The sequence below is a fragment of the Candidatus Ruthia endofausta genome, from assembly GCF_013342985.1.
Classification (GTDB): domain Bacteria; phylum Pseudomonadota; class Gammaproteobacteria; order PS1; family Pseudothioglobaceae; genus Ruthia; species Ruthia endofausta.
In genome coordinates, this window is the sequence record NZ_CP054490.1 from 171,040 (window position 1) to 286,382 (window position 115,343).

At 36.5% G+C, this 115,343-nt stretch carries 115 protein-coding genes, 3 tRNA genes and 3 pseudogenes (1 of these 121 running past the window's edge); 64 read left to right on the forward strand and 57 right to left on the reverse strand.

Translation table 11 applies throughout. The features are described 5' to 3' along the window. Nucleotides 1–476 carry the end of a DNA primase gene (gene dnaG / locus HUE58_RS00930; RefSeq protein ID WP_174605225.1) on the forward strand. It extends 1,309 nt beyond the left edge of the window, so the window shows 476 of its 1,785 coding nt (coding positions 1,310–1,785); the start codon falls outside the window, past its left edge; it ends in the stop codon at nt 474–476. Here dnaG and HUE58_RS00935 read toward each other — a convergent pair. The 6 genes from HUE58_RS00935 to HUE58_RS00960 form a co-directional block, all read right to left on the reverse strand. Continuing rightward, complete coding sequence (locus HUE58_RS00935; protein ID WP_174605226.1) at nt 473–2,356, reverse strand: peptidoglycan D,D-transpeptidase FtsI family protein; 1,884 nt, start codon at nt 2,354–2,356, stop codon at nt 473–475. The genes dnaG and HUE58_RS00935 overlap by 4 nt on opposite strands. Next, nucleotides 2,353–2,616 (reverse strand): cell division protein FtsL, encoded by a 264-nt coding sequence (locus HUE58_RS00940; protein ID WP_174605227.1) that lies wholly within the window; start codon nt 2,614–2,616, stop codon nt 2,353–2,355. The genes HUE58_RS00935 and HUE58_RS00940 overlap by 4 nt, the downstream gene beginning before the upstream one ends. Nucleotide 2,617: 1 nt before the next feature. After that, a complete protein-coding gene (gene rsmH / locus HUE58_RS00945) occupies nt 2,618–3,541 on the reverse strand; it encodes a 16S rRNA (cytosine(1402)-N(4))-methyltransferase RsmH (RefSeq protein ID WP_174605228.1) in 924 nt (307 codons plus the stop codon). After that, nucleotides 3,538–3,990, reverse strand: coding sequence for a division/cell wall cluster transcriptional repressor MraZ (mraZ, locus tag HUE58_RS00950; protein ID WP_174605229.1), 453 nt, complete (start codon nt 3,988–3,990; stop codon nt 3,538–3,540). The genes rsmH and mraZ overlap by 4 nt, the downstream gene beginning before the upstream one ends. Before the next feature lie 557 nt (nt 3,991–4,547). Then, complete coding sequence (locus tag HUE58_RS00955) at nt 4,548–5,135, reverse strand: TRAP transporter large permease subunit (RefSeq protein ID WP_246260819.1); 588 nt, start codon at nt 5,133–5,135, stop codon at nt 4,548–4,550. A gap of 52 nt (nt 5,136–5,187) precedes the next feature. Then, entirely contained in the window at nt 5,188–5,484 is a 297-nt protein-coding gene (locus HUE58_RS00960; protein ID WP_246260853.1) for a TRAP transporter small permease, read from the reverse strand. A gap of 596 nt (nt 5,485–6,080) precedes the next feature. Between HUE58_RS00960 and parC the strand changes: the two genes are divergently transcribed. The 7 genes and pseudogenes from parC (at nt 6,081) to HUE58_RS00995 (ending at nt 14,326) form a co-directional block, all read left to right on the forward strand. After that, entirely contained in the window at nt 6,081–8,321 is a 2,241-nt protein-coding gene (gene parC / locus HUE58_RS00965; protein ID WP_174605230.1) for a DNA topoisomerase IV subunit A, read from the forward strand. Between the two features lie 203 nt (nt 8,322–8,524). Continuing rightward, nucleotides 8,525–8,796: pseudogene (locus HUE58_RS00970) on the forward strand (6-carboxytetrahydropterin synthase). Then, on the forward strand, nt 8,793–9,587 hold the full coding sequence (folE2, locus tag HUE58_RS00975; RefSeq protein ID WP_174605231.1) for a GTP cyclohydrolase FolE2: 795 nt from the start codon (nt 8,793–8,795) through the stop codon (nt 9,585–9,587). The pseudogene HUE58_RS00970 and the gene folE2 overlap by 4 nt, the downstream one beginning before the upstream one ends. Further along, the gene (locus tag HUE58_RS00980) at nt 9,581–10,639 is read left to right on the forward strand and encodes a 3-deoxy-7-phosphoheptulonate synthase (RefSeq protein ID WP_174605232.1); all 1,059 of its coding nucleotides are present in this window, start codon (nt 9,581–9,583) and stop codon (nt 10,637–10,639) included. The genes folE2 and HUE58_RS00980 overlap by 7 nt, the downstream gene beginning before the upstream one ends. A 144-nt stretch (nt 10,640–10,783) precedes the next feature. Further along, nucleotides 10,784–13,363 (forward strand): DNA gyrase subunit A, encoded by a 2,580-nt coding sequence (gyrA, locus tag HUE58_RS00985; protein WP_174605233.1) that lies wholly within the window; start codon nt 10,784–10,786, stop codon nt 13,361–13,363. A gap of 59 nt (nt 13,364–13,422) precedes the next feature. Then, nucleotides 13,423–13,656, forward strand: a complete 234-nt coding sequence (locus HUE58_RS00990) for a pentapeptide repeat-containing protein (protein ID WP_174605234.1) — start codon at nt 13,423–13,425, stop codon at nt 13,654–13,656. 109 nt (nt 13,657–13,765) lie between these two features. After that, nucleotides 13,766–14,326 (forward strand): cytochrome b, encoded by a 561-nt coding sequence (locus HUE58_RS00995; protein WP_174605235.1) that lies wholly within the window; start codon nt 13,766–13,768, stop codon nt 14,324–14,326. Between the two features lie 55 nt (nt 14,327–14,381). Here HUE58_RS00995 and HUE58_RS01000 read toward each other — a convergent pair whose 3' ends face one another. From HUE58_RS01000 to HUE58_RS01015, 5 genes are read right to left on the reverse strand one after another with little or no spacing between them, the layout of a single operon-like run. Beyond that, entirely contained in the window at nt 14,382–15,950 is a 1,569-nt protein-coding gene (locus tag HUE58_RS01000; RefSeq protein WP_174605236.1) for a peptide chain release factor 3, read from the reverse strand. Further along, nucleotides 15,950–16,396, reverse strand: coding sequence for a deoxycytidylate deaminase (locus HUE58_RS01005; RefSeq protein WP_174605237.1), 447 nt, complete (start codon nt 16,394–16,396; stop codon nt 15,950–15,952). The genes HUE58_RS01000 and HUE58_RS01005 overlap by 1 nt, the downstream gene beginning before the upstream one ends. Nucleotides 16,397–16,398: 2 nt before the next feature. Further along, entirely contained in the window at nt 16,399–17,484 is a 1,086-nt protein-coding gene (gene mraY / locus HUE58_RS01010; protein ID WP_174605238.1) for a phospho-N-acetylmuramoyl-pentapeptide-transferase, read from the reverse strand. A gap of 5 nt (nt 17,485–17,489) precedes the next feature. Then, entirely contained in the window at nt 17,490–17,624 is a 135-nt protein-coding gene (locus HUE58_RS07060) for an FKBP-type peptidyl-prolyl cis-trans isomerase (protein WP_277998008.1), read from the reverse strand. Beyond that, nucleotides 17,611–18,312 carry a peptidylprolyl isomerase gene (locus tag HUE58_RS01015; protein ID WP_246260820.1) on the reverse strand — a complete coding sequence of 234 codons (702 nt, stop codon included), beginning with the start codon at nt 18,310–18,312 and terminating at the stop codon, nt 17,611–17,613. The genes HUE58_RS07060 and HUE58_RS01015 overlap by 14 nt, the downstream gene beginning before the upstream one ends. Before the next feature lie 89 nt (nt 18,313–18,401). Here HUE58_RS01015 and HUE58_RS01020 point away from each other — a divergent pair, with 89 nt between their 5' ends. Then, complete coding sequence (locus HUE58_RS01020) at nt 18,402–18,635, forward strand: YfhL family 4Fe-4S dicluster ferredoxin (RefSeq protein ID WP_174605239.1); 234 nt, start codon at nt 18,402–18,404, stop codon at nt 18,633–18,635. A 1,002-nt stretch (nt 18,636–19,637) separates the two neighbouring features. Here the strand turns inward: HUE58_RS01020 and HUE58_RS01025 are convergent. Next, complete coding sequence (locus tag HUE58_RS01025) at nt 19,638–20,753, reverse strand: pyridoxal-phosphate-dependent aminotransferase family protein (RefSeq protein WP_174605240.1); 1,116 nt, start codon at nt 20,751–20,753, stop codon at nt 19,638–19,640. Between the two features lie 295 nt (nt 20,754–21,048). Between HUE58_RS01025 and HUE58_RS01030 the strand changes: the two genes are divergently transcribed. From HUE58_RS01030 to HUE58_RS01075, 11 genes are read left to right on the forward strand one after another with little or no spacing between them, the layout of a single operon-like run. Continuing rightward, the gene (locus HUE58_RS01030) at nt 21,049–21,231 is read left to right on the forward strand and encodes a hypothetical protein (RefSeq protein WP_174605241.1); all 183 of its coding nucleotides are present in this window, start codon (nt 21,049–21,051) and stop codon (nt 21,229–21,231) included. 39 nt (nt 21,232–21,270) lie between these two features. Further along, entirely contained in the window at nt 21,271–22,701 is a 1,431-nt protein-coding gene (locus HUE58_RS01035; RefSeq protein ID WP_174605242.1) for an FAD-linked oxidase C-terminal domain-containing protein, read from the forward strand. After that, nucleotides 22,701–23,234 (forward strand): FAD-binding protein, encoded by a 534-nt coding sequence (locus tag HUE58_RS01040; RefSeq protein ID WP_174605243.1) that lies wholly within the window; start codon nt 22,701–22,703, stop codon nt 23,232–23,234. Before HUE58_RS01035 ends, HUE58_RS01040 begins: the two co-directional genes overlap by 1 nt. Then, complete coding sequence (gene glcF, locus HUE58_RS01045; protein WP_174605244.1) at nt 23,234–24,364, forward strand: glycolate oxidase subunit GlcF; 1,131 nt, start codon at nt 23,234–23,236, stop codon at nt 24,362–24,364. Before HUE58_RS01040 ends, glcF begins: the two co-directional genes overlap by 1 nt. A 19-nt stretch (nt 24,365–24,383) precedes the next feature. After that, nucleotides 24,384–25,700, forward strand: a complete 1,317-nt coding sequence (gene rlmD, locus HUE58_RS01050; RefSeq protein WP_174605245.1) for a 23S rRNA (uracil(1939)-C(5))-methyltransferase RlmD — start codon at nt 24,384–24,386, stop codon at nt 25,698–25,700. A gap of 50 nt (nt 25,701–25,750) precedes the next feature. Continuing rightward, nucleotides 25,751–25,996: a L,D-transpeptidase gene (locus tag HUE58_RS06745; RefSeq protein WP_246260821.1), complete on the forward strand. Its 246-nt coding sequence runs from the start codon at nt 25,751–25,753 to the stop codon at nt 25,994–25,996. Beyond that, nucleotides 25,977–26,159, forward strand: a complete 183-nt coding sequence (locus HUE58_RS06750; RefSeq protein ID WP_246260822.1) for a L,D-transpeptidase family protein — start codon at nt 25,977–25,979, stop codon at nt 26,157–26,159. Before HUE58_RS06745 ends, HUE58_RS06750 begins: the two co-directional genes overlap by 20 nt. Next, on the forward strand, nt 26,156–26,569 hold the full coding sequence (locus HUE58_RS01060; RefSeq protein ID WP_174605246.1) for a rhodanese-like domain-containing protein: 414 nt from the start codon (nt 26,156–26,158) through the stop codon (nt 26,567–26,569). Before HUE58_RS06750 ends, HUE58_RS01060 begins: the two co-directional genes overlap by 4 nt. Continuing rightward, on the forward strand, nt 26,570–27,871 hold the full coding sequence (locus tag HUE58_RS01065) for an AmpG family muropeptide MFS transporter (RefSeq protein ID WP_174605247.1): 1,302 nt from the start codon (nt 26,570–26,572) through the stop codon (nt 27,869–27,871). It abuts the gene before it with no gap. Continuing rightward, entirely contained in the window at nt 27,871–28,854 is a 984-nt protein-coding gene (nagZ, locus tag HUE58_RS01070) for a beta-N-acetylhexosaminidase (protein ID WP_246260823.1), read from the forward strand. Before HUE58_RS01065 ends, nagZ begins: the two co-directional genes overlap by 1 nt. Further along, nucleotides 28,851–29,132 (forward strand): hypothetical protein, encoded by a 282-nt coding sequence (locus HUE58_RS01075; protein WP_174605248.1) that lies wholly within the window; start codon nt 28,851–28,853, stop codon nt 29,130–29,132. Before nagZ ends, HUE58_RS01075 begins: the two co-directional genes overlap by 4 nt. A 49-nt stretch (nt 29,133–29,181) precedes the next feature. On the opposite strand, the gene HUE58_RS07200 is transcribed toward HUE58_RS01075, so the two are convergent. From HUE58_RS07200 to uvrD, 3 genes are all read right to left on the reverse strand, one after another. Next, nucleotides 29,182–29,394 carry a type II toxin-antitoxin system RelE family toxin gene (locus HUE58_RS07200; protein ID WP_340689622.1) on the reverse strand — a complete coding sequence of 71 codons (213 nt, stop codon included), beginning with the start codon at nt 29,392–29,394 and terminating at the stop codon, nt 29,182–29,184. Next, entirely contained in the window at nt 29,384–29,593 is a 210-nt protein-coding gene (gene relB, locus HUE58_RS01080; protein ID WP_174605249.1) for a type II toxin-antitoxin system RelB family antitoxin, read from the reverse strand. The genes HUE58_RS07200 and relB overlap by 11 nt, the downstream gene beginning before the upstream one ends. 70 nt (nt 29,594–29,663) lie before the next feature. Next, the gene (gene uvrD / locus HUE58_RS01085) at nt 29,664–31,820 is read right to left on the reverse strand and encodes a DNA helicase II (RefSeq protein ID WP_174605250.1); all 2,157 of its coding nucleotides are present in this window, start codon (nt 31,818–31,820) and stop codon (nt 29,664–29,666) included. Between the two features lie 116 nt (nt 31,821–31,936). On the opposite strand from uvrD, the gene HUE58_RS01090 reads away from it, so the two are divergent. Further along, a complete protein-coding gene (locus HUE58_RS01090) occupies nt 31,937–32,122 on the forward strand; it encodes an Alvin_2107 family globule sulfur oxidation protein (RefSeq protein ID WP_174605251.1) in 186 nt (61 codons plus the stop codon). A gap of 59 nt (nt 32,123–32,181) precedes the next feature. Beyond that, a complete protein-coding gene (locus HUE58_RS01095) occupies nt 32,182–33,129 on the forward strand; it encodes a KamA family radical SAM protein (protein WP_174605252.1) in 948 nt (315 codons plus the stop codon). Here HUE58_RS01095 and HUE58_RS01100 read toward each other — a convergent pair. Further along, nucleotides 33,121–33,696, reverse strand: a complete 576-nt coding sequence (locus tag HUE58_RS01100; RefSeq protein ID WP_174605253.1) for a TlpA family protein disulfide reductase — start codon at nt 33,694–33,696, stop codon at nt 33,121–33,123. The two genes, HUE58_RS01095 and HUE58_RS01100, sit on opposite strands and share 9 nt — an antisense overlap. Before the next feature lie 12 nt (nt 33,697–33,708). Here HUE58_RS01100 and arsC point away from each other — a divergent pair, with 12 nt between their 5' ends. Beyond that, a complete protein-coding gene (gene arsC / locus HUE58_RS01105) occupies nt 33,709–34,056 on the forward strand; it encodes an arsenate reductase (glutaredoxin) (protein WP_174605254.1) in 348 nt (115 codons plus the stop codon). A gap of 20 nt (nt 34,057–34,076) precedes the next feature. Here arsC and HUE58_RS01110 read toward each other — a convergent pair whose 3' ends face one another. The 5 genes from HUE58_RS01110 to HUE58_RS01130 are packed head-to-tail and all read right to left on the reverse strand — an operon-like array spanning nt 34,077 to nt 36,606. Then, the gene (locus HUE58_RS01110; protein WP_174605255.1) at nt 34,077–34,733 is read right to left on the reverse strand and encodes a glutathione S-transferase family protein; all 657 of its coding nucleotides are present in this window, start codon (nt 34,731–34,733) and stop codon (nt 34,077–34,079) included. Between the two features lie 22 nt (nt 34,734–34,755). Beyond that, the gene (locus tag HUE58_RS01115) at nt 34,756–34,860 is read right to left on the reverse strand and encodes a 23S rRNA (pseudouridine(1915)-N(3))-methyltransferase RlmH (RefSeq protein WP_174605256.1); all 105 of its coding nucleotides are present in this window, start codon (nt 34,858–34,860) and stop codon (nt 34,756–34,758) included. 58 nt (nt 34,861–34,918) lie between these two features. Then, nucleotides 34,919–35,251, reverse strand: a complete 333-nt coding sequence (gene rsfS / locus HUE58_RS01120; protein ID WP_174605257.1) for a ribosome silencing factor — start codon at nt 35,249–35,251, stop codon at nt 34,919–34,921. Next, nucleotides 35,248–35,847: a nicotinate-nucleotide adenylyltransferase gene (gene nadD / locus HUE58_RS01125; RefSeq protein ID WP_246260824.1), complete on the reverse strand. Its 600-nt coding sequence runs from the start codon at nt 35,845–35,847 to the stop codon at nt 35,248–35,250. The genes rsfS and nadD overlap by 4 nt, the downstream gene beginning before the upstream one ends. A gap of 36 nt (nt 35,848–35,883) precedes the next feature. After that, the gene (locus HUE58_RS01130; RefSeq protein ID WP_174605259.1) at nt 35,884–36,606 is read right to left on the reverse strand and encodes an MBL fold metallo-hydrolase; all 723 of its coding nucleotides are present in this window, start codon (nt 36,604–36,606) and stop codon (nt 35,884–35,886) included. A 95-nt stretch (nt 36,607–36,701) separates the two neighbouring features. Here HUE58_RS01130 and HUE58_RS01135 point away from each other — a divergent pair. The 4 genes from HUE58_RS01135 (at nt 36,702) to rluD (ending at nt 37,990) form a co-directional block, all read left to right on the forward strand. After that, nucleotides 36,702–36,777, forward strand: a tRNA-Ala gene (locus HUE58_RS01135). Between the two features lie 20 nt (nt 36,778–36,797). Then, a tRNA-Glu gene (locus HUE58_RS01140) sits at nt 36,798–36,872 on the forward strand. Nucleotides 36,873–36,937: 65 nt separating this feature from the next. Beyond that, a tRNA-Glu gene (locus tag HUE58_RS01145) sits at nt 36,938–37,015 on the forward strand. Nucleotides 37,016–37,045: 30 nt separating this feature from the next. Continuing rightward, on the forward strand, nt 37,046–37,990 hold the full coding sequence (rluD, locus tag HUE58_RS01150) for a 23S rRNA pseudouridine(1911/1915/1917) synthase RluD (protein WP_174606205.1): 945 nt from the start codon (nt 37,046–37,048) through the stop codon (nt 37,988–37,990). 453 nt (nt 37,991–38,443) lie between these two features. On the opposite strand, the gene HUE58_RS01155 is transcribed toward rluD, so the two are convergent. After that, nucleotides 38,444–38,854: a S24 family peptidase gene (locus HUE58_RS01155; protein ID WP_174605260.1), complete on the reverse strand. Its 411-nt coding sequence runs from the start codon at nt 38,852–38,854 to the stop codon at nt 38,444–38,446. A 465-nt stretch (nt 38,855–39,319) separates the two neighbouring features. On the opposite strand from HUE58_RS01155, the gene HUE58_RS01160 reads away from it, so the two are divergent. The 15 genes from HUE58_RS01160 (at nt 39,320) to gatB (ending at nt 54,735) form a co-directional block, all read left to right on the forward strand. Next, nucleotides 39,320–39,907 (forward strand): urate hydroxylase PuuD, encoded by a 588-nt coding sequence (locus HUE58_RS01160; RefSeq protein ID WP_174605261.1) that lies wholly within the window; start codon nt 39,320–39,322, stop codon nt 39,905–39,907. 94 nt (nt 39,908–40,001) lie between these two features. Continuing rightward, on the forward strand, nt 40,002–40,124 hold the full coding sequence (locus tag HUE58_RS07065; protein ID WP_277998009.1) for a hypothetical protein: 123 nt from the start codon (nt 40,002–40,004) through the stop codon (nt 40,122–40,124). Between the two features lie 295 nt (nt 40,125–40,419). Further along, a complete protein-coding gene (locus HUE58_RS01165) occupies nt 40,420–41,460 on the forward strand; it encodes a hypothetical protein (RefSeq protein ID WP_174605262.1) in 1,041 nt (346 codons plus the stop codon). A gap of 165 nt (nt 41,461–41,625) precedes the next feature. Then, nucleotides 41,626–42,288, forward strand: a complete 663-nt coding sequence (gene ygfZ, locus HUE58_RS01170; RefSeq protein ID WP_174605263.1) for a CAF17-like 4Fe-4S cluster assembly/insertion protein YgfZ — start codon at nt 41,626–41,628, stop codon at nt 42,286–42,288. Continuing rightward, the gene (nhaD, locus tag HUE58_RS01175; protein WP_174605264.1) at nt 42,281–43,657 is read left to right on the forward strand and encodes a sodium:proton antiporter NhaD; all 1,377 of its coding nucleotides are present in this window, start codon (nt 42,281–42,283) and stop codon (nt 43,655–43,657) included. Before ygfZ ends, nhaD begins: the two co-directional genes overlap by 8 nt. After that, the gene (locus tag HUE58_RS01180) at nt 43,644–44,321 is read left to right on the forward strand and encodes a type III pantothenate kinase (protein ID WP_246260825.1); all 678 of its coding nucleotides are present in this window, start codon (nt 43,644–43,646) and stop codon (nt 44,319–44,321) included. Before nhaD ends, HUE58_RS01180 begins: the two co-directional genes overlap by 14 nt. A 59-nt stretch (nt 44,322–44,380) precedes the next feature. Next, nucleotides 44,381–45,580 carry a tryptophan--tRNA ligase gene (locus HUE58_RS01185; protein WP_174605265.1) on the forward strand — a complete coding sequence of 400 codons (1,200 nt, stop codon included), beginning with the start codon at nt 44,381–44,383 and terminating at the stop codon, nt 45,578–45,580. A gap of 213 nt (nt 45,581–45,793) precedes the next feature. Beyond that, the gene (locus HUE58_RS01190) at nt 45,794–45,997 is read left to right on the forward strand and encodes a hypothetical protein (RefSeq protein ID WP_174605266.1); all 204 of its coding nucleotides are present in this window, start codon (nt 45,794–45,796) and stop codon (nt 45,995–45,997) included. A 116-nt stretch (nt 45,998–46,113) separates the two neighbouring features. After that, nucleotides 46,114–46,842 (forward strand): pseudouridine synthase, encoded by a 729-nt coding sequence (locus HUE58_RS01195; RefSeq protein WP_174605267.1) that lies wholly within the window; start codon nt 46,114–46,116, stop codon nt 46,840–46,842. Nucleotides 46,843–47,117: 275 nt separating this feature from the next. Next, nucleotides 47,118–49,886 carry an isoleucine--tRNA ligase gene (gene ileS, locus HUE58_RS01200; RefSeq protein WP_174605268.1) on the forward strand — a complete coding sequence of 923 codons (2,769 nt, stop codon included), beginning with the start codon at nt 47,118–47,120 and terminating at the stop codon, nt 49,884–49,886. Beyond that, nucleotides 49,887–50,966 carry a 3-dehydroquinate synthase gene (aroB, locus tag HUE58_RS01205; RefSeq protein ID WP_174605269.1) on the forward strand — a complete coding sequence of 360 codons (1,080 nt, stop codon included), beginning with the start codon at nt 49,887–49,889 and terminating at the stop codon, nt 50,964–50,966. A gap of 6 nt (nt 50,967–50,972) precedes the next feature. Further along, complete coding sequence (locus HUE58_RS01210; protein WP_174605270.1) at nt 50,973–51,569, forward strand: hypothetical protein; 597 nt, start codon at nt 50,973–50,975, stop codon at nt 51,567–51,569. Nucleotides 51,570–51,571: 2 nt separating this feature from the next. Next, nucleotides 51,572–51,859, forward strand: a complete 288-nt coding sequence (gene gatC / locus HUE58_RS01215; protein ID WP_174605271.1) for an Asp-tRNA(Asn)/Glu-tRNA(Gln) amidotransferase subunit GatC — start codon at nt 51,572–51,574, stop codon at nt 51,857–51,859. 1 nt (nt 51,860) lies between these two features. Continuing rightward, a complete protein-coding gene (gene gatA, locus HUE58_RS01220) occupies nt 51,861–53,303 on the forward strand; it encodes an Asp-tRNA(Asn)/Glu-tRNA(Gln) amidotransferase subunit GatA (RefSeq protein WP_174605272.1) in 1,443 nt (480 codons plus the stop codon). Nucleotide 53,304: 1 nt separating this feature from the next. Beyond that, nucleotides 53,305–54,735: an Asp-tRNA(Asn)/Glu-tRNA(Gln) amidotransferase subunit GatB gene (gatB, locus tag HUE58_RS01225; RefSeq protein ID WP_174605273.1), complete on the forward strand. Its 1,431-nt coding sequence runs from the start codon at nt 53,305–53,307 to the stop codon at nt 54,733–54,735. A 391-nt stretch (nt 54,736–55,126) separates the two neighbouring features. Here the strand turns inward: gatB and HUE58_RS01230 are convergent, their stop codons facing one another. Then, nucleotides 55,127–55,756, reverse strand: a complete 630-nt coding sequence (locus tag HUE58_RS01230; RefSeq protein WP_174605274.1) for a site-2 protease family protein — start codon at nt 55,754–55,756, stop codon at nt 55,127–55,129. 34 nt (nt 55,757–55,790) lie between these two features. Here HUE58_RS01230 and HUE58_RS01235 point away from each other — a divergent pair, with 34 nt between their 5' ends. Both HUE58_RS01235 and asd read left to right on the forward strand, forming a co-directional pair. Next, complete coding sequence (locus HUE58_RS01235) at nt 55,791–57,473, forward strand: proline--tRNA ligase (protein ID WP_174605275.1); 1,683 nt, start codon at nt 55,791–55,793, stop codon at nt 57,471–57,473. A 53-nt stretch (nt 57,474–57,526) separates the two neighbouring features. Beyond that, nucleotides 57,527–58,291: an archaetidylserine decarboxylase gene (gene asd, locus HUE58_RS01240; RefSeq protein WP_246260826.1), complete on the forward strand. Its 765-nt coding sequence runs from the start codon at nt 57,527–57,529 to the stop codon at nt 58,289–58,291. Here asd and HUE58_RS01245 read toward each other — a convergent pair. From HUE58_RS01245 to HUE58_RS01280, 8 genes are all read right to left on the reverse strand, one after another. After that, nucleotides 58,283–59,530: an HlyC/CorC family transporter gene (locus tag HUE58_RS01245; RefSeq protein ID WP_174605277.1), complete on the reverse strand. Its 1,248-nt coding sequence runs from the start codon at nt 59,528–59,530 to the stop codon at nt 58,283–58,285. The genes asd and HUE58_RS01245 overlap by 9 nt on opposite strands. A gap of 35 nt (nt 59,531–59,565) precedes the next feature. Continuing rightward, nucleotides 59,566–60,846, reverse strand: a complete 1,281-nt coding sequence (gene eno, locus HUE58_RS01250; RefSeq protein ID WP_174605278.1) for a phosphopyruvate hydratase — start codon at nt 60,844–60,846, stop codon at nt 59,566–59,568. 17 nt (nt 60,847–60,863) lie between these two features. Continuing rightward, nucleotides 60,864–61,946: a molecular chaperone DnaJ gene (dnaJ, locus tag HUE58_RS01255; protein WP_174605279.1), complete on the reverse strand. Its 1,083-nt coding sequence runs from the start codon at nt 61,944–61,946 to the stop codon at nt 60,864–60,866. A gap of 77 nt (nt 61,947–62,023) precedes the next feature. Continuing rightward, the gene (dnaK, locus tag HUE58_RS01260; RefSeq protein WP_174605280.1) at nt 62,024–63,946 is read right to left on the reverse strand and encodes a molecular chaperone DnaK; all 1,923 of its coding nucleotides are present in this window, start codon (nt 63,944–63,946) and stop codon (nt 62,024–62,026) included. Nucleotides 63,947–64,023: 77 nt separating this feature from the next. Then, nucleotides 64,024–64,503, reverse strand: a complete 480-nt coding sequence (gene coaD, locus HUE58_RS01265; RefSeq protein WP_174605281.1) for a pantetheine-phosphate adenylyltransferase — start codon at nt 64,501–64,503, stop codon at nt 64,024–64,026. A gap of 22 nt (nt 64,504–64,525) precedes the next feature. Next, complete coding sequence (gene rsmD, locus HUE58_RS01270; RefSeq protein ID WP_174605282.1) at nt 64,526–65,152, reverse strand: 16S rRNA (guanine(966)-N(2))-methyltransferase RsmD; 627 nt, start codon at nt 65,150–65,152, stop codon at nt 64,526–64,528. Then, nucleotides 65,085–65,615, reverse strand: a complete 531-nt coding sequence (ppa, locus tag HUE58_RS01275) for an inorganic diphosphatase (RefSeq protein WP_174605283.1) — start codon at nt 65,613–65,615, stop codon at nt 65,085–65,087. Before ppa ends, rsmD begins: the two co-directional genes overlap by 68 nt. Continuing rightward, nucleotides 65,600–66,679, reverse strand: a complete 1,080-nt coding sequence (locus HUE58_RS01280; RefSeq protein WP_246260827.1) for a ribonuclease D — start codon at nt 66,677–66,679, stop codon at nt 65,600–65,602. Before HUE58_RS01280 ends, ppa begins: the two co-directional genes overlap by 16 nt. A gap of 1,123 nt (nt 66,680–67,802) precedes the next feature. Here HUE58_RS01280 and HUE58_RS01285 point away from each other — a divergent pair. From HUE58_RS01285 to HUE58_RS01300, 4 genes are read left to right on the forward strand one after another with little or no spacing between them, the layout of a single operon-like run. Beyond that, entirely contained in the window at nt 67,803–69,965 is a 2,163-nt protein-coding gene (locus HUE58_RS01285; protein ID WP_174605284.1) for a sensor histidine kinase, read from the forward strand. Nucleotides 69,966–69,977: 12 nt separating this feature from the next. Next, nucleotides 69,978–70,553 (forward strand): response regulator, encoded by a 576-nt coding sequence (locus HUE58_RS01290; RefSeq protein ID WP_174605285.1) that lies wholly within the window; start codon nt 69,978–69,980, stop codon nt 70,551–70,553. 6 nt (nt 70,554–70,559) lie between these two features. Beyond that, nucleotides 70,560–71,933, forward strand: coding sequence for a Trk system potassium transporter TrkA (gene trkA / locus HUE58_RS01295; RefSeq protein WP_174605286.1), 1,374 nt, complete (start codon nt 70,560–70,562; stop codon nt 71,931–71,933). Between the two features lie 12 nt (nt 71,934–71,945). Further along, the gene (locus HUE58_RS01300) at nt 71,946–73,394 is read left to right on the forward strand and encodes a TrkH family potassium uptake protein (RefSeq protein ID WP_174605287.1); all 1,449 of its coding nucleotides are present in this window, start codon (nt 71,946–71,948) and stop codon (nt 73,392–73,394) included. 14 nt (nt 73,395–73,408) lie between these two features. On the opposite strand, the gene dinG is transcribed toward HUE58_RS01300, so the two are convergent. Genes dinG through rlmE form a run of 3 tightly spaced genes read right to left on the reverse strand, consistent with a single transcriptional unit; the run spans nt 73,409 to nt 77,122 of the window. Next, the gene (gene dinG, locus HUE58_RS01305) at nt 73,409–75,421 is read right to left on the reverse strand and encodes an ATP-dependent DNA helicase DinG (protein WP_246260828.1); all 2,013 of its coding nucleotides are present in this window, start codon (nt 75,419–75,421) and stop codon (nt 73,409–73,411) included. Nucleotides 75,422–75,467: 46 nt separating this feature from the next. Continuing rightward, nucleotides 75,468–76,439, reverse strand: coding sequence for a polyprenyl synthetase family protein (locus tag HUE58_RS01310; protein WP_174605289.1), 972 nt, complete (start codon nt 76,437–76,439; stop codon nt 75,468–75,470). 59 nt (nt 76,440–76,498) lie between these two features. Continuing rightward, the gene (gene rlmE, locus HUE58_RS01315; RefSeq protein WP_174606207.1) at nt 76,499–77,122 is read right to left on the reverse strand and encodes a 23S rRNA (uridine(2552)-2'-O)-methyltransferase RlmE; all 624 of its coding nucleotides are present in this window, start codon (nt 77,120–77,122) and stop codon (nt 76,499–76,501) included. A 70-nt stretch (nt 77,123–77,192) separates the two neighbouring features. Here rlmE and typA point away from each other — a divergent pair, with 70 nt between their 5' ends. The 4 genes from typA (at nt 77,193) to HUE58_RS01335 (ending at nt 83,889) form a co-directional block, all read left to right on the forward strand. Further along, nucleotides 77,193–79,010 (forward strand): translational GTPase TypA, encoded by a 1,818-nt coding sequence (gene typA, locus HUE58_RS01320; protein ID WP_174605290.1) that lies wholly within the window; start codon nt 77,193–77,195, stop codon nt 79,008–79,010. Nucleotides 79,011–79,087: 77 nt separating this feature from the next. Continuing rightward, on the forward strand, nt 79,088–82,123 hold the full coding sequence (locus tag HUE58_RS01325) for an efflux RND transporter permease subunit (RefSeq protein WP_174605291.1): 3,036 nt from the start codon (nt 79,088–79,090) through the stop codon (nt 82,121–82,123). 905 nt (nt 82,124–83,028) lie between these two features. Continuing rightward, nucleotides 83,029–83,178: a hypothetical protein gene (locus tag HUE58_RS01330; RefSeq protein ID WP_174605292.1), complete on the forward strand. Its 150-nt coding sequence runs from the start codon at nt 83,029–83,031 to the stop codon at nt 83,176–83,178. A 438-nt stretch (nt 83,179–83,616) separates the two neighbouring features. Continuing rightward, nucleotides 83,617–83,889 (forward strand): hypothetical protein, encoded by a 273-nt coding sequence (locus HUE58_RS01335; protein WP_174605293.1) that lies wholly within the window; start codon nt 83,617–83,619, stop codon nt 83,887–83,889. A gap of 47 nt (nt 83,890–83,936) precedes the next feature. On the opposite strand, the gene ruvA is transcribed toward HUE58_RS01335, so the two are convergent. From ruvA to leuC, 3 genes are read right to left on the reverse strand one after another with little or no spacing between them, the layout of a single operon-like run. Continuing rightward, complete coding sequence (ruvA, locus tag HUE58_RS01340) at nt 83,937–84,515, reverse strand: Holliday junction branch migration protein RuvA (RefSeq protein ID WP_174605294.1); 579 nt, start codon at nt 84,513–84,515, stop codon at nt 83,937–83,939. Then, on the reverse strand, nt 84,512–85,126 hold the full coding sequence (leuD, locus tag HUE58_RS01345; RefSeq protein WP_174605295.1) for a 3-isopropylmalate dehydratase small subunit: 615 nt from the start codon (nt 85,124–85,126) through the stop codon (nt 84,512–84,514). The genes ruvA and leuD overlap by 4 nt, the downstream gene beginning before the upstream one ends. Beyond that, a complete protein-coding gene (leuC, locus tag HUE58_RS01350) occupies nt 85,126–86,526 on the reverse strand; it encodes a 3-isopropylmalate dehydratase large subunit (protein ID WP_174605296.1) in 1,401 nt (466 codons plus the stop codon). The genes leuD and leuC overlap by 1 nt, the downstream gene beginning before the upstream one ends. Before the next feature lie 54 nt (nt 86,527–86,580). Between leuC and HUE58_RS01355 the strand changes: the two genes are divergently transcribed. Both HUE58_RS01355 and rnhA read left to right on the forward strand, forming a co-directional pair. After that, nucleotides 86,581–88,353 (forward strand): N-acetylglutaminylglutamine amidotransferase, encoded by a 1,773-nt coding sequence (locus HUE58_RS01355; protein ID WP_174605297.1) that lies wholly within the window; start codon nt 86,581–86,583, stop codon nt 88,351–88,353. Further along, complete coding sequence (rnhA, locus tag HUE58_RS01360; RefSeq protein WP_174605298.1) at nt 88,346–88,786, forward strand: ribonuclease HI; 441 nt, start codon at nt 88,346–88,348, stop codon at nt 88,784–88,786. The genes HUE58_RS01355 and rnhA overlap by 8 nt, the downstream gene beginning before the upstream one ends. Before the next feature lie 532 nt (nt 88,787–89,318). Here the strand turns inward: rnhA and HUE58_RS07285 are convergent. Together HUE58_RS07285 and HUE58_RS01365 are read right to left on the reverse strand one after the other, a co-directional pair. Next, nucleotides 89,319–89,703, reverse strand: a pseudogene (locus HUE58_RS07285) (pseudouridine synthase family protein). 9 nt (nt 89,704–89,712) lie between these two features. Further along, nucleotides 89,713–90,144 carry a type II toxin-antitoxin system RatA family toxin gene (locus HUE58_RS01365; RefSeq protein WP_174605299.1) on the reverse strand — a complete coding sequence of 144 codons (432 nt, stop codon included), beginning with the start codon at nt 90,142–90,144 and terminating at the stop codon, nt 89,713–89,715. A gap of 13 nt (nt 90,145–90,157) precedes the next feature. Between HUE58_RS01365 and smpB the strand changes: the two genes are divergently transcribed. The 6 genes from smpB to ispG all read left to right on the forward strand — a co-directional run bounded on the left by smpB (nt 90,158) and on the right by ispG (nt 94,125). Then, entirely contained in the window at nt 90,158–90,643 is a 486-nt protein-coding gene (gene smpB, locus HUE58_RS01370; protein ID WP_174605300.1) for an SsrA-binding protein SmpB, read from the forward strand. A gap of 200 nt (nt 90,644–90,843) precedes the next feature. Continuing rightward, complete coding sequence (locus HUE58_RS01375; RefSeq protein WP_174605301.1) at nt 90,844–91,119, forward strand: HU family DNA-binding protein; 276 nt, start codon at nt 90,844–90,846, stop codon at nt 91,117–91,119. 95 nt (nt 91,120–91,214) lie between these two features. After that, entirely contained in the window at nt 91,215–91,640 is a 426-nt protein-coding gene (ndk, locus tag HUE58_RS01380) for a nucleoside-diphosphate kinase (RefSeq protein WP_174605302.1), read from the forward strand. Between the two features lie 49 nt (nt 91,641–91,689). Then, nucleotides 91,690–92,760, forward strand: a complete 1,071-nt coding sequence (gene rlmN / locus HUE58_RS01385) for a dual-specificity RNA methyltransferase RlmN (protein ID WP_174605303.1) — start codon at nt 91,690–91,692, stop codon at nt 92,758–92,760. Continuing rightward, nucleotides 92,744–93,052: a hypothetical protein gene (locus tag HUE58_RS01390; RefSeq protein WP_174605304.1), complete on the forward strand. Its 309-nt coding sequence runs from the start codon at nt 92,744–92,746 to the stop codon at nt 93,050–93,052. Before rlmN ends, HUE58_RS01390 begins: the two co-directional genes overlap by 17 nt. Further along, nucleotides 93,049–94,125, forward strand: coding sequence for a flavodoxin-dependent (E)-4-hydroxy-3-methylbut-2-enyl-diphosphate synthase (gene ispG / locus HUE58_RS01395; RefSeq protein WP_174605305.1), 1,077 nt, complete (start codon nt 93,049–93,051; stop codon nt 94,123–94,125). Before HUE58_RS01390 ends, ispG begins: the two co-directional genes overlap by 4 nt. Here ispG and HUE58_RS01400 read toward each other — a convergent pair. The 3 genes from HUE58_RS01400 to trhP all read right to left on the reverse strand — a co-directional run bounded on the left by HUE58_RS01400 (nt 94,112) and on the right by trhP (nt 97,822). Further along, a complete protein-coding gene (locus HUE58_RS01400; protein ID WP_174605306.1) occupies nt 94,112–94,606 on the reverse strand; it encodes a DUF2062 domain-containing protein in 495 nt (164 codons plus the stop codon). The genes ispG and HUE58_RS01400 overlap by 14 nt on opposite strands. Beyond that, nucleotides 94,603–96,405 (reverse strand): 1-deoxy-D-xylulose-5-phosphate synthase, encoded by a 1,803-nt coding sequence (gene dxs, locus HUE58_RS01405; protein WP_174605307.1) that lies wholly within the window; start codon nt 96,403–96,405, stop codon nt 94,603–94,605. The genes HUE58_RS01400 and dxs overlap by 4 nt, the downstream gene beginning before the upstream one ends. Nucleotides 96,406–96,466: 61 nt before the next feature. After that, on the reverse strand, nt 96,467–97,822 hold the full coding sequence (trhP, locus tag HUE58_RS01410) for a prephenate-dependent tRNA uridine(34) hydroxylase TrhP (RefSeq protein ID WP_174606208.1): 1,356 nt from the start codon (nt 97,820–97,822) through the stop codon (nt 96,467–96,469). 59 nt (nt 97,823–97,881) lie between these two features. On the opposite strand from trhP, the gene HUE58_RS01415 reads away from it, so the two are divergent. The 3 genes from HUE58_RS01415 (at nt 97,882) to HUE58_RS01425 (ending at nt 99,485) form a co-directional block, all read left to right on the forward strand. Beyond that, on the forward strand, nt 97,882–98,469 hold the full coding sequence (locus HUE58_RS01415; RefSeq protein WP_174605308.1) for a class I SAM-dependent methyltransferase: 588 nt from the start codon (nt 97,882–97,884) through the stop codon (nt 98,467–98,469). 69 nt (nt 98,470–98,538) lie between these two features. After that, nucleotides 98,539–98,868: a Grx4 family monothiol glutaredoxin gene (gene grxD, locus HUE58_RS01420; protein ID WP_174605309.1), complete on the forward strand. Its 330-nt coding sequence runs from the start codon at nt 98,539–98,541 to the stop codon at nt 98,866–98,868. Between the two features lie 371 nt (nt 98,869–99,239). Further along, entirely contained in the window at nt 99,240–99,485 is a 246-nt protein-coding gene (locus HUE58_RS01425; protein ID WP_174605310.1) for a hypothetical protein, read from the forward strand. Nucleotides 99,486–99,859: 374 nt separating this feature from the next. Here HUE58_RS01425 and HUE58_RS01435 read toward each other — a convergent pair whose 3' ends face one another. Next, on the reverse strand, nt 99,860–100,072 hold the full coding sequence (locus HUE58_RS01435) for a hypothetical protein (protein WP_174605312.1): 213 nt from the start codon (nt 100,070–100,072) through the stop codon (nt 99,860–99,862). Next, nucleotides 100,059–100,184: a hypothetical protein gene (locus HUE58_RS07070; protein WP_277998010.1), complete on the reverse strand. Its 126-nt coding sequence runs from the start codon at nt 100,182–100,184 to the stop codon at nt 100,059–100,061. Before HUE58_RS07070 ends, HUE58_RS01435 begins: the two co-directional genes overlap by 14 nt. A gap of 352 nt (nt 100,185–100,536) precedes the next feature. Here HUE58_RS07070 and HUE58_RS01440 point away from each other — a divergent pair, with 352 nt between their 5' ends. Next, the gene (locus HUE58_RS01440) at nt 100,537–100,692 is read left to right on the forward strand and encodes a hypothetical protein (RefSeq protein ID WP_174605313.1); all 156 of its coding nucleotides are present in this window, start codon (nt 100,537–100,539) and stop codon (nt 100,690–100,692) included. Nucleotides 100,693–100,726: 34 nt separating this feature from the next. Here HUE58_RS01440 and purL read toward each other — a convergent pair whose 3' ends face one another. From purL to HUE58_RS01500, 13 genes and pseudogenes are all read right to left on the reverse strand, one after another. Then, nucleotides 100,727–104,551: a phosphoribosylformylglycinamidine synthase gene (gene purL / locus HUE58_RS01445; RefSeq protein WP_174605314.1), complete on the reverse strand. Its 3,825-nt coding sequence runs from the start codon at nt 104,549–104,551 to the stop codon at nt 100,727–100,729. Between the two features lie 6 nt (nt 104,552–104,557). Continuing rightward, nucleotides 104,558–104,707: a hypothetical protein gene (locus tag HUE58_RS01450; RefSeq protein WP_174605315.1), complete on the reverse strand. Its 150-nt coding sequence runs from the start codon at nt 104,705–104,707 to the stop codon at nt 104,558–104,560. Between the two features lie 884 nt (nt 104,708–105,591). After that, nucleotides 105,592–106,332, reverse strand: coding sequence for a YebC/PmpR family DNA-binding transcriptional regulator (locus HUE58_RS01455; RefSeq protein ID WP_174605316.1), 741 nt, complete (start codon nt 106,330–106,332; stop codon nt 105,592–105,594). Nucleotides 106,333–106,369: 37 nt separating this feature from the next. After that, nucleotides 106,370–107,320: a quinolinate synthase NadA gene (nadA, locus tag HUE58_RS01460; protein WP_174605317.1), complete on the reverse strand. Its 951-nt coding sequence runs from the start codon at nt 107,318–107,320 to the stop codon at nt 106,370–106,372. 6 nt (nt 107,321–107,326) lie between these two features. Then, nucleotides 107,327–109,078, reverse strand: coding sequence for an aspartate--tRNA ligase (gene aspS / locus HUE58_RS01465; protein ID WP_174605318.1), 1,752 nt, complete (start codon nt 109,076–109,078; stop codon nt 107,327–107,329). Beyond that, a complete protein-coding gene (locus tag HUE58_RS01470) occupies nt 109,075–109,686 on the reverse strand; it encodes a DUF502 domain-containing protein (RefSeq protein WP_174605319.1) in 612 nt (203 codons plus the stop codon). Before HUE58_RS01470 ends, aspS begins: the two co-directional genes overlap by 4 nt. A 56-nt stretch (nt 109,687–109,742) precedes the next feature. Next, complete coding sequence (gene map, locus HUE58_RS01475) at nt 109,743–110,519, reverse strand: type I methionyl aminopeptidase (RefSeq protein WP_174605320.1); 777 nt, start codon at nt 110,517–110,519, stop codon at nt 109,743–109,745. Beyond that, the gene (locus tag HUE58_RS01480) at nt 110,519–111,535 is read right to left on the reverse strand and encodes a M48 family metalloprotease (protein ID WP_174605321.1); all 1,017 of its coding nucleotides are present in this window, start codon (nt 111,533–111,535) and stop codon (nt 110,519–110,521) included. Before HUE58_RS01480 ends, map begins: the two co-directional genes overlap by 1 nt. A 150-nt stretch (nt 111,536–111,685) precedes the next feature. Beyond that, nucleotides 111,686–112,294 carry a LemA family protein gene (locus HUE58_RS01485; RefSeq protein WP_174605322.1) on the reverse strand — a complete coding sequence of 203 codons (609 nt, stop codon included), beginning with the start codon at nt 112,292–112,294 and terminating at the stop codon, nt 111,686–111,688. A 124-nt stretch (nt 112,295–112,418) separates the two neighbouring features. Continuing rightward, on the reverse strand, nt 112,419–112,664 hold the full coding sequence (locus HUE58_RS01490) for a pseudouridine synthase (RefSeq protein WP_174605323.1): 246 nt from the start codon (nt 112,662–112,664) through the stop codon (nt 112,419–112,421). 1,364 nt (nt 112,665–114,028) lie between these two features. Continuing rightward, nucleotides 114,029–114,157, reverse strand: coding sequence for a hypothetical protein (locus HUE58_RS07205; RefSeq protein WP_340689624.1), 129 nt, complete (start codon nt 114,155–114,157; stop codon nt 114,029–114,031). A gap of 6 nt (nt 114,158–114,163) precedes the next feature. Next, nucleotides 114,164–114,517, reverse strand: a pseudogene (dcm, locus tag HUE58_RS07290) (DNA (cytosine-5-)-methyltransferase); the annotation flags it as partial. A 328-nt stretch (nt 114,518–114,845) separates the two neighbouring features. Next, on the reverse strand, nt 114,846–115,319 hold the full coding sequence (locus HUE58_RS01500; RefSeq protein WP_174605324.1) for a MutH/Sau3AI family endonuclease: 474 nt from the start codon (nt 115,317–115,319) through the stop codon (nt 114,846–114,848). Nucleotides 115,320–115,343: the final 24 nt, after the last annotated feature.

A 115,343-nucleotide genomic window follows, 5' to 3' on the forward strand; every position in this document is an offset into this window, starting at 1 on the left:
AAACCAATACATTTGATATACCACAAAATTATGAAGAGCTGCCTACGCCTGATTTTTATGATGCTAATGAAAATTATCAAGCATTAACGCCAATATCTACTAAGGGTAATAATTCATTAATTGATCAAATGATTGGTTTGCTGCTAAACCATCCTTCTATGGTTGATGAAAGGATAAAACTCAGGGTAAGAAAAATTAATGATGCAAATGTGTTGCAAGAGTTGGCTAATTCGGCTTTGTTGCAAGAAGATATTGCTTTAGAGGATATGATAAAGCCATTTCCTCAGAAAAAACAACAATTGCTTGATTTATACAATAAGAAAAAGGTATTAAAAAATTACGATTATAAGAATGAGTTTTTGGATGCTTTATTAAAGATTGAAAAAAAACAAGAAGAGAAAGATGCTTTATCAATCACAAATGAAGCAGAATATACAAAAAGTTTACAGGCAAGAAAAGGCAAACTTAAAAGCTAGTCTTTCATGCTTAATTTGATTGAAATGTCATTGGTTAAAATATGTCCCATTGCCTCTTTAAATACCATTGCTGCTGAGTTTGACCCTTCGCATTTACTGCGAAGATTAGGGTCCCAAGAGGTATAGCATTTTTTAGGATAATCAAGCCTCACTGCCATAATATATTTAGGTTTTTTAACAGGCGCAAAGCCGGTAAAGAAAGTACGCTTAGCGCCTTTTTTATTATATGAGCCATTAACCACCATCTCTGCTGTTCCTGTTTTGCCAGCCACGTTGTAGCCTTTGATTTGTGCTCGATATCCAGACCCTTGATTTGAGGTGACTGCGCTTAATAATTGAGCAATTTTTGCAATAGATTGTTTGTTAAATACTTGAGTCGTGTCCTCATAAATACTGGTATTTTTAACCAGTTTTAATGGCGGCATCGCACCTTCATTAGCAAATACCAAATAAGCTCTAGCTAATTGCGCCAGATTAGTCTCCATTGGACCATGACCAAATGATAAAGTGCGTTTATCACTTAATACCCATGAGCTAAAGTGTCTTAATGAACCAGAATTTTCAATGCTTGGTATAAGACCTAGTTGATGGCTAAATCCCAGCTTGTTCCAAGTATTGTACATGGCTTCTGGCTCAAGCCTTTCGGAGACATTAACAGTGCCAAGATTGTGAGATTTTTGCAATATTTTTTTAATCGTCATTTGCTTATATTTGCCATCTGGTTTGATATGGCCAATGCGTTTTGAAACATCAATAAATTCATCTTTAGTGGCTGTTATTTGATTTTTATCCAATGCCAAAAGCATAGTAAAGGGTTTCATAGTTGAACCAGGCTCTATTTTATCAGATAGTACTCTATTGCGATAATGTTCAGCATTGTAAGTGCTATTATCATTTGGATTATCAGCAGGGTAGTTCACCATGGCTAGCACTTCACCATTTGGTGCAAGAATAATGGCTGAGCCTGAATCTGCCTCATGCTTTTGAACCGATTTTTTAATGGCTTCATAAGCATGGTATTGAATGTCAGTATCAATGGTCAGTATTATATTTTGTCCTTGTTGTTTCTGAGTGATTATTTTAGAATTGAAATACGCTTCATTGGTGTTGGCTTTAAAATTAATCAGCGTTTGTCCATTACGCCCAGCAAGGCTATTTTCAAATTCTCCCTCAATGCCAGAAGTGCCTTTTTTGTTGGCATTAACTCGACCTAATAGTGGTGCTAGCGAGGCAGATTTTGGATAGTATCTTTTTGTGTCTTGTTGTAATGCTACGCCAGCAATTTTTGCTTTTTTGCATCGTTTAACAAGGGCGTAGGTTGTTTTTGTCTTTTGTAGGTTTAAGGTGTTAAAAATGTGCTCAATGAAACTTAATTTATTAGCCATTTTTTTATTTACACAGACTGAAATTCTCATTAATTTTAATTGCTTTAATTTATTAATAATAGGGTCGGTGAGTGTGATATTTTTCTTGATAATTAAATATCTTGAGCCAATTTTTCGTTTTGATGCGAGCAACTTGCTGAGCGTTTGAACTTTTATATCTAGGACGCGCGCTAATTTGGGAATAAATTCGACCTGAATCAGTGTTGGGTCTAAATTAAGGCGTTTTAACAGCAAATTACTGGCAAGGATATGTCCATTTCTATCTAGGATATCACCTCGTTGGGCAATTTTTGTCTCCAAATTAACGGCTTGATAATAAGCTCTATCTTGTATTGACAAACTTATGGTATTAGATTGTGATATAGAAGTGGTTTGATAAGCAAAAACACTAAAAAGAAATACAAAAAAGTACTTAACCGCACCTTGTCTGCGCCAGTAATTTTGCACCCGTCCTAGCATCAATGTTTTTGAAATGGTTGATATCTTTCCACTCATAGTAACAATTCTCTTTGTCTTTTAGGTGCTTGCATTTTTAAAGCTTTTGCTTTAATTGTGCTACCACTGATTGTTTGTGATTGTTCAATTAATAATTGCTTATGCAGAGCAGTTAATTGGTGGTTTTGTGTCTCTATACGTTTTGATTGAGTATATAAAAGATACATTTGATGATGCCAAGAGATGGTTAAAATACTCAACAAAACCAAACTTAGTATTAGTGCAACATTAAGTTTGGTTTTGTTGATATTTAAGAGCATTTTAATTCTTGCTTGCTACTCGTAAAATTGCACTTCGAGCACGGGCATTGCTACTAATTTCTGCCTTACTAGCAAAGTGCTTGCCCAAATCTTTTAGACAAGTTTTTTCAGTTTTATGTTCAATAATAGGCAAGCCTTTTGGTAGGGTTTTTTGTCGTGAATTTGTTTGAATAAAACGCTTAACAATACGATCTTCAATCGAGTGAAAACTAATAATAGACAGCCTGCCATGCTTGCTTAAAATATCTTTGGATTGTTTCAATACATCTTCAAGCTGTTTAAGTTCTTGGTTGATAAAGATGCGTATGGCTTGAAAAGTTCGCGTGGCAGGGTGTTTGTTTTTTTGCCCTTTTACCACTTCACTAACAATATTGGCAAGTGCTAAAGTGGTTTCTAATGTGTGGTTTTGTTGGTATTTTTTGATTTTAGTAGCGATATGTCGTGATTTTTTTTCATCACCAAATTGATAAATAACATTGGCAATCTCTTTCTCATTGGCCGACTTTAGCCATTGCGCGGCACTGATGCCTCTGGTTTGGTTCATACGCATATCTAGTGGACCATCAGCCTTAAAGCTAAAACCACGTTGTGCATTATCCAACTGAGGTGATGAGACACCAAGATCCATTAAAATACCATCAATCTTACCTATTAGTCCTTGCTGAGTTATGATGCTTAGCATATTGGAGAACGCACTGTGAATAAGGGTTAGGCGATTATCAGTAAAATTTTTATGGGCGCATTCAATCGCACTAATATCTTGGTCAAAGGAGATTAATTTTCCTTGCTCGCCTAATTTATTTAGTATGCCCTGAGCATGACCACCACGACCAAAAGTTGCATCAATATAAATACCATCAGTTTTTATATTAAGTGCATCAATTGATTCATTAAACATCACAGATTGATGGTGATTAGACATCATAGCAATAATTGGGCAAGTTCTATTGGGATTTGGATTTGTTTACTGAGTGTGTCAAGACTATCAAATTGTTTATGCCAAGTATTCTCATCCCACAATTCGAAATTATGCCCTTGACCACTCATGATAATTTTCTTATCTATGTGAGCATAATGTTTAAGTGTCGAAGGAATTAGAATGCGCGCCACCCTGTCCAACTCACAATCAGTAGCATGACCAATGAGTTTGCGTTTTAGCCGTTTTGTGTGAATATTTAACGAAGGCAAAGCACTGATTTTTTCTTCCAATATTTGCCAATCTTTCAAAGGATATAACAACAAAAATTCATCATCTGGATGAATACTCAGCACCATCTTGCCTGAATAAATTTCATTAATTTGCGCTTGGTGGTGCGTTGGTATTTTTACCCTTCCCTTGGTGTCAACGCTTAAATTGTGCACCCCTCTAAACATTAGCGATGTTGTTGATATTTTTGCATATAAGCCATGACACCTAATATTAAAGCCACAATAGTGATAATTAAGAATGATTTGGTATTGTTTATTTGGTTTTGTTGTACGCCTATCAGAGCTAAAACATTTAGAGAAAATGCAGATAGAAACACACTAAGCACAAATTTCAATTTAATTTTTTTCACGCAAATATCTCTTTTAAATTTAACTTTTAAGAAAAATTTTATACCACTTTTAGACACTTTAATCCACTTTTATTTAAAACAATTTAAAAGAATCTGGCTTTTATAGTAAAAAAGTTGTTAACGATAGTTTTGGTTTTTTTATCTAAGTGAAAAGTTTAGAAATTTATTCTTTTCTTAAATCAGTGTGATTGTGTTGTTTTGCTATTGATGTAATAGAAAATATTTCACACCTTCCAAAATTATACTAACTAACCACCTATGACTAATGACGTTTATTAAAGGTATGCCTGTAATGCTTGAGGTAACAAATAAGTTAAGCCCTACAGGGTGGGGTTTAGCATGCCAATTTCTATATTAACAACCGTAATAATACTAAGCTCTATTGCGATTGGAAACAAGATGGACACCATGATTGAGTACTGCTTCTGCAATTTCATGAGGAACGCGCTTGTTAGTTAATACAAAAACAAATAGTATGGTATTTGCAATAATGAACATCAACATAATTGAAGTTTTTGCTGAGTCTGTAATGACCCAAGAAATGTCTTTTATTTTTATATCTTTATAAACAAAAACGCCCAAGATAAAGGCATATACTACCGCCACTTCAGTGGGTGTAAATATACCACCATAATAATTGAGGGCGGAATTAAGATGCTCAATGGTGTCAGAAGAACTAATCACGTTTGCAGCATAAGATTGCGGGTAACCTTCTTTAATCCAGCCAATACTATCAATCGCAAAGTCAACCAAGCGTTGTGCCGCGCCACCTTTTGACAAAAAGGAGGACGCTAATATAAAAAACGGAATGGCCATTAAAGTATAGTGCCCCATTGAGCCAAATATATGCCCAGCAAGAGAGGCTAGAGATTCATCTCCAAATAATAAAATCGCACTAACGCTGGATAAATCTAGGGAAAAAGCCACAGACACGCCTAATGCCATTAGACCAAAAAGCATGAAAAATAAGACAAAAAATTACCATTATTTTTTTAACTACTCTTGGTAATCATTAGTATATGAGCAGGATTTTGTCTTTAATAACATCAATCATAACTTCCACAAGCCGATAAAACATCAGTGCAAAATTAAGAGGTAAGATGATTTTTGCTTGCCTTTCAAGTATTGGCAAATCTTCCATTTCAATTTCAATCTCTTTTAGCAATGAAATATATTCATAGCTATCTATGAACATAGTAATGACAAATACCATGCAAGCAGATACGGCAAAAGGTGTTATTTTTTTTCGATTTTTCTCAGAAAAAAGATTGACTACACTGTCAACAGCAATATGCGTGCCACACTTAATAACATAGGATGCGCCTAGTAAGACTAACCAAGCAAATAAATAAGTAGCGACTCCTAACGCTCAAACTGCACCTGAGTTAAATACATATCGGGCAACAACTTGTGAAAAGGTTAATAGCGTCATTGTGGCTAATAATAATGTAATCAGTCACTGCTCAAGGTGATTAAAAATTTTGGATAATTTCATCATGAATGACACAATTCATTTTGCACAAACTGTCGTATCATTTTTTTAGTTTTTAGCATTATATTGCTGAACTACAGCGATGTAATCTTTACCAACTTGCTTCTCAAATTTAGTCCAAACTGGTTTCATTGCCACAACCCACTGTTGTTTTTATTCAGGGGTTAGAATGTGAATATTGTTTTTGCCAGAATCTGCAATAGTTTTCATATCTTTTATTGCAGTGTCAAGTGGAAATTGTTTGTGGGTTTGTTAAATTTAGACAGTGAAGGTGCTGCCAACTGCACACCGTTTAGTAGTAGTGCTTAAAGCACTTATCTAGATGTTATAAAAATCACCTTTAATTTTATTTTTTTACTACCAAGAGTTGAATTAAAATACAGTCTAATTTTAGTCATCTTTAGCACTATTAAATGAATCAGATTAGTCTTGAACAACAAAGTGTCGCCGAGTTTAGTGAGCGTGCTTATCTTGATTATTCAATGTACGTTATTCTTGATCGCGCATTGCCTTTTGTTGGTGATGGTCTAAAGCCAGTACAAAGGCGCATTGTTTATGCGATGAGTGAACTTGGTTTGAAATCTACAGCAAAGTTTAAGAAATCAGCCCGTACGGTGGGCGATGTGCTTGGTAAATTCCATCCGCATGGTGATAGTGCTTGCTATGAGGCGATGGTGTTGATGGCACAGCCATTTTCTTATCGTTATCCATTTATTGACGGGCAAGGAAATTGGGGTGCACCAGATGATCCTAAATCATTTGCAGCGATGCGTTATACCGAAAGTAAACTTTCTTGTTATGCAGATTTATTGCTCAGTGAAATTAATCAAAGCACAGTTAATTGGGTAGATAATTTTGATGGCTCGCTTCAAGAGCCTAAAAATCTGCCTGCACAAGTACCCAATTTGTTGCTAAATGGTACCTCGGGTATTGCTGTGGGCATGGCGACTGATGTGCCACCGCATAATTTAACCGAAGTGGTGAGTGCTTGTATTGCACTATTGGACAAGCCATCTATGGATTTAGACAGTATCATGCAAATTATTCGAGCACCTGACTACCCCACTGATGCTGATATTGTATCTTCACCTGCAGATCTTAGGCAAATTTATGAAACAGGTCATGGGTCAGTTAAGATGCGTGCTATTTATCAAGAAGAAAAAGGCAATATTGTGATTGAAGCATTGCCTTTTCAAACTTCTGGTGCCAAGGTAATCACCCAAATTGCAGCGCAAATGCGCGCGAAAAAACTACCTTTGGTGGATGATATTCGAGATGAGTCGGATCATGAAAACCCAACACGTATTGTTATTGTTCTACACTCTAATCGGATTGATGCGGATGCATTAATGCTACATCTATTTGCCACAACTGAGCTTGAAAAAAGCTACCGCGTTAATATGAACGTGATTGGTTTGAACGGTAAACCAAACGTTCTGCCACTCATTCCGATGCTTAAAGAATGGTCAAGTTATAGAATGCAAGTTGTGACTAATCGTTTAACCTATCGCCTTGATAAAATTCTTGCGCGTTTGCATATTTTAGAAGGCTTACTCATTGCTTTTTTAAACATTGATGAAGTGATTGCCATTATTCGTGAGCGCGATAAGCCTAAGCCAGTATTAATCGATCATTTCAAATTGAGTGATATTCAAGCAGAAGCAATTTTAGAGCTAAAATTGCGTCATCTTGCAAGATTAGAAGAGGTTAAAATTCAAGCTGAGCAACAAGAATTAGCATTAGAGAAAGAAGAATTAGAGCTGTTACTTTCAAGTGACTTGCGTCTTAAAACCCTGATTAAAAAAGAGCTAAAAGCCATTATTAAAGATTTTGGTGATGAGCGTAGATCTAACATTAAAAGCAATGTAAATACTGCTCAAGCCTTTAGTGAAGATGATTTAGCACCTACTGAAAATGTCACCGTCGTACTTAGCGATAAAGGCTGGGTGCGCAGTGTTAAAGGCCATGATATTGACCCGACAACACTTAATTATAAAGCAGGCGATGGTTATTTAACCAGTGTGAAAGGTAAAAGCAATGAACCTGCAATTTTTATTGACTCAACAGGTAGATCATATTCACTACCGGCTAATTCATTGCCTAGTGCGCGAGGGCAGGGCGAGCCATTAACAGGTAAACTAAATCCGCCTTCTTCAGAGGCGCGATTTCTCGATGTAGTGATGGGTAAGACAAGTCAAAACATTCTATTGGCTTCTGATGCAGGGTATGGTTTTATTGCCACTATTGGTGATTTGCTATCTTCAAGACAAGCAGGAAAAGCATCTCTTTCGTTACCTAAAGGTGCACAAGTGATGAAAATTATTAATGTGAATGATTTGGACAATCAGTTTATTGCACTGGCAACAAATCGTGGGCGTTTATTGGTATTCCCAATATCTGAATTGCCAATATTATCCAAAGGTAAAGGCAACAAGCTTATTCAAATTCCCACCAAAGATATTAAGACTAGACAAAAGCTTGTAATGAGTGTTTGTATTTTGCTAGAAACTCAACATTTAAAAGTTATTGCAGGTAAACGTCATTTAACCATCAAGTTCCAAGATTTAAGCAATTACATAAGTGCCAGAGCGCGTCGTGGTAATCTTTTGCCTAAAGGCTATCAAAACGTTTCTTCTATTGAGGTAATTGATTAAATCAAAATATTTTAGATAAGCCAATAATCTACCCATCAATTCAGGGTGTAATTTTTAGCAGGTCATAGGTATAATCAATGCTTTTACCAATTCTTCCGAAAATGTTCGTCCTAAAAATTGTTACCGATTTCGCATCAGTCCATTCACAGGGAGTATCCAATGATTGTTCACGTCTGCATGGTCATAATTGACAAGTCGAAATGATGGTTGCTGCTAGCAAATTAAATAGTAATGGTATTGCTGTTGATTTTCGAGAAATTAAAAAACAAACTAACTTTGTTGTAAAGCTTCTAGATCATCAATATTTGAATGAGATAGTGCCTTTTGATAAACTAATCCTACTGCAGAAAATATTGCCAAGTATTTTTTTGATGAAATGGATCAACTAATTAATATTAATGATATCAAGGTTAAGGAAGTGACTATTTGGGAAACACCTAGAGCATCTGTAACTTATTTCCAAGGAGACTTATGAGCGCGACTCATTTACCTGACACACAGAATAGTGCCGATACTCGTCGAATTATCATTGATAAAGTAGGCATCAAAGACATTACTTATCCTATTACTTATATTGATTGTGATGGCAATAAAATACCTACAATAGGTATTTTTACCATGACAGTATCCTTACCCGAGCATGTTAAAGGTACGCACATGTCACGCTTTATTGAAATTTTACATGAAGGCCCTTGTGAGTTTAGTGCGCACAATTTCGATAAAATTATTGATAAAGTAAGAAAAAGACTTGAATCAGATATTGTACACATCACGCTTAATTTTCCTTTCTTTAGGAAGAAAAGAGCCCCATCTTCAGGCGTTGAGTCAATGATGGATTATCAAGTGACTCTATATGGTACGTTAAATAAAAGTGGGGCACAAGTGGTGATGAAAGTCGTGGTACCCGTGACTAGTCTATGTCCTTGTTCAAAAAGTATTTCTAAATATGGGGCGCATAATCAACGCTCACACATTACTATTAAGGCTAAAGCAGCCAAAGGCAAAACTTTGTATATTGAAGATTTGATTGATTTGGCTGAACGCAAAGCTTCGTGCGAACTTTACGCCATTCTTAAACGCGATGATGAAAAAATGGTGACTGAAAGAGCGTATAATAACCCTGCATTTGTTGAGGATTTAGTGCGTGATATTGCAGTCGATTTAAATGCAGATGATAGAATTAGTTATTACCGTCTTGAATCGGAAAATTTTGAATCGATTCATAACCATTCAGCTTATGCACTTATTGAAAATCAAAAATGCTAAAAAAAATCTTAAATAAAATTAGTAACATTCGCATCACCAAGGCAGAATCCATTACTCCACCAATAGGCTTTATTAAAAAATACCCAGTCAAAAAATCACAGTCTAATTTTATTATCCACTCAAGAAAAACTATTGCCGATATCATCTCGGGCAAGGATAAGCGTTTATTAGTTGTGGTTGGGCCTTGTTCCATTCATGATCCAAAAGCTGCTAGAGATTATGCGCAACGATTGTTAAAAATAAAACAAGAATTAGACCAAGATTTATTTATTGTTATGCGTGTTTATTTTGAAAAACCACGCACCACAATTGGCTGGAAAGGGCTTATTTATGACCCTGATTTAGATAACAGTTTTGATATGGAAAAAGGCTTTGATTTGGCTCGAAGTTTATTGTTAGATTTGTCAAAAATGGGCATGCCAAGTGCAACAGAATATCTTGATTTAATCACTCCACAATATATCTCTGATTTGATTTCATGGGGGGCAATTGGTGCGCGAACAACCGAAAGCCAAACGCACCGAGAATTGGCATCTGGCCTCTCTTGTCCAGTGGGTTTTAAAAATGGCACAAACGGTAACATTCAAATTGCCATTGATGCGATTGTATCGGCTTCCAATTCACACATGTTTTGGTCGATTAACAAAAGAGGTGTGGCAAATCGTTATACCACAACTGGCAATCCAAATTGTCATATTATTCTTCGTGGTGCTGCCGATGGACCTAACTATAGCAAAGAAAATGTGGACAATGCTGCTAAGAAATTAATAAAAGATGGTTTGTTAGGTAGAGTTATGGTTGATTTTTCCCATGCTAATAGTGAGAAAATTTTTAAAAACCAATTGTTAGTGGGTGATGAAGTTGCCAAGCAAGTGAGTTTAGGCTTAGATAAGATTTTTGGGGTGATGATTGAGTCTAATATCAATGAAGGCGCTCAAGCGGTAGATGAGTTAAAATCGTTAGAATACGGCATTAGTATTACTGATGCTTGTCTTGGCTGGCAAGATACTGAAAATCTGCTTAAAATACTAGCATCATCAGTCCAAAACTGAAAACTGAACACATAATTTTACACTAAAAAAGCTTTACTTCTTCATGGGAGATTTATCATAAGGCGGGATTTTAGCTTGAAATGAAATCAATACTTGCACTCAAATTAGGTAAAATAAAGGTTAGTTTAAACTAAGTCTTTTATCATGTCTGAGTATACTGAATACCCCACCCATTTCAAGCTAAATTTACCAGTAGTTTCCATTGAAGATGAGATGCGTAATTCCTATTTGGAATATGCAATGAGTGTTATTGTTGGGCGTGCATTGCCTGATGTTCGAGACGGACTTAAGCCTGTGCATCGTCGCGTGCTTTACGCTATGGAGATCTTGGGTAATGATTATAATAAGTCCTATAAAAAATCAGCGCGTATTGTTGGTGATGTGATTGGTAAGTATCATCCACATGGTGATACTGCTGTGTATGACACTATTGTACGTATGGCGCAACCATTTTCAATGCGCAATATTTTAATTGATGGTCAAGGTAACTTTGGCTCAGTTGACGGTGATTCAGCTGCTGCCATGCGCTATACAGAGATTCGCATGGCTAAACTTTCGCATGAGTTATTGCGAGATCTAGAAAAAGATACCGTTGACTTTATTGACAATTATGATGGCTCAGAATCAGAACCTGTAGTGTTACCAGCGCGTATACCTAACCTTTTAGTCAATGGCTCATCAGGTATCGCAGTCGGTATGGCGACTAACATTCCACCTCATAATTTGGGTGAAGTGATTGAAGCTTGTTTGAAAACCATTGATAATGAAGACATTACTATTGATGAGTTGTTGGAAATCATGCCAGGTCCAGATTTTCCAACAGCAGGCATTATTAATGGTGCAAGTGATATTCGTCAAGCCTACAAGACTGGCAAAGGTAAAATTTACTTGCGTTCAGTATCTCATATTGAAGACGAAGACAAGCAAAGTATTGTTGTGACCGAACTTCCCTATCAAGTTAATAAAGCCAAACTGATTGGTAAAATTGCAGAACTTGTTAAAGATAAGCGTATTAATGGTATCACTGGACTTCGTGATGAGTCTGATAAAGATGGTATGCGCATGGTAATTGAATTGCATCGTGGCGAAGTGCCAGAAGTGATGCTTAATAATTTGTATAAGCTGACTGAAATGCAAACTGTATTCGGTATTAATATGGTGGCGATTGACAAGGGTATGCCAAAGTTAATGACACTAAAAGGCATCCTAGAGGCGTTCATTGCTCATAGACGTGATGTGGTGACTCGTCGCTCTATTTTTAATTTAAATAAAGCTAGAAATCGTGCACACTTGTTAGAAGGTTTATCAGCTGCACTACATAACATTGATGACATTATTGAGTTGATTAAATCTGCTTCAAACCCAGCAGACGCAAAAACAGCATTAGTGGCCAAAACTTGGCGAGGTTCAGTGATTAAAGAGCTGATTGGCGATCATGATATGGCGACGTTCAAGCCAGAAGATTTGCCAAAAGAATTAGGTTTACAAATGAATGGCGATTATCAATTATCACAAAAACAAGCGCAAGCTATTTTAGATTTAAAACTTCATCGCTTAACAGGACTTGAAAAAGATAAGATTTTTGATGAATTTAATGAATTGTTAGAGCGCATTAAGTATCTGCTAGATATTTTACAAACCCCTGAAAGACTCATACAAGTTATTCGTGAAGAGTTAATAGAGATTCAAAGCAACTATGCTAATGCCCGTATGACGCAAATCTTAGAACACAAGATTGATTTAACACTTGAGGATTTAATTACTCAAGAAGAGCGTATGGTCACCTTGTCTCATGGTGGTTATGTAAAAGCACAGTCTTTAAGTGATTATCAAACACAGCGCCGTGGTGGTAAAGGTAAAGCAGCCACTAAAGTAAAAGATGAAGATTTTGTTGATCAGCTGTTTATCGCCAATTCTCACGATACAGTTTTGTGCTTCTCTTCCTTAGGAAGAGCGTACTGGCTTAAGGTTTTTGAGTTGCCAATGGCATCACGCATAGCGCGTGGCAAGCCGATTGTTAACTTATTACCACTAGAAAAAGAAGAAGTCATTAACGCTATTTTACCAGTGTCAGAATTTGATGAAAATCATTTTGTCTTTATGGTAACCAATAGTGGCACGTGTAAAAAAACAGCACTTACTAATTTCTCAAAACCACGCAAAGGTGGCATTATTGCCATCGAATTAAGAGATAACGACCAGCTTGTTGGCGTAGAAATCACCTCAGGAGAGCATGATATTATGCTATTTTCAGCCAATGGTAAATCCATTCGATTTAAAGAATCAGATGTGCGTGTCGTAGGACGTACAGCCATTGGCGTACGTGGCATTAAATTAGCAGATGCTGATAAAGTGGTATCTCTTATTGTTGCCAATCAAGACAGTCCAGTTCTGACAGCAACTGAAAAAGGTTTTGGCAAGCGTACGCAGCTTGATGAGTATCGTACTCAAGCACGAGGTGGCTCAGGTGTTATTTCCATTAAAACTTCAAATAGAAACGGCAAAGTTGTTGGCGCTATTCAGGTAACTGATGAAGATGAGATGATGTTAATTTCCAACAAAGGCACTTTAGTTCGTGCTAGAGCGGCTGATGTTTCTATCATTGGTCGTAACACTCAAGGCGTAACCTTGATTAATATTATTAAAAATGAAAAATTAGTCTCTGTTGTAAAAATTGCTGAAACAGAAGATGAAGAAGTGAAAAGTGAAAATGACACAGAATAATAAAAATACTTTTTTTGATAAAACCAAACACACCTGATTAAATTTAAGCATAGAGGTTTTTGGAAAGCATTATTACTAATAAAGAAGAATTCTACAATCAAGAGTTCTCCAATGTATCTTTGTTTGGAAAAAAGTTTGACTATTGCATTTTTAGTTCTTGTGATTTTCGAGAAGCGAATTTTAGTCGTGCAAACTTTTCTGGCACAGATTTAATGAATAGTTTATTCGGTAATACTAACCTTGCAGAGGCAAATTTTGTCGTTATGAAGCAGTTAGATTACTTGAATCGTTAGATATAGATTTAATTAGCTAAATAATCTGGTATGTGTCAGTTGGATAGCTTTTAATCACAGTTTTTTCTTTTAAAATTTTAATTTATTTAAGGATGGAAAGTTAAATATTATGATAAATAAAGATACGAAACAGAAATTATCTGGTTTGACAGTACTGTTGCATTGGCTGGTTGGCTTGGTAATCATTACTTTAACAGTCATAGGCGTTTATATGAGCGAGAATGAAGTGTTTGCACTTTATCCTATTCATAAGTCAATCGGTGTTTTGATTTTTACTGTGATTGTGATTAGAGTTTATTGGCGTTTTGTTAATGGCTGGTTACAGCCTGCAGCTAATTACACAAAGATCGAACATAATTTATCAAAAATTGTACATTGGGTATTAATCATTGCAATGATTGTTATGCCAATTTCAGGGTTTATTATGTCGGGTACAGGCGGTCATGGTGTTTCAGTATTTGGCTTGGAGATTGTTGCCGCTAATTTTGACCTAGTGGCTAAAAAAGCAATTGCATATAATGCTGCCCTTGCTGGTTTTATGCACAGCACTCATGTCAATTCTGGCTGGGTTATGATTATTGCTATTTTTCTACATTTGATGGGTGCTATTAAACATCATTTTATGGACAAAGACAGTACTTTAAAAAGGATGTTTGGCAAGAGGATTTAAGGGTTAAATAGCGTGATGAATGAACGCCTTATATTGTTCAAACAATTTTTTTTAATTAATGCTCACGGGTTGCTGAAAAAACCAAGTTAGGGTGGCGCTCTATGGTTAATTGTAAGTTGACACTAGATGGCGCAAGATAAGTAAGCATGCCTTTTGCATCAATAGCAACATTGTTACCTGCTTTGATTTTAAGCTGCTCGATGTCTTTGTCACTGCCTGTCATCCAGCGCGCCGTTACAATGTTAATGATTTCAAATTGACAATCAACACCGTATTCATATTTTAAGCGATGTGCAACTACATCAAATTGCAAAATACCAACAGCACCTAAAATTTGCGATGAGTTGATAATTGGACGAAATACTTGGGTTGCCCCTTCTTCTGAAAGTTGGTTTAAGCCTTTTTGTAAGGCTTTAGCTTTGAGTGGATCTTTAAGTTGAGCACGACGAAAAAGCTCTGGTGCAAAGTTTGGAATACCCTGAAAAGTGAGTTTTTCGCCTTGAGTAAAGGTATCGCCAATACTAATACCACCATGGTTATGAATACCAATCACATCGCCAGCGTAAGCCACCTCTGTTGAGGCGCGTTTGCGCGACATAAAAGTCACCGCATTACTAATTTTGATTTGTTTATTGGTTGATACTTGCAGGACTTTCATACCTTTTTTGTATTGTCCACTAACGATACGCATAAAAGCAAGACGATCATGGTGTTTTGGATCCATATTGGCTTGAATTTTAAAGATAAAACCGGTTAATTTGATTTCATCTGGAGCTACTTCGCGAATATCAGACTCTCTGTTTTGTGGTGTAGGTGCGTATTGGATAAAGCCATCAAGCAGATTTTGAATACCAAAGTTTGAAATGGCTGAGCCAAAAAATACTGGGGTTTGTTTACCAGTCAAAAACTCATCTAAACTAAAAGGTGTGGTTGTTTCACGAATAAGTTCAACCTCTTCACGCATTTCAAGGGCGACATCCACGCCTAAAATTCCATCAAGCTGGGGATTGTCAACCCCGTCAATAATAATATTTTCACCAATCTCAGAATTCTTTCCAGTCTCAAATAAATAAACCTGATTTTCAAGTAGATGAACAACACCTTTGAAACGTTTGCCTATACCAATTGGCCAAGTAATGGGCGCACATTCGATATTAAGCACGGTTTCTACTTCATTTAGTAAATCAATCGGTTCTTTGCCTTCACGATCTAACTTATTGATAAAAGTTAGAATTGGCGTGTCACGCAAACGACACACTTCCATAAGCTTAACAGTTCGCATTTCTACGCCTTTAGCAACGTCAATCACCATAAGTGCTGAATCTACTGCTGTGAGGGTGCGATAAGTATCTTCAGAAAAGTCCTCATGCCCTGGTGTGTCTAATAAGTTAATCACATGATCCTCATATTCAAATTGCATGATGGAGGAGGTGATGGAAATTCCTCTTTCTTTTTCCATCTCCATCCAGTCACTCGTTGCATGTGTGTTGGCTTTTCTTGCTTTTACACTGCCTGCTGTTTTAATCACACCTGCATATAGCAGTAGCTTTTCGGTAACAGTAGTTTTGCCAGCATCAGGGTGAGAAATAATGGCAAAAGTACGACGTTTGGATATCTCATTCATTAGTCTTTAATTACCAGTTCAACACCTGCTTCGGTAAACATTTCTTGTGAAAGTTCCACACTTTGATTCCAATTGTCTAATTCTTTTGATTTTTCTATCACTACTCTTTTAATGCCAACTTGAATGATGCCTTTGGCGCATTCTGCGCAAATAGGCAATCCGTAAACATATAAAGTTGCCCCGTTAAGTGAAGTGCCAGAATAAGTGACATTATAAATGGCATTCATTTCTGCATGAACCACAAATTTGTATTTGGTTTCTCTGTCATTATAGCGCTCATCGGTATCATGAATGCCTCGTGGAAAGCCATTAAACCCCTGAGAAAGTACCTCTTTTTTACGACCAACGGTAACTGCACCTACTTGTGTAGAAGAATCTTTTGACCAAGTAGATACTTCTTTTGCTAGTGATAGGTAACGCTCATCCCATTTATCCAATATACCCATAATTAGCGTATTTTAATTGATGCTAAACTAACCAGCACTAAAATTAAAGTAACCATCCAAAAGCGTACAATAATTTTTGGCTCAGACATGCCTTTTTTCTCGAAATGATGATGCAGGGGCGCCATTAAAAAAATACGCTGTTTGGTGCGTTTATACCAAGCAACTTGAATAATGACAGACAAAGTTTCAGCTACAAAAACACCACCCATAATAAACAGTAAAATTTCTTGGCGAATTAAGATGGCAATCACCGCTAAAATGGCACCTAAAGATAACGAGCCTACATCACCCATAAAAATTTCAGCAGGATAAGTGTTAAACCATAAAAACCCCAATCCAGCACCAATAAGTGCTACACAAACAACAAATAATTCGCCAGTGCCTGGTATGAATGGCATATTAAGGTAACTTGAAAAATTATAGTGACCACTGAGATAGGCAAGAACAGCCAATGCACCTGATATAAGCACAACTGGCATAATGGCAAGGCCATCTAAACCATCAGTCAAATTAACCGCATTAGAACTACCAACAATCACAAAATATGACAATATTAAAAAACCAACAATACCTAATGGCAATGTCACGTCTTTTAAAAATGGGGTAAGTAATTGTGTTTGAATGGAATCTTGAGAGATTAGCACAATCCAAGTGCTAATCACAACAGCACCTAATGATTGAGTTAGAAATTTTATTGAAGAACTTAAGCCATTTGATAGTTTATGCTTAATTTTGAGATAATCATCCGTAAAACCAATAGTGCCAAATATAATAGAAGTGACAATAACAATCCATAGATAGATATTAGACCAATCGCCCCAAATTAAAACACTAACCATAAATGCAAATAAAATCAGTATGCCGCCCATGGTTGGTGTACCTGCTTTGATTAGGTGTGATTCAGGACCATCAGTTCTAATCACTTGGCCAATTTGGTATTGTTGTAATCGATTGATAAAAACACGCCCTAAAGCAAGACTAATAAACAACGCACTTAGCATGGCAAGTACAGCACGAACAGTTAGGTAGTTTAAAACACTAAATCTAGCATCAAACTGAGCAAGAAAGTTGATTAATTCTAAAAACATAAAGCTTAATGAATGTCGTTAATTGATAATAATTTTAACTTAAAAATTAAAATAGCCTTTTGCGAAAGATTGCCACGCTTACTGTTGCCATAAATTTGGTTAAAAGGGGCGATGATGATGTGCTTTTCACCAGGTGTCATTTGGATAGTTTTGCTTGACAAATTTGACTAAGTTTTGTTTTTTCTGAGTCAGTTTTTTCTCTTCTTTGCTTGTGTATTTTGCATTAGTTGCTTGAAATGCTACCTCATCAGTTTGAAAGTTTTTCGCCTTGTCGCCAATACGAATAATGTTAACTTTGCGAATAAAATCGTCTTGTTTAATGCGATTAACCACACTCATACCTCTCACAACACGACCAAAGACAGTATACTTGCCATCTAGCCAAGGTGTGGCTTTATGGGTGATAAAAAATTGTGAGCCATTGGTATTAGGGCCAGAATTTGCCATAGATAAAATACCACCACCATCATGCTTAAGGTCGGTAATTTCATCCATAAATTGATAACCTGGACCGCCAGTGCCATTACCTTTTGGATCACCCCCTTGAACCATAAAATTATCAATCACTCGGTGAAACTTTAAGCCATTGTAAAAAGGTTTTCCGATTTGAATATTTGAATGCTTTCTGCCTTGCGCTAAACCCACAAAATTAATCACGGTTAGCGGTGTTTTTTCAAACTCAAGTTTGACAGTAATATCCCCTTGATTTGTGTGCAAATTGGCGTATAAACCCTCTTCTAATTTGGCTTGTGATGGCAATGAGATAATCAATGTTAATAGTAAGAGTAAGCGATATGTCATATCAATAATATGATTGATGAAAAACAATTATGATACCTAAAAACTAAACATAAAAGATACCAACAACCGGTAAAATATGGCTTAAATTTATTGTTACAATAGACTAGGAGAAGGCCATGTCTTTATTGATTACAGACGAATGTATTAATTGTGATGTTTGTGAGCCAGAATGTCCCAATGAGGCCATTTATATGGGTGATGAAATTTATGAAATTGATGGCGATAAGTGTACAGAATGCAAAGGTCATTTTGACGAGCCACAATGTGTTGAAGTCTGCCCAGTTGATTGTTGCTTGTCTGATCCTGATCGTGTTGAAACTGAAGAGGAATTATTGGCCAAGATAAAGTAGCAAAAACAATCTACGCTTGATTTATTTATCGTAAAAACTTGATACATAAGTTAATCAGACTTAAACTTATCTTTTAATCAAATGACTTAATCTTTTCCTCACAAAGCCGCTTGGTTAAAGTTTGCAAGTAAGTCACTTTTTCACTTAAATAGTTTAATTCTTTTTCTGTGATTTTATAATGCTCCGAGTAACGTGCTTTAACATAAGCTTGTTTAAGCAACTGAGAACAACAACGTTTAAGCTTGTTGTCTTGTGGAAAGACATTAATACTTCATTTTGATGGACTGTCATGAAGCAAATTGTTGTAAATTATGAGAATAAGGCTTATATTGAATAAGCACTAAAGAGAGGCAAGAGTAGTAATGTTCTGTAGCTTGGTGTAAATCAAAAGCTGCTATATTTTAAACTCTTATTCCTTTAATATCAGTAAAGAAGTATTGTCCTTCTTTTAAGGCACTGTTTACCTCGTCCAAGGTGTGTACAATTAAATTACACTCTGGTTTAAAAGGTGGTGACAAGAAGATTCTAACTTTATCCCCGATAGTACCCCAAAAATCATAATTTGTAACCAAGTCAAATTGATTAACAATCACTGATATAACCAATCTGTAGTTTATTTACCCATTTCCCTGTAGCATGTGGGCCATAAAGTAATGACCTTAATGAGTTTACCTGTTTTTTCTTGCCTGAGACGAAGCCTAACAACCTCATTAAACTCTTCACGAATGACTTGGACAAATTTGCCTTAGGTGCGTTTGCTTGTTGCTAGGCAAGTGATCTATAGGGAGACTCTTATTTATTTTTTAGTTTATAAAGAATGCTTGTTGTTGATATGGATTATACAGGGACAATTAAAGACACATGGTGTGGGCTGGTTTTAGTTTTAGGCGATGACGTACTTGAATTCAACCGGTGCGTTAGTGTTCAGTTGACATGATTTGTTAACTATTTTTATTTTCTCACACCGCACAAAGAGCCAATGTGAAGAAATACAACTATTATTTATTTACCTAAAATTTCCTTAAGCGCTGATAGGCATAAAACGATATTTTCTTTTCTTGAGGTGTAGCCCATTAAACCAATACGCCAAACTTTGCCAGCATAAACGCCAAGACCCGCACCAATTTCAAGGTTGTAATCATTAAGTAGGGTAGAGCGAACTTGTGCGTCATCAACACCTTCAGGGATAAACACAGAATTTAATTGTGGCAAGCGGTTTTTTTTATTCACTAAGAAGTTAATGCCCATTGCCTCCAAACCATCTCTTAATAGTTCATGGTTTCTTTGATGACGTGCCCAAGAGTTTTCAACACCCTCTTCCAATATCATTACTAATGACTCGTGTAAGCCATATAGCGTATTAACAGGTGCAGTGTGATGGTAGGTACGTTTAGCGCCTTTACTCCAATACCTCATCACTAAATTAAGATCTAAAAACCAACTACTAACCGATGTTTTTCGTGTGCTAAGTTTTTTAATAGCACGCTCACTAAAACTAATAGGCGAAATACCTGGCATGGCGGACAAACATTTTTGTGTGCCTGAATAAATCGCATCAATTCCCCATTCATCAACACGTAACTCAGTGCCAGCTAAAGAAGTAACAGTATCAACAATAGTAATACAATCATACTGGTGTGCAATTTTGCATAAAGCTTTAGCGTCAGATTGTGCGCCCGTTGAAGTCTCAGCATGTACAAAAGCAACAATAACAACATCTGGGTTGTTTTTCAGGGTTTCTTCTAACTTATCAGCACTAACTGCCTCGCCCCAACTATCTTCAACAATAATTGCCTCGCCTCCCAAACGAGTTACATTTTCTTTCATGCGCATACCAAACACACCATTAATACAAACAATCACCTTATCGCCAGGCTCAACCAAGTTGGCAAAACAAGCCTCCATCCCAGCTGAACCAGGTGCTGATACAGGCATGGTTAACTCATTTTCAGTTTTAAAGATGGTTTTTAAGCCCTCCTTGATTTCATCCATTAAGCCCACAAAAACAGGATCAAGATGTCCAATAGTAGGTCTTGCCATAGCGGATAAAATTCTTGGATGTACATCAGAAGGGCCCGGCCCCATAAGTGTTCTTACTGGCGGATTAAATGATTGCATAATACTATATAGGATTAAAATAAATAAAAAGCTATTATAATGGCTTAGATGTCAATTATTTATGAATTATCGCTTGCTTTATCTGAGGGTATTGCAGATGATTATTATGCGAACATTAAATCACCTTCAGAAAATAGAAATAATGAACCATATTTAGATCAAGATTTAAAAACATCTATTTGAAGAGATGGTTAATAATCAGAAATAATAGACAATGATATCTCAAAATATAAATGATTTTTACAGTTAATTGGGGAAAATAATATGATTACAATATTGCCTGAAAGATATGACAGTGACAGAGGAGTTATCTACTATGGAGATGCTTTGGAACGACTTGTGTCAACATAGTTCGTTTGAATTGTCCAACTGGCATGAGTCTGTTTTAAATTCATGCGAACAACAATATGTAGGTGGTAGTCAGCTTCCTATGAATTGGGAGAAGAATAAGCAACAAATACGCAATAAGATTGAATGAAGATAAAAATATTGCTGATAGCTAAAACAGATTTGATTAATGGAAGCCATACAGCAACTTCTAACACAACTACCTAAGGGTATTGTCCTTATGAGCAAGGAAAACACTCGTCCGTTTGAGTGTGACGGTTTAAGTGTGTACAAGCAAAAGCCTTTGGCAGTAGTATTGCCAGAAAATATTGCGCAAATTAAGCAAGTATTGAAAATTTGTAAGGACAATAACACGCCAGTGGTAACACGGGGTGCGGGGACGGGTTTGGCGGGTGGGGCGATGCCGCTTGAAAATTCAGTTGTGCTGGGTTTGTCTAAGTTAAATCAAGTGAAATCAATTGATGTGGAAAACCGGTTGGCTGTGGTTGAACCAGGTGTAAGGAATATTGCCATTAGTGAGGCAGTAAGGCAGCACGGCCTTTATTATGCGCCTGATCCATCAAGCCAAATTGCTTGTACGATTGGCGGAAATGTTGCTGAAAATTCTGGCGGTGTGCATTGCTTAAAATATGGATTAACAGTGCATAATGTTGAGGCAATTAAAATGTTAACCATTGATGGTGATGAGTTAATACTGTCTCGCCAAGATGATGGATTAGGACTATTGGCACTGATGAATGGCTCAGAGGGTTTGTTGGATATTATTACTGAAATTACAGTTAAACTTACATCAAAACCTGCTCTTGCTAGAGTGGTGATGGCAGGGTTTGATTCTGTTCGAGATTGTGCCAATGTAGTAGCTGATATTATTAAGGCTGGCATTATTCCTGCTGGGTTAGAAATGATGGATAGTTTTGCCATTGAAGCGGCTGAAGGGTTTGCTAAAGTTGGTTATCCGCTAGATGCCAAGGCGTTATTACTTTGCGAGCTTGATGGCACGCAGACGCAAGTACAAGCAGAACTTGATAGCGTATTAAAAGTCTTATCAGGCGCATCGACTTTAAAAGTATCTGAAAGTGAAGAAGAGCGACTCAATTTTTGGAAAGGACGTAAGTCTGCTTTTCCTGCAGTGGGTAGATTGTCTCCTGATTATTATTGTATGGATGGCACAATTCCAAGGCGACATTTGGCAGATATGTTGGAAAAAATTAACGAGCTGAGCAAGAAATATCAACTCAGAGTCGCCAATGTTTTCCATGCGGGTGATGGTAATTTGCACCCGCTTATTTTATACGATCTAAATATAGAGGGCGAATTAGAAAAAGTGGAAGAATTCGGTACTGAAATTTTAAAACTCAGCGTAGATATGGGCGGCACTATCACAGGGGAACATGGCGTGGGTGTTGAGAAGTTAAATGCCATGTGTCATCAATTCAATGCAAAAGAATTAGCAATTTTTCACAAAATTAAAGCTGTATTTGACCCTAAATCTTTGCTCAATCCTGGAAAGGCCGTGCCAGAATTACATCGCTGTGCAGAATTAGGTGCGATGCATGTGCATCATGGTAAATTGCCTCATACTGAATTGGAGCGCTTTTAATGTCAAATCGAATTAATCAATTACAACAACTGATTAAAGATACTAATAATTTACACATTAATAGTGAATGGTTAGCGCATACAGGTGTGATTGAATATTTTCCAGAAGAGCTGGTCATTACAATCAAAGCTGGCACTAAAATTAGTGATATTCAAACTCAATTAGCTAAGCATAACCAAACGCTACCATTTTTTATAAAAACGGTTGATATGAGTATTGGTGCTGCTTATGCGCACGGTGCTCAGGATTTATCAGATTGCGTGCTAGGTGTGAAGATTATTGATGGTACTGGGGAGTATTTAAACTTTGGTGGCCAGGTGATGAAAAATGTAGCAGGCTATGATGTGGCACGTTTATTGGTTGGCTCAAAAGGCAAGTTGGCTGTAATTACACAAATTAGTTTTAAGGTTATGCCAATCTCTTATATGACCCAATTATCAGCACCCATTAAACGAGCAATCACCTCACAATTGCACCAACAAATTGAGCAAAAATTAAAACAAGTGTTTGATCCTAGGGGTATTTTTAACTAATGCAAACCATCGGCATTCAAAATCTTAAAGCCAATGACATTATCAGAAAATGTGTTCATTGTGGATTTTGCCTAGCCACTTGTCCGACTTATCAATTATTAGGTGATGAATTGGATTCACCTCGTGGGCGTATTTATTTGATTAAATCAGCCTTGGAAAATCATCATTTTTCTAAACAAAGTATTATTCATTTGGATCGTTGTTTAACGTGTAGGTCATGTGAAACCACTTGTCCGTCAGGCGTGGAATATGCTCAATTGGCGGATATTGGGCGTGAATTTGTAGAGCAAAAACGTCCACTTTGGCAAAAGGTGTATCGATACTTTGTTCGTCAATTCTTAACCACCCCTATTTTATTTAATTCAATTGGGTTTATTTTTAGGCATTCTCAAGTCAAAGGAAAATCCATTAAATCTATTGTAAAAATAGGCAAAGTTTTGTTGTTAGGTGGCTGTGTGCAACCTGTGCTTGCACCTAATATTAATCACAGTATTAAAAATATTTTAGCAAAATTAGGCTATGAAACTATAGAAACCCCGCAAAAACAGTGTTGTGGGGCGATTGACCAACATTTAAGTGCTAGTCACGACGCCTTGGCTAAAATCAAGCAAAATATTGACACTTGGCTTAAAGTTGAGACTGAGGTAATTATTTCTAGTGCTAGTGGTTGTGGATTAATGGTTAAAGACTACGTATCTATGTTTGAAGCATCAGACCCTTATTATCAAAAAGCGCAACTCATTGTTAATAAAACCAAAGATATTGCTGAGTTTTTAGCTGACCAAAATTTAAGCCAGCTTAATTTAGAAAAAGTTGATATTTCTTATCATGAGCCTTGTACATTGCAACATGGTCAGCAATTAGGCGGATTGGTTGATTCTATTTTGAATTCACTGGGTTATCAGCAAATGCCTGTTGTTGATTCACATTTATGCTGTGGCTCTGCAGGCACGTATTCTATTTTTCAGCCAAAATTATCACAACAATTAAGAGCCAATAAGCTCAAACATTTACAAGCAACCAGCCCACAAATGATTGTAACCGCAAATATTGGCTGTTTAATACATCTGCAAAAACAGGCAAAAATTCCTGTTAAACATTGGGTTGAATTATTGGATAACCAAGTTTAATTAATTTATACAAATATCTATGGGTAGAAGAAGAAAACCAAAAGCCAAAACTTACGAGTTAAACATAGAGTCGCTTTCCCATGAAGGGCGAGGGATTGCACGTTTTGAAGATAAGGTTATTTTTGTGAGCGGGGCGTTACCAGGTGAGCTTGTGATTGCTAATCGCACATTTTCACGTGCTAAATTTGAAGAGGCTGATGTTAGGCAAGTATTAAAGCCTACGGATAATCGAATCACACCTAAATGTGACGTATTTGGTATTTGCGGTGGTTGTTCGTTTCAACATTTATCTAGTGAAGATCAAATACAGGTTAAGGGTGATTGGCTAAAAGATGCGCTTGCCAATCAGGCAAAAGTTGAGCCAAAGACTTGGCTAGAGCCGCTTCAAGTTCAAAGTTGGGGTTATCGGCGCAAAGCTAGATTGAGTATTCGATATGTGGCTAAAAAAGACAAAGTATTGGTTGGATTTAGAGAAAAAAAATCTTCATTTATCACCAATATGAGTCGCTGTGAGGTTTTGCATCCGTCCATAGGCGAACATCTTGAAGTGCTTGCTGATTGTATTGAAAGGCTTAGCATTAAGTCCAGTATTGTACAGTTTGAAGTGGCGATTGCTGAGAATAATACAGTGCTTACTTTAAGACATCTTGAGCCTTTGAGTGTAAAAGATGAGCAAATATTAGCAGATTGTGCCCAAGAACTGGACATTACTTTTTATACCCAGAGTGGTGGTTTAGATAGTGTTAAGCCGTTAGACCAGCCTGTTGTGCTAACGTATTCACATCCTAATCATGATATTGTCATGGAATTTTTATCCACTGATTTTGTTCAGGTGAACTTTAAACTTAACCAACAAATGGTTGATTTGGCACTAGAATTACTTGAACTTAATGAGTCTGATGAGGTGATTGATTTATTCTGCGGTCTGGGTAACTTTACCTTGCCAATTGCAAGACATGCTAAACATGTGCTGGGTATTGAAGGTGATTTAGGATTGATTGAAAGGGCAAAGTATAATGCACAAAAAAACAACATTACCAATGTTGATTTTTATAAAGCAGATTTATTTAAAGAAGTGGCAGGTTTTGAGTGGTTTAGAGGTAAGACTTACAACAAAGCGCTCATTGATCCAGCTAGATCTGGTGCGGTTGAAATTGTAGAGTTACTGCCTACACTAGGTGTTAAAAGGTTGGTATATGTGTCTTGTAATCCTGCAACATTAGCACGCGATACGCTCAAGTTAATTGAGTCTGGATTTACGCTTGAAACTGCAGGGGTGATGGATATGTTTCCTCAAACTGCTCATGTAGAATCCATTGCTTTATTCACTCGATGATAAGTATCAATATCAGCACCTAAACTTTGGATTATTATCAAGATAACGTCTTGCAGAAATCTTATCCAATTTCAAGTTTAATCAACGGTGTGGACGAAGCGAAAGGTTCATTTTGTACGCCAACTGGACGATTTAAAATCAGTGAAAAAATTGGCGATAATGTAGAATTAGATACTGTATTTATTGCCAGAATGCCAACAGGTGAGATTTATTCAGAACAATTATTTAATGAACAAGCCGATAAAGATTGGATATTAACTCGAATCTTATGGCTTGATGGGGTTGAAAGAACATAATAAAAACACGCATGAGCGCTATATTTATATTCACGGTTTGCTCGATGAATTTATGATGGGTATTCCTAAGTCAAAAGGCTATATTCGCATGCGGAATCAAAATATTATTGAATTATTTGAAAGGGTTCACATAGGGGAAGATGTTGCTATAATTGAACGATGAATCAGTTAATACAATACTTGCCAAAGAAGGCCTTCGAACATTTGCAAACCAATCAAGATGCAGTTTTGATTGACGTGCGTTGTGAGGCAGAAAATAAATTTGTTGGCAGACCTGTTGAATGTATTTTTGTACCTTGGCTTGATGACCCTGATTGGGAGCCTAATGAGGGTGAATTTATTGCCGCTATTAAACGTTTTATTGGCGAGAAAAATAATTTCTTAGAACGTGAGATTATTTTAATTTGTCGTAGTGGTTATCGTTCAAATGATGCAGGAAAATGCTTAATTGAGCATGGTTTTACCAATGTGGCGCATGTCGTTAGTGGCTTTGAAGGGGATCTTGATGAAAATGACCAGCGAGGCAATTTAAATGGTTGGCGTCATAATGGCATACCTTGGTTGCAATGTTAGGTGAGTAAAATACTAAATATCTATTTAGATAAACGTATGTTGTTTATCTTTTTAAATGGCGTTGCTAGTGGTTTCCCATGGGTGATTATCGGCTCAGCCATGACTTTATGGCTTAAAGATGCCGGATTAACACGCACGGCAATTGGTTTTTTTGGCTCAATTTTTTTCGTTTATTCTATCAATTGGCTATGGGCGCCATTACTTGATAGAGTTAAAATCCCATTTTTAAAAACACTTGGTTTTAGACGCAGTTGGTTGCTACTTTTACAAGTCTTATTGTTTTTTTTAATCATCGCTATATCATGGACAGACCCTAAAATAAGTATCGTTTGGGTGTCGTTACTCGCATTATTAATTGCCATCACCTCAGCTACTCAAGACATTGTTATTGATGCTTATCGCATTGAAATAATTAGCGAAAGCAAGGATGGTAAAATTGCTGCTGCCGCCGCCGCTTCAACAAGTGGCTGGTGGTTTGGCTTTGGCTTTTTGGGTGCATTCTCACTCTACTTAGCAGATTATTCTAACAATTGGTCAATGGTGTATTTTGTCATGAGTTTTTTTGTGCTAGGCTTTATGCTAACAACGCTACTCATGCCAAAGGAGGCGCATTCAAGTCAAACAACCACTGACACGCCAGAACAATGGTTAGGTGAAACTTTCTTTAGCCCGCTTAAAGATTTCTTTAACCGTTTTGGCACAACGGCTATTTTAATTTTACTGTTCATTATGTTTTTTAAAATTGGCGAAGCGTTTCTTGGAAAAATGTCGTTGGTTTTTTATGATGATATCGGTTTTTCTAAGACTGATATAGCTACCTATTCAAAACTTCTAGGCTCAACTTTGACCATTATTTTTTCAATCATTGCAAGTTTTGTTAGCATTCGTTTTGGACTTCTTAAGGGCCTGGTTATTGGTGGCGTATCAATGGCATTGACTAATTTGATGTATAGCTACTTAGCAACAATTGGAGCAGACAAGGAGTTTTTAGTATTAACCATATTTTTAGATAATTTCACTTCCGCCTTTTCAACCGTGGCATTTGTGGCATTCATCTCCTATTTGGTTAATAAAACTTACACTGCCACACAATACGCTTTAATGTCCTCTATGGGTAATTTGGGTAAAATTTTATTTGCTAGTAGCAGTGGCTTGTTGGTAGATAGGTTAGAAGGTAGAGGCTGGGTCGTTGCTTTTGGTGGCGAATGGGTGGTATTTTTTGCCATTACGGCACTCATGGTCATTCCTAGCCTTATTATGCTATTTTGGATTGGCAAAAAATTTAAACATTTATTTATATAATGGGTCCTATTATGATGGATGTGTCAGGATTGGCACTGACCATACAAGAAAAACAACAATTGATTAAACCCTCTATTGGTGGTGTTATTCTGTTTGGGCGTAATTTTGAATCTATTGAACAAGTAACTTTGTTAATTAAAGACATTCGCCAAGTTAATAAAAACTTGCTGATTGCTGTTGATCACGAAGGTGGGCGAGTGCAACGTTTTCAAACCGGATTTACTCACTTGCCAGCCATGGCAAAATTAGGTGTATTGTATGATAAAAATCCAAATATAGCGATAGATAAAACATTTTCTTGTGGGTTTGTCTTGGCGTATGAATTGTTAACCATTGGTGTGGATTTTTCTTTTGCACCTGTGTTGGATGTTAATTATGACACTTCCAAAGTGATTGGTGACAGAGCTTTTCATTCTAACTCTGATGTGATTGTAAAATTAGCAAACAGTTTAATTAATGGCATGCACAAAGCGGGTATGAAATGTGTTGGTAAGCATTTTCCAGGACATGGATTTGTCACCGCAGATTCACACCTTGACTTGCCAATAGATGACAGACCAATGAGTGATTTGTTACAAGATATGGAACCCTTTCAGGGGTTAATTAATCATGGACTTGATGCACTCATGCCTGCCCATGTTGTTTATACTCAAGTAGACGACAAACCAGCAGGGTTCTCCTCTAAGTGGATTAAAGATATTTTGCAAAATCAACTCAAATTTAAAGGTGTTATTTTTAGTGATGATTTATCTATGCAGGGCGCACATTTTATTAAAGATATAACCGATAGAGTAAAAACATCATTGAATAGTGGTTGCGACATGGTGCTTGTATGTAATCATCCTGAGCTAGTCACGCAAATAATTGACAAGGATTGGGGTGTGGTGAGTGAAAAATTACAATCAATGCAAGGCTTTTATGGATTTAAGTCCGATAAAATCAACCATCAGCAACATTTAACAACCATTAGAGATTTATTATGAACAATGACAATACACAAAATTTTGAAATTAGGCTTCTAGATGCAGTCAGAAAAACCCTTATTGCTGTTGCTAAAGACACTATGACCCAATCAGGATTAAAGCACCCGCTTAGTCAAGCAACACAAAAAATGATAACCGATTGTTTAGATATTGTAACCAGTAGACAAATTGCCATTGAAAAATCTTCAGGCTCTCATACTAGGATGAAACCTGTTTACACTGATAAACAAACTGTGCAAAGTTTTTCAATTGATGATTTAAAGAAAACTTTAAATTAAGATTTTCGATAAACCTCTTTTCGGTGTTTAATCTTGATGATAGTGATAATTACTTGTTTTTCGATAATTTCCTAAATAACCCAATAAAACTGCCTATACGCATTCTAAAGTAGGGTGATAACTCGCCTATCAGTCTCTTCCCCAAGTTCGGATTATTGGTAAGTTTAGTTCTGATGGCATGTAGTATTTTTTTCTGTTGGTGTTTATCAATCTTTTTAAGGTCTTTGACAACTTTATCATCAAATAGTAGTTTATAAATCAAGTGATTTTTCTAACTCATCTATACTGATTAGATTGCGATTTTTGTCTTGTGAACGTTGTTGTGCTTGATGGTAATCTAGCATATAATCTAGGCAATTATTCAGCGCTTCTTTGACAAAAAAACTTTTAGGGCGTTTGGTCACTTCTGCAAGTTTCGTTAGTTTGGCTTGGGTATTTTTATTTAGTCTGACTGATAGCATGATGTACTCCTAAGTATTACATGTCATATTTGTATGACATTACAGTATAATTTTATTATGCGAGACGGGTTTATACAAATTCTAAATTTGCATACGAACTAATCAGCCATTTTGTGCCCACTTGCTTAAATTTTATTTGTATCCTGACAGAATCGTCTTGACCTTCGAAGTTCAACACTGTTCCTAATCCAAATTTGGCATGTTTAACTGGAGCACCGATGAATAATTGGCCATCAGATTTGGGTGTGATATTTTGATTAAAAGTATTATCAGCATTGTAATTTTGTATTGTTGCACTAAATTTAGCCTTAATTTTATTTAAATATCTACTTGGAATTTCGTCTAAAAAACGTGAAGGATAAGCGTGTAAAAACTCTCCGTGTAAAAAGCGTTTAATGGCATAAGAAAGTGATAATTTTTTCATGACGCGAGTCATGCCCACGTAGCACAACCGTCTTTCTTCATCCATTAAATGTGGTTCATCCTTGCTTTGTCTGGAAGGAAACAAGTCCTCTTCCATGCCGACCAAAAATACATATGGAAATTCTAGCCCTTTGGCTGAATGTATAGTCATGAGTTGCACATTTTGGTTAATGGTATCGCCACTAAAATCTAGTGATGCTAAAGAGATAAATCCTACCACTTCGTTCATCTCGCTATCTTGTTCATGGTTATATTGTTGCGCTGCGGTGATTAGCTCTTCTAGATTTTCTTTCTTGCTACCAGCTTTATCAGTTTTGTCATTAGAATAATGCACCATTAATCCTGATGTGTTAAGCAAGTTGGCTACTTTTTCAGATAAACCTAGGTACTTTGTGTTATCTGTCATTTGCTCAATTAGCTTGATAAATCCATTTAATGCGTTAGCAGAACGAGTTGGTAAGGTGGATGATATTTGTATGGCTGCTTGAAAAAGACTGGTGTGGTTGTCTTGTGCAAATGTGCGTATTTTTTCAACTGTTGTATTTCCAATACCGCGAGTTGGAAAATTAACCACACGCTCAAAGGCAACATTGTCAGCTGAATTTTCTATCAAACGCAGATAGCCTAAAGCGTTTTTAATCTCAGCACGCTCTAAAAACCTTAAACCACCATAGATAATATAAGGAATGTTGTATTTTATTAGCGCTTCTTCAAAGATGCGAGATTGAGCATTAGACCGATACAAAATGGCACAATCACTAGGTGATGCATCATCAGTGATTAATTTTTGAATACTGCTGATGACATAATCTGCCTCATCTGTTTCAGTTCGTGCTTTATAAACATCAATCAATTCACCATTGCCAGCATCAGTCCAAAGAGATTTACCCATACGATTGGTGTTATGGGCAATTAAGGCGTTAGAAGCGTTTAGAATATTACCAGTTGAACGATAATTTTGTTCTAAGTGGATGGTTTCAATGGGAAAAAAATCTGTGTATAGTTTGGTGATATTTTCTATTTTGGCCCCGCGCCAGCCATAAATAGATTGGTCGTCATCACCCACACAAAATACTCTATTATTACCACTAAACAATAATTTAATCCATTTATATTGCACCGTATTGGTGTCTTGAAACTCGTCCACTAAAATGTGCTCAAAGCGCGCTTGATAATGATTAAGCAAGTCCGTGTTATTTTTTAATAACTCATAACTACGTATCAGTAGTTCTGCAAAATCAATTAAGTCATTTGTTTGACAGTGTGCCTCATAGAGTTCAAACACTTCAAGATTATTTTTAATAAAATAGTTATAACCAGGGTCAATGTCTTGTGCGCGAATACCTTCGTCTTTTTGATTGTTAATAAACCACTGCACTTTTCTAATGGGAAACTTAGATTCGTCAATGTTATTTTCTTTCATTAAACGTTTGATAATGCGAAATTGGTCTTGTGCATCTAAGATTTGAAAGCCAGAAGTCAACCTAGCTTTTTCATAATGAGCACGCAATAATCGGTGTGCCAAGCCATGAAATGTTCCCACCCACATACTTTGAATAGGACGCCTTAATAGAATGCTTAACTTTTCACGTATTGCAGCAGCAGCTTTATTGGTAAAAGTAACCGCCAGAATGGCATCAATGCGAATATCTTTTTGTGTGATTAAATAGACAATTCTATGGGTTAAAACTCTGGTCTTGCCACTGCCTGCACCTGCTAGTATCAAAACATTTTTTTCATTATTGAGTGTGACTGATTGGCATTGTTTGTCGTTTAGGCCATTCGTTATTTCAGATAAATTCATTTTTTTCTTGTCTTATGGGATTAAATGGTTATAATATTACCTTTCTCTTATATTAATTGGAAAGATGAGTTGATATAAGTAAACAAAATTATAAACACTATTAAGGAGTATCAGTAATGACTTATTATGAAGGCGTTAAAAAAATGGAAGAAATGAGCGTAAACGATAACTATATTCAAGGCTGGGTTGCAGGTTTCTTAAATAATCCTGAAATTGAAGAGCAAAGAATTACTGACGAGTGGGAATCAGGTTATGAAGATGGTAAAGAGCGCACAGACACCAACTTTACAAACTTCTGCTAGACCGTTTAAAAGAATCTTATAAGAAAAACCCCGTTATCGGGTTTTTTTATGCGTTAACCATGATGGAGAATAATTGGCAATATCATGCAAGATATGCGCTTAAAGGCGCCAACCAAAGTAACGATTTTTTCAAAACAAAGGCATTCAAAGACCAAACTTTTCCCATTAAAATTCCCTTAGAATTTGCACAACTGATTGATAAAAACAACAAAAATGACCCCTTGCTAAAGCAAGTTATCAGTGCTAAAGTTTTATCAAAAAGCGCAAATTTTAGTTTATCACCACTAGAAGATGAAAAGTATTCCCCTGTGGCTGGACTTATTCATAAATATCCAAATAGAGTATTATTAATTGCTTCACAAGTTTGTGCCATTCATTGCCAATATTGTTTTAGGCAAAACTTTAACTATACTGAGCACGATGCTATTAGCAATTGGAATGAAGTACAAAATTATATTATTAATAATATAAAAATTAATGAAGTGATATTAAGTGGCGGTGACCCGCTGAGTTTGAGTGGCGATAAACTTAGCGTATTGATTGATAATATTGCAAATATTGCACACATAAAAACACTACGCATTCACACGCGTAGTGCTGTTGTGACACCTAATAGAATAACTAACAAATTATCGGATATACTTAACCAGTCAAGATTAAATGTTGTCATGGTATTACACACAAACCACGCACAAGAGTTGTCCGCTCAATTTGCACAAAAGATTACCAAGCTGAGCGGTATTACTTTGCTCAATCAATCAGTATTATTAAAAGGTGTGAATGATTCAATAGAAGAACTGACAGAGCTTTGTTTGAAGTTATTTGATTTGGGCATATTCCCCTATTATTTACACATGTTGGATAAAGTGCAGGGCGCGCAAGATTTTTTAGTTAAAGATGATTATGCCATTCAACTACATCAGCAATTAAAAAACAACTTAAGCGGATATTTGGTGCCTAGGCTGGTGCGTGATAATGGCAACCATTCTAAAGATTGGCTACTTTGAGATAGCTTTTTCTAAAGCCATCATGTCCATTTCACCCATGTGGTAATCAACCAAATTGCCGTTTGCTCTATAAATATAAGTACTTGGCATGCCAAGTACTTCACCAAATTTTGTAAATTGATCGCCGTTTTTATCATCAAAAAGGATGATGGGGTAATTCACCATAAATGTATCAGTAAATTCAATAATGGCTGCTTTATCAGTTTGCTCATAATCAAGCCCTAGAATAAGAACCTTGTCTTTATTTTTTTCATAGAATTCAACAAAAGCTGGAATTTCTTTTAAGCAAGGTGGACACCAAGTTGCCCAAAAATTAACCACTAAGTATTTACCTTGAGTGGATTTATTGGTATGTATATTGCCATTAAGGTCGGTTAGAGAAAAATCAGGCACTTTGATTCTTCTCTCCTCTTGCCACACATCATTAGCAGATTTGACAATGTCATCAACGCTGATTGCCTGAACAATATTTAAAGCAAAAAATAGCGAGCATATAAAACCAAATTTGACAATTTTATTGCCTAATTGAGATGTGCGCCTTGTGGGTATAATGGAATTTTTTGCCATATTTATTTAGTCATGAGTACAATCATTTATCACAATCCAAGATGTTCGAAATCAAGAACAACGTTAGCTATTTTAGAACAAAAAAATGTTGATTTTGAAATAATTAAATATTTAGAAAATCCACTCACCAGTAGCGAACTCAAACAATTATTAACCGATTTGAACCTTGAGGCTAGATCACTCATGCGCAAAGGTGAACCTGAATACAAAGAACAAGGTTTAGATCATAAAGCTTTAACTGAAAATCAATTAGTTAGTGCCATGGTCAAAACCCCAAAATTAATTGAACGACCCATTGTAAGAACAAACAAAGGCGTTGTTATCGGTCGTCCACCTGAAAATGTTTTGTCCATTCTCTAAATTCATTTGGAAAGCTTTAGTCAATAAAGTAGGGTTGATAGATGACCTTCACGTGCTTCAATGTTAGAGTAATAAGCATCATCCAGTCCTTCAACCACTGAACTTTTAACCACATCTACTTGCAACAGCTCTTTACTCCATGCACTTAGATGTTTAAAATCATCAAGTGATAAAATATTTTTGGTAAATTCATTAATCCAACTTAGGCGTATAAATATTGGTGCAAAGGCGGCATCGATGATTGAAAAACTATCACCATTAAAAAACTTGGCATTATTTTTAACAACTTCAATTTTGGCCAGTTTGTCAAACAAAGATCTTTTTGATATACGGAATTTTTCCTCATCGCCCGTTACTACACCAAATAGATCGTCAAATAGGGTTGATGAAAATTGAATCCATGAACGATTCTCAGCTTTTTGAATAAGGTTGCTAGGGTGTAGATTGGTTTTGCTAATATCATTAATAAATTCAGTAATCACGGAAGATTCAAAGATAATTCTCTCATCTGCTTTTAATAAAGGCACTTGTCCAGTTGGGGAAATTTGCTTAAACCAATCAGGTGGATTCATTGGATTGATGTGGTTTAATTCAAAATCAAGTTTTTGTTTATTTAGCAAAATAATGGCGCGTTGTGCAAATGGACAAAGTTTAAAGCTGATCAGTTCTAGTTTCATAATTCCTCGATTGATTGTTGTATTATCCTCTGTGATAAGGGTGATTAGTAAGTAATGAATGGGCGCGATAAATTTGCTTCACCGCTAGTAACCTTGCAAATGCGTGTGGTAATGTTAAATTTGACAAACCCCATAATTGATGGGCAGTATTTTTGACTAATTACAATCAGGCTTATTTGTATATATTAAGTGTTTTCCAATCCTGACCAAAGTTTTTCTAATTTATAAAATTCTCTGGTTTTTTCCGTCATAATATGAACCACAACTTCTGCCAAGTCTATCAACACCCAATGCCCAGTCTCAGTGCCTTCAATGCCCAACATTTTCATATTAAGGCGCTTGGCCTCAATTTTAAGATTATTGGCGATACTACGCACATGTTGAACGGATCGGCCTGTGACAATAACAATGGCCTCAATATCAGCACTTTGTTCTAAAATTTTTAAGGTGACGATATCTTCACCTTTTAATTCTTCAATGGTATCAGTAACGGTCTTTAATTGTTGTTCTAAATTCATGAGGTATTAATATAATCAATAATAGATTCTGGCAATAGTCTAGATAAGTTTTTATAGTTGTGTATTTTACCGTGAATAGTGCTTGAAGAAATATCAAGCATTTGATTATTTGCAAAAAAGACAAACCCAGTCTTTTGTTTTGTTAAATCATTAACCACACTGGTTAATTTAAAACCATATTTTTCTTGATGTATTAAAGCACCAGATCTAGCAATGACCACTATGTGGCAATATTGATAAAAAGTTTGATATTCTTTCCAACTGTTCAGTGTGTTAAAACTATCCATCCCCATGATTAAACAAATAGAATCATTTTGATGTTCTGATTGAATGTGTTTGAGTGAGTCAATGGTGTAGGAGTCTCTATTTTTTTCAATTTCTCTAGCATCTATTGAAAGCATGTTAAATTCTTTAACGGCTAAGTGCAACATATCCATACGTTGATTGACACTAAAATTGAGTTGCTCTTTATGTACAGGTTCAGCGCAAGGCATTAAAAATAATTTTGATAATCCAAGCTCAATTTTAAGTTGAGCGGCGTTTTTCAAATGCCCATAATGAACAGGATCAAACGAGCCACCAAAAAAGCCAATCATTGTAAACAATTCAAAACTTAGGCTTTTTTGCAATACTCATAACATAGCCTTAATTTCTGCTTGGGTTAGCGCATCTTCGGGATAAGGGATTTTTCCTTGTTGCATACCATTAACATAATTAACAAAATCGGCCTCGTTATCAAGCAATAAAAAAGCATTCCCTTGTTTTTGTTCACCCATTGTTGTGTTAACTTTTGCGCCGTAGTCATGCCCACAATGTAGCATTACATCATCATCAATACGTTTGAGTTTTTGCATGGAATGAAACAATTCGTTAATATTACCACCAGACAATGAACAATGCCCCGCCCCATAAACAAACAAAGTATCACCAGTAATAATATGCCCATCTAACAAATAACAAATACCACCAGCGCTGTGTCCTGGTGTGTTGATAATTTTAGCTGGTGTATTGCCGATAAAAACAGTGTCGTTGTTTTCAACTGTTTCAGGTAGGCTGTCAATTTGCAAATAGGGTACTTCATTAACACCCACTGTTATTTTAGCGCCTGTCGCTTCTACAATTTCATCAACGGCATTGGTATGGTCAAAGTGCCAATGAGTTAACCAAATATCAGTGAGTGTGTAACCTTTATCATGTATCCGTTGAATAAACAAGGGTGCGTCCCATGCTGGATCAACAATGGCGCAGGTTTTTGTGCTATGGTCAAAGACAAAGTGAATGGAGTCTTCTAAAGCGCCGATGTGGTAGAGTATTTCCAGTGTGTAAGTTTTTTCTTTAAAAGTTCCTATGTCCATGTCATTCATTTTACCAATTATGTCTTGACTAATTCAACTTAGAGATTATAATCTAAATTTGTCTGCTGACAAGTCAGTAATATGGTGGTGTTTTGGGGGCTATAGCTCAGCTGGGAGAGCACGACACTGGCAGTGTCGGGGTCAGCGGTTCGATTCCGCTTAGCTCCACCACAAGCAAAAGAAAACGTTATGTCGCCTTCGTCTATCGGTTAGGACCCCAGGTTTTCATCCTGGTAAGAGGAGTTCGATTCTCCTAGGCGATGCCATTTATTTTGCCTGTTTGCAAAATATTTAATTTATTTACCTACAAGTTCTCAATTAAAATACCTTTGTCGCGTTCGTCTAGTCTGGCTGAGGACCCTAGGATTTCATCCTAGTAACAGGAGTTCAAATCTCTTACGCGACGCCATTTCATGTTCACATGAGTGCTAATATTGTTATGAGTTTGTTAAGTATTATTATCCCAAATCGACTCATTGGTCAGCGTATTGATGCTGCAATGGCGCAAATGTTGCCTAACTATTCACGTACTAAAATCACCCAGTGGATAAGATCTGGCAATGCCCTAATTCATCATAAAACTTTTAAACCTAAGGAGAAAGTCTTAGGTGGTGAGATGGTTGCCTTATCAATAAAAATTGAAAAAACCAACGCGTGGTTGGCAGAAGATATTGCCATTGACGTGGTGTATGAAGATGAAGCGATTATCATTGTTAATAAGCCAGTAGGCTTAGTAACACACCCTGGTGCAAGCAATTGGGCAGGAACACTAGCTAATGCATTATTACATTACGATTCATCTTTAGCCAATCTTGACCGAGCTGGCATTGTTCATCGCTTGGATAAAAATACCTCAGGATTGATGGTTGTTGCACGCAGTGAATATGCACAAAAGTATTTAACCGAGCAATTACAAACCCATAGCATCTCACGAGAATATTCAGCCATTGTCTATGGTCATATGATTTCTGGCGGCACGGTTGATGAGCCAATAGGTCGTGACCCTAAAGATAGAATTAGACAAGCAGTCGTTGAGGGTGGCAAAGATGCATTTACTCATTATCGCGTTATTGAACGTTTTGCATACCACACCCACGTTAAGGCAATTTTAGAAACAGGGCGCACTCATCAAATTCGAGTACACCTATCATTTATTGGACATCCGCTGATTGCTGATCCGATGTATGGTGGTAAAATTCGCTTTCCCAAAAAAGCAGACGAGCAATTAAAAAACGTACTTAAAAAATTCAATCGTCAGACCCTTCATGCCAAAAAACTCACCCTCTCACACCCAATATCTGGTGAATTAATGTCATGGAAAGCACCATTGCCGCAAGACATGCAAAATTTATTGCAAGTATTAGCCAAATTTGATGCAAACTAAGCCAAACTTTCCAAGCGGTGTTAAGTTGTTTTCTCAACCCCGCGATATCTAGAAGATGACGCGCGAGTGTTGGTCATTATGATAATCTGAATCTTTCAACGCACACAGGCGACATTCCTGATGCCGTCTAATATTTGCTTACCAGTCTACTGTTATTACTTGTGAAAAAGTAAAAAGGTGTGGTTTACGTGGTGATGACTCGGTATTGCTTATGATGCGGGGTTGGCAAGGGATTTTAAACGGCGTGATCGGGTCGTTTATCACCCCGGTTTAACGAGTACGATTTATTAATACTAATACATTTTGGTGCAGCAATGAGGTATTTGAACAATTTATTACCAAGGATAAAAAATTGAGTACAGCTTATTCTTAATGATTTAGAGGTTAAGATAATCAGTGGCGGAAATTAATGCACCGTTGGACAGGAAAAAGAGTGTATTTTCTTTTCCATGGTTATTGTTCTTTGTTATCTTTGAGTTTGCCACTTGCGTAAAAATCCATTTCCTTAGTAAATGGATTAAGGTGGTAATAATGCCGTGGTTTTTGTTTGCGCTGTTTTTGCTGCACCACACAACCCACGACTTCAAACTCTCCTTTGAGTTCAATATCATCATGTTGGGTATTTAAACAGACTAAAAATTTATTTGAACCACGCTCAATATACTGGCGAAAATATAGCTCATCATCAAAACGTACAATAGCGTAAGCACGATTATGGATTTGCATGCCAGGATCAATAATGACAATGCAATTTTCACTAAATTCTGGCGTCATGTAGTTACCTAAATTTTGCAGTGCAAATGGCTCAGAGTTGGTTGAGCAATTTGTTTGAAATAGTTCTTGTGGCGTATCTAAGTCTGACATTTTTTACAATAGAATGTGAATCGGTTGATCTTGTATAATTCTAATCATTTTACCCTTGCAAAGATGGCATGTTTTATTTTCACAAACATACACAGATAAATTCTGGGTGAAATGCTCAGGATTGCCATCAACTTGAGAAAATCTTGCAAGGTTGTGTCACCTGTTTTACGTTGCGGATTAATACTTACCATAAACAAATTCTCACAAGCATAGATCCCACGACGCTCAATTGTGTTAATTTTTTTTATTAGCCAATGTTGTTATTAAATATTTAGGTATAGCCCAACGAAAATTTTCTCGATGTAATATTATTCAATTCACTTTTTGACTGATAATTAAAGGTGTAAGCCCGTGCTTAGTGATTTCAATTTCTGGAAGTTCAGGCATATAAAAAGGTTAAAAATAACATACATCAAGAAAAATACCTTATTATAATAATCAACTTTAATAACTACGGAGAGAAATATGTTTAATCGTATCAATTTGGTTCAGTGTAAAATAGCGCTTGGTTTTATTACTACTGCGATTGTGGTTTATTTGGTAGGTATGGATGTCATTATCAATCAGCATTATGCTTTTAGTGTGTGGCTACATGTATTGGCAGGCATTGTTTGGATTGGTTTGCTTTATTACTTTAACTTTGTTCAAGTGCCAGGTGTGAGTCAAGCGCTGGCCGACACTGATGGCCCTGGTCCAGCAGCCATTAGCAAATATATTGCGCCTCGTGCTTTATTGTGGTTTCGCATGGCAGCAGTAACTACTTGGATTTTAGGTTTGATGTTATTAGCACTACAATCTCGCGGCATGAACGGTATTATTGGCGCATTTACCCTTGCACAAGATTATCAAGTTATCGGTATCGGCGCATGGATGGGTACCATAATGGCATTTAATGTTTGGTTTATCATTTGGCCAAATCAGAAAAAGATTTTAGGTATGAAAGAGGCAACTGCAGAAGAAATTACAATAGCAAAAAAAAATGCAGCATTGGCATCAAGTATTAATGTTATTTTATCCATTCCAATGTTATTAACCATGCTTGCATGGCACTAAAATAAATCTTAGAACTTACAAAACAAAAAACCGAGGCAAGCCTCGGTTTTTTGTTATAATCCTATAATGAAAAAGATTTAAAGGAGAATGATAGATGAGTACAATGATAACCGAAGCACTTATTTTAGCAAGGTGCAGAGAGCAAAAAGCAAAAAATGTAGCAGAAACAATTTCTAATCAAGACAGAAGATTGACCCTAAAACATGATTCTTGGTAAATTGCAACCTAGATTAAAACTAAGGAGGTAAGACTTCCTTAGTTTTAACTTAATGTTTGTATCTTTAACAAAGCGAATTTAAGTCTAGTTACAGAAAGATTTAAAGCACTTTAAGACAAATAGAATTCATATTTTTGTAGTATTTTTACAATTTTTGTATCTTTTTTACAAAAAAACTTGACTGTTAAAAACAAATGCGTATAATTTATCACATCTTTGTAGTAATACAGAGTAACCGAAGCTAAAAGATTGGAAATTTCTTTTGGCATAACTTTTAAATTTTTGGAGACAAAAAATGAAAAAACAATTATTAATTGCTGCTGTTGCAGCAACAATGTCAGTAGCTGCTATAGCAGACATTTCAATTACAGGTGATGCTTATATATCTTTTGCTTCACAAAGAGTTGGATTAGTTCCTGATGGAAATGAGAATAACGACAACCAGCGCGTTCGTTTAAAAGTAGTTGGCTCTGCTGGTGATACTGGTGATACTAAAGTTACTGCAGTTATTCGTAGTGGTAGCCAAACTCGTGTAGATGAATCACCTACAGAGATAGATAACAATAAAGGTCTTCACATGGATAGTCTGTATATTACAACTAAAGCAGGTCCTATTAGCATTAAAGCTGGTGACTACTGGGATACAATTGGTTTAGGTGCACGTTCTTTAGGTAGAAGCAAGGCAAATGCATTTTCTGCATCAACTGAAGTTGGCGGTTGGAAGTTTGGCATATTTACTGCTGACGGCTCTAATAGCAATACTCGTGACAATACAAATATGAGTGTTTCTGGTAAAATTGGTCCAATTACAGTCGGTTTAGTACACAACCCTAAAGACTTTACAGATTTAACTCTTAAAGGTACATTTAACGATATTTCAGTTGAAGTTGAACAATGGAACGACAAAACAGATATTAATAACGACATAACTTTAATTCATGTTGGTGGTAAAGTAAATAACTTTAAATGGGATGTAGCACAAATCAAAAACGACGCTATATATATTAGTTCTGCTAATAACAAGTTAGCACCATTAGGTTCTATGTTAATTGGTACAGCTGCTCGTGGTGGTACAGCAACAGCTGTTGCTAATGTTGGTGACTTTACTAAAATCTTAGGTGTCGCAGTTAGTACTAAGTTAGCAGGTAATACAGTTAAGGCTATATTTACTAAAGACACTTACGGTGCTAGTGATAAAGTAGCAAGTACAGAGTTAATTGTTAGTCGTCCTTTAAGTGGCGCTACTTTAACAGTTAACATTGCTAAGCTTTCTGGTTTTGATGTTGAGAGCTTTAATGCCACTAACACAGGTCTTAGACTTGATGTTAAGTTTTAAGCTTAAAGTTGCAAAAAATTTAACTTAAATTTATAGAAATTTAAGTTAAATTTAAAAACCCTTAGTCTTAAAATAAGACTAAGGGTTTTTTATTTTTTAAATTTAAAACTTAACTGCCTGATAAAATTCAGACAGTTAAGTTTTAAATTTAAAAAATAAAAAACCATGAAAGATAGAGTAACTTTAAAAATAAATGGGGCAGATGCACAGAGTTTTCTGCAAGGACAGTTGAGTAACAATATTGCTTCTATTGGAGAGAATGAGTGGCAGTTAAATGCTTATTGCCAGCATCAGGGTAAGGTAATTGCTTTATTTTGGGTTACCAAAGTTAAAGGTAATTTTTATTTGAATTTTCCTGACAATTTGCAAAACAAAGTACTAAAGCGTCTTAATATGTTTATATTAATGGCAAATGTTGAAATAAAACAAGCCACTTTAAATACTAATCCACCAATTGATGTGATGAAACATCCTGAAGTATATTTAATAACTAGTGAAAAATTTGTACCACAAGAGCTAAATTTAGATATTGATGAAGTTGGAGTTAGTTTTTCAAAGGGCTGTTATCCTGGGCAAGAAGTGGTTGCACGTTTGCATTACTTAGGTAAGCCTAAGCGTTTTATGCGGTTATTTGAATGTGGACAAGTGCTTAACGTGGGTGACAAATTGATTGCACTTGGCTCAAAATCAACAAAAGCATCGGGCATTGTGGTGCGTTGTGTAAAATCAGCTGATAAATTAAGGTATTTAGCAACGATTGAAGTCAAGTATCAAGATAGCGAAATTACATGCAACGATGCTAAATTAACAAGGATTAAAAATGATTAAATTATTAAAGTTATTAACACTTTTACCCGTGAGTGTTTTTGCAACTAGTGAGCCGCTTACAACCTTAGACCTAACCAGTCATTGGGTAGGTTATATAGCACTTGTGTTGTTTGTGTTGGCTTATATTCTGGTAATGGTGGAAGAATTTACTCATTTTAGAAAATCCAAGCCTGTTATCTTGGTGGCAGGGGTTATTTGGGGGTTAATTGGCTGGGTCTACGCCAGTCAAGGTTTACCACATTCTGCTGAAGTAGCGCTTAGACACAATATATTAGAATATTCAGAGTTGTTTTTATTCTTATTAGTGGCAATGACTTATATTGAGGCCATGCGTGAAAGACAAATATTTGGAGCGCTTAAAGTTTGGCTGGTTAATAAAGGCTTAACTTTTAGACAACTTTTTTGGCTGACAGGATTTTTAGCCTTCTTTATCTCGCCAATTGCTGATAATTTAACCACAGCACTTATTATGGGTGCAGTCGTGTTAGCAGTAGGTGCAAGTAATCCACGTTTTGTATCCATTGCTTTTATTAATATTGTTGTGGCTGCCAATGCAGGTGGTGCGTTTAGTCCATTTGGTGATATTACCACGCTTATGGTATGGCAAAAGGGCATTGTTGAGTTCTCGCAATTTTTTAGTTTGCTAGTACCATCATTAATTAATTTTATCGTGCCAGCCGCTATCATGCATTTTTCTATTAAAAACGAGGTAGCCACCACGGGCAGCCAAAGTAAAGTTGATATTAAATTGGGTGGTATTACTATTCTTGTTCTCTTTATTATTACCATTATTACTGCAGTTAGTTTTCATAATTTTCTACATTTACCACCAGCAATGGGCATGATGACGGGTTTGAGTTATCTTATGATTGTTGCTTACTTTATCAGAAAATCTGAGCGTAAATTGCAGCAAGATGGGTTTGATGTGTTTAAAAAAGTAGCAAATGCAGAGTGGGATACTTTGTTATTTTTCTTTGGGGTGATTTTAAGTGTTGGGGGATTAAGCTTTATGGGTTATTTGGCACTTACTTCTGAGATTATGTATTTATCTTTAGGGGCAACTTATGCTAATATTTTGGTGGGTGTGTTGTCTGCCATTGTCGATAATATTCCAGTGATGTTTGCAGTATTAAGCATGAACCCTGATATGTCATTAGGTCAATGGTTATTAGTAACACTCACAATAGGGGTGGGCGGTAGTTTATTTTCAGTGGGTTCTGCTGCAGGTGTAGCACTAATGGGCCAATCAAAAGGGCTTTATACATTTGGCTCACATCTTAGGTGGACGGGCGTGATTGCACTTGGTTATGCTGCAAGTATTGGTGCGCATCTATTAATGAACGACGCTTTATTTGATGTGCCAGTCTGAGCTATGCTTATTAGTTGATATTGGTAATACTGCTATCAAATGGCGCTTGAATGATGAAACTAATTCAGCACTTATTAAAGAATTCAATATAACTAAATTACCAAAAGCAGATAAAATTTTTGTTAGTTGTGTGGGTGATTGTCGTATATTAGATGGGCTTAATAATGTGCATTTTGTTAAGATTGAGCGTATGTTTAAATCTTTAGAATGTGGCTATCAAATTCTGTCTACATTGGGCCCTGACCGTTGGTTGGCAATGCTGGCTAGTATTGAACGTTATTCCAAACAAAATTTGCTAATTATTGATGCAGGTACTGCGCTGACTTTTGACTTAGTATTAGCTAATGGTAAACATCAAGGAGGGCTTATTATGCCTGGTTTGAGTGCATTAAGACATAGTTTTGCTCAATTTTCTAGCGGTGCTCAACAACTATCTTTAGGTTTGACTACAAATAACACCCAAGAAGGTTGGCTAGTTGGTACAAGTCAGATGATGATAGGTGCTATTAATACACAAATTGAGCAATATTTGAATAATTATAGTGATTTAATTGTTTTACTGACAGGTGGTGATGCTAAGATAATTGCATTAAAACTTCATCATCAGGTTAAACTTCATCAAAATTTAGTGCTAGAGGGCTTGTATAGCTACGCGCAAACATAATAAAGCGTTGCATTCAGCTTTGGTATAATTTACTCATTTAATTTTAAGTCAAGACGATAATGCAAGACAGACGAATTTTATCAGGCATGCGACCTACAGGCCAGCTTCATTTGGGCCATTATCATGGCGTTTTGAAAAATTGGCTAGCGTTACAAAATGAATATGATTCTTACTTTTTTGTGGCTGATTGGCACGCATTTACTACGCATTATTCAGATAAGATAGATTTAAATACTAACGTCATAGAAATGGTGGTTGATTGGTTGGCTGTAGGTATTAATCCAAATATTTCAACAATTTTTGTACAATCTAAAGTGCCTGAGCATGCAGAACTACACTTGTTGCTTTCCATGTCAACGCCTTTAAGTTGGCTGGAGCGTGTTCCTTCATATAAGGATCAACAGTTTAAATTAAACACTAAAGATTTAACAACTTATGGATTTTTGGGTTACCCTTTATTGCAAAGTGCAGACATATTAATTTATAAAGCAGGGCTTGTACCAGTAGGTGAAGATCAAGTGGCGCACATTGAGCTGACACGTGAAGTAGCTAGGCGTTTTAATTATCTTTATGGTCGTGAAATTGATTTTGAAGAAAAGGCTGAAATTGCCATTAGTAAAATGGGTAAAAAACAAGCTAAATCGTACCGCTCATTGCGTAAAGCCTACCAAGAAACAGGCGTTGATGAGACTTTAATAAAGGCGCAAGCTCTACTACAGCAACAACAAAATATTACTCTGGGTGACAAAAAACGGCTTTTAGGTTATATTGAAGGTGTGGGTAGGATCATTTTGCCTGAACCTGAACCATTATTAACAAAAGCTTCAAAAATGCCAGGGCTGGATGGTCATAAAATGAGTAAATCTTATGGTAATACGATTTCCTTGAGAGATAGTGCCGAACAAACACAAGCTAAAATTAAGCGCATGCCAACTGACCCTGCTAGAATCAAGCTGACCGATGTAGGCAATCCAAAAAAATGCCCAGTATGGCAACTACACGAAGTGTATTCAAATAAATCAACTTGTGATTGGGTGGTGGAAGGCTGTACTAAGGCGAAAATGGGTTGTGTAGAATGTAAACAGCCTATTATTAATGCCATTGAAGAGGAGTTAGCACCTATACAAGAGCGCATTGCTAAATACCAGATAGACTCAGGGCTTATTAAGCAAATTATTTTTGAGGGTTCTGAAAAAGCTAGAAGTGTCGCGAAAGAGACCATGATGGAGGTTCGAGAAGCAATGGGTATTAATTATTAATACCTAATCATTATGCTATAATTATCTGCCTATTGATAGTACACTTAGAAAGGAGGAAATAATGATTATTTTACAAGAAGGGTTCAAACGGACTTGAGTAATCAAATATTTTTTCAAATCATACAAATAGTCACTATAAATGGCTATTTTCGTTGCGTAGGTTTCAATTAACAAAGAGAAACCATCAAAAAAGACAAAACCATTTCTTTATTAATGGAAGACTTGGAAGATGATTCTTTAAAGCCTGGTATGAGAATTTTAAGACACATCTATAATAGTGAAGATGATGATGTTGTAATTTATGCAAATTCAACTCATTTGCAAGAAGAGGCTATCGCAATTAGGAATTTGCTTAATTTTTATGAAAATATCAGTGCTGGTGTTGCTGCTGATATTGAGATGATTAAAAAATCTTAAAAATCAATGATTATTGCTATTTATAAACAATCTGAACCTTTTATTACGTGTCTTAGAGAGTAAAATAAAAACCCGAATTTTGTATATAGAGTTTGAAAAATTTATCGATATCTTAAATGACTGAAAGATTACAAAAACTTATTGCTAGCGCAGGCTATGGTTCTCGCCGTTGGGCAGAGCGCTTAATTGAGCAGGGGCGTATTGAGGTTAATAACAGAACCGCCAGTATTGGTGATAAGGTTGGAATAACGGATTGTGTTAAGATTGATGGGCGAAAAATTGATTTAAGTCGCTATCTTGAGCAAGAAACGAAAGTTATTATTTTGAACAAGCAAGCAGGCGTTATTTGTTCTAATTCAGATGATAAAGGGCGAAAAAGTGTTTATAGTTTATTGCCTAAAGAGTCGCGCTGGGTTATGGTGGGGCGCCTTGATTTGAACACTTCTGGTCTATTGCTTTTTACGAATAATGGCGATTTAGCTAACAAGCTCATGCATCCTAGCTCGCAAATTGATAGAGAATATGCGGTTAGGGTATTGGGTCAGATTGAGAGTAAGGATTTAAAAAAAATGACTCAAGGTGTTGAGCTTGATGACGGTTTTGCTAAGTTTAACCAAATAACATTTGGTGGCGGTCAGGGCGCTAATCGTTGGTATAAAGTCGTACTTAAAGAGGGGAGGAAGCGTGAGGTGAGGCGTTTATGGGAAGTATTAGGGTTTAAGGTATCACGTCTTATCCGTATTCGTTTTGGTGAGATTCGTCTGCCTGATAATCTTAAAGCCAATCAATATGATTATTTAAAACCTGGGCAAGTGAAGTTATTGCTTGATGCTGTAGAACGATAACAACTTTATTTCTTGTAAAAAACTTGATGTGTAAGTTAATTACTGCTATCAATTTTATTGATAGAATATCTTAACTTAAACTTGGTTAAGGCAGAGATAAAATGTTTAATGAATGAATTAAATACAGACGGTGTTTTTTGGCGCTATGATTTTCACCGTGTTTAGTGTTGTTTTGTTCGTGTACTTGAATTTTTTTAGCGATGGATTATCGTTTTAAAAATCCAGTGCTATCACGTATAATTGCACTTTTAATCTTTATTTTTTTTTAAGTATTAATGTCTAATTATAAATCCAGTCTAAACCTTCCAGCCACCCAATTCGCCATGAAGGCAAATCTTGCCAATCGTGAAGGCGGATTTTTAAAAAAATGGCAAGATGATGGACTTTATAAACAAATTCGTAATCAAAACAAAGGCAAACCAAAATTTGTTTTACACGACGGTCCTCCTTATGCAAATGGCGATATTCATATTGGTCACGCGGTTAATAAGGTTTTAAAAGATATGATTGTTAAATCAAAATCTTTGTCAGGTTTTGATGCGCCGTATGTCCCAGGTTGGGATTGTCACGGCTTGCCAATTGAGCTTAATGTTGAAAAAAAACATGGCAAAGTAGGCATTAAAATTGATGCTAATACGTTTAGGGCAGAATGTAGAAAATATGCCGACCAACAAGTAACCAAGCAAAAACAAGATTTTCAACGTTTGGGTATTCTGGGCGATTGGGACAATCCATATTTAACCAAAGACTTTCAATATGAGGCTGATATTGTTCGCGCCCTAGGCCGGATTGTTGAAAATGGTCATGTGTCTAAAGGCTATAAGCCTGTGTATTGGTGTACTGAGTGTGGTTCTGCTTTAGCAGAGGCAGAAGTTGAGTATAAAGATAAACAATCAGAGGCGATTGATATTAAATTTAGAATTATTGATGATTCAATTTTTAATGTAAATATGCCAGTTTCAGTTGTTATTTGGACAACAACACCTTGGACATTGCCTGCTAATGAAGCTGTAGCACTCCATTCAGAAGTAGATTATGTGTTGGTTGATATTGGTAGTGAATATTTGTTATTTGCTCAAGCTTTGGCAGAGAATTTAATTAGCCGTTATGCTTTTGAGGCTACTATTAGCAAACAGACTTTTTCTGGTAGTGAACTAGAAGGATTAAAAGCAAAACATCCGTTTTACGATAAGCAAGTGCCAATTATTCTAGGCGAGCATGTAACAACTAATACTGGTACAGGTGCAGTACATATTGCACCTGCACATGGTCAAGAAGATTTTATTGTGGGGTTAAAATACAATCTACCTGTTGAGTGTCCAGTAGATAGTAAAGGTGTATTTTTTAAAGAGACTGAACTTCTAGGCGGTCAGTTTATTTTTAAAGCCAATGCCAGTGTGATTGAAATTCTTAAGCAGGCTAATACATTGGTTAAGCATGAGCCACTAATGCATTCTTACCCACACTGTTGGCGACATAAAACGCCTGTTATTTTTAGAGCGACCCTTCAGTGGTTTGTCTCTATGCAGCTAAATGGTCTTAGAGATACAGTTAATGGGGAAATTTCAAAAATACAGTGGACGCCAGATTGGGGTAAAAAACGTATTGAACTAATGGTGGGCAACCGTCCTGATTGGTGTATTTCTCGTCAGAGGTTTTGGGGTGTGCCAATTACTTTGTTTGTGCACAAGCAAACGGGTGAATTACACCCAAGAACTCAAGAACTGTTCAAAGAAATTTCAAATAAGATTGAGAAAAGTGGCATTGAAGCTTGGTTTGAATCTAATGCCCAAGATTTTATTGGCGATGATGCGAGTGATTATGACAAAACCATGGATACACTTGATGTCTGGTTTGACTCAGGTGTGAGTCATTTTGCCGTGCTAAAGGCAAGAAAAGAACTGTCTGATGTGGCTGATTTATACTTAGAAGGCTCAGACCAACACCGAGGCTGGTTTCAGTCATCACTTATTTCCTCGGTCGCTATTAATGATAAAGCGCCTTACAAAAACGTATTAACTCATGGTTTTGTTGTTAATAAAGATGGCAAGAAAATGTCTAAATCGCTTGGTAATGTGATGAGCCCCCAAAAAGTAGTCAATAACTTAGGTGCTGATGTTCTACGTTTGTGGATTGCCAGTACAGATTACACAGGCGAAATGACGGTTAGTGATGAGATTTTAAGACGCTCCGCTGATTCGTATCGCCGTATTCGTAATACTATGCGTTTTATGTTGGCGAATATGCAAGGTTTTGATTCTGTTGAGCATTTGCTTGACAATAAACAGATGCTAGATTTAGACAAATGGATTGTTGCTAAAACTGCTCATTTACAAGCTCAAATTATCAAAGCGTATGAACAATATAATTTTCATTATGTGGTTCAATTGGTTTTAAATTTTTGCAGCAATGACCTTGGTGGTTTTTATCTTGATGTTATTAAAGACAGGCAATATACCACGCAGACAAACTCTTTAGCCAGAAGAAGCGCGCAAAGTGCGTTGTATCATATTACTGAGGCAATGGTACGCTGGTTAGCCCCAGTTTTATCATTCACAGCTGAAGAAATTTGGCAAAATATGCCGAGTGAAAAAAATACTAGTATTTTTTTAGCATCTTGGTATGAAGATTTAATACTCAAGTATGAAAATAAAGCCATTGATATCACACGTGAAATTAGTCCATTTATCCACAAACAAATGGAAAGTATGCGTAGTGAAAAGATAATTGGCTCTTCGCTTGAGGCAGAGGTTGATATTTATTGTGAACTTGATATTTTTAGTGCACTTACTCAATTAGATGATGAACTAAGATTTGTTTTCATTACTTCTTATGTTAGGATTCATGCGCTTAATGAGAAAAATAATGATTGCATTAAGGCGATGGAGGGTGTATTTATTAAAGTGAGTAAATCAAAACATGAAAAGTGTGTACGTTGTTGGCATCATAGAGAAGATGTGGGTAATAATGCCAAACACCCAGAGCTTTGTGGTCGTTGTGTTGAGAATGTAGATGGTGATGGCGAAGTAAGAAAATTTTCTTAAATGAAGACACTTAACCTTGATTTGCAAGAAAAATCTTACCCCATATATATTGGGCAAGATTTATTGTCAGAAGGTGAATTATTAACAAAACATATTAGTGGTAAGCAAGTTATGATTGTTACTAATACCGCAGTGGCACCTTTGTATCTTAAGAAGGTGAAAAATTTGCTTTCATCATTTGAACTTGCACAAGTAATTCTGCCAGATGGTGAAAAATATAAGACACTTGGTACACTTAATTGTATTTTCAGCGCACTGCTTGAAAATAAATTTGATCGTAGTTGTACATTAATTGCCCTTGGTGGTGGTGTGGTGGGTGACATGACAGGGTTTGCAGCGGCTAGCTATCAGCGCGCGGTTAATTTTATTCAAATTCCCACCACGTTACTCTCCCAAGTTGATTCTAGTGTGGGCGGGAAAACGGGTGTTAATCACGCACTTGGTAAGAACATGATTGGGGCTTTTCATCAGCCAAAATGCGTACTGATTGATATAGATACGCTTGATACTTTGGATAATCAGCAATACTCAGCAGGTATGGCTGAGGTGATTAAATATGGTTTATTAGGTCATTTAAACTTCTTTAATTTTTTGCAAGAAAATATTCAAGATTTAACGGATAGAGATAAGTCTTTAATAGCTGAAATAATTTATCATTCTTGTCAATATAAGACCAATATCGTTGCTCAAGATGAGTTGGAAGTGGGCAAGCGCGCTTTATTGAACTTTGGGCACACTTTTGGCCATGCGATTGAAAATACGCTTGGTTATGGTACTTTCTTGCATGGTGAGGCAATTTCAGTAGGCATGTTAATGGCAATAAAGCTATCTCAACTTGAAGGATATTTGTCTAGCAATCAAGTTGTCCAAGTTCAAGATTTATTAGAAAAAGCCAATTTGCCCATCTCTATTATCGGTAAAATCAGTGTTACTGATTTTATGAAAGCAATGTTAGTTGATAAGAAAGTGATTAATGGCAATATACGTCTGGTTTTATTAAAAGAATTAGGTCATGCTTTTGTTTGCGATGATTATAAAAATCAACTTTTAAACCAAGTAATTAATGAATTTTGCCAGTAAGATAATATGACGGATAAAAATAAAAAAAGCCCTAAGGTTGAAGATGATGAAGTGATGATTACTTCTAGTATTTCTGATTTGGAAAAAATGCTTGAAAGTGTTGAAAAACACGCAGATCGACGTACTGATACTAAGTTTGAAAAGTTTTTTCTACCAGCACTTGCAGTATTTAGTGCTATTATTATGGGATTTTTTGTTGTTATTTATTCAATTACCTCAGATATGACACGTTTGGCCAATTCAATGGACCCAGATATGGGTGGCAACATGTCATCTATGGTTAAAAGCATTAATAGCCTATCAAATAATGTTGGGCAAATGACTATCTCTGTGGCTTATATGCAAAAAGACTTTCAGCGAGTCAATAAAAATATGAACATTATTGCCAGCAAGCTTGATAATTTAGATGCTATTTCAGCAGATTTAACGCAAGTGAGCCTGAAAATGGATTCTTTAGAGCCAATGCTCATTAATATGGAAGAGATGAATAAAAACATGGCAAGCATGCAAGAGTCTATGCAGTGGATGCAACGTGATTTAAACATTTTGCGCTCTTCATTTTCTAAGCCACTTAGGATTTTTAATAGCATTCCAATGTTGTAGTTATGTCATTATCTGAAAAGCAAGTAAGTCAAATTGCTTACCTCGCGCGTTTGTCACTAAATGAAGCGCAACTTAAAGACAACACACAAGATTTAAATGCTATTTTTAGTTTGCTCGAGCAATTGGCTAATATTGAGACTGACGGTATTGAACCAATGTCGCATCCACTGAACATGTCTCAACGTCTTAGAGAAGATGTTGTTACTGAAAAAGACCGATCAGCATTGTTTCAATCAATTGCGCCAAAAACTAGTAATGGCTATTATCTAGTGCCTACCGTTATTGAATAATATGCACACAAAAACCATTGTTGAACTGTCACAAGGCCTTAAAGATAAAATTTTTTCTTGTGTTGAATTAATGCAACATTATTTAAATCGCATTAATCAATCAGACCTAAATGCTTTTATTACAGTAACTGATAAATTAGCATTAGCGCAAGCTCAACTGGCAGATGATAAAATTGCTTTAGGCAATGCAAGCATATTGACGGGCATTCCATACGCTCATAAAGACGTTTTTTGTACCAAGGGTGTTAAAACCTCAGCAGGCTCTAAAATGTTAGATACTTTTGTATCGCCTTATGATGCAACGGTAAGTCAGAAGCTTAATCAAGCAGATTTAGTGATGTTGGGTAAAACTAATATGGATGAGTTTGCCATGGGTTCTAGCAATGAAAATTCGTTTTATGGCGCGGTCAAAAATCCGTGGAACCGCTTAAAAATACCAGGTGGTTCATCAGGCGGTTCGGCGGCGAGTGTTGCAGGGGGATTAAGCTGTTTTGCCACAGGTACGGATACAGGTGGCTCTATTCGTCAACCTGCAAGTTTATGTGGCATTACAGGCCTTAAACCTACTTATGGTCGAATCTCAAGATATGGTATGATTGCTTATGCATCAAGTCTTGATCAAGCAGGACCGATGACCAGAACAGCGCAAGATGCAGCCATTGTATTAAATGTTATGGCTGGATTTGACGAAAAAGATTCAACCAGTGCTGAACAAAAAGTGCCAGATTATACGAACAATCTTAATGATTCAATTAAAGGCTTAACCATTGGACTGCCAAAGGAATTTTTTTCATCTGGCTTGGATGATGAAGTGGCTAGTAATATTATGGTTGCTGTTAAAGAGTTTGAAGCCATGGGCGCGATTATTAAAGAAGTGTCGTTGCCTAATTCAGCCTATGCTATTCCTGCTTATTATATTGTTGCACCTTGTGAATGTTCATCAAATTTATCACGCCTAGATGGTGTTAGATATGGATATCGTACTAAAGATGCAAAAAACTTAGAGGATTTATATTTTCGTTCGCGTTCAGAAGGCTTTGGTGAAGAAGTTAAGCGTCGTATTATGATTGGTGTTTACGCTTTATCAGTAGGTTATTATGACGCTTATTATCTTAAGGCGCAAAAAGTACGTCATTTGATTAGTGATGATTTTAAAAAAGTATTTGAGCAAGTTGATGTGATTATGGGGCCAGTTTCCCCCACAACTGCATTTGATTTAGGCTCAGTCAAAGACCCTGTTTCTATGTATTTAGCAGATATTTATACACTCAGTGCTAACTTAGCAGGCTTACCAGGTATGAGTATTCCAGCAGGTTTTGCACAAAATTTACCAGTAGGGTTGCAACTCATTGGAAACTACTGGTCAGAATCTAAGCTTCTTAATATCGCGCACCAATTCCAATTGAAAACTGACTGGCATTTAAAAACGCCACAGGAATGCTAGTATGGAATGGGAAACACTCATTGGCTTGGAAATTCATGCGCAATTAAACACCAAATCTAAAATTTTTTCAGCCGCCTCAACTCAGTATGGTCAAAAGCCTAATTCACAGGCTTGCGCTGTTGATTTAGGGCTGCCAGGTGTTTTGCCTGTGCTTAATGTTGAGGCTGTTAATAAGGCAATTAAATTTGGTGTGGCGATTAATGCACATATTAACCAGCGTAATATATTTGACAGAAAGAATTATTTTTATCCAGATTTGCCAAAAGGCTATCAAATTTCACAAATGGATTGGCCTATCGTGGGCGAAGGCAAAATTGAAATCACCCTTGGTGATCAAACCAAAGTAGTCGGCATTACACGTGCGCATTTGGAGGAAGATGCAGGAAAGTCTATACACGATATGTTTGATGATGATACTACGATTGACTTAAACCGTGCAGGCACGCCACTACTTGAAATTGTCTCCGAGCCTGACATGCGCAGCGCTAAAGAAGCAGTAGCGTATGCTAAAAAAATTCATATCTTGGTGCAATATATTGATATTTGTGATGGCAATATGCAAGAAGGTTCATTTCGTTGTGATGCGAATGTTTCTATTCGTCCCAAAGGACAAAAGGAGCTTGGCACGCGTGCAGAGTTAAAAAACATCAACTCATTTAAATTTTTAGAACGTGCGATTAATCTTGAAGTTGAGCGTCAACAGGATATTCTTGAAGAGGGTGGTAAAGTTGTGCAAGAAACTCGTTTGTATGATTCAGCAAAGCATGAAACTCGCTCTATGCGCTCAAAAGAAGAAGCCAATGATTATCGCTATTTTCCAGACCCAGATTTACTGCCTGTTGAAATTTCTGATGAGTTATTAGAAAAAATCAGACAAACGTTACCAGAATTGCCTGCTCAAAAAAAAGCAAGGTTTGTTGCAGAATTGGGCTTGAGTAACTATGATGCAGATGTGCTTACCTTGCAAAGACCTTTGGCTGACTATTTTGAGATCATGCTTGAGCATCATGCTAGCAATGCTAAGCTTTGTGCCAACTGGGTTATGGGTGAATTATCAGCTTCTTTAAACAAACATCGAATTGATATCCAAAACTCACCCATTACTGCACAAGCCTTGTCATTATTAATCAGTCGTATTAGTGATGATACCATTTCTGAAAAAACTGCCAAAGACGTGTTTAAAACCATGTGGAATAGCAAAGATAATGCAGATGAAATTATTCAAGCCAAAGGCTTAAAGCAAATGACTGACACAGGTGAAATTGAGGCAATTGTAGAACAGGTGATTGCTAATAATGTGTCACAAGTGGCTCAGTTTAAATCGGGCAATGATAAGATTTTTGGCTTTTTTGTCGGTCAAATCATGAAGCTTACTGCTGGCAAGGCCAATCCTAAACAAGTTAACGAACTGCTTAGGAATAAGTTGTCTTGAAAGCGTGCTAGATTTTGCTACACTGAGTCGTGATCTTTTCTCAGACATTGGTGTACCCAGCCATTAAAACAACCACACCAATTCATTAAGACAGTTGTCTGATGTGGATAAATTAGCTATTGACACTAATTTTAATGATTGAATTGAGTTGTATAATAAGCGTATATCTCAAGAAAATAATCGCAATATAATTAGCGTGATGAATAATAGCGTAAATTCTAATTATATTTTATATAATTACTTAGCAGAGGGTGGCCAATTCGAAAGGCAGAAGACTAAAAGTTTTGTTTGATTTATTAATCAGGCCCTTTGAAGCTTCATCAAGACATGGAATCTTACACTTATGAAGCGTCTTATTGGGCGCACAAGGGCTTGCAGTAAGCTGTTGTTCTTAAATGAGACCAATAACACTAAACATAAATTGCTGGATGATTTTAACAGCGGGAAAAACAACCCATTGAAACACGCCTAAAAACAACAAACCCAACAAAATATACAAACCATAAGGCTCCAATTGGTCATATTGATAAGATAGTTTACTTGGTAGTAATGAGCTTACAACGCGACCACCATCAAGTGGTGGCAAAGGTAATAGATTAAGCACTGCTAATATCAGGTTAATTTGAACGCCAACTTGTCCCATATTAATTAGAAATTGGGAACCGATATTAACTGCCAGTAAAATGATTATTAGCCATGCAATTGCCATAATGAAATTTGACACAGGTCCAGCAATTGCTACCCAAAGCATGTCTTTTTTAGGCGATTTAAGTGCATTAAAATTAACAGGTACGGGCTTGGCCCAGCCAAAAATAAATCCTGAGGTGAAATATAAAAATGCAGGCACTAAAATAGTGCCAATTGGATCAATATGCTTGATAGGGTTAAGGGTAAGTCTGCCCATCATTCTAGCACTATGATCCCCTAGTTTTGAGGCAACCCAGCCATGCGCTGTTTCATGCACAGTGATTGCAAATAGTACGGGGATTGTCCAAATTAAAAGTGTTTGAATATCGGGCATAGGTAAAATTGAGTATTTTTTCTTGTTATTATAAATGAAAACAATGAAGCTTTTAATCCCGACTCAAAAAGAAGTACCAAATGATGCGAAAATTATCTCGCATCAGCTTATGATTCGAGCAGGGCTTATTTCTAAATTGGCATCGGGTTTGTACTCATACTTGCCAATGGGTGTAAGAGTATTGCACAAAGTTGAAAACATTATTCGGCAAGAGATGAATAAATCAGGCGCTCAAGAAGTGCTTATGCCTGTTGCTCAGCCTGCAGAACTTTGGCAAACTTCTGGCAGATGGGATAAATATGGCGCTGAATTGTTATGTTTTGCCGATCGTCACCAACGTGAATTTTGTCTAGGGCCAACGCATGAAGAAGTCATTACGCATTTGGCTGCTCAATATTTGCGTAGTTATAAACAACTACCCATGAATTTTTATCAAATTCAAACCAAATTTAGGGATGAAATTCGTCCTCGTTTTGGGGTGATACGTTCGCGCGAATTTATCATGAAAGATGCTTATTCGTTTCATCTTGACCAAGCTTCTTTACAACAAACTTATGATGCAATGCATCAAACTTACTCAAATATTTTTGACCGATTGGGCCTTGATTATCGCGTAGTTTTGGCAGACTCTGGCTCAATTGGCGGAGATGCTTCGCATGAATTTCATGTATTGGCAGAAAGTGGAGAAGATGCCATTTGTTTCTCAGACGGGTCAGATTATGCAGCTAATATTGAAAAAGTCTCTTTTTCAAAACAGGAAAAAACTTGTCAATCTATAACCACCGAAGAAAGGATACTGACTAAAAAACAGACCAGTATTAAGAATGTTGCAAGGTTTTTGAATGTTAAAAAATCAAGTTGTGTTAAAACTTTAATTATTAAAACCAAAAATGGTTTTAAAGCTTTAGCGTTACGTGGCGACCATGAATTAAATGAAATCAAAATCCATAACTTGTTTGGTGATTTTGAGTTTGCAACAGATGATGAAATTAAGAATTTAGATTTAAAGAAAGGCTTTATAGGTATTAAAGATTTAGACATTGATTTGATTGTTGATTATTCAGCTAGTGTATTGTGTGATTTTGTTTGTGGTGCTAACGAGTGGGATTATCATCTAATGGGTGCTAATTGGCAGGATATTGAATTTGTTGATGCTGATTTACGCAATGCTGTAGAAGGAGATGATTCTCCAGATGGTAAGGGAAAATTAATGATTAAACGTGGTATTGAGGTAGGGCATATTTTTCAATTGGGTACCAAGTATTCTAGTATCATGAAAGCTAATGTTATTGGGGAGTCTGGTAAAGCAGTTACAACCACAATGGGTTGTTATGGCATTGGTGTGACGCGTATTATTGCAGCTTCTATTGAGCAAAATTATGATGACAAAGGGATTATATTTTCTTCAGCGATTGCGCCTTTTCAAATCGTTATTGTACCCATTAATTATAATAAATCCACTCGTGTGAAAGCATTGGCTGATAAGCTTTATCAGCAGTTTATTGGGGTAGGTATTGAAGTCCTGCTGGATGATAGAAAAGAACGTGCTGGCATTATGTTTGCTGATTCTGAACTACTTGGCATTCCACACAGAATGGTGATTAGTGATACTCATGCTGATAATGGCAATGTGGAATACAAGGCTAGAGATAAGTCAGATAAAATAGAAGTGATATTTGACGATGCTTTGTCATTTATTCAATCTAAACTGATATAAAAAATATGATTTGGTGGCAGTATGTTATTCCTCAGCATTGGCTCTCAAAGCTAATGTTTCGTTTTGCCCGCATTAAAAATGTTTGGCTGAAAGATAGGTTTATTGCTTGGTTTGTGAGATCTTATCAGGTTGATTTATCCGAAGCAGTACGCGAAAATATTGAAGATTATCAACATTTCAATGATTTTTTTACCAGAGCATTAAAACCAAATGCTAGAAAAATTTCTGACAGCTTGATTGTTTGCCCTGTTGATGGCAAAGTATCGAAAGTTGGCAATATTAATAACACTCAAATTATTCAAGCTAAAAACCATAGATATAGCGTTAGACAGTTGCTGGGTAATGATGCTAGAAGTGTTGAATTTAAGGCGGGTTTTTTTGCCACTATTTATTTATCACCTAAAGATTATCATCGCATTCATATGCCTTATGATGGCGAACTAATTTCAATGAGCTATATTCCAGGCGATTTATTTTCAGTGAATCAAATTACTGCTGAAAATTTGGATGGGTTGTTTGCTAGGAATGAGCGTATTGTGTGCTATTTTGAGACTGAATTTGGTTTGTGTGTGTTTGTTTTAGTAGGTGCTATTTTTGTAGGTTCAATGCAAACTGTATGGCATGGTCAAATTAATCCACCTTATCAAAAACAAATCCAACATTTTGATTATTCAAATGAAAACATAAGCCTTAAAAAAGGTCAAGAACTGGGTCGGTTTAATATGGGTTCAACTGTGATTATGCTGATGCCAAATCAAGCCAATAAATTTTCCTTAAAGAAAGCTGAGGTGGTTAGAATGGGGCAAGCTCTAGTCTAATTTGGTTAGTTTAACCAACTTAATAGTTTGTTCAGAAATTTGCATAATTTCAATCAACATATTATCAATTTTTAAGCTAACACCACGTTTAGGAATGCTTTGCAATGTTTCTAAAATTAAGCCATTTAGCGTTTTTGCCTTAGTAATAGATAAGTTTAATTGCAATAAATTGTTTAATTCTCGTATGCTGATTCTAGAATCAATCAAGTAACTACCATCTTTTTGTTTGGTAATCTCATCAATGCTTTCATTTTGGTTTGAGGTAAATTGCCCTACAATTTCCTCTAAAATGTCTTCTAACACAATCATGCCACGCACTTCTCCATATTCATCTACAATCAAACCCAGTCGTCTTTTTTGTTGTTGAAAATGTGCTAATTGGTGAGCAAGGCTAGTACCTTCTGGCACAAAATAAGGTGTGCGAACCAGTGCTAATGCATTGTCAATACTAAAATTACCCTTGGCGTATAAATTTACGATATCACGCATGTGTAATACGCCAGTAATATTATCACTTGATGTATCATAAGTAAGTAATCTGGTGTGCTGTATACGTTCAAATTGTTTTAAAATTTCATCAGGCTTGTTAATATCAATACTGATTAACTCGTGTCTAGGAATCATAATATCTTCAACCTTAACTTTTTCTAAGTCAATAATATTAAGCAACATTTTTTGATAATTAGAAGCAATAACGGGCTTTGCATCACTAACCACCATTCTTAACTCTTCTGAGCTAATAAGATTGTTATATGGTTCGTTTTTCATACCAAATAATGCCAATATCATCTTTGATAATTGGGCAATTAGCCAAACAAAAGGCTTAAACAACTTGATTAGCGCTGCAATGATAATTGAGGCTGGTAGGGCAATTTTTTCAGGATTTTTAGCGGCAAATGTTTTAGGGGTTGTTTCTGCAAAAACCAAGATAATAAAAGTTAACGTCAAAGAAGCTAACACAATTGAGTCCCCTCCCCACAGTTTAATGGCTAGTATGGTTGCAATACTAGAAGCAAAAATATTAACAAAATTGTTGCTCAATAGAATTGTACCAATCAGATGATCCAAATCATTAAGTAAATGCTCAGTGCGTTTTGCATTTTTATTATTTTTGCTTAAGACTTTCAGACGATAACGATTAATTGCCATCATTGAAGTTTCAGCACTAGAGAAAAATGCAGAACTTAGTATTAGTCCAAAAAGGATGATACTAAGCCAAAAAGTTGAGAGTGATTCCAATCAATTGTGTTAACTTGTTATATAAAGTGATGAGTTCAATTTAAATGATTGAAAGCATTAAGTCCTGGATAAATTGCCTTTGTTCCTAATTCCTCTTCAATACGAAGTAGACGGTTATATTTTGCCAAACGATCTGATTTTGATAATGAACCAGTTTTGATTTGACCGCAGCCAGTAGCCACTGCTAAATCAGCAATGGTCGTATCTTCAGTTTCACCCGATCTGTGTGACATAACTGAGGCATAGCCAGCATCTGTTGCCATCTTCATGGCTTGAAAGGTCTCAGTTAGTGTACCAATTTGATTCACTTTAATTAAAATAGAGTTGGCAATATTTCTCTCAATGCCTTGTTTTAAAATCCTACTGTTGGTTACATATAGGTCATCACCAACCAATTGTACTTTATCGCCGATTTTCTTGGTTAATAAGTCCCAGCCATCCCAATCATTTTCATCCATGCCATCTTCAATTGAAATAATTGGATAGTTTTCTACCCAGTTGGCTAAATAATCAACAAATTCTTCGGAATTGAGGGACTTGTTTTCAGAGGTTAAATTATAAGTACCATTTTTATAAAATTCTGAACTTGCTGCATCAATGCCAATAAAAATATCTTTGCCTGCTTTATAGCCTGCATTGTCAATCGCTTCTAAAATAATTTTAATAGCCTCTTCATTTGAAGCTAAATCAGGGGCAAAACCACCCTCATCACCCACAGCGGTGTTCATTCCTCTAGCCTCTAACACCGCTTTTAAATAGTGAAACACCTCAGTACCATAACGTAGCGCTTCTTTAAAACTTGGTGCACCAGCAGGAATGATCATAAATTCTTGAATATCAACACTATTATTAGCATGCTTACCGCCATTAATAATATTCATCATGGGTACAGGCAATTTGTAATCCCCACCTTGGTTTAATGATACATATAATGGCTTGTGTTGTCTATTGGCGTTAGCATGAGCAGCAGCTAACGAGACTGCTAAAATTGCATTTGCACCTAATCTTGATTTGGTTTCAGTGCCATCTAAATCAATCATCGCTTGATCAATCTTGCTTAAATCAGCAATGCTAAAGCCAATCAAAGTATCACAAATTTCTGTATTGACAAATTCAACAGCCTTTAAAACCCCCTTGCCTAGGTAACGCGTTTTATCTCCATCTCGCAATTCCAAAGCCTCGCGTTGACCCGTTGATGCGCCAGATGGCACCATTGCACTACCGATTGTGCCATCATCAAGGATGACATCTGCTTCAACGGTTGGGTTGCCTCTAGAATCAAGAACCTCTCTTGCTTTAATTTGTTTAATGTTCACTAAATACGTCCTGTTTTTTATTCAAAGAATGATTTCATTTTACCAAAAAATGAATCTGATTCAGGGTGATGTTTTTTACCGCATGAGCTGGAAAATTCTTGCAGTAAGTCTTGTTGTTTTTTGTTAAGATTAACAGGTGTTTCGATCTTAACTTGACAGATTAAATCACCAGAGCCACCACGCTGAAGATGGATAATGCCTTTGCTACGTAAACGAAACAGTTTTCCAGTTTGTGTGCCTGCCGGGACTTTGATTTTTAATTTATTATCGAGTGTTGGCACCTCAATTGAGCCGCCTAGTGTTGCAGTTGCAAAATCAATAGGTACTTCGCAATATAAATCGTTGTCTTTGCGTTCAAAAATGGCGTGCTTTCTAACGTGAACTTGTACGTATAAATCGCCACTAGGACCGCCTCTAGCACCTGCCTCTCCTTCACCACTTAAGCGAATACGATTGCCTGTATCTACGCCTGCAGGGATTTTGACTGATAGGGTTTTTTGCTTGCGTACTACGCCTTGTCCACGGCAAGTGCCACAAGGAGATTCAATTCTTTGACCTGTGCCAGAGCAAGTACTACAAGGGCGTTGTACAGCGAAAAATCCTTGTTGTACTTGTACTTGTCCTGCACCACCACAAATTGAGCAGGTCTTAACACTGGTGCCAGGTTTTGCACCTATGCCTGAGCAGGTATCGCAAGTTTCATTTTTTGGAATACGAACTTTAACGGTAGTGCCTTGTGCCGCTTTTTTTAAATCAATTTCTAAATCATAACGCAAATCTGAGCCACGATTATTTGGCTGTTGTTGTCCACCACCAAAAATATCACCAAAAATATCACCAAAACCACTGCCACCAGTGGCGCCTGTATTGCCGTTAACACCCGCATGACCAAATTGGTCATAGGTTTGACGTTTTTGGATGTCGGATAAAATGGCATAAGCTTTTTGAATTTCTTTAAATTTTTTTTCAGCCGATGCCTTGTCGTCTTTAACGCGATCAGGGTGGTGTTTCATTGCTAAATGCTTGTAAGCTTTTTTAATTTGCTTAGCGTCTGCATTTTTTGCAACACCTAGTACTTCGTAATAATCTCTTTGTGACATGTTTGCCTTATTATTAAAAAAACCCTCCTCAAGTGCTGTCTCTTAGGGAAGGTTTTAGTGGTTTAATTTTTAACTTTCTATTTATCGTCTTTAACCTCTTCAAAATCAGCATCAACCACATCGTCATCAACCACATCGTCATCAACGTTTGACTCTTCTTGTGAAGTGTTTTCAGCACCTGCTTTGGCTTGTGCTTTTTCAGCTAATGGTTGTGCCTTTTTACTTAAGGTTTGAATTTTGGCATCAATGACTTCTTTGTCATCGTCTTTTATGGCTTTTTCAAGCTCGGTAATGGCCATTTCAATCGCTGATTTTTCATCATCAGAAACTTCATCTTTTAGCTCTTCTAACGTTTGCTTGGTTGAGTGTATTAAGGAATCCGCCATGTTTTTACTGGTGACTAATTCTTGGAATTTCTTATCCTTGTCAGCATGTGCTTCAGCGTCTTTAATCATTTTTTCAACCTCTTCATCACTTAAACCAGATGAGGCTTTAATGGTGATTGATTGCTCTTTACCAGTATTTTTGTCTTTAGCAGATACATCCAAGATACCATCAGAATCAATGTCGAATGTTACTTCGACTTGAGGTTGACCTTTGGGCGCATTTGGAATACCCTTAAGATTGAATTGACCTAATGATTTATTAGCACTAGCCATATCACGCTCACCTTGCAATACATGTACAGTTACTGCAGATTGATTGTCAGCCGCGGTTGAAAAAATTTGGCTTGCATTGGTAGGGATGGTTGTATTCTTCTCAATTAGTTTGGTCATAATACCGCCCATGGTTTCAATACCTAGAGATAATGGCGTTACGTCTAGTAACAATACATCTTTAACATCACCACCTAATACACCCGCTTGAATCGCAGCACCCATTGCTACTGCTTCGTCAGGGTTGACATCTTTTTTAGGCTCCTTACCAAAGAAGTCTTGTACCATTTTTGTGACTTTAGGCATACGTGTTTGACCCCCCACTAAGATAACTTCATCAATATCACTTGCAGATAAATCTGCATCTTTAAGTGCAGTTTTGCATGGCTCAATAGTACGTTTGAGTAGGTCTTCAACCAATGATTCTAACTTAGCACGAGTGATTTTAATATTAAGATGTTTAGGGCCTGTAGCATCTGCAGTAACGTAAGGCAAGTTAACTTCGGTTTGCTCAGAAGAAGATAACTCAATTTTGGCTTTTTCAGCTGCTTCTTTTAAGCGCTGTAGTGCCATAGGATCATTGGTTAAATCAACACCTTGGTCTTTTTTGAATTCATCCACCAAATAGCTAATAATACGTTGGTCGAAATCTTCACCACCTAAGAAAGTATCACCATTGGTAGAGAGCACTTCAAAGTGCTTTTCACCATCAATATCTTCCATTTCAATGATAGATACGTCAAATGTACCACCGCCTAAGTCATAGACAGCGACAACTTTATCACCTTTAACTTTATCAACACCATAAGCCAATGCTGCTGCAGTTGGCTCATTGATAATGCGTTTAACATTAAGGCCTGCAATTTTGCCAGCATCTTTAGTTGCTTGACGTTGTGAGTCATTGAAATAAGCAGGTACTGTGATAACTGCTTCAGTAACTTCTTCACCTAAATAATCTTCAGCAGTTTTTTTCATTTTATCAATGACTTTTGCTGAAATTTCAGGCGCGGCCATTTTTTTGCCTTTAACCTCAACCCAAGCATCACCATTGTCAGCTTTGACAATTTTGTAAGGCACAAGATTGATGTCTTTTTGTACAGCATCTTCATCAAAACGACGACCAATTAAACGCTTAATTGCGTATAGTGTATTTTCAGGATTGGTGACCGCTTGGCGTTTTGCTGGCTGACCAACCAGAACCTCTTCAGAATCTTTTGGATAAGCGATAATAGATGGCGTGGTGCGATCACCCTCAGAATTTTCAATGATTTTAACGCTACCGCTATCCATAATGGCCACGCATGAATTGGTTGTGCCTAAGTCAATACCAATAATCTTTGACATGTTTTACTCCTTAGTATTTAATATACGTCCTATATAGGGATGGGCATTTTTTTTTTCAAGGATTAAGGGTAAAAATTTTATAAGTGCTGTTTGAGTAATGCCTCTTCTACTGATGTAGGTACAAAAACACTAATATCACCCTTCAATACTAGAATTTCTCTTACTAAAGAAGAAGATATATTGGCGTACTGTTCGGCAGGTGTCATAAATAGAGTTTCAATATTAGGATTAAGATGTTTGTTCATGCCTGAGAGTTGAAATTCGTATTTAAAGTCACTAACAGCACGTAGTCCACGTAAAATCACTTGTGCGTTTTGCTTGGCTGCAAAGTCAACCAATAGTGTGTTAAAGCTTAACACTTTAATGTTGTTAATATCTTTAAGTGCAGTATTGATTATGTTAACCCTGTCATCAATACTTAAAAAAGCCTTTTTTTTACTATTTTGAGTAATGCCAATAATAATTTCATCGAATAATTTACTGGCGCGTTTAATTAAGTCAATATGACCATTGGTAATTGGATCAAACGAGCCTGGATAAATTGCGATTTTTTTCATAATAAGGTGCCCAGTTAAGGTTTTATAATAGAGTTATTAGGCAATAATGCACTTGCCCTGTGTGTTTTTGTTTATTAATTCGAATGTTTGTTGATAACCACTCAATCGCTTCATTTTTAAAAATTTTAAATTCAGATTCTATATAGATTTTTGTATTTGAAATAACAAAATTACCTTTTGAAAGTGCTTTTAAAGTTTTTGGCAGATAATTTTTATTAAAGGGTGGATCTAAAAAAACAAAATCAAAGGTTTGTGTGCTCTTTTCAGATAAGAAATTTAGTGCATCTTGATTAAAAATACTTATTTTGTTTGTTTTTAACAAGGCCTGATTTTTTTTTAAATTTTGATAGACGTTGAAGTCTTTTTCAATGCTAATGACTTGTTTAGCGCCACGGGACAGTGCTTCAAAACTTAAGCTTCCACTGCCAGTAAACAAATCTAGATAAGTTTTGTTGTATGATTCAAATTGAATCCAATTAAATAAGGTTTCTCGAATTTTTCCTGATGTGGATCTTAAACTAGGCGTATCGGGAAAGTTAAATTTTCTGCCCCGATATTCACCTGATACAACTTGGAAAGAATTATTGATGATAGGCGTTAAAAGAGTCTTGAAGCTCTTTTTTGCCTTCAACAGAATCACCCCAGCCATCAATTTTCACCCACTTGTCTTCTTCAAGGTCCTTATAGTAAGTAAAAAAGTGCTCGATTTGATTTTTAAGTGTAACACCGACATCATCAATACATTTAATATCATGATAAGATTTACATAATTTATCAATAGGTACGGCTAAAATTTTTGAATCTTTTCCTGCTTCGTCAGTCATACGTAAAACAGCAATTGGGCGTACTGTAATAACGCTATCATGAATTAGTGGATAAGGGGTAATCACCAAGACATCGGCTGGATCGCCGTCATCTGCTAATGTTTCTGGTACAAAACCATAATTGCAAGGGTAGAACATAGGTGTTGAGATAAAACGATCTACAAACATGGCGCCTGTTTCCTTGTCAATCTCATACTTAATGGGTGATGAATTTGCTGGAATTTCAATAATAACATTGACTTCATCAGGTATATTGCCTGCTGAGACTGGTTTTAAACTATTTTGCATTTTTCTAACTCCTCTTTTAAAAGATTAAAACGCCAACCTGTTAAGAAAATAACTGAGCGGTCACCACGAATAAAACTCAATAATGATCTGCTGTTGGCGATGATTTTATCATTTAGACTATACTGATTTGCTATATTTTGTACCAGTTTTTGTAATTCATTTTTCTTTGTTTTTTCAGTTTTTGTTGATAGTATGTGCTTATTAACAATAATTTCAGCCTCATTCAGCTGTTCATTGCTGACTAAAAATTTATTAAATGTAGTTCTTATGCCAAAAGGCAATGGCTCTTTTTTGAGCGCATAGTTGATTAATTTATCATCACTCATTATCCATTTTCTAGGTTTGTTCTTATGAATAGCCTGATACTCTCTAAACATGGCTAATTGCGCGGCAAGATGATGTGTTTTTTTAGCTAAACGCGAAAATCCTTTGACGTTTTTCCATGCGTTTTTGATGTTAGGGTTATAAAGTTTGGTGTTTAATAATAATTTACCCTCTTGTTCAATCCAGTGTAATTTATGCTCAGTTTTTAATTGGCTTTCAAGTTGATAGAAATTTTTAAGCAAATATCGCACATCATCAAGCGCATACTCAAGCGCCTCATCTGGCAATGGACGTATGGTCCAATCTAGGCGAGTATAAGCTTTCTCCAAATAGATATTTTGCAAGACTTGAGTCAGTACTTGATAAGAAATTTGCATAGGATGACCAAGTAAACTAGCTGCAATTTGAGTGTCAAACAAGCGTTTAGGAAGTTGTTTGGATAAATAGTACATTGCTTCAATGTCTTGGCGTGCTGAGTGAACAATCCATAAGCAATCCTTTTGGTAAAGTTTTTCAAATAGTGGGCTTAAATCTTCAATTGCTAGAATATCGATACAATCAGTTGCGCTTTTACTGGCTATTTGCACCAAGCATAGTACTGGATAGTAAGTACTAACACGCTTAAATTCAGTATCAATAGCCAGTTCGGTTTCATGTTTTATTAAACTTAAAAACTGACTTAGTTGTGTTTGTGTTTGAATCATTTGTCGTATTTTATACCGATAAGGCCACTCATTCACCAAATTATAAATTGGTTTTTAATATGATTAGTCTTAAGAGTATAAATTTTTTAACTACATTCAAAATGTTATAAGGCATAAGGATTTTTCTAATATTACAAAGACTTTGGGATTCAGCATGGGGGTTATATCTTATGTCTCATTAAGATTGATGATAATGAAATATTCTTTTATTAAATAACCTCCTATTAATATTTATAAAAAAAATGACTCAGCTTTGCTGAGTCATACCTAGAAGCTAGATCTTAAACAAAGTTTGAATAGTGCGCCGCCTAGGCAAAAAAATAGTCGAATTAATCCTAGGCACTGAACACTAAAGCCGAAATCCTTACTACGCGAATTAGGAAGCACTTGAGCATTGCCACTAAATAGAAGACGGTAACTGAGCATTAACCTCAACCTCAATAGAGCTTCACAAGTACGCACCCGAGTCTCGATATAAAGAACCACCAGCGTCGCGGCGGCCCCGCTAAGTGTACCTCGAATCATTGCCAGTAGTAACCGCATGTTTCATATTTTCAGCAGTCTAGGTTTGGCTGTCAATGGTGACAATACTGCAAGTAATACCACCTGCGACCAGAACCAAACTGATTAAAAAACTCATTGGCTTTGTCATTCATCAAGTTTTCGGCTTTATTAATGGCTTAAATCACTAGCATTGTCTGAGTTTGTAGAGCCTAGGGCGTTGCGTAGTGTGCTACCCTCTTCTTTGAGTAAGGTGGTTGTTTTGGGGTTTTTTTTGTTAACAACGGTTTAACTGTACTTAGTGTTTAAATCTAGGTAAGTGGGTTTATCGAAAGTATCAGTGGTTTGTGCACCAATGAAAAATGAAAGACTAAAAAAGAACAAGCACAAAGGAATTGGGTTTTGAGGGGGTTAGAGGTTAGAGAAAACTCGGGGTACTTAAAAGCGATTTAGAAACTAAAGAATTTGGGAGTATTCTTGAACGTGCTTGTTGCTAGATTTTGTGACATTGGGTGCTCCTTTATATTGAAAGTTTTTTTCTCTACCTTAAATGATAGACCAGGTTATTCAAGCTGTATTTAATGAATAACTTGTACAGATATTTATTTTTTTATGCGATAATTGCTTAAAAAATTATGATCATTCTGTATTACTTTCTATGATTTTTAGTCAATATTTAAGTTTAAAAAAGACACCACCTGCATGGGTTTGGGTGTTTGTTTTTTTACTGTCTATTTCTGGCACGTTTTATTTAGGGCTTAACCCTGATTTTATTGCACACTGGTGGGGGTATTTGGTTGGATTTAATATCATCATGAGTTTGGTTGCTATTTATTATATTTATGCGGATGTATTACGCCTTAAGCGTGATGTTAAAGGCGATATTGTAGGCTCTAAATTTACTTGGTCTTTTGTTAAAATTGTGCCAGTTTTGGTGATTGTGCCTGTATTGTCCTTTTATATATTCTCATTCCAAACGATTCAAAACAACGTTAAAGATTCAGAAAAAGCGTTTAATGTTTTTAGTCAAAACTTTATTCAGCAAGTCAATGGTTTATATAGTGGTGTACAAAAAATCAGAGATGAACGTTATACTGAACAAACAAAAAGATTACTAACTTTAATTACTTCCTTTGGCAGCTTCCAAAAAGATGCTAAAAATTATGCACAAAGTATGCAGATATTTCTTGATGGCCTAATTGATAAAGGCTGGGCTTGTCAAATTACATTGTTAAATGCTCAAGAAGAGGTGGTTGCTAAAACAGCAGATGTGACTAATTGTATGGCGATTGAAGAGCAGCCATTGCCAGATACACAGCCGCGCATGATTAACGAAGATGAGACTGCAAATGTTATCCAAGTAAAAATGTCAACGCGTTATCTTTCAAGCATATCAAATCAAGATTTGTTTGTGGTTGATGTAGTGTATGCAACTGATCCAGGACTTTTAGGGTTTTTGTCACAAGTTAGAGGATTTGCTAGTGCAGCGCAAAATATTAAATTCGAGATTAATACTTCAATCACTCAAAAACGTTTTATGATTGATTTTTCATCCACTATATTACTGGCAATACTTAGTGTACTTATGGTGGTTTTTCGTATGATTGAACGGCTAATGAAGCCACTGAATAATTTATCCATCGCCACGCAAGAAATTGCCAAAGGTAATTATGATGTACGTATTGCTAAACAAAAAGAAAGTGAAGATGTGCGTAGTTTGATTGAGCAATTTAATACCATGTCTAGACAAATCAAGGCATCTCGTGAGGGTTTAGATACACACAATTTGTATTTGGAAACGATTCTTAAATATTCTTATGGCGTGATTGCGCTTGATCAAAATAGGAAGATACGTCTCATTAATCCAGTGATTGGTACAATGTTGGGCATTAAAGATGAAAAGCTATTCATTGGTAAAAAATGCAACACTATTGTTAATCGCTATTCAAATTTAGAACCTCTGTTTTTAATGACACAAGATAAATTTAAACGAGATGAAAGTGAATGGAGTGAAGAGATTGAAATTACTTTGGCTAGTCAACATTTGTTATTATCGTGCCAAGGTGCGGCACTTAAAAATGACAATGAAACCTTGGGCTTTGTCATTGTGATTAAGGACATCTCGAAATTAAACAGGGCTCAGAAAAAAGCTGCTTGGGGGAAAGTGGCAAAGCGCATGGCACACGAAATTAAAAACCCACTAACGCCCATTTTATTATCTGCTCAGCGTCTTAGAAATCGATTTATGGGCTCTTTAAAGGGCAAAGATTTAGATGTTATTGATAAAACTACAAATACCATCATTCACCAAGTTCAATCCATGGACACCATGGTGAGTGCATTTGCTGATTATGCTAATACACCTCAAATTGAAAGGAAGCCTTGTGATTTGAATGCGTTAATTAAGCAATCTATCGCGCTTTACGACGACATAAGCAATATGAGTATTGATTTTGATTTGTCTGCTGGTATTCCACTACTACTTTTAGATAGCCATAGTATTTCTAGAGTGTTGATTAATTTAGTGAAAAATGCCAGTGAAGCAATGATTGACGGGCGTGATTTAAACGTTAAAATCACAACAGAATATTTACCAAAACAAGCCATTGTGCGTTTAAGTATCACAGATGATGGAGATGGTTTTGATAAGTATGTACTTGATAGAGTGTTTGAGCCTTATGTAACGACTAAAATTAAGAGCAGTGGTTTAGGGATGGCGATTGTGCAAAATATTATTAAGCAGCATGAGGGTGAAATATTTGCTGGCAATGTTAAACCGCATGGTGCGATGATTACCATCGAGTTTTATTGTAATAAATAAAAGGAAAGGGTTATGGATGACACACTAGCCATTGGTAGAATTCTTATTATTGATGATGAAAATATTAATGCAGAAACGATGATGGATACACTGGAAGATGTTAATTACTATGTAGTTCTTGCAGTTAATGCCAACCAAGCCAAAACCATTATAAAAGATCAAATTTTTGACTTGGTTATGATGGATGTTTGGATGCCTGGACAGGATGGTATGTCGTTGTTAGAAGAATGGACTCAGGCTGGTTTTTCTACACCGATTGTGATGATGTCTGGTCATGCAGAACATCAAGATGTAGTCAGAGCAATTAAACTAGGTGCGGTTGATTTTTTGAAAAAACCACTGCATGATATTTTGCCATTGGTGCGTAAGACTCTATCGGAGCAAGTACTAGAGAAATCTGGATACACTATTAGTGGTATTGAATTTAATGCACCACTTAAAGAGGCGAGAAATATTTTTGAGGTACAATATTTCAATCACCACTTACAAGAGAACAACCATAATATTGCCAAAGTTGCAACACTTGCAGGATTAGAAAGAACCACTTTATATCGTAAGTTAAAAGATTTAGGTATTGATAAAAAATAAAATAGTATGAAAATCTTAATTTTAGGTGCAGGACAAGTTGGTGCAACATTAGCCAAATATTTAGGCTCAGATAATGATAATGACATTACCATTATTGATAAAGATGAGTCTAATTTATCAAACCTACAACGTCATTTAGACGTTAAAACCGTGTGTGGTCATGCTTCATATCCTAATGTTCTAGAGGAGGCAGATATTAAGAACATGGACATGGTCATTGCGGTAACGCGCTCAGATGAAGGCAATATGTTGGCTTGCCAGATGGCACACACTTTGTATCAAGTAGAGAAAAAAGTAGCGCGTATACGCACCGCTGAGTATTTGCATAGAAAGGAGTTATTTTCACCTAATGCCATTCCAATTGATTTTATTATTACACCTGAAGAATTGGTGACTAATTATATTAAACGTGTGGTTGAAGAGCCAGGTGCTGAGCAGGTGTTTGAATTTGAAAATGGGCTGGTTCAATTGGTAGAAACTAGAGCTTATGCAGGCACACCAATTGTAGGGCATCCTATTAAAGATTTACACGAACATTTGCCAAAAACACGGGTGCGCATTGTTAGTTTGTATCGCAATGGTAAGGCTATTCCTGCATCAGGAGAAACAGTTATTCGTGATGGCGATCGGGTTTATTTCATGACCAAAAAGGCTAGTATTTCTAAAGTGATAAAGCAATTTAGGCGTGAAGATAAAGCTTATAGAAATATTATTATTGCGGGCGGTGGACGTATTGGTCTTAATTTGGCAAAGTTCTTAGAAAGGGATCATCATGTTCGTATTGTTGAGGTGAATAAAGAGCGTGTTAGTAAGATTGCTGATGAGCTTAATAATACATTAGTACTTTTAGGCAATGCTTCTGACGAGGAATTATTATTAGAAGAGGGTATTGAAAGTACAGATTTATTTTTAGCCCTAACGGATTCTGATGAAATTAATGTTATCGTTTCAATTTTAGCCAAACGCTTAGGCGCACATAAGACGATTGCTTTGGTTAAGCGCAATGTCTATGAAGATTTAGCCAAGCAAAGTGAAGATGTGGACATGGTTATATCACCTGACCAAATTACAGTGAGTGGTATTTTAGCACATATTCGCAAGGGTGACACTATGATGGTGTACTCATTGCGCCAAGGTAAGTCAGAGGCAATTGAGGTTATTGTGCATGGTGATAAACATCATTCAGATGTTGTGGGTAAAACCATTGAGCAAATCAATTTACCAGATGGTGTGGTCGTAGGTTCAGTCGTTAGAAATCATGAGGTTATTATGGGGTCGCGCACTTTAGTTATCAAGGAAGGAGACCATGTGTTGTTGGTATTAACTGATGTGAGTAAAATTCACGAAGTGGAAGAGTTGTTTGAAAGATATTTTGATTAATGATTATTAAAAATGCAATTTAGTATTGTTTTTAAAACCATTGGCTTATTGTTAATGGTATTTAGTTTAACGCAATTACCACCCATTGTTGTTGATTTTATTTATGCTCAAAACGAAGCCCCATCTTTTTTCGCCGCTTTTTCTTTAACATTGTTAAGTGGTTTTGTTTTATGGCTGCCTTTTAGAAAATCAACCAAAGGTTTTAGGATTCGTGAAGGAGTGCTAGTAGTGGTGAGTTTTTGGCTTGTTTTATCCTTATTTGCGACCACGCCATTTTTATTATCAACCTCTTTGGATATGCCCTTTAGTGATGCATTTTTTGAATCCATGTCAGGGCTGACAACCACAGGTGCAACAGTACTTTCTGGGCTAGATGATTTACCTAAAGCACTGTTGTATTATCGTCAGCAACTTCAATGGCTGGGTGGCATGGGTATTATTGTTTTAGCAGTTGCTATCTTACCCATGTTAGGGGTTGGTGGTATGGAGCTTTACCATGCAGAATCAAGCGGTATTTCTAAAGAAAGACTCACGCCAAAGTTAGCTCAAACTGCCAAAGCACTATGGAAAATTTATATTAGCTTGACAGTTGTTTGTGCATTGGGTTACTACCTTGCGGGTATGGATGGATTTGATGCAATTGGACATAGTTATGCAACGGTTGCTATCGGTGGTTTTTCTACTCATGATGCATCAATTGGCTATTTTAATTCTTATGCAATCGAGTTAGTGGCAATGGTCTTTATGCTATTGGCAGGTATTAATTTTTCACTACATTTTCTTGTTTGGCGCAAGCGCAATATATTTATTTATTTGAAAGACTCTGAATTCAAAACTTATTTGTTAATTTTAAGTACATCAATTTTATTACTATCAAGTTATTTGTTTGATAAAGGCTACTATCAAACTATTAAAGAGGCGATTAGATATGGCGTATTTCAAAGTATTTCTATTATGACCACTACAGGCTTTGTCAGTACAGATTTCTCATTATGGCCATTCGTGCTACCTGTGTTTTTAATTTTTGGTAGTTTTGTTGGTGCTTGTGCTGGCTCTACGGGTGGCGGTATTAAAGTTGTTAGAATATTATTAATGTTTAAATTAGCCATGAAAGAGATTAAAAAATTTATTCATCCTAATGCACAAATCAACATTAAACTTAATCAAAAAAGTGTTCCTGAGAATACCTTGGTGTCAGTTTGGGGGTTTTTCTCTCTATACGTAATCACCTTTGTTATGATTATGATTATGTTGATGTTTACTGGTCTTGAGCAAGTGAGTGCGTTTTCAGCAACTGCAGCGTCTATTAATAACTTAGGTCCAGGTTTGGGTGATGTTGCTGCTAATTATGGCAATATTAGCGATACAGCAAAATGGATTCTAAGTTTTTCAATGTTATTAGGACGACTAGAAATATTAACCTTAATGGCTTTGTTGCATAAGGCTTTTTGGCGTTTTTAAACACACTGTAAAGGTTACTCTACTATAATATTGTAGTTTGGTAAGGCGTTTAGTAGTTGTTTGCCATAAAATTTAGAAACCAAGCGATTGTCAAAAATGGTGATTTTTCCTGTATCAGTTTCTGTGCGAATCAAGCGACCACAAGCTTGAATGAGTTTAAGTGATGCATCGGGTAGAGATATTTCCATAAAAGGATTTCTATTTTGTGATTTAAGATAAGTAGCTAATGTTTTATCAATGGGTGAAGTAGGTACACTAAAACGCAATTTGGCAATGACAACATGGGTAAGGTTATCACCTTTTAAATCCACTCCTTCAGCAAAACTATCCAGCCCAAAAATAACACTGCCCTTGCCTTGTTTGCGCAAACCAATGTGTTTTTCTAAAATATGCTTTTTGGAATATTCGCTTTGAACAAATAAAGTACAATCTAGCTTTTTTTCTACCAAATCTACCACTATTTGCATTTGTTTATTAGAGGCAAATAGTACCAATGAACCTTCATTGCTATCAAGCCGTTTAAGTAGTTGTGATGCTACTTCTTGTGTGTGCTCATACACTTGAGCTGGACTGGCTTTAAGTTTGGCAATGATGAAATCTACTTGGTTAAACACAAAGGGTGAGGGTAGGCATAAATATTGGTTTTCATCTTTTAGTAGTCCTAATTGTTTGTTTAAGCGCTCAAAACTACCGAGTGATGTTAGCGTGGCTGAAGTAAGAATGGCACCTGAAATTTTTGACCAAATAAGCTGGTCTAGATTTTTTGAAACATCGGTTTGCGCGCTATTAAGCAAGTAGCTGGTTTTTTTATTTGCGAGTGTACTTTTTTCGACCCAGCGTGAATATGGCGCTTTATTTGGCTCATCTTTTTGCAAGAAAGATGAAAACAAAGTAATAATACTAAGTAAATGCTGTTCACATTCAGCAGCTGCATTACTAATAGAATCACTGATGCTTTTGTCTATGATTGTTATTTTTAAATAGTTGCTCCAAGATTCTTTTAAAAGTGTGAACTTGGTTTGAACAGTGCCAATAAGTGTTAGAATATTTTCACTTATCTGTTTGATAGATTCATCAACAACACCCTGGCTAAACAAATAAATATTGTTATTAAATCCTAGTTGTTTTAACAGTCGAATTAAATCAGTCAGATAATCATCAATTTGTTTGATGTTAATATTAGGCACATCTTGTTTGCTAATTTTGCATAATTGCTCACTAACTGCTTTGGTTTGTCTAACGCTGGTTTTGATAAACTCAGTGCTAGTGGTTAATGAAAAGCACAACAATGCCTTTGAATTTAAGTGGTGCGCTTCATCAAAGATAAAGATTGATTCGCTAACATCAGGTAGCATAGTATTTCCTGTGCTAAGGTCAGCCAAAACCAAATCATGATTAGCGATAATGACATCTGCTTTGGTAATTTGCCGTCTGGCTTTAAAAAAAGCGCAGTCTTGATAAAACTCACAGCTTTTTGTTGTGCAAGTAAAACGATTGCAAGCTATTTTTTGCCAAATAGAATGATCTGGCGCGTGCATCAAATCATCGATTTCTCCATTCCATTTCTTAGTTGAGTAATCATTTAGCATCTCACTGAGTTGTTCTAATTGATATTTTTCTGGTGGATTGTCAAATAGTGACATTGATTTAAATAAAGAATTATCACTCGTGTTATCTTCACACACGTTAATTAAATTACGAACACAAACGTAACGCGAACGCCCCTTAACCAAGGCATACTCAAAATCAACGCAACAATATTTTTGTGCTTGTGGCATGTCTTTAAAAAGTAATTGTTCTTGCAAGGCAACATTAGCACTAGAGATAATCAGTTTTTTTTTGTTGGCTTTAACGATAGGAATACTGCCAAGTAAGTAAGCAAACGTTTTCCCTGTACCTGTGGGCGCTTCAACACATAGAATATTGTTGCCTTTGTATTCTCCTGATAAAGTTTTAGAGATTTCAGCAATCATTTTGTTTTGTGCTTGGCGTACTTTAAAGCCATCCATGTCTTTTTTTAAGCTCATAAATGATTGGCGGATTTGAGCTTTTAACTTATTTGAAAGCATGATTTTATGACTGGCGTTGTAAGGAAAGATTGCACAATAAAATCAATGCGTCTTTATAATCTGAGTCAGGTATCAGCTTGAGCGATTGCTTGGCAAGTTGGGTTGATTTGTGTGCTTGATTGCGAGTATAGTTAAAGGCTTTGACAGATTGTAGAATTTTAATCACTTGTGCTATTTTGGAATTATCTGCTTGGTTAATAGAGTCTTCTAAAAGTTTCCTATCATCACCGAAAGTATGGGAAAGTGCATAAATCATAGGTAATGTGGCTTTCCCCTCACTTAAATCATCACCCACTTCCTTACCTATGATTTTTGCATTTGACTCATAATCAAGCACATCGTCCATAATCTGGAAAGCGTTACCAAGATGTAAGCCATAGTCTTTTAATGCAGATTCTTGGGCTTTATCAACACCTGATAGTAGCCCCCCAATTTGAGTAGCTGCCTGGAATAAACATGCCGTTTTTCGCTCAATCACTGCGTAATATTCAGCTTCAGTCAACTCAGTATTTTGGCAATTTAATAATTGTAATACTTCACCTTCAGCAATACTATTAGTGGTTTTAGAAAGAATACGCATAATGGACATTGAATTAGACTCAACTATCATTTCAAATGCGCGAGAATACAAAAAATCACCCACTAAAACACTGGGTGCATTGCCCCAAACTTCATTAACGGTGTCTTTTCCTCGGCGCATTATAGACTCATCAACAATATCATCATGCAATAAAGTGGCAGTGTGAATTAACTCTATCACTACTGCCATAAGGTAGTGGTATGTACCTTGATATTCAGTTGCACGCGCACAAAGTAATAACAGCAGTGGACGTAAGCGTTTGCCACCAGCGTGAATAATATGATGACTCATTTGATTAATCAAAGCAACATTTGAACTTAAACGATTAATGAGTATTTCGTCTGTTCTTTGTAAATCTAATTTTAAGAGGGATTGAATATCGCTTAAACTTTTCATGGCAGTTATTTTACACGTGAGTGGTATGGGTTATTAAAAAAACCAATACTTGTATCACCTCAGATTGGATTTAATTTATTTGCAAGCAAATACACCTCTTTAGACCTTGCTCTTGAGGCTTTTGGTTTTCGGATGGTAACAGAAGAAAAAGAAGATCGACACGACTTAACGAACTCGTCAAACCCATCTCCTTGAAAGACTTTGACAAAGAAATAGCCTGAAGGTGTTAAGGTTTTAATTGCCATATCCAGTGCCAGTTCACATAAATACATAGATTTAGGGATGTCAACTGAGAGTTGGCCGCTCATATTAGGTGCCATATCGCTTAAAACAACATCAATTTTTTTACTCATAGTGATATCTAAAAGCGCTTTATAAACACTATCTTTAGTGAAGTCACCACGTAAAAAATCAACCCCATCAATGGGCTTTATATCCAATATATCACTAGCAATAACTTGACCAGATTTGCCCACAGTTTTTATTGCCACTTGGCTCCAGCCACCAGGGGCAGCACCGAGATCAAACACTTTATCCCCCGATTTGATAAATTTATCTTTGTCAATCATTTCTATAAGTTTGTAAACGGCGCGAGAACGATAGCCTGCCTTTTGTGCCTTTTTAACAAACCCATCGCTTAGATGTTCACTCATCCAACGCCCTGAACTGCCCTTTTTTGCCATATCAATAATTCCTAATATTGGAGGGTATTTTACGGGATAATGATGTTTTTTTTGCATTGACCTATCCTGCATGAACACTAAATTAAGAAACATTGCCATTATTGCCCACGTTGACCACGGTAAGACAACTTTGGTTGATAAATTGCTTGAACAATCGCAAACGTTTGATGAGCGCTTTGAATCAACTGATCGAATGATGGATTCAAATGATCTTGAGAAGGAGCGTGGCATTACTATTTCTAGTAAAAATACTGCGATTAAATGGCATGATTATCATATCAATATTGTAGACACGCCAGGCCATGCTGATTTTGGTGGTGAAGTAGAGCGTGTACTGTCTATGGTTGATAGTGTGCTTTTGCTTGTAGATGCACAAGAAGGCCCAATGCCACAAACACGCTTTGTAACGAAAAAAGCCTTTGACCAGGGCTTAAACCCAATTGTAGTGATTAATAAAATTGACAAAGATGCAGCACGCCCCGATTGGGTAATTGACCAAATGTTTGATTTATTTGACCAACTGGGTGCAACTGACGAGCAATTAGATTTCCCAATTATTTACGCTTCAAGTATTAATGGCTATGCCTCATTAGAAGATGATGTACGTTCAGGTGATATGACACCCATGTTTGAAACCATTATAAAACACGTTAAAGCGCCGGAAGTTGATATTGATGCGCCTTTACAAATGCAAGTCACTGCACTTGATTATTCCTCATTTATTGGGGCAATTGCTATTGGTCGCATTACACGTGGTACAATTAAGAAAAATATGCAAGTTGTGGTGATTGACACACAAGCCAATGAACGCAAAGCTAAAATTGCAAACCTTCAAAGTTTTCTTGGTTTAGAAAAGATTGATACAGACAGTGCACAAGCAGGTAATATTATTGCCATTACTGGCATCGAAGGTATTTCAATTTCAGATACAATTTGCGATCCTGGGGTCATTGAGGCGTTGCCGCTTTTGCGTGTAGACGAGCCAACCGTTTCTATGGCATTTCGCGTGAATGACTCCCCATTTGCTGGGCAAGATGGTAAGTTTATCACCTCACGAAATATTCGTGACCGCTTAGATAAAGAACTCATTTACAATGTTGCACTTCGGGTTGAAAACACAACCGATCCATCTGAATTTATTGTTTCAGGTCGTGGTGAATTACATCTGTCAATTTTAATTGAAACCATGCGCAGAGAGGGCTTTGAGTTGGCAGTAGGGCGTCCACAAGTCATCTTAAGAGAAATTGATGGTGTGATTTGCGAGCCATTTGAAGATTTAAGTGTTGATGTAGAGACTCAACATCAAGGCACTGTGATGGAAAAGTTAGGCGAACGTAAGGCTGAGCTAACTAAGATAATGCCAGATGGTAATGGCAGAGTAAAGCTGGGCTTTAATATTCCTGCACGTGGTTTGATTGGCTTTAGAACAGAATTTTTAACAGTAACGACAGGCACAGGCCTGATGAATTCAACCTTTGATGCTTATAAACCTCAAAAACAAGGGAAAATTGGTCAGCGTTCTAATGGCTCTTTGATTTCAATGAACCAAGGGCAAGCAGTTGCTTATGCCATTTTTAACTTACAAAAAAGTGGTAAATTTTTTGTAAAGCACAACACCGATATTTACGAAGGCATGGTAGTTGGCATTCATACACGTGATAAAGATTTAGTGATTAATGTTATAAAGGGTAAGCAATTGACCAATGTACGTGCATCAGGTACTGACGAAGCTGTATCACTAACACCTACCATTAAGCTTGATTTAGAACAAGCGTTAGAATTTATTGATGATAATGAATTGGTAGAAGTAACGCCCCATAATATCCGTATTCGCAAGCGTTTATTAACAGAGAATGAACGCAAAAGGGTGCGCGTAAAATCTAAATAAAAGGTAGCTTTTGCTTGCTTGTTATCAACACCAGTGCTAATGGTATACTGCTGCTATGTTTTTTTGATTAAAGGTTTATGGACAACATTCTTATTTTTTTTGTTAAGCAAAAAAAGCTAGCACTGGTCTTTACGGTTTCTATTATTGCCCTTGGTCTTTTGACATTAAGCGGTATTCAAAGAGATAAATTCCCAGCGGTAGATTTTGAAGAGATGAGTATTGTAACCACCTATCCTGGCGCCTCTCCTGAAGATGTCGAACAGAATGTTACCAACCCAATTGAAGACGAACTGAAAAGTATTTCAGGGATTGATAAATTTAGCTCAACCTCTAAAGAGGGAAAATCTAGCATTATTGTTACACTTTCTCAAGACATTAGTGATATTGAATCGTTAAAGCAAAAAATTAGGAATGCAGTTAATCGTATTAAATCATTACCTAAAGAAGTGGATGATTTACCTTGGGTAATTGATCAGAAAAATTCACTCAAAAGTATTTTAAAAATTAACATCAGTAGTGGTGACTTGTCTTATCAAGCATTGAGAGATGTTACTGATGATATGGCTGATTCTTTAGCACTGGTTGAAGGTGTGTCGAAAGTTGTTAAAGAAGGTTTTCTTGACCGTGAAATTCAAATTAGGGTTAATCCTGATAGCCTGTACCAACATAAGCTGTCCTTACCTCAAATAATTGAAGCGATTAAAAAGCGCAATAAACGCTACGCTGTTGGTAGTAATCATGATGATATTAATGAAAAAACCATTGTTGTTTTGGCTAAGTTTGATGAGATTCAAGCTGTAGGTGATGTGATTATTAAATCAACATTTGATGGGCCTATTATTCGCCTAAAAGATGTTGCAACCATTGTTGATGGAAACAAGGAGGAGACTTCTATTACTCGCGTGAATGGCACTAAAGGTTTTATTCTGAGAATTCGTAAACAAGAGCATGCCGATGTAATTACCACGGTTGATTTGGTTAAAGAAAAAATGTTGAATTTAAGGGCTAAATATCCAACCAGTCTGCAAGTTTTTTATTCATCAGATGAGTCTAAACATGTTCGTAATCGGCTTAATATCGTAACTAATAATGGCTTAATTGGCTTATTTTTGGTATTGGTTATATTGGGTTTATTTTTATCATTTAAAACAGCTTTTTGGGTATCAATTAGCTTGCCAATATCTCTTTTGGGCACAGTGGCTTTATTAGGCGCAACAGGTGAAACCATTAATCTTGTTTCACTAGCTGCGATGATTCTAGTGCTTGGCATTGTGGTGGATGATAGTATTGTGGTGGCAGAGAGTATAGATCATTACAAACAATTAGGAAAAGACAGACATCAATCTGCTGTGCGCGGATTTAAGCGTGTAATTTTACCTGTAATAACGACAATTTTGACCACAATCTTAGCTTTTTCTTCGATGTTTTTAATGGGTGGTACGATGGGTAAATTTATCTACGTCATTCCTTTAGTGGTTATTTTTGCTTTAACTCTTTCTTTTTTAGAAGTTAGTTTAGCATTGCCAGCACACCTTGCCAGTAGTGATGAAAAAACCAAAGGCAAGACATGGTTTACATGTATTGAAGATTGGTTTGAAGGTTTTTTAACAAAAGTATTGAAATGGCGTTACGGTGTTGTTGTTATTTTTAGTCTTGTTCTGATAGGCACTTTATATTTTGCTAAAACTCAAATGAAGTATGTGCAATTTCCTGCAGTGGGAGCAGACAGTATTAGCGGAAGATTGCAAATGCCTATTGGCACCTCCTTAGAGCGTACAGAGTTTATTTCCAAACAAGTAGAGGAAATGATTATAGAAGTTGTGGGTGAGGATTTAGACTCATTAACCAATAATGTTGGCCATTATTTTACTCATGTAGCTAAGTTTACTATTGAACTGGTACCATCTAGTACAAGAGTGCAAACACCTAAAGTCTTACTTGCCCAGTTAAAAGCACGCGTTAAGAACATAAAAACTGCACAAAAATTAAAGTTTTCAATAGGTAGGCCAGGTCCAACACAAGGCGAAGATGTAGAGATTAATTTGGTAGGTAGTGACAATATTCAGCGTCAGAATGCTGCTGATACTTTAGAAAAAATATTATTAAGTATTGATGGTATAGACAACATTGAGCGAGATGATGAAGCAGGTAAAACACGTATTGAGGTGGTGATTGATTTTGAAAAAATGGCCAGATTCGATGTTGATTTTTTAGTGGTTAATGATTATTTAAAGGCAGCTTTTACAGGCATTAATGTCACTAACGTGCGCTATGGTGATGATGACGTTGATTTTAGAATTTATCTGGGTAGTGATAAACAGTCAGAGGATTTTTTAGCATTACTAAAAGTTAATAATCGCCAAGGTCGTCCCATACCGCTTAAACAATTTGTTTCGTTGCAAAAAATTAAGGGGGAGCCAAATTTTAATCATTTTAATGGGCAGCGCTCAGCCGTACTTAGCGGTAGTGTTGATGATGAGATAACAACTTCTGGTGTAGTTATTAGTCAAGCACTCAAGCGTCTAGATTTAGCTAACAATTATCCTACAATTAGAGTGACTAGTGAGGGTGGCGATAAAGATACAAAAAAATCAATGGATAGCTTTAAAAAGGCATTTTTCATGGCAATTCTTGCCATATTTTTATTACTAACCTTGTTATTTAATTCTTATTCACAGCCAATACTGGTCCTAATTGCTGTGCCTTTTTCTATTATTGGTGTTATTTGGGCCTTTTTTCTTCATGGGGAGACGCTTAGCTTTTTTGCAATATTAGGTACACTGGCATTAGTGGGGGTTATTGTGAACGATTCTTTAGTGATGGTGGCCCATTTGAATTATTTAAAGGCAAAGTTTGCATCTACCATGAGTGTTTACGAGTGGATTGCTCAAGGTGCAAAAGACCGATTGCGCGCTGTTGTGTTAACAACATTAACAACTTTAGCAGGGGTAATGCCACTTGCTTATGGCATTGGTGGCACTGACTTTATTTTACAACCTATGGCGCTTTCACTTGGCTATGGCTTGTTGTTTGGCACATTAATGACACTTATTCTATTGCCTTGTTTGTATTTAATTAACCATAAGTTTATCAGCTGGGTAAAAAAACTTTAGGGCAAACTGTTAAAATTTAGTCAATAAGTTTTGTTCTCAAGTAGTATTTTATTTGCTTAATCAGCGCTTTGTGTATGCTACTGCCTTTTTAAATCGTTTATGAAAATAATGCCAGGGAGAGGAGGGCTCTTGGTAGAGATGGATGCAATTTCATCAAATACTGCACACCACTTTAAGCAAACTACGAACCATTAACGTATTCCATGACAGTAATATCTTGTTATCCATAAGAGGCGGCACTCTTTTGTTTCTAATATTGAATAACATATTTATGCTTAAGATATCAATGGGTTTTTAGTGTAGAAGTTATTTGCTAGTATAAAACAGAACTTGATATAAAAAGTAGGGTTGATTTAATTTTTATCAAATCTAACACAGACGATTTTGGCAATCAGAATTTTCGATTTAGCTTGGCTTATCAAGGACTGAAATTATTATTCAAACAATTAAATATTAAATGTATAAAATGGGGTTATTAGTTGTTATTTTTCTTATATTGTCCTCTGGTAATAGTAGTAGTGAAAGAAGTAATTGATGAGATTAGTACAGGAAAAACGCTCGTTGATATGAGTATAGCAACACAATATATGTAAGATACGATTGATAGTGATAAAAATAATATTATTGGATTTAATCAATTGTCTACAGACGAACCCTAGAATTCTACTTTATCTACTGTTGGTACAGAGTTTTTTGAAATTGAAATGCAGAGAAGTAGCTGTTTTGAAGTGTCTTGTTGTCAGCTGTCCCTGAGTGGAAAGGGTAGCATACAAAAAGTTGTTGAAGATGATGGAAACTTTGCAAGATTCATTACACAAAGTAATGATAGTGGTAATATTACATTGACAGTCAAACTGTTAGGAGAGCGGTATTATTATCTTGACCTTCACATTATTAGTTCATGAATGTTAGATGCTTCTAAAACAAACTCAAATATACAAACCTTAAAATCTATTGGACTAGGGAAGCATAAATTTACTAGACATAGTGCCGAGTTGGCCGAAGATTTAGACCAATCAGGGGTTGATGCACATACAAATTCTATTGTGGTTTAATACTTTAGGGTTGAACTAGTTATAACAATCAAGGTGCTTCTATGGTGGCTGTTACTGACTACCTGTTTCTTCATCTTGAGACTGACCCTAACCCAGGTTTCTCAGTTTAATACTTCTTACTCTGACAATAGTATTTATTACACACCTGCTATACCTACTAAAGGATATGATAAAAGCCTATCTTCAATTGTTAATGTTGCTGCTCATGAGTGGGGACATGTCATTACTAGCAGGAACTCTAATTTAATATATTCGCGTGAATCAGGTGCGTTAAATGCTGGGTGTTGCTATAGAAAATGCTCTACGAAAACAAATAATTGGCTCATTGGTTTCGCAGATAAGTCTTATCGATCAATGAAGAATCCGGAAAGTAAGTATCGTATATATCAAGATTATTATGATTATAAAATAATCAAAGATGGCGCTGTTTATTAGCCAATGGCAGAGGAAAGGGTTCATTATCCAAATACTTACAAAAGCGATAATTGGTTTTTAACAGATATGACTAATTGCGCCACACCAAAACTGATTATAATGATTTTTGTGGCGTTCATGAATGACGTTAATGTTACTGGTATCACCAATGTAATTAGAATTGTTCTAGATGCTAATAAAAACCACTGGCTACGAAATAGTACTTTCCAGACACTACACTGCCAAGCCGCTTCTGGTTATGGTGATACTGAAGATGAGATTGATATGCAAGAATAGAATTAGCTTAGGAGGCCGGTTGGTGTGACTGATAACAATCAATAAAATTATTTATTTTTAAGTGCTAGGCGGATAATGTCTTCAGTGGAGAGTGTTTTGTCATTGATAATAGCCAACATCCTTTTAGATTCTTTGGACTTAAACCCAAGTGCTTGTAAAGCGGCCGATGCTTGCTTAATATTGGGATTTGTATTAATGTTTCGATGATTTTGACTACTTAATTCTAATTTTTCTAAACGGTCTTTAAGTTCTACAATGAGTTTTTGTGCTGTTTTTTTACCAATGCCCGGGGCTTTGGCCAGTAAAACATCATCTTCATTAGCAACAGCATTCATTAGTGAGACAATATCAAGGTGAGACAAAATAGCCAGTGCTACTTTAGGACCAATACCATTTACTCTAGTCAGTTCTCTAAATAAGTTTTTTTCATCTTTAGAGATAAAGCCGTACAGGGTATGCGCATCTTCTTTAATTGATAAGTGGATGTATAACGAGAGTTGCTTCTCCTCACCCATTGCATAAAAACTTGACATTGGACATAGAATTTCATAGCCAATGTCGCCCACTTCAAGCAAGATTTCAGGTGGATTTTTTTCTAAAATGATGCCTGTGAGTTTACCAATCATAACCAATTGTATTTATTAAAATAGTCTTTCTCAAAAGCTTTAATATCATCCGTATACTGCAAGGTTAAGCTAATATCATCAAGACCATTGATTAAACGTCTTTTTCGTTCTACGTCTATTTCAAAGAGATAAGTTTTACTATTCGCATAGATACTTTGAGCATCAAGATTAATTGTAATTTCATCGCTTGAAGTAAATAATTCATCCATAACGCTACTATCTTGTATAATAGGTAAAATACCATTTTTAAAACAATTGTTATAAAAAATATCTGCAAAACTAGGGGTAATAATTGCTTTAAAACCATAATCTTCTAATGCCCAAGGTGCATGTTCACGGCTTGAACCACAGCCAAAATTCTCCTGTGCCAGTAGTATTTTTGCGCCTTGGTATTTTGCCTGATTCAATATAAAATCCATATTAAGCGGACGTTTAGAATTGTCCATGCCAACTTCACCATGGTCTAGGTAACGCCACTCATCAAATAAATTAATACCAAAGCCAGAGCGTTTAATAGATTTTAAAAACTGTTTGGGGATAATTGCATCAGTATCAACATTAGCACGTTTAAGTGGTACGGCTATTGAAGTAAATGTGCTAAATTTTTGCATTATTCGATCTCTGAGAAATGGCCAGCAATGGCACTTGCAGCTGCAATAGCAGGGCTGACTAAGTGAGTAAACGAACCCTGACCTTGACGACCTTCAAAGTTACGATTTGAGGTGCTTGCGCATCTCTCTCCTACTTCTAGTTTGTCAGCATTCATAGCCAGACACATTGAGCAGCCCGCTTCACGCCACTCAAAACCTGCATTGATAAAAATTTTATCCAGCCCTTCTTCTTCGGCTTGTTTTCTAATCAATCCTGAGCCAGGTACGACTAAGGCAAGTTTGATATTGCTGGCCATTTTTTTATCTTCTAAAACACTGGCTGCAATACGCAAGTCTTCAATTCGTGAGTTGGTACATGAGCCAATAAAGATTTTGTCGATTTTAATGTCTGATATTTTTGTATCAGAAGTGAGTTGAATGTAATTAAGTGCATTTTCCCAACTAACTTTCTCAGTTTGATTTTTGGCATTAGCAGGGTTGGGCACATATCCATCAATTGCCACCACCATTTCTGGAGACGTACCCCAAGTAACTTGAGACTTAATGTCTTGTGCATCAAAATGTACGATTTTATCAAAGTGTGCGCCTTTATCAGAATGTAGTGTGCGCCAATATTCTATTGCTTTGTTCCATTTAACACCTGAAGGTGCCAGTGGGCGGCCTTTGACATAGTCAATGGTTTTATCATCAACAGCAACCATGCCTACACGTGCACCTGCTTCAATTGCCATATTGCATAAGGTCATACGACCTTCAATGGATAAATTTTGAATGGTGTAGCCACTAAATTCAATCGCATAGCCTGTGCCACCTGCAGTGCCGATTTGACCAATAACGTAAAGCGCAATGTCTTTTGCACTGACGTGTTTGTTAAGTTTGCCATTAACTTCAATGTTAAAATTTTTAGATTTAGATTGCCACAAACAACCTGTGGCTAAAACGTGTTCAACCTCGCTGGTACCAATACCAAATGCTAGCATACCTAGTGCGCCGTGGGTTGAGGTGTGTGAATCGCCGCAGACAATGCTCATGCCTGGCAGAGTAGCTCCTTGTTCAGGAGCAATGACATGCACAATGCCTTGGCGAATGTCATTCATAGATATTTCATCAATACCAAAAGTTTCGCAGTTTTTGTCTAAGGTTTCAATTTGTAACTTTGAAATAGCATCGCTAATACCGCTAACACCTGATGAACGATTGGTTGTAGGTACGTTATGATCAGGTACTGCTAAGTTGGCACTTGTGCGCCAAGGTTTTCTACCTGCTATTGCCAAGCCTTCAAATGCTTGAGGCGAGGTTACTTCGTGAATAAGCTGCCTGTCAATATAAATAAGCATCATTGAGCCGTTTTCACGTATAACATGTGCATCCATTAGTTTGTCATAGAGTGTTTGAGCCATTATTGATACGTAATACTTGATAAAATAACTCATTTTACATTTTTATTAAACTTTATGTGTGGACTCTGTGGGCAGTTAAGATTTGATACTCAAGTGGTGAGTGATGATGGACTCAAGAGAATGATGCAAAAAATTGCGCGTCGTGGTCCTGATTCTAGTGGCCTCTGGGTTGATAATAGTATTGGTTTTGGGCATCAAAGACTTGCTATTATTGATTTGTCTAATCATGCTCACCAACCAATGATTGATAAAAATCTTGGTCTGGTTTTGGTTTTCAATGGCACGATTTATAATTATCAAGCTTTGCGCCAAGATTTAATCCAGCAAGGTTATCAATTTTTCTCGCATTCTGACACTGAGGTTATTATCAAAGCTTATCATCATTGGGGTGAGGATTGTGTCATGCATTTAGATGGTATGTTTGCTTTTTGTATCTGGAATAAAGCTCAAAATCAATTGTTTGTTGCTCGCGACCGAATGGGGATTAAGCCACTTTATTTTAATCTAACAGACAAAGCATTTAGTTTTGCTTCTAATATGCAGGCGCTGGTAACGCAAGGCATAGATAAAAGCATTAATCCTATCGCTCTGCAGCAACAACTTTCATTGCATGGTGTTGTACCAGCACCTAATACGATTATTAATGGTGTGAATAAAATCAAACCAGCAACCACATTAACCATTAGTGCTAAGGGCAAAGTTGTTGAAAAAACTTATTGGCAGCCAAAGGCCGTGCGCCCAAAAAAGGCATTGACGGATGAGCAATTTATTCAGTGCACGTATGAACTCTTAACAAAGAGTATTTTAAAACGAATGAATGCTGCAGATGTGCCAATTGGTGTGTTGCTTTCTGGTGGGCTAGATTCATCACTTTTAGTCGCATTACTTAGAGAAGCGGAGCATAAAGATATACGTACATTTTCAATTGGTTTTGAAGATATTGATGATGAAGTTGGGTCTGAATTTGAATATTCTGATCAAATTGTTGCCCAGTTTAAAACCCAGCATGAAAAATATGTCATTAGTAATTCACAAGTACTACCACGCCTTGGCGAAGCAGTTGCAAACATGAGTGAGCCAATGGTGGCTCAAGATGCAGTAGCATTTTATTTATTATCTGAACAAGTATCTAAACATATTAAAGTGGTGCTTTCTGGTCAAGGTGCAGATGAGGCTTTTGCAGGTTATTTTTGGTATGAGCGTATGCAAGCGCAGACAGGTTCCGAGATTGAACGTTTTACTAAACATTATGTAGACAGATCGTATAAAGAGTATTTGCAAACGGTTAATCAGCAATATCACAGCGGTAATCATACCGAAACTTGGCTTCATCACGAATTTACTAAGGCAAGTGCAGATACGTTTATGGATAAAGTATTTCGCACTGATATTACTCGTTTAGTGGTAGACGACCCTGTGAAAAGAGTGGACAACATGACCATGGCTTGGGGCTTAGAAGCGCGTGTACCATTTATGGATTATAAGTTGGTAGAGCATGCTTTGAGCATGCCGCCAAGCTTAAAAATGCTCAATAAAGGAAAACACCCCCTTAAACAAATTGCCAGAGGTTTGTTGCCCGATAGTGTGATTGACCGTCAAAAAAGCTATTTTCCAATGCCAGCACTTAAATACATACGTGGTGAATTTTTAGACTTTATGTCAGACGTACTAACTTCAAGTAAATGTGTCAATCGTGGTGTGTTTAATCAGGTATTTATTGATAAAGTAATTAACAAGCCGCGAAACTATATGACTGCACTCAATGGTTCGCGTTTATGGCATTTGGTATTATTGGAATATTGGCTACAAATAAATATTGATGAATAAAATAATCATTTATACAGATGGTGGCTGTCGTGGTAACCCTGGTATTGGCGGTTGGGGTGTATGGCTTAGATATGGCGAGCATGATAAAAAACTTCAAGGCGCAGAACGTGATACCACCAATAATCGAATGGAACTTATTGCTGCTATTAAAGCATTAGAAGCAATTAAATCTAGCAACATTGCGATTGATTTATTTACCGATTCTAAATATGTGATGACAGGTATTAGTGAGTGGATTAAAAACTGGAAGGCTAGAAGTTGGAAAACTGCCAATAAAAAACCAGTTAAAAATATAGACTTATGGCAGCGCTTAGATGTGCTTAACAATCAGCACAATGTTGTTTGGCATTGGGTCAAGGGTCATAGTGGCGACAAAGGCAATGACATGGCGGATGCACTGGCAAATTTAGCCATGGATAAAATTAGTAATTGAGTTGAAATATTTAATTAATAATTATAATATTTAAATAGTCTCAAAGAAACTTGCAATCAAAAATAGTGATGCTATAAACGGTAATTCTTGATTATTCAAACAGGAGATTGAGTGTGAGGAAATTAGTTATATTGTTCGGATTTTTCTTAAGTTTTAATGCTTTTACTGATGTAAAAGATTCTTGCGATGATAAAGAAGACAATCATCAAGTTAGTACTTGGCTTGTTTAAGATTGTAAATAATCCAATTCTTGCTGAGAAAAATTAGCAAGCTTTCTGGCTTCAATATTAAAAGGCCCTCTAAGTTGATTGCCAATGTGTTTTTAACCAATTGGCGGGTCTAAAAAACGTTGTTGTCAGAGGGCGTGAAACCAATAATTGCCAATTTTTACATGATTAATCTCATCAGCAAAAATAATGTCTAAAATTTCTACCATGGCTTTAAAGTTTGATTGTTTTTAGAATCATTTAGCCTATTTACCAAATTGATTTTTTCATCAATTTTTGTACTCATTAACGCTTAGCAGGCCAGCTCAAAGACGTTTATAAGCCTCCAATTTTATATCACCCAATTGCCAATCTCCAATTTTAGATTTAATTAACCGTAAAGTTGGAAAACCTGTCATACGCCTAATTTGACGATTTTTACCTTCGGTGATGGTTAACTCAAACTAAGAGTTGGGGATATTTTTGCGTATGCGTATAGGTGGTGTAGGATTCCATAGCCAATCTGGCTGGTTGATAATTTTGACTTGGAAATTTTATCTTGTAATTTTCCGTCATCAGTCAATATAATTAAACTTTCTGAGTCCTTATCTAGCCGTCCAGCAGGGTAAAGTATCTTTAATGGCAATATAATCAAACAAGGTGTGACCTTTCACCACTAAATTGGCATAAAATTCCAAATGGCTTATAAATAGATAAGTTTTAAGCATAGACTTGTTTAGCTCTTGCTATGAATGCATCCAGTTGAGAATTAGCAATTGAGGTAAAAATGGGCGATATGGTAATGTCGACTAATTTTGATGAAAAGCTAAATTCCAAGTTGAGTTCAATTTTGCAGGCACTGCTACTTAGTTTTGTGAATATCCAAGCACCACTTAGATGTTTAAATGGCCCTTCCTTAAGTTGCATATCAATTTTTTGATGGGGAGTTAAGGTGTTGATTGTTGTAAAAATTTGATTAAAAATCCCTTTATTAATCTTAACTGAGGCTATGATTTTATCATCAGATTGCTTTAAAATAGAAGCATCTGAGCACCAATTAAGAAATTGAGGATATTGATTAACCTGATTAACCAATTGATACATTTGTTTACAAGAATAGGCAACAATGGCATTATTAGAAATATGATGCATGGCTAAAAAAATAATGGCTAAAAAAAATAAAAAAATAAAAACAAGTTCAAACACCATTGCGCTTAATAAAAAGGCAAGACGTGACTATTTTATCGAACAAACCCTGGAAGCTGGTTTAAGTTTAGAGGGCTGGGAAGTAAAAAGTTTGCGAGACTCTAAAGCCCAAATCAAAGAAAGTTACGTTATTTTAAAAAATAATGAATTGTTTTTGTTTGGTGCGCATGTTTCACCACTTAAAAGCGCATCAACACATGTCAATGCTGATTCTACTCGTACTCGCAAATTATTACTTAATCGTTTAGAAATTAATCGTATTAAGGATAAAATTAACCAAAAAGGTGCCACTGTTGTACCGCTTAAGCTTTATTGGGTTAGAGGCAAGGTGAAATTAGAAATTGGCGTGGCCAAGGGTAAAAAATCTCATGACAAACGCCAAGACATTAAGTCAAGAGATTGGCAAAGAGATAAACAAAGAGCGCTAAAAGAGACAAATAAATAAAGATTTTAGCTTTGATTGGTGATTATTTATTTTCTTAGTAAATTTGTAATTTACTAAGAAAAATATCTTTATAATTAAATAGGCTGAATGTTGGAGGTTGGTAATAGATAGTTTTTATTTGCTTTTCATTCTCTACCTCCTTTAATGATCAACCTTATAGTATTTGGTACTTTACAAATTAATTTCTCGAGGAGAAAAAAATGAATAAATCAGGGTTAATTGATGCAATTGCATCAGTGGCAAACCTATCTAAAGCAGATGCCTCTCGTGCATTAAATGCAACAACAGATGCTATTACTAGAGCTATGACTAGCAGTGATGGTGTACAGCTTACTGGCTTTGGTAGTTTTATTGTTAGAGGCCGTGCAGCACGCACAGGTCGTAATCCACAAACAGGTGCAACGATTCAAATCAAAGCATCAAAAGTGGCTGCTTTTAAAGCAGGCAAAGCATTAAAGGAGGCGATTAATAAATAAACTTATTAATCAGTTCTAAAAAGCACTTTTAGGTGCTTTTTTTATGTCTGAAATTTGGTAGAATACTCGCTTTATTTACGATTAGTGGAGATTTTATGGAACGTACTTTATCAATTATCAAGCCAGATGCGGTTGCAAAAAACGTAATCGGTCAAATTTATTCTCGTTTTGAAGAAGCTGGTTTTAAAATTGTTGCCAGCAAAATGATTCATCTTGATAATGATTTGGTAGGTGGTTTTTATGCAGTGCATAAGAATCGTCCATTTTATGGTGAGTTGGTTGAATTTATGACGTCTGGCCCAGTAATGGTTCAGGTTTTAGAGGGTGAGAATGCCGTTACTAGGTATCGTGAAATTATGGGCGCTACCAATCCTAAAGAGGCTGATGTCGGAACTATTCGTGCTGATTTCGCAAAGTCTTTAGACGAAAATACAGTACATGGCTCTGATTCTTTAGAAAATGCAGCTATTGAAATCGAGTATTTCTTTGGTAAAGATGGTGTATGCCCAAGAACTCGTTAGTACTAATACACTTTCCTTGCATTAAACAGGGATTAATGCAAGGAAATGTATGAATAAACAAAATCTTTTAAGTTTTAATCAGAATGCGCTGTATGATTTTTTTGTGGGTTTAGGTGAAAAGCCTTATCGTACTAAACAAATCATACAGTGGATTTACAAAGCCTATGAGTTTGATTTTGATAAAATGCTTAATTTTAGCAAACCCCTAAGAGAGGAGCTAAGCAGGGTGGCTTGTGTTGAGCTACCTAAAGTTATTAAACAAAGCTTTGCTCTAGATGGGGTGATTAAATGGGTGCTAGCATTGAGTGAAGACAACCATATTGAAATGGTTTATATTCCTGAGAAAGATCGCGGAACGCTTTGCATTTCTTCCCAAGTAGGTTGTGCTTTGGCCTGTACTTTTTGCTCAACTGGTATGCAAGGGTTTAACAAAAATCTTACAACGGCTGAGATTATTGCCCAAGTATTGATTGCTAATCAGTATCTCAATCCTAAAGCTAAGCGTATTTCTAATGTTGTGTTTATGGGTATGGGTGAGCCTTTGTTAAATGAACATGCAGTGTATAACGCTTGTGATTTACTACTTGATGATTTAGCGTTTGGTTTATCTAGACGCAAGGTCACCATTTCTACCTCTGGCGTGGTGCCAGCCATGCTACGCATGAGTGAGCGAACACCTGTGAGTTTGGCTGTTTCCTTGCATGCACCTGATAATCATCTGCGAGATGAGCTAATGCCCATTAATCAAAAATATTCAATTGAAGAATTACTCGGAGCTTGCAAAGTATATTTACATGCTGGCACTCAGGAACGTCACATCTTGTTTGAGTATGTTATGCTTAAAGGTGTGAATGATTCTACTGAACACGCTAATAAATTAGCAAAATTATTAAAAGACATCTCGGCTAAAATAAATCTAATTCCCTTTAACCCATTTGAGAAAACTCAATATCAAACATCAAGTGCACAGACCATTGAAAAGTTTCAGAATATTTTATATCAACAGGGTATTCGTACAATGACACGCCGTACCCGTGGTGAAGATATTGATGGCGCTTGTGGACAATTGGCTGGAAAGGTGCTAGATAAAACTAAAAGAGCTCATGCTAGAAGACATTGATTACTACCCCAAAAAAAGCAAGAAAAAGCTTAAATTAAAATGGTGGATGCCACTTATTTTGGCCTTTATTTCAGGTATTTTTTGGTATTTAAATCAAAAAGATAACACTAAAAAAGTAAGAAAAGCGCCCGTTTTAATTGTCATTAGCAAAGGCGAAGAAGAACAAAAAGAGACTGTAAGCATCGTTATAATTGATAATCATCCATTGCTTGGTTCTGATTCTAATAACAACATTGTCAACCCAAAATCCCTAGATGAAGCAATTCATAACTACATCAATAAATATCAATGAAGCCAATACATACAATTCAAAGAAGAAAATCTAAGCAAATATTTGTCGGTGATGTTGCAATTGGTGGTGATGCGCCCATTTCAGTGCAAAGTATGACCAATACTGAAACGACTAATGTCAAAGCAACGGTTGCACAAATACAAGCCATTCAAAATGCAGGTGCCGACTTGGTGCGTGTCTCTGTGCCGACAATGGATGCGGCAGAAGCTTTTAAAGCCATAAAGAAACAAGTCAATATTCCACTGATTACCGACATTCATTTTGATTACAAAATTGCACTCAAGGTGGCAAAATATGGCGCCAGTTGCCTGCGTATCAACCCAGGTAATATTGGGCGAAAAGACAGAATAAGAGGAGTAGTGGCGTCAGCCATAGATCATAATATTCCAATTCGTATTGGTGTGAATGCAGGCTCTTTGGAAAAGGATTTACAAAAAAAATACACCGAGTCAACACCTGAGGCAATGGTTGAATCTGCCTTTAGACATATTGATATTTTAGATAAATTAAATTTTGATAATTTTAAGGTTTCACTCAAGGCCAGTGAAATTTTTATGACTGTATTTGCTTATCAACAACTGGCCTCTCAAATTGATAACCCATTACATTTAGGCATTACTGAGGCAGGGTCGTTACATTCTGGCACAGTTAAGTCTTCGATTGGCTTGGGTTTGTTATTATCAGAAGGTATTGGCGATACAATTAGAGTTTCTTTAGCCTCTGATCCAGTTGATGAAGTGCGTGTTGGCTTTGATATTTTAAAATCTTTAAATTTACGCCAAAAAGGCGTTAATTTAGTTGCTTGCCCATCGTGTTCTAGACAGAAGTTTGATGTGATTAAAGTAGTTAATGAGTTGGAATCTCGTCTTGAGGACATCACTGCACCAATTGATGTGGCAGTGATTGGTTGTGTGGTCAATGGACCCGGTGAAGCAAAAGCAGTGTCAGTCGGCTTAACAGGTGGTGAGCCTAACCTTTTGTATCTTGATGGCAAAATCCATTCTAAAATAACCAATGAAAACTTAGTAGATGAACTTGAAGCTCAGGTTAGAAACAGTCTTAGAAGCCTTTAACTCTTTTGTAAACCTTGTAGCGATAAATAAATTGTATCAACAAGTAGCCAAGTATTGAGCTGGTGATAGAAACAATCAAGCATCCAAGCAAGAAAGGCTGCCAAATAACATCAAATACTTGCCAAACATACTCAAGTGACATAACAAAGCCCTTTTCGATACTAACATCCAAAATCCAAGCGCCAAGTTTATAGCAACCATAAAAAATAACTGGCATGGTAATAGGATTGGTAATCCAAACTAGAGCAATAGATAGTGGTAGGTTTGCACTAGATATAACCGCAATTGGTGCGGCTAATAGCATTTGGAAGGGGATGGGAATAAACGCACAAAACACTCCAACTGCAAATGCTTTAGAGATAGACTTTCTATTAAAGTTCCACAAACTTGAGTGGTTTAAATGCTTGCCAAGCCAGCCTAAGTGCTTGTGATCTTTTAATTCATCTGGGTTAGGAGTGTAGTGTTTTAATAGTTTTTTCATGAACGTGCAGCATTGATAATGCCCGTTTCATTTAACCCATATAAATTATACAATTCTTGTTGCTCACCTTGCTCACTAAATTTGTCTGGCAAGCCTAAAATACTTAAAGGTATGTTGATATTTTTTTGATGTAGAAGTTCACTAATTGCACCACCTGCACCACCTGTGATGGCATTATCTTCAATAGAGATAAGTTTGGTATGTGAACTGGCTAATCTAATAATTAATGTTTCATCAAGTGGCTTAACAAAGCGCATATCAACCACAGTTGCACCTAGTTTTTCACCTGCGGCAAGTGCGCTTTTAACCATGATGCCAAAAGCAAAAATTGCCACACTAGAACCTTCAAGTATGACTTTTGCTTTACCCAGTGAAATTTTTTCATCAGTGATGTAATTTTGAAGATCTGATGTGCCTCTAGGATAGCGTATACAAATAGTGCCATTGGTTTCAAATGCAGTATTGAACATTTGATACATTTGTATTGCATTACTTGGCGCCATAATGGTTAAGTTGGGGATACACCTTAAGAAACTCAAATCAAAACTACCTGCATGAGTTGCGCCATCACTACCCACTAATCCAGCTCGGTCAATTGCAAAAATAACACTTAGATCTTGTAGTGCAATGTCATGAATAAGTTGGTCATAACCACGTTGTAAAAAAGTAGAATAGATAGCCACTATCGGTTTTAGACCCTGAGTGGCAAGTCCACCTGCAAAAGTGATGGCGTGTTGTTCTGCAATACCCACATCAAAATATTGCTTAGGGTAATTTTTTTCAAATTCGCTCATGCCAGACCCAGTACACATGGCAGGTGTAATGGCAATTAAATTTTTATGATGAGGTGCGGTATTATTTAGCCAAGTAGCAAATACAGTACTGTAACTGGGTAGATTGGAAGAGTTTGATGAGGCGGGTACTACGCCATGAAACTTACACGGGTCATTTTCTGCTGTTTCAAGCCCGTAACCTTTTTTGGTAATAATGTGTAAGAGTCTTGGTTTTGTTTGTTGTTTGAGGTTTTGTAGTGTTTGGACTAAGGTGGATAAATCATGTCCATCAATGGGTCCAAAATAATCAAGTCCCAATTCCTCAAACAAAGTACTAGGCAGGACCATGCCTTTAAGGTGTTCTTCTGAGCGTTTGGCAAATTCATGGACTTTAGGCATTTTTTCTAAAAATCCTAGTGACTTTGATTTCATGATTGAATAAACCTTGCCAGAGATAAGCTTGGTAAGGTATTTATTCATAGCACCCACATTTTTTGATATTGACATATCATTGTCATTTAGGATAATGAGTAGATCTGCATCACTATCACCTGCATGGTTAAGTGCTTCAAATGACATGCCACCTGTGAGTGCGCCATCGCCAATTACAGCGATAGATTTACCATTACTATTATTAATGCCGTTACCAATAGCGATGCCTAAAGCAGCACTAATTGAGGTTGATGAATGCCCAGCACCAAAGCTATCGTGCTCGCTTTCGCTACGTTTTGTAAAACCAGATAAGCCATCTTTTTGGCGCAACGTGTGCATTTTGTTAAGACGGCCTGTGAGGATTTTATGGGTATAAGCCTGATGGCCAACATCAAAGACAAAACTGTCATGCGGTGTGTCAAACACATAATGCATGGCAATGGTCATCTCAATTGTGCCAAGGTTAGGTGCTAAGTGGCCACCTGTTTTTTGAATATTTTCAATTAAAAATGTACGCACTTCTTCAGCTAAAGACTGCAATTGTACAATGTCAAGTTGTTTAATATCTACAGGGGAGGTTATTGAATTTAACACTAAATAAAGACTTAATTTAAAAAGACATCATTATACTGATAATAATAAGGCTATTTTAAAACTACCAAGAAGGGCGGCGAATTTTTAGCGAAGGGTCTTTTTGAATATTTTTATTTTTAATTTTAATCTTTTCGTCAAAATTTCTAGCAATAAAGCCAAGTTCTGGCTTAATTTTTCGCATCGGAATCCACACTCGATAGCCACTACCCTTAGCAACGCCCAACACTTCGTTATGCTCAGTTAGCATCGATTCAACCGTGGTATTAAAACAACCGTCAGGTAATATAACTTCAATAGAATCACCCACACTAAACTTATTTTTGGCTTCGATAAACGCCTTACCATCTTTATAATCTAGAATTTTCCCCACCACTTGTTGTTTGTGTGAGCGTGAATAATTATCAAAATAAGTTTGCAATTCTTCTGGCTGGTGTCTTTGATAAAAGCCATCGGTATACCCTCGATTAGCAAGATTTTCTAGCACGCCAAAAGCATTTTTATCAAACTCACGACCAGCAACAGCATCATCAATGGCTTGTCGATATACTTGTGCTGTGCGTGCAGCGTAGTAGTGTGATTTGGTTCTGCCCTCGATTTTGAGGGAATTAATTCCCATGGTTGTGAGTGTATGTACGTGCTCAACGGCGCGTAAGTCTTTGGAATTCATGATATAAGTGCCATGTTCATCCTCAAAAGCGGGCATTAATTCACCAAGGCGACCTTGTTCTTCAAGTAACACAACTTGATTTTCAGAGGTTTTAATTTCAACTGCTTTAATATCACCCTCAAGGGTTTCTTCGGCCTCTTTAACGTCATATTTCCAACGACAAGAATTGGTGCATGAGCCTTGGTTTGGATCGCGGTGATTAAAATAGCCTGACAATAAGCAACGACCAGAATAGGCAATACACAATGCACCATGCACAAACACTTCTAGTTCAATATCTGGGCATTCTTGGCGAATTTCTTTAACTTCATCTAATGACAATTCACGCGAAAGAATAATGCGACTAATGCCCACATTTTTCCAAAATTTTACCGTTGCATAGTTAATCGAATTTGCCTGAACTGATAAGTGAACCACTTGGTTGGGAAATTTTTCTTTCACCATCATAATCAAACCAGGGTCTGCCATAATTAAAGCATCAGGATTAAAATTAACGATGGGCTCAATATCCTTCATGTAAGTTTTAATTTTGCTATTGTGGGGAATAATATTTGAGGCAACAAAGAATTTTTTATTATTTGCATGTGCCTCAAGTATGCCTTGTTCTAAAGTTTTGGCATCAAATGAGTTATTACGCACTCTGAGGCTGTATCTTGGTTGTCCTGCATAGATAGCATCTGCACCATAAGCATAAGCGTAGCGCATATGCTTAAGGCTACCAGCAGGAGAAAGTAGTTCTGGTTTGTTCATGTTTGTGTATTTTATCATCATCAGTTTATTAAATACCCTTATGTATAATGAGACGCGATATGTTTACAAAAAAAGACGTTCCAAGATTAAAGCAAGATTTAACCATTCAAACAAATTTACTTGGGACTAATTTAACCCTAAAAACACGCTGGGGTGTATTTAGCCCTCGCTCTATTGATGATGGTACTGAGTTATTCATGAAGCATTTAAAAATTGCCAATGATGATAAGTGTCTTGATTTAGGCTGTGGTTATGGTCCTATTGGTTTAACAGTTGCTAAGTTTTGTCCACAAACAGAAGTACACATGGTGGATAAAGATTTTGTTGCCGTAGAATTGTCAAACATCAATGCTAAACTTAACCATATTGATAATGCTCAGGCTTATTTATCAGATGCGTTTTTAAATGTTAATAAAAGAAATTATTTTGATCAAATATTATCAAACGTACCCGCAAAAATAGGCAGAGAGCAACTCAGTATTATTTTGTATGATGCTCATAATGCGTTAAGATCAGGCGGTAGAATAACATTTGTAACCATTAACGGTTTGAGGCACTTTATTAAAGATAATTTTAAATCCGTATTTGGTAATTATAAAAAACTCAAACAAGGGCAAAAATACACCATTTCCCAAGCGATTAAATAGAAAATATTTGTAAAATAATAATATATGAGTAAAATACTCAGCAATTAAACATTGAACAGGAGTAACACAATGGATGTAATGGACAGAATTCAACAGCAAGTAGACAGTGCAGCAGTTGTGCTTTATATGAAAGGCACACCTCAATTCCCACAGTGTGGTTTTTCTGCTACAGCGACAAAAACACTTGCCTCAACAGGTATTGAGTTTGCCTATGTTAATATTTTTGAAGATCAAGAAGTGTTTCAAAACTTGCCTGCATTTGCAGACTGGCCAACATTCCCTCAAATTTATTTCAACTCAGAGTTAGTGGGTGGTGGTGATATTATTGTTGAAATGGCTAAAATGGGTACTTTAAAAGGCGAAATGGAGAAAGCTAGCGAGAAGTTTGATGCCAAGTAGGGTTTTCTAGCGAACCACTATACAATTGATATAAACTAGTGTCTATTTGTTCTTAAAGTAGTGGAAACTTTGTTTTCACTACTTCTACCATCACAACAATCAAGCCCCCACACCTCACCACCATCATTGTATCTGTATAATCCATACCAACAATGAACATCAACACCTAACTAACAAGGGTTTTCTGACCAAACTAAATGAAAGACTCCCTAAGAGTACTTACCTAGTAATAAGCAAACCCATTTAAGGCAAATTCTCCAAGTCATTCGTGAAAAATTTGATTTAGTTGTAAGTGCGGCGTCAGGCAAAAGGAAAACAGGTAAGTTGATTAAGGTTATTCTGTTTGGTTCGCACGCTATACGGGTAAGTGGATGAATAAGCCAGAGACTGGTTATATCAGTGATTATGATATTTTAGTGATTGTTGATCAATATGACTTAGTAGCAAAGTTTGATTTGTGGAATACGATTGAAGATAGAGTAAGAGTCTTTTTACCACCGTTTTTTAAACTAGAATGTAACTTGACTGTACATACTTCGGATGAAGTTAATAATACGCTTAAAGAAGGACAGTACTTTTTTACTGGTATTAAAGACCAGGGGATTGCTGTTGTATGAGTTTAATAGGAAAGAGCTGGCTATGCCGGAAAACTTGACTCAGGAAGGGTATAGAAAATGGCGATTAGAGATTATGATGAATGGTTTGATAGTGCCAACCTATTTGAATAAGAGAGTCGTTCACTTATTAACTAAGCGGCTTTGTAAGGAAAAAATTAAGTCGTTTGGCTAGCAAATTAAGATTGGATTTATTTTTACAATCTTCTTAATTGATAGGCCTTGTTCTTTGAGCCAATTCTTGGCTTGAGATAGTTAGCAAAATAGATTTAACCAACTGCCAAAATTTCACTTTGATGGTGCTTGTGTTTGATATGGGGCAAGCTCATGCACAATGACATAATCAATCACACTCATTGGCGCCATGATGTTGTAATTCAACTGGTGCAAGTTGGCGTAATAATCAAGTCTAGGCAAGGGGTAATGTTTCTAAATGAATTTTTATACCACGTGTGAAAATGCGTTTCACTATCGCCACTTAGATAAAAGTACGCACCATCAAAATGTATTTGTGGTTTTTGCATGTGTATGAGTTTGAGTGGGTAGGTGTTGCCTAAATACAAAAACTCCTCATCCTTATGATAGTGCATTTTTTCGTTTGGTATTTTTAATCAGTGCTTGTTTTTTTCCAATCCAATATTGCTTTTCATGAATAGAGCTTTCAATTTTTTTGACACTTAGCCTGTTTAGTGCGCGTACCAACAGTTCTGTATTGTCAGAAATTTGTAAGCTTAGCGTTTTTTCGCTTAGAGCGAATAAGTTGATACTTCATGAGTTGAACCATTTATTAATATCGGTATAGAACGTTATTCTAATTTGTATATGAATGGGTAATGAGGTTTGATTTGACTTTAAAATAGAGCACATAATTTTTTTAAACTAAAAGATAGTGGAGAAGCTATAGCAACAAATAATAAAAGGGCAGACAATGCCAATATACAAAATTCTGAACCAATGAAGCCAGAACATGGAATATATGTTGATGGTGCAATGAGTATTAGTTTGAGCTCTGGCGTGGTTAAGATTGATTTTTATCAAGCACTTGGCATGATTGATGGTGATAAAAAGTAAGAGCAAAAAAGAAATGCGCAAAGCATTCCAGCCTCTTACAATATCAGTTGCTGGTTTGTTTGAATTAAATGACATTCTTGAAAAAGTGCTTAAAGCAATTAAAGACAGTGACACAACCCAAAAACTAAGTACCAATTAATCACAACTTTTTTAAATAATTGTTAGAGTTTATATTAATCAACCCAAGCTCTAGCGTTTTCAAACATTCTCATCCACGGGCTACGCTCATGCCATTTTTTTGGATGGTGTGAGTTTTGCACCGCTCTGAACACCCTTTCTGGATGTGGCATCATGATGGTGATCTGCCCAGATTCATTAGTAACGCCTGCTGTGGCAAAATCTGAGCCATTTGGATTGTGTGGATAGTTTTGTGTTGGCTTGCCATCATGATCAACATATTGCATGATTAAGTGGTTTTTATCCATTTGAGATGCAAAGCTTGCACGACCTTCGCCATGAGCAATGGCAATTGGCATGATTGAACCTGCCATATCTTTTAAGAAAATTGAATTTGATTGTTTGATTTGAGCTGAGGAAAAACGCGCTTCAAACTGCTCAGAAGTGTTGCGCTTAAAAATTGGGAAATGCTTACTACCAGGGATAATGTCTGTTAAATTGGAGATCATTTGGCAGCCATTACACACCCCGAGTGCAAAGCTATCATTACGATTGAAAAAAGCCTCAAATTCGTCTTTAGCACGTGCGTTATAGAGAATAGAGCTTGCCCAGCCTCTACCAGCACCAAGCACATCGCCATAGGAAAAACCACCACAAGCTACCAAGCCTTTAAAGCCAGTCAAAGATATTTTGCCAGATAAAATATCACTCATGTGTACGTCAATGGCATCAAATTCAGCTTTGGTGAATGCAGCGCCCATTTCTATTTGTCCATTAATTCCTTGTTCTCTTAGAATGGCGATCTTTGGTTTGGTTGAGGTTTTGATATAAGGCGCTGATACAGACTGATTTATATCGAAACTTAAATCAATTTTGATGCCTGATGTATTGTCACTAATGTTATTAAACTCTTCTTTAGCGCAATCCGGATTGTCTCTTAACTTAGCGATTTCAAATGAGGTAGTTGACCATAAGGATTGTAGTTCGGTCCTTGATTTAGTGTAAATAATTTTATTATTTGAAATGATTTCAATTGTGTCAGTGTGATTAATCGAGGCAATTTTTCGTGTGCAGCTTGACAATCCAACGTGGTTTAAAGCATCAATAACGGCTTGTTTGTTTTGTGTTTTAACTTGAATAACGCAGCCTAACTCTTCATTAAATAACTCTTCAATGCCACCATTAGAAGTAATGTCTAAGCCACAATGTGAAGCAAATGCCATTTCCATTAAAGTGATGATAATGCCACCATCACTTCTGTCATGATAAGCACTGATTAGAGCGTCTTTATTGAGTTGATTAATTGCGATAAAGAAACTCTTAAACACAGAGGCATCATCAAGATTAGGTGCATCTTTACCGACTTGGTTATAAACTTGTGCCAAGCAAGAGCCACCCATTCTATTTTTTCCAAAGCCAAGATCAATTAACAACAACTCGCTATCTTGGTCAGTTTCAAGTAGTGGTGTAAGTTGCAAACGAACATCAGAGGTTTTAGAAAAAGCAGTAATAATGAGTGAAAGTGGGGCAGTGACTGATTTATTCTCACCTTGTTCCTGCCATGAGGTTTTCATGCTCATTGAGTCTTTACCTACAGGCACTGTCAAGCCCAATTCTGGACATAAATCCATGCCCACAGTTTTAACGGCTGAGAATAATTTTGCGTCTTCGTTTGTATGTCCACTGGCACTCATCCAGTTGGCACTTAAACTAATGTGGTGAATATCTTCTATAAAGCCACCTAATATATTGGTTAAAGCTTCACCAATTGTCATTCTGGCTGCAGATTCAGCATTACACAATGCCAAAGGTGTTTTTTCACCCAAAGACATAATTTCGCCTTGATAGCCTGTGTAGTCTGCTAATGATATGGCGCAATCTGCAACAGGTACTTGCCATGGTCCTACAAACTGGTCGCGTGCGACCAAGCCAGTGACGCTTCTATCACCAATGGTAATTAAGAAATTTTTACTAGCAATGGTTGGGAGTTGTAATAATCTAGTAATAGCACCATCAATAGTGATATTACTAGTATCCAGCGCATTAAGATGATCACTTGTTGAGCGTGCATTAATACTGCTTTTTGGTGGATTGCCAAGCAGTACACTCATGGGTATATTAATGGGATTGTTGTTAAACAACTCATCGTTTAAGACAAGTATTTGTTCCTTGGTTGATTCGCCTAATACCGCAAAAGGCGCCTGCTCACGAGTACAGATATCTGTAAATGTTTTAAGGTTATTTTCTTCAACCGCTAACACGTAGCGCTCTTGTGATTCGTTACACCAAATTTCAAGTGGCGACATTTTAAAATCATCATTTGGAATGGCGCGTAATTGGAATTGCCCACCCCTACCAGAATCATTCACTAATTCAGGCAAGCCATTAGACAAACCGCCTGCGCCAATATCATGAATAGAAACAATCGGATTGTCTTTACCCATATTGGTGCAACTATCAATTACCTCTTGGGCGCGCCTTTGCATTTCAGGATTAGCACGTTGCACTGAAGCAAAATCTAAATCCTCGCTTTGCTCACCACTTTTAATACTTGATGCCGTGCCACCGCCCAAACCGATTAACATTGCTGGACCACCTAAAACGATAATCTTACTTCCCACTGGAATGTTACCTTTTTTAATGTGTTGTTCTTGAATGTGCCCCAAACCACCTACCAACATAATTGGCTTGTGATAGCCACGTACGTCGCCATTCGGCATTTTTTGCTCAAAAGTTCTAAAATAGCCCAAGGTGTTTGGACGACCAAATTCATTATTAAAACTAGCTGTTCCAATTGGCCCTTCAAGCATAATATCAAGTGCTGATTTAATTTGATTGGGCTTACCATAATCAACCTCCCAAGGTTGCTGAGCATTTTTAATGTTTAAATTAGAAACACTAAACCCACATAAACCTACTTTAGGCTTGGAGCCTTGACCCGTTGCACCCTCATCACGAATTTCCCCGCCAGAGCCTGTAGCTGCTCCTGAATGAGGTGCAATGGAAGTAGGGTGGTTGTGGGTTTCAACTTTCATTAAAATTGCTCGGTGTTCTTTTGAAGTGGTGTATTTACCCTTGGTGTCTGCATAAAAACGTCCACCTTGATAACCTGCCATCACCGCTGAATTGTCTGAATAAACACTCAACAAACCTTCTGGATGTTGATGATAAGTATTGCGAATCATGGAAAATAGGCTTTTTGCTTGGCGCTCACCATCAATCGTCCAATCTGCATTAAAAATTTTATGCCGACAATGCTCTGAATTTGCTTGTGCAAACATCATCAATTCAATATCTGTAGGATTGCGCTTTAGTTTGGTAAAACTAGCCACCAAATAGTCAATTTCTCCACTCGATAATGTCAAACCCAATTCTGCATTAGTACGTTCTAGCGCAGATTTCCCCTCAGCTAAAATATCAATATTTGTTAGTGGTTGAGGCTCAAAGTTGTCAAAAATTAAATGTGCATCATCAATTGAGCTAAGTGCTGACTCAGTCATTTTATCCATAATGATAGATAAAATTGCTTTTTTATTTGTGATTTTCTTATCAAAATGATAAATAATTCCTCGCTCAATACGACGCACTTTTTCGAGTCCGCACAAATGCAAAATGTCACTCGCCTTTGACGACCAAGGTGAGATTGTGCCAAGACGTGGAATGACAATAATTTGTGTGCTGTTCGTTATTTCAAGACGTGTGCTATAACTTAAAAGCCTTTCAAGTGTGGCTACCTCACCACTAGTTAGTGCATTTTCACAATTTGAAAAATGCACAAATTCAGTGCCCATTAGTTTAACGCCAAGGCGAGCTATTTTTTTATTAAATATATCTTGTTTAAAGCTGCTTAATGCTTGAATATGTTGAATGGTTTTAATCATGATCTTTTAATGGTTTTGACTATCAATTTTGTCTAATAATCTAATAATTACTTGGATTTCTTTGTTGTTTTCTAAAATACCAGGAATGCAATCGTCTGGTAGCACTACAGCATAACTTGACTCTATATTTTCATTGTCTTTAATAACTTTCTGCATTTTTTGATACCAATAATTAGGTAAATATAGTCTTAAATTTTCAATTGTTTTGATTGTCTCTTTGTTAATGCTATCTTATAAGTGCTAAGTTTTTGAATTCAGCATTTTTGTCTATCCTATTTTTTAAATAAAGAATTTCATTTCCCTTATAGCTTGGGTATAAGCACCTTGACACTGCATCAAAATAAAATCTGCCCCTGCTAAATAAGCGTGAGATAAATCAGCCTTAGGAAAACTACTTTTCTTCTTTTGCTAGTTTATATAAGACATAAATTGCCCCTGTGCGTGCCGAAATTTCGTTTGAACCAAGTAAATTAATTGCTGAATTAAACCGTTCATCCACTCGTTGGTTAATTTGTATTTTAATTTGTTTTTCTTGATTAGATACTCGAATAAAAAATAAGTAAATAAAGTGACAAATTTTTGCTTTAATTCTGATAAATTAATTACACCTTGTTGATAGAGTAAATAATCATTATAAAAAAAAGATGAATGCAATAGTACTGGCAAGTATAAAAACATATTTTGAATGATGGTTTTTTAGGGTTGCCACATGAGTTATAAAATAGCATCACAAAAAAGTTGCTTGATTTGTTGTAGAAATGTTGGATTGACTTTGGCAATAATTCTGCCTAATTTCTCAGCATTTATTGTATTTAATAAATGAGATAAGTTTTAAGTTTGAATCAATAAAGTTTTTTTCTATAGGAATAATATTGAGCCGGTGCTTTTTTGAGGTAATTTGAAAGCAAATCACATCATCAAATTTATTTGTATTTTTTCAATCATGACATTTTTCAAACTGCCCAATATAGGCATTAGCTTTTGTAAGTGTATGTATTACATGGTTTGAAATAAAGTTATTATTGTATCGATATTATAACTTATAACTGCGCCATCACTTCATCAGAAATATCGGCATTGTGATAGACTTCTTGGGTGTCGTCTAAATCTTCTAAGCGGTCAATCAGTTTCATGAATTTTTCTGCATCGCCCAGATTAAGTTCAACACGATTGGCAGGCTCCATGGTTACTTCGGCGTGGCTTGGCTTAAATTTTGCGCTTGTGAGTGCATCCTTAACTATAAAAAAATCCTCAGGTGTAGTGATGACATCAATAGGGCCATCATCATTAGTGATGATATCTTGCGCACCTGCATCAAGTGCTACTTCCATAATTTGGTCTTCATCGCCTGTCTCGAAGCTAATAAAGCCTTGTTTGATGAATAGATAAGACACCGAGCCATCTGTGCCTAAATTACCGCCGTGCTTTGAAAAAGCGTGGCGTACATCAGATACTGTGCGATTACGATTATCACTCAAACAATCAACCATAATAGCAGTACCGCCTAAGCCATAGCCTTCATAACGGATTTCTTCATAATTATCTCCATCAAGGTCGCCATTGCCACGTTTGACGGCATTCTCAATGGTGTCGCGTTTCATATTTGCTGCCAAGGCTTTGTCAATTACCATTCTAAGAGAGGGGTTGTTTTCAATCACACCACCACCTGTTCTGGCAGCGATGACGATTTCTTTAATCAGCTTGGTGAATATTTTGCCACGCTTGGCATCTTGTGCGCCTTTACGGTGTTGAATATTGTGCCATTTACTATGTCCTGCCATAATGATGCTCCGTTAGTGCGAGTATAAATTTTACCTTTTATGCGGTAAAGTCAAGTAATTTTTGAATAGCATTTTTTGCTTTTTTACGAATGTTAGCATTAATAAATATTTCGTTATTACCTGTTTGTAAGGTGCTTAAACAATTTTCTAGCGTGTTCATTGCCATCCACTCGCAATGTGCGCATGACTCACAATCTGCCCCAACACCCATTGTTGGGGCTTCTATAAGCTTTTTATTGGGCGCAACTTCATGCATTTTATGGAAAATGCCATTATCAGTTGCAATGATAAAAGTTTGTTCTTTCCTGTTTTTGACTGCATTAATCAGTGCGGTGGTTGAGCCGACTACATCTGCCAAATCAACCACTTCTTGTGGCGATTCTGGATGAACTAAAGTGGCAGCTTCTGGGTATTTATTTTGCAATTGAATGAGTGTCTTGGCTTTGAAACGTTCATGTACCACACAAGCGCCTTGCCAAAGTAGCATATCAGCACCTGTTTTATTCTTAACATAATTACCTAAATGCTTGTCAGGCGCCCATAAGATTTTTTTGCCATTGATTTTTAGGTGTTTGACAACGTTAAACGCACTGCCAGAAGTGACCACCCAATCTGCCCTTGCTTTAACTTGTGCTGAAGTATTGGCATAAACGACAACTGTTCTATCAGGATGTTGATCGCAAAATTTGGAAAATGTCTCAATGGGACAGTCTTCATCTAAAGAGCAAGTGGCGTTGTTATCTAAAACAAGCACTGTTTTTTCAGGGGAGAGGATTTTGGCGGTCTCACCCATGAATTTAACCCCAGCAACAATAATTAAATTTGCATTAGAATTTTGACCAAAACGTGCCATTTCTAATGAATCAGAAACGATACCCCCAGTTGCTTCTGCCAAAATTTGCAATTTAGTATCTACGTAGTAGTGTGCAACTAAGACTGCATCACGTGCTTTTAGCGCTGTTTTGATTTGTTCTTGGATTAACAACACGAATGGCTAGTCTTTTTCTGCCAGGCTAACCTGAATGCTTAATTCACGTAATAATTTTCTTGGTACACTTCCAGGTGCATTGGTTAACAAACAAGCGGCAGTTTGAGTTTTAGGAAAGGCAATTACATCACGAATAGAATTTGCACCTGTCATAATCATCACCAAGCGGTCAAGCCCAAATGCCATGCCGCCATGAGGTGGACAGCCGTATTCTAGAGCATCTAGCAAGAATCCAAATTTATCTTGTGCCTCCTGATCAGAAATACCTAATAATTTTAGCACCATTTTTTGCATCTTAACTTGGTGGATTCGAATAGAGCCACCACCTACTTCAGAACCATTAATGACTAAATCATAGGCTCTGGATAAGGCGGTTGTGGCAGTTTGCTCTAGAATTTTAGTATCAACACTGGGTGCGGTAAATGGGTGATGAATTGCATTTAATGAGCCATCATCACCCGCTCCAAACATTGGAAAGTCAACCATCCAAATAGGTGCCCATTGTTTGTCAAATAAGTCTAAATCTTTAGCAAGTTGCTCGCGCAAATTACCCAAAGCTTCATTGACAATTTTAGTTTTATCAGCGCCAAAGAAAATAATATCACCTGTTTTTGCACCTGTCATTTCGATAACTTTAGCGGTCATTTCATCGCTTAAGAATTTTAAAATAGGGGAAGTTGGGCCATCCTCATTAAGTTTGATATAAGCCAAGCCTTTTGCGCCATAAATACTAACGTATTTTGTGTATTTATCAATATTTTTACGACTAATACTAGCACCACCTGGTACTTTTAAAGCGGCAACACGAGAGTCGTCATCGTTAGCAGGACCTGAAAATACTTTAAAATCAACATCTTGCATTAGCTTGTCCATGCTGACTATTTGCATTGAAATACGCATATCTGGGTGATCTAGTCCGTATTTTTCCATGGCATCTACATAAGTAATGGTGGGAAAATTGTCATCTAAATCAACGTTAATGACTGATTTAAACAAGCCTCTAGTCATTTTTTCCATCATTGTCATGATTTCATTTTCACTCATAAATGAAGTTTCAACATCAAATTGGGTAAATTCAGGTTGGCGATCAGCACGCAAGTCTTCATCTCTAAAACACTTAACAATTTGATAATAACGCTCAAATCCTGACATCATTAAAAGTTGTTTGAATAATTGTGGCGATTGTGGCAAAGTAAAGAACTCACCCGGATGAGCGCGCGAAGGCACTAAATAATCGCGCGCACCTTCTGGGGTGGCTTTGGTTAAAAACGGAGTTTCAATATCTAAAAAATCATGCTCATCCATAAATTCACGCATGTAACGAGTAACTTGAGAGCGCAAACGCAAACGATTTTGCATGGCATCACCGCGTAAGTCTAGATATCTATATCTAAGTCGCACTTCTTCTGAAGTATCAGTTGCATCAATTTGGAACGGGATGGGTTTGGAGGTGTTAAGAATTTCAATATTTTGTGCTTTAATTTCAATCTCGCCAGTACTTAGTTTTGGGTTGGTTAAGCCTTCGCCTCTGGCAATCACTGTACCTGTAATTTTTAATACAAATTCGTTACGAATGGTTTCGGCCAAAGAGAAATCTGCATTGTCAGGATTAATAACCACTTGAGCAATACCGCGTTTGTCACGCATGTCTAAAAAGATAACACTCCCATGATCACGCCTACGATTAACCCAGCCACAAATTTCTACTGTTTGGTTTATATTGTCTTTGTTTAGTTCGCCACAGTAATGCGTTCTCATAGTTTCTCCTTTGTTTGTGCTGGCGTTACTACGCCAGTAGAAATAATCAGTTTGAATGCTTCATCAACATTCATGTCAAGTTCGATCACATCCTCTTTTGCTAGCATAATGAAAAAACCAGAAGTAGGGTTAGGCGTGGTGGGCACGTAAATATTAATCATTTCTTGTCCAATTCTTTTCGCCACCTCACCACCATAGTTGCCTGTTTGAAAGGCAATGGCCCACATACCTTTACGCGGATATTCAACCAATAATGCTTTTTTGAAACTTTCACCAGATGGACTAAGCACAGTATCTGAAAGTTGTTTAAGTGCGCTATAAATGCCTCTAAAGCCTGGAATTTTATTGAGTAGTTTTTCCCAAAGTTGGATGAGTTTACGACCAATAAAGTTATTAACCAAAGCGCCTGTTATCAGCATGATTAAAATAACCCAAACAATGCCAGATCCAGGAATAGCCTTGTCTAAATCAAATAAAGCTTCTGGTAGGTATTGGGTGGGAACAATGTTATTGACTAATTCTAAAAAGAATTTAATAACAACAATACTCATCCCTAAGGGTATCCAGAATAATAGACCAGAGATAAAATAATTTCGTAAGCGTTTCAACGGTTTAAAATAATAGCGATAAAAAAGGCTATTTTAGCATAAGCATCGCACTATTTTTATACCGACTCTTCATCTCTGAGTGTTAAGATTTCACATCCATTTTTCGTGACTAAAATGGTGTGCTCCCATTGTGCAGAAAGCGCGTGGTCTTTTGTGGTTACTGTCCAGTTATCGACTTTAGAAGTAACAACCTCAAACCCGCCTAGATTAATCATAGGTTCAATTGTAAAAGTCATACCCGCTTCAAGGGTTGGGCTAATGTTTAATTTTCTATCATCATAATGAACCACTTGAGGTTCAGCATGAAACTCAGTTCCAATGCCATGCCCACAATAATCACGCACCACGGTGCAATTATTCTTATTCGCATGAGCGCCAATTGCCTTGCCGATTTCACCTAAATGAACACCGGGTTTTACTTGTTTAATGCCGATATATAAACATTCTTGTGCAATCCTACAAATGCGTTGCGCTTTGACACTAGATTTACCAATGATGAACATTTTTGAAGTATCACCATGAAAGCCATCTTTAATAATGGTGATATCAATGTTAATTATGTCCCCTTTCTTAAGTCTCTTATCTCCAGGAATGCCGTGGCAAACTACATGATTAACACTGGTACAAATAGATTTTGGAAAGCCGTGATAATTAAGTGGTGCAGCAATAGCGCCTTGCTGATTAACAATATAATTATGGCAAATTTTGTCCAACTCATCAGTACTAATCCCAGCCTTAACATAAGGCGATATCATATCAATGACATCAGCTGCTAAGCGTCCAGCTACACGCATTTTTCCAATACCATCTTTTGATTTAATGGCTATTGACATCAGATTCTATTTTGAATTCTTTTAATACGCTTATCTAGCGGTGGATGTGTGGCAAACAACTCCCCACCCATACCAAACAGCATGGCATGGGCGTACTCTTTGGCATTAGGATTCTCAAGTTTTGTTTTACCACCATTTTGCATAACTTCAAATGCTTCAACCAAACCATTAGGATAACGAGTAAATTGAACAGCAGAGGCGTCAGCTAAATATTCACGTTGACGTGACATTGCTGCTTGTAAAATACGCCCAAACCAAACTGTCATCACCCCAATTAATGCAATGATAGCAGCAATTGTAAATAATACCAATTTTGCTCGACCATCCATACGGCGATTATAAGCGGCTTGGTAAAATATCATCCTGGCGAGAAAAAACACTGCAGTAAAGCCAAACACAAAGGCACTGATTTGGATATTAAGCTTGATGTCATGGTTGACAATATGCCCAATCTCATGAGCAATGACACCAGATAATTGAGTGCGATTAAAACTTGCTATTGAACCTTGAGTAATGGCAACAATCGCCTCTTGAGTGGTTTTTCCTGCAGCAAAGGCGTTAATGGCATTATCCGGGATGATGTATAAGGCAGGGGCAGGAATGTTAGCTGCTAAAGCTTGTTCAGTAACTATATTAAGCGCTTGTTTTTCCTCAATTGACAGCTCCTCTTCATCACTAATTAGTTTACCACCAAAGGCAAGTGCGATTTTATGTCCATTTGATTTTTGAAAAAAACCAAATGCAGTGGCACTCAGCATTGCCAATAATGCTACCAGTGAAAATCCTAAAAAATCAAACAATTGCTCTTGATTTTGAAAGACGATTTGATTGGCAGCAATGAACTTTTCACCAAAATTGTATTGTTGATATTCAGGCTGATAAAACTGTGCTAAATTGAGACCAACAAACAAAGTATAGCCAATCAATATAGATGAAATTAGTAATAAAACAAGGTATAAAAACCAAATGATTAGCGTGTTTTTTTTAGCTTTATCTTGATGCTCTCTAAAATCCATTGTTAAGGGCACCTCCAGAAATCTCAGTATGATTTAGGGAATGTAGTATTTTTAGCGCCTCTTTGAAGGATGGGAAAAGGCATTGCTTTATGTATTTCAGTACGAAGTCTGCCATTGGCATAAATTGTATTGGGGTTTCTTGGTACACCCTTAAGTAAACAAGTCTTTAGGCGTTTGGTTTAATTGTTCCATGCTTTCGCTAAATTCTAAATTTTGCGCATCCACACCAAAACCAAATACACCAGCAAACAATACATTAGGAAATGATTTTTTGTACTCATTAAACTTTTGAACCAAGTCATTATACCCCTGTCGAGCACTGGCAATGCGATTTTCTGTGGTGGTCATTTCTTCACTTAGTTGCACCATGTTTTCGCTTGCTTTTAAATCAGGATAAGCTTCCATTTTTAAGTTAAAACCACCCATTGCACTGTCTAATGCTACCTGAGAACTGGCTAAATTTGCCATGGTACTTACCTCTCCTGGATTTTTTTGCGCTGCTTCGTTGGCCTCTGTTAATCCTGCTCTAGCTTCAGTAACAGCAGTTAGCGTTTCCCTTTCATGCTCCATATATTTTTTGGCAATACCAACCAAATTGCCAATCAAGTCTAAGCGTCGTTTGAGTTGTACTGAAATCTGCTCAAAGCCATTTTGATACTGAGTTTTGTAAGAAACCAAGTTGTTATAAATGCTGACAATCCAAATAAATAAAACAATCACAATTGTAATCAGTAGCCAATTCTGTGTTAAAAATTCCATCTTAAATTCCCTAAAAGTTAATCAATATCGATGTTAATTATATAGGGATATCACTATTTAAATTCAATAGGGCAAATAAATTCAAGTGAAATTGCTTGGAGTTGGAAACCTTCCACGTGCACTTTTAATGCTTTTTTATTTGGTGTTTTCTGCCTGTTTTTATGTTGATTTCTAATAAGGATTTGTTATGGTTATGCGCTATTGAAGTCGCAAAACTAAGTGCATCTTTTTTGTCAATTCTTTCATCCAGTGTGATGGTGCTACTTGGAAATTTCTCTTTAACAATGGCAACATATGTTTTTTTAATTTCTCGTTTGGCAAACATGTCAGACAAGTTCCGTGCTGTTCTTTTTGTGTAAGCAATAATCATCAGACTAGTAGTTAAACAGCTATTTGGTGAATTGAACGCACTGGCAATCATATTGGCAAATAACATGAAGCATAAAGGGAAAATCGTTATCACCTTATATAATGTGCAAACTAAGCGTAATTTTCAGTCATCAGTGCCTTTTAATTCAAAGGGATTGATACAAACATTTGAAGATTATTTTTTCTAGTCAGATCAATTGGTATTCCAAGATCTGGATATCATCAAATCAAGATAATTTATCAGCCATGTTGATTCAAAAAATGCCAGATAGTAAGCAAAATAGTCAACAAGACTGGGATAGAGTATTGTTATTAGCAAACACCATTAGCCATGCAGAACTATGTGAACTATCTGCATAATCTCTATTACATAAGCTATTTCATGAAGAAGTGGTGACATCGTTTGAAAAACGACACAATTGAATACGAATACCAGCAAGATAGAGAAAGATTTGAAAGAATTATCTTCAATTTAGGCGAAAGAAAATGCTAGAGATTTGTTTAAAAAGCATGGTGAAATTGCCATTCATAATGAAATATGCACATGTGCACTTATTTTTTGATGAGAGTGATTTAGATAAGACATTTTCTAATTGAACATGTAAAAAAATATTGCAAAAAGCAAGATGGGGCGAGAAATGGGGTTTGAACCCGCGACAACCGGAATCACAATCCGGGGTTCTATACCAACTAAGCTATTTCCGCCATAAACTTTAAATGGTACGCCCAACACGATTCGAACGTGTGACCTATAGCTTAGAAGGTAGCTCCGCTCATCCTCTACCCATTCGCTAACGCGAAAGAGTAGCGTCTTAACTAAATAAGGTCAATAAATCCTTATATTAAATTAGAGTTAATCTGCCAGCTAATGATTTTCCTAGTTTCTTCTACCACACCCATTTAACCTTTCTAATTCAACAGGTGTTAATCTTCTCAGCTTGCCAGAAAGCGTCTCAACTACGTGTTTAAATCTTGATGTCCCTTTGCCGCCTTCGACAGTAATGATAGTCCTTGAAGCCCTATCAAGAGCATCTGGAAATGTAACAAGGCCTTCAGAATAATGATAGATGTGTCCACTGGATGCGGTTCTTCCTTCCTTCTTTGCACCTTTGAGATAAATCCACTTCTCTAGATCTGCTTTAGATATAAAGAACTCACTAGGAACATCTTTCTCATCTTGAAGAATACTGCCTAGAGTTTGTTTCTTTCCCTTATATTTGCGACAGTTGTAGAATCTGTATATACCTTTCTATCAATCATTATTCCAATCGTATCAAAGGGCCTCACTTTAGAAGTGTAATCATCAGTATTATTAGTAATCTCATCTAAGTCTCCGTCAATAGTAAAGTAAAGTACTTGTCAGGTTTAGATGGTGTTTGAATTAACTTGCATTGGGAATGCATTTTTCATCACGCCTTTGTTAGTAATCCAGTCAACAGGAGATTTAAGCCGCTTGATTTCCTTTCCAATATCTGAGTCAGACTTATAAGCCATAATGTAGACTCTCTTTCTTCTCTGTGGCATCCCATAATCAGCTGCATTAATTATTCTCCACTCAACTATATACCCTAGGCCTGACAACGAAGCTAGCATTATTGCAAAGCCTCTTCCTCTTTGAGAAACTGAGGACTTTAGCAGTCTGTTAACATTCTCAAGCATTAGATACTTCGGAGATTTGGTTTTCTTATTCTTTAGAATTGCGTATATTGACCACCAGAGAACTCCTTTCTTACCTTGAATACCAGAAGATTTCTTCAAGGTTCTAACAACGGAATAATCTTGATAAGGGAATACTCCCACAAGAAGGTCGTGGTCAGGAGTTGATCTAAAGTCTTCATCTATAACCTTAGCAATGTCAACATCACTATAATTTTATTAAAAATGATAGTGATGGCATTCTTCGCATTAGGTATTGGTATGTTTAATTCTTTAGAGATTCCCCCTATAGTTTGCCTATGTATCTCCCTACCTTGTTTAATAATTCTTGCTCAAGGTCGCCTTCTCTTAATAAATCTAATATGTCAGATATAGATTCAAACCTTTCAGGGTTCTTTAGTAAGTCTTTATGGTTTCCTTGACTATCCCTTCCTCCTGAGCCTAACCTGCAGGGAAAAAGCACCTTATAGTTTTTTTCTGTTAAGTTGTGAGCCAACCCATTAACTACAGTTTATTTAGTTTTACTTCACTCCGTTTCAATAATTAATTCGTCTGATGAGAATTCCCATAAAACAGTATCAATTATTTTCTGTTTCCGCCAGTTATTATTGTTATATTTGTAAAATACAAACAATACTTTCTTCAACTTTCTTTTGACGTGGGACTTGGCCCAGGTTTCATTAATCAAAGCAAGATAGTTTATACTGCAAATTTTGGTTCTTTCTTTAACAACTAAAGTCTTATTGCTGAGCTTGAGTGGGCAAGCTTTTAATTCAATTCCAGCCTCTAATAAATCTAACCCAGGTGTTGAGTTGTTTTTAATGCCAAACCAGTGTTGTTCGATAAAGTTATCAGTATTACCTTTGTTTTTATTGTTTATTTCACCTTGGGGATGTTGAGATAGATTAGAAATATCCTCAAAGCTTTTACCAATTAGAGAGAAAGCTCTTGTGAGAATAGTGCTTTCATTTTCCTTGCTGTAATCTAGATTGGCATCCATAATATTTTTAATGTCTTACCATTC

Bases quoted from the DNA above. Each gene is read 5' to 3' on its own strand.
- HUE58_RS01485 (WP_174605322.1), bottom strand. From the start codon at position 112,294: ATGGAATTTTTAACACAGAATTGGCTACTGATTACAATTGTGATTGTT.
- HUE58_RS01290 (WP_174605285.1), top strand. From the start codon at position 69,978: ATGGATGACACACTAGCCATTGGTAGAATTCTTATTATTGATGATGAA.
- HUE58_RS01375 (WP_174605301.1), top strand. From the start codon at position 90,844: ATGAATAAATCAGGGTTAATTGATGCAATTGCATCAGTGGCAAACCTA.
- HUE58_RS01000 (WP_174605236.1), bottom strand. From the start codon at position 15,950: ATGAATGAGATATCCAAACGTCGTACTTTTGCCATTATTTCTCACCCT.
- trhP (WP_174606208.1), bottom strand. From the start codon at position 97,822: ATGAACAAACCAGAACTACTTTCTCCTGCTGGTAGCCTTAAGCATATG.
- typA (WP_174605290.1), top strand. From the start codon at position 77,193: ATGAACACTAAATTAAGAAACATTGCCATTATTGCCCACGTTGACCAC.
- HUE58_RS01180 (WP_246260825.1), top strand. From the start codon at position 43,644: ATGTGCCAGTCTGAGCTATGCTTATTAGTTGATATTGGTAATACTGCT.
- ygfZ (WP_174605263.1), top strand. From the start codon at position 41,626: ATGAAAGATAGAGTAACTTTAAAAATAAATGGGGCAGATGCACAGAGT.
- HUE58_RS01165 (WP_174605262.1), top strand. From the start codon at position 40,420: ATGAAAAAACAATTATTAATTGCTGCTGTTGCAGCAACAATGTCAGTA.
- rlmN (WP_174605303.1), top strand. From the start codon at position 91,690: ATGAATAAACAAAATCTTTTAAGTTTTAATCAGAATGCGCTGTATGAT.
- gatC (WP_174605271.1), top strand. From the start codon at position 51,572: ATGTCATTATCTGAAAAGCAAGTAAGTCAAATTGCTTACCTCGCGCGT.
- purL (WP_174605314.1), bottom strand. From the start codon at position 104,551: ATGATTAAAACCATTCAACATATTCAAGCATTAAGCAGCTTTAAACAA.
- HUE58_RS00955 (WP_246260819.1), bottom strand. From the start codon at position 5,135: ATGCTTTTTGGTCTAATGGCATTAGGCGTGTCTGTGGCTTTTTCCCTA.
- HUE58_RS01400 (WP_174605306.1), bottom strand. From the start codon at position 94,606: ATGAAAAAACTATTAAAACACTACACTCCTAACCCAGATGAATTAAAA.
- HUE58_RS01095 (WP_174605252.1), top strand. From the start codon at position 32,182: ATGATGGAGAATAATTGGCAATATCATGCAAGATATGCGCTTAAAGGC.
- mraY (WP_174605238.1), bottom strand. From the start codon at position 17,484: ATGTTTTTAGAATTAATCAACTTTCTTGCTCAGTTTGATGCTAGATTT.
- dnaK (WP_174605280.1), bottom strand. From the start codon at position 63,946: ATGTCAAAGATTATTGGTATTGACTTAGGCACAACCAATTCATGCGTG.
- uvrD (WP_174605250.1), bottom strand. From the start codon at position 31,820: ATGAATTTATCTGAAATAACGAATGGCCTAAACGACAAACAATGCCAA.
- HUE58_RS01100 (WP_174605253.1), bottom strand. From the start codon at position 33,696: ATGGCAAAAAATTCCATTATACCCACAAGGCGCACATCTCAATTAGGC.
- HUE58_RS01435 (WP_174605312.1), bottom strand. From the start codon at position 100,072: ATGCACTATCATAAGGATGAGGAGTTTTTGTATTTAGGCAACACCTAC.
- HUE58_RS01415 (WP_174605308.1), top strand. From the start codon at position 97,882: ATGTTTACAAAAAAAGACGTTCCAAGATTAAAGCAAGATTTAACCATT.
- HUE58_RS07065 (WP_277998009.1), top strand. From the start codon at position 40,002: ATGAGTACAATGATAACCGAAGCACTTATTTTAGCAAGGTGCAGAGAG.
- ileS (WP_174605268.1), top strand. From the start codon at position 47,118: ATGTCTAATTATAAATCCAGTCTAAACCTTCCAGCCACCCAATTCGCC.
- ispG (WP_174605305.1), top strand. From the start codon at position 93,049: ATGAAGCCAATACATACAATTCAAAGAAGAAAATCTAAGCAAATATTT.
- HUE58_RS01365 (WP_174605299.1), bottom strand. From the start codon at position 90,144: ATGCATCATATTTCTAATAATGCCATTGTTGCCTATTCTTGTAAACAA.
- nagZ (WP_246260823.1), top strand. From the start codon at position 27,871: ATGGGTCCTATTATGATGGATGTGTCAGGATTGGCACTGACCATACAA.
- HUE58_RS01425 (WP_174605310.1), top strand. From the start codon at position 99,240: ATGAATAAGCCAGAGACTGGTTATATCAGTGATTATGATATTTTAGTG.
- rsfS (WP_174605257.1), bottom strand. From the start codon at position 35,251: ATGAATTTAGAACAACAATTAAAGACCGTTACTGATACCATTGAAGAA.
- HUE58_RS01190 (WP_174605266.1), top strand. From the start codon at position 45,794: ATGGAAGACTTGGAAGATGATTCTTTAAAGCCTGGTATGAGAATTTTA.
- rluD (WP_174606205.1), top strand. From the start codon at position 37,046: ATGAGTTTGTTAAGTATTATTATCCCAAATCGACTCATTGGTCAGCGT.
- smpB (WP_174605300.1), top strand. From the start codon at position 90,158: ATGGCTAAAAAAAATAAAAAAATAAAAACAAGTTCAAACACCATTGCG.
- HUE58_RS06750 (WP_246260822.1), top strand. From the start codon at position 25,977: ATGGGGTTGAAAGAACATAATAAAAACACGCATGAGCGCTATATTTAT.
- HUE58_RS01325 (WP_174605291.1), top strand. From the start codon at position 79,088: ATGGACAACATTCTTATTTTTTTTGTTAAGCAAAAAAAGCTAGCACTG.
- HUE58_RS01075 (WP_174605248.1), top strand. From the start codon at position 28,851: ATGAACAATGACAATACACAAAATTTTGAAATTAGGCTTCTAGATGCA.
- mraZ (WP_174605229.1), bottom strand. From the start codon at position 3,990: ATGTTTAGAGGGGTGCACAATTTAAGCGTTGACACCAAGGGAAGGGTA.
- rlmE (WP_174606207.1), bottom strand. From the start codon at position 77,122: ATGGCAAAAAAGGGCAGTTCAGGGCGTTGGATGAGTGAACATCTAAGC.
- HUE58_RS01155 (WP_174605260.1), bottom strand. From the start codon at position 38,854: ATGTCAGACTTAGATACGCCACAAGAACTATTTCAAACAAATTGCTCA.
- HUE58_RS00995 (WP_174605235.1), top strand. From the start codon at position 13,766: ATGATAAATAAAGATACGAAACAGAAATTATCTGGTTTGACAGTACTG.
- HUE58_RS07205 (WP_340689624.1), bottom strand. From the start codon at position 114,157: ATGGCTTATAAGTCTGACTCAGATATTGGAAAGGAAATCAAGCGGCTT.
- nhaD (WP_174605264.1), top strand. From the start codon at position 42,281: ATGATTAAATTATTAAAGTTATTAACACTTTTACCCGTGAGTGTTTTT.
- rlmD (WP_174605245.1), top strand. From the start codon at position 24,384: ATGGGTAGAAGAAGAAAACCAAAAGCCAAAACTTACGAGTTAAACATA.
- HUE58_RS00980 (WP_174605232.1), top strand. From the start codon at position 9,581: ATGCTAAAAAAAATCTTAAATAAAATTAGTAACATTCGCATCACCAAG.
- HUE58_RS01210 (WP_174605270.1), top strand. From the start codon at position 50,973: ATGACGGATAAAAATAAAAAAAGCCCTAAGGTTGAAGATGATGAAGTG.
- HUE58_RS07060 (WP_277998008.1), bottom strand. From the start codon at position 17,624: ATGACACCTGGTGAAAAGCACATCATCATCGCCCCTTTTAACCAAATT.
- HUE58_RS01160 (WP_174605261.1), top strand. From the start codon at position 39,320: ATGTTTAATCGTATCAATTTGGTTCAGTGTAAAATAGCGCTTGGTTTT.
- folE2 (WP_174605231.1), top strand. From the start codon at position 8,793: ATGAGCGCGACTCATTTACCTGACACACAGAATAGTGCCGATACTCGT.
- asd (WP_246260826.1), top strand. From the start codon at position 57,527: ATGTTTCGTTTTGCCCGCATTAAAAATGTTTGGCTGAAAGATAGGTTT.
- glcF (WP_174605244.1), top strand. From the start codon at position 23,234: ATGCAAACCATCGGCATTCAAAATCTTAAAGCCAATGACATTATCAGA.
- HUE58_RS01285 (WP_174605284.1), top strand. From the start codon at position 67,803: ATGATTTTTAGTCAATATTTAAGTTTAAAAAAGACACCACCTGCATGG.
- arsC (WP_174605254.1), top strand. From the start codon at position 33,709: ATGAGTACAATCATTTATCACAATCCAAGATGTTCGAAATCAAGAACA.
- aroB (WP_174605269.1), top strand. From the start codon at position 49,887: ATGAAGACACTTAACCTTGATTTGCAAGAAAAATCTTACCCCATATAT.
- relB (WP_174605249.1), bottom strand. From the start codon at position 29,593: ATGCTATCAGTCAGACTAAATAAAAATACCCAAGCCAAACTAACGAAA.
- HUE58_RS01025 (WP_174605240.1), bottom strand. From the start codon at position 20,753: ATGCAATCATTTAATCCGCCAGTAAGAACACTTATGGGGCCGGGCCCT.
- HUE58_RS01490 (WP_174605323.1), bottom strand. From the start codon at position 112,664: ATGATTATTGCTTACACAAAAAGAACAGCACGGAACTTGTCTGACATG.
- ndk (WP_174605302.1), top strand. From the start codon at position 91,215: ATGGAACGTACTTTATCAATTATCAAGCCAGATGCGGTTGCAAAAAAC.
- HUE58_RS01480 (WP_174605321.1), bottom strand. From the start codon at position 111,535: ATGGATTTTAGAGAGCATCAAGATAAAGCTAAAAAAAACACGCTAATC.
- trkA (WP_174605286.1), top strand. From the start codon at position 70,560: ATGAAAATCTTAATTTTAGGTGCAGGACAAGTTGGTGCAACATTAGCC.
- parC (WP_174605230.1), top strand. From the start codon at position 6,081: ATGAATCAGATTAGTCTTGAACAACAAAGTGTCGCCGAGTTTAGTGAG.
- HUE58_RS01040 (WP_174605243.1), top strand. From the start codon at position 22,701: ATGTCAAATCGAATTAATCAATTACAACAACTGATTAAAGATACTAAT.
- HUE58_RS01500 (WP_174605324.1), bottom strand. From the start codon at position 115,319: ATGGATGCCAATCTAGATTACAGCAAGGAAAATGAAAGCACTATTCTC.
- HUE58_RS01355 (WP_174605297.1), top strand. From the start codon at position 86,581: ATGTGTGGACTCTGTGGGCAGTTAAGATTTGATACTCAAGTGGTGAGT.
- ppa (WP_174605283.1), bottom strand. From the start codon at position 65,615: ATGCAAAATAGTTTAAAACCAGTCTCAGCAGGCAATATACCTGATGAA.
- gatB (WP_174605273.1), top strand. From the start codon at position 53,305: ATGGAATGGGAAACACTCATTGGCTTGGAAATTCATGCGCAATTAAAC.
- HUE58_RS01440 (WP_174605313.1), top strand. From the start codon at position 100,537: ATGGTGATAAAAAGTAAGAGCAAAAAAGAAATGCGCAAAGCATTCCAG.
- HUE58_RS01330 (WP_174605292.1), top strand. From the start codon at position 83,029: ATGTTAGATGCTTCTAAAACAAACTCAAATATACAAACCTTAAAATCT.
- ruvA (WP_174605294.1), bottom strand. From the start codon at position 84,515: ATGATTGGTAAACTCACAGGCATCATTTTAGAAAAAAATCCACCTGAA.
- rnhA (WP_174605298.1), top strand. From the start codon at position 88,346: ATGAATAAAATAATCATTTATACAGATGGTGGCTGTCGTGGTAACCCT.
- HUE58_RS01390 (WP_174605304.1), top strand. From the start codon at position 92,744: ATGCTAGAAGACATTGATTACTACCCCAAAAAAAGCAAGAAAAAGCTT.
- HUE58_RS01005 (WP_174605237.1), bottom strand. From the start codon at position 16,396: ATGGGTATATTGGATAAATGGGATGAGCGTTACCTATCACTAGCAAAA.
- HUE58_RS01300 (WP_174605287.1), top strand. From the start codon at position 71,946: ATGCAATTTAGTATTGTTTTTAAAACCATTGGCTTATTGTTAATGGTA.
- HUE58_RS01060 (WP_174605246.1), top strand. From the start codon at position 26,156: ATGAATCAGTTAATACAATACTTGCCAAAGAAGGCCTTCGAACATTTG.
- coaD (WP_174605281.1), bottom strand. From the start codon at position 64,503: ATGAAAAAAATCGCAATTTATCCAGGCTCGTTTGATCCAATTACCAAT.
- grxD (WP_174605309.1), top strand. From the start codon at position 98,539: ATGGATGTAATGGACAGAATTCAACAGCAAGTAGACAGTGCAGCAGTT.
- leuD (WP_174605295.1), bottom strand. From the start codon at position 85,126: ATGCAAAAATTTAGCACATTTACTTCAATAGCCGTACCACTTAAACGT.
- HUE58_RS01230 (WP_174605274.1), bottom strand. From the start codon at position 55,756: ATGCCCGATATTCAAACACTTTTAATTTGGACAATCCCCGTACTATTT.
- HUE58_RS01090 (WP_174605251.1), top strand. From the start codon at position 31,937: ATGACTTATTATGAAGGCGTTAAAAAAATGGAAGAAATGAGCGTAAAC.
- map (WP_174605320.1), bottom strand. From the start codon at position 110,519: ATGTCAATAGCCATTAAATCAAAAGATGGTATTGGAAAAATGCGTGTA.
- HUE58_RS00935 (WP_174605226.1), bottom strand. From the start codon at position 2,356: ATGAGTGGAAAGATATCAACCATTTCAAAAACATTGATGCTAGGACGG.
- HUE58_RS01450 (WP_174605315.1), bottom strand. From the start codon at position 104,707: ATGCAGAAAGTTATTAAAGACAATGAAAATATAGAGTCAAGTTATGCT.
- HUE58_RS01185 (WP_174605265.1), top strand. From the start codon at position 44,381: ATGCAAGACAGACGAATTTTATCAGGCATGCGACCTACAGGCCAGCTT.
- HUE58_RS01130 (WP_174605259.1), bottom strand. From the start codon at position 36,606: ATGGACATAGGAACTTTTAAAGAAAAAACTTACACACTGGAAATACTC.
- HUE58_RS01035 (WP_174605242.1), top strand. From the start codon at position 21,271: ATGGAAGCCATACAGCAACTTCTAACACAACTACCTAAGGGTATTGTC.
- HUE58_RS01195 (WP_174605267.1), top strand. From the start codon at position 46,114: ATGACTGAAAGATTACAAAAACTTATTGCTAGCGCAGGCTATGGTTCT.
- HUE58_RS01335 (WP_174605293.1), top strand. From the start codon at position 83,617: ATGGCAGAGGAAAGGGTTCATTATCCAAATACTTACAAAAGCGATAAT.
- dinG (WP_246260828.1), bottom strand. From the start codon at position 75,421: ATGAGCTTAAAAAAAGACATGGATGGCTTTAAAGTACGCCAAGCACAA.
- gatA (WP_174605272.1), top strand. From the start codon at position 51,861: ATGCACACAAAAACCATTGTTGAACTGTCACAAGGCCTTAAAGATAAA.
- gyrA (WP_174605233.1), top strand. From the start codon at position 10,784: ATGTCTGAGTATACTGAATACCCCACCCATTTCAAGCTAAATTTACCA.
- rsmD (WP_174605282.1), bottom strand. From the start codon at position 65,152: ATGGCTGGGGTGATTCTGTTGAAGGCAAAAAAGAGCTTCAAGACTCTT.
- dnaJ (WP_174605279.1), bottom strand. From the start codon at position 61,946: ATGTCACAAAGAGATTATTACGAAGTACTAGGTGTTGCAAAAAATGCA.
- aspS (WP_174605318.1), bottom strand. From the start codon at position 109,078: ATGAGAACGCATTACTGTGGCGAACTAAACAAAGACAATATAAACCAA.
- nadD (WP_246260824.1), bottom strand. From the start codon at position 35,847: ATGATTGGCTTTTTTGGTGGCTCGTTTGATCCTGTTCATTATGGGCAT.
- HUE58_RS01455 (WP_174605316.1), bottom strand. From the start codon at position 106,332: ATGGCAGGACATAGTAAATGGCACAATATTCAACACCGTAAAGGCGCA.
- HUE58_RS01235 (WP_174605275.1), top strand. From the start codon at position 55,791: ATGAAAACAATGAAGCTTTTAATCCCGACTCAAAAAGAAGTACCAAAT.
- HUE58_RS01020 (WP_174605239.1), top strand. From the start codon at position 18,402: ATGTCTTTATTGATTACAGACGAATGTATTAATTGTGATGTTTGTGAG.
- leuC (WP_174605296.1), bottom strand. From the start codon at position 86,526: ATGGCTCAAACACTCTATGACAAACTAATGGATGCACATGTTATACGT.
- rsmH (WP_174605228.1), bottom strand. From the start codon at position 3,541: ATGATGTCTAATCACCATCAATCTGTGATGTTTAATGAATCAATTGAT.
- HUE58_RS01310 (WP_174605289.1), bottom strand. From the start codon at position 76,439: ATGAAAAGTTTAAGCGATATTCAATCCCTCTTAAAATTAGATTTACAA.
- HUE58_RS01110 (WP_174605255.1), bottom strand. From the start codon at position 34,733: ATGAAACTAGAACTGATCAGCTTTAAACTTTGTCCATTTGCACAACGC.
- HUE58_RS00940 (WP_174605227.1), bottom strand. From the start codon at position 2,616: ATGCTCTTAAATATCAACAAAACCAAACTTAATGTTGCACTAATACTA.